Annotated in this window: 105 protein-coding genes, 1 tRNA gene, 1 other RNA gene, 1 pseudogene and 4 other annotated features (1 of these 112 running past the window's edge); of the genes and pseudogenes, 95 read left to right on the top strand and 13 right to left on the bottom strand. The window is 46.4% G+C overall.

The annotated features are described in order from the left end of the window. The 11 genes and pseudogenes from D1B31_RS10765 to yihA all read left to right on the top strand — a co-directional run. Nucleotides 1-771: the 3' portion of a GerMN domain-containing protein gene (locus D1B31_RS10765; protein ID WP_118920788.1), read on the top strand. 288 nt of this gene lie to the left of the window's left edge; 771 of the gene's 1,059 nt are visible here — the last part of the coding sequence; its start codon lies beyond the left edge, outside the window; the stop codon is at nucleotides 769-771. A 290-nt stretch (nucleotides 772-1,061) separates the two neighbouring features. After that, nucleotides 1,062-1,817 (top strand): ribonuclease PH, encoded by a 756-nt coding sequence (rph, locus tag D1B31_RS10760; protein WP_118920787.1) that lies wholly within the window; start codon nucleotides 1,062-1,064, stop codon nucleotides 1,815-1,817. Nucleotides 1,818-1,836: 19 nt separating this feature from the next. Then, nucleotides 1,837-2,439 (top strand): XTP/dITP diphosphatase, encoded by a 603-nt coding sequence (locus D1B31_RS10755; RefSeq protein ID WP_118920786.1) that lies wholly within the window; start codon nucleotides 1,837-1,839, stop codon nucleotides 2,437-2,439. Between the two features lie 2 nt (nucleotides 2,440-2,441). Continuing rightward, nucleotides 2,442-2,957 carry a metallophosphoesterase gene (locus tag D1B31_RS10750; RefSeq protein WP_118920785.1) on the top strand — a complete coding sequence of 172 codons (516 nt, stop codon included), beginning with the start codon at nucleotides 2,442-2,444 and terminating at the stop codon, nucleotides 2,955-2,957. 123 nt (nucleotides 2,958-3,080) lie between these two features. After that, nucleotides 3,081-3,154 (top strand) — tRNA-Arg (locus D1B31_RS10745). Nucleotides 3,155-3,411: 257 nt separating this feature from the next. After that, nucleotides 3,412-4,455, top strand: coding sequence for a tetratricopeptide repeat protein (locus tag D1B31_RS10740; protein ID WP_158587519.1), 1,044 nt, complete (start codon nucleotides 3,412-3,414; stop codon nucleotides 4,453-4,455). A 132-nt stretch (nucleotides 4,456-4,587) separates the two neighbouring features. Further along, on the top strand, nucleotides 4,588-5,877 hold the full coding sequence (tig, locus tag D1B31_RS10735; protein ID WP_118920783.1) for a trigger factor: 1,290 nt from the start codon (nucleotides 4,588-4,590) through the stop codon (nucleotides 5,875-5,877). Nucleotides 5,878-6,253: 376 nt separating this feature from the next. After that, a pseudogene (gene clpX, locus D1B31_RS10730) lies at nucleotides 6,254-7,517 on the top strand (ATP-dependent protease ATP-binding subunit ClpX). A gap of 386 nt (nucleotides 7,518-7,903) precedes the next feature. Then, on the top strand, nucleotides 7,904-9,622 hold the full coding sequence (gene lonB, locus D1B31_RS10725; protein ID WP_118920782.1) for an ATP-dependent protease LonB: 1,719 nt from the start codon (nucleotides 7,904-7,906) through the stop codon (nucleotides 9,620-9,622). A gap of 490 nt (nucleotides 9,623-10,112) precedes the next feature. Beyond that, nucleotides 10,113-12,440 (top strand): endopeptidase La, encoded by a 2,328-nt coding sequence (gene lon / locus D1B31_RS10720; RefSeq protein WP_118920781.1) that lies wholly within the window; start codon nucleotides 10,113-10,115, stop codon nucleotides 12,438-12,440. After that, a complete protein-coding gene (gene yihA, locus D1B31_RS10715; RefSeq protein ID WP_118920780.1) occupies nucleotides 12,437-13,024 on the top strand; it encodes a ribosome biogenesis GTP-binding protein YihA/YsxC in 588 nt (195 codons plus the stop codon). The genes lon and yihA overlap by 4 nt, the downstream gene beginning before the upstream one ends. Before the next feature lie 72 nt (nucleotides 13,025-13,096). Here the strand turns inward: yihA and D1B31_RS10710 are convergent, their stop codons facing one another. Continuing rightward, nucleotides 13,097-13,582, bottom strand: coding sequence for a LiaI-LiaF-like domain-containing protein (locus tag D1B31_RS10710; RefSeq protein WP_118920779.1), 486 nt, complete (start codon nucleotides 13,580-13,582; stop codon nucleotides 13,097-13,099). A 317-nt stretch (nucleotides 13,583-13,899) separates the two neighbouring features. On the opposite strand from D1B31_RS10710, the gene hemA reads away from it, so the two are divergent. The 6 genes from hemA to hemL all read left to right on the top strand — a co-directional run bounded on the left by hemA (nucleotide 13,900) and on the right by hemL (nucleotide 20,337). Further along, complete coding sequence (hemA, locus tag D1B31_RS10705; protein ID WP_118920778.1) at nucleotides 13,900-15,246, top strand: glutamyl-tRNA reductase; 1,347 nt, start codon at nucleotides 13,900-13,902, stop codon at nucleotides 15,244-15,246. 14 nt (nucleotides 15,247-15,260) lie between these two features. Continuing rightward, nucleotides 15,261-16,094 carry a cytochrome C assembly family protein gene (locus D1B31_RS10700; protein ID WP_118920777.1) on the top strand — a complete coding sequence of 278 codons (834 nt, stop codon included), beginning with the start codon at nucleotides 15,261-15,263 and terminating at the stop codon, nucleotides 16,092-16,094. 14 nt (nucleotides 16,095-16,108) lie between these two features. Next, on the top strand, nucleotides 16,109-17,047 hold the full coding sequence (hemC, locus tag D1B31_RS10695) for a hydroxymethylbilane synthase (protein WP_118920776.1): 939 nt from the start codon (nucleotides 16,109-16,111) through the stop codon (nucleotides 17,045-17,047). Next, complete coding sequence (locus tag D1B31_RS10690; RefSeq protein WP_118920775.1) at nucleotides 17,044-17,838, top strand: uroporphyrinogen-III synthase; 795 nt, start codon at nucleotides 17,044-17,046, stop codon at nucleotides 17,836-17,838. The genes hemC and D1B31_RS10690 overlap by 4 nt, the downstream gene beginning before the upstream one ends. A 50-nt stretch (nucleotides 17,839-17,888) precedes the next feature. Then, nucleotides 17,889-18,866 (top strand): porphobilinogen synthase, encoded by a 978-nt coding sequence (hemB, locus tag D1B31_RS10685; protein WP_118920774.1) that lies wholly within the window; start codon nucleotides 17,889-17,891, stop codon nucleotides 18,864-18,866. 184 nt (nucleotides 18,867-19,050) lie between these two features. Next, a complete protein-coding gene (gene hemL / locus D1B31_RS10680; RefSeq protein ID WP_118920773.1) occupies nucleotides 19,051-20,337 on the top strand; it encodes a glutamate-1-semialdehyde 2,1-aminomutase in 1,287 nt (428 codons plus the stop codon). Nucleotides 20,338-20,590: 253 nt separating this feature from the next. On the opposite strand, the gene D1B31_RS10675 is transcribed toward hemL, so the two are convergent. Next, nucleotides 20,591-21,091: a DoxX family protein gene (locus D1B31_RS10675; protein ID WP_118920772.1), complete on the bottom strand. Its 501-nt coding sequence runs from the start codon at nucleotides 21,089-21,091 to the stop codon at nucleotides 20,591-20,593. A gap of 281 nt (nucleotides 21,092-21,372) precedes the next feature. Here D1B31_RS10675 and spoVID point away from each other — a divergent pair, with 281 nt between their 5' ends. Beyond that, nucleotides 21,373-22,551, top strand: coding sequence for a stage VI sporulation protein D (gene spoVID / locus D1B31_RS10670; protein WP_118920771.1), 1,179 nt, complete (start codon nucleotides 21,373-21,375; stop codon nucleotides 22,549-22,551). An 83-nt stretch (nucleotides 22,552-22,634) separates the two neighbouring features. Beyond that, complete coding sequence (gene ysxE, locus D1B31_RS10665) at nucleotides 22,635-23,666, top strand: spore coat protein YsxE (RefSeq protein ID WP_118920770.1); 1,032 nt, start codon at nucleotides 22,635-22,637, stop codon at nucleotides 23,664-23,666. An 18-nt stretch (nucleotides 23,667-23,684) separates the two neighbouring features. Here the strand turns inward: ysxE and D1B31_RS10660 are convergent, their stop codons facing one another. Then, a complete protein-coding gene (locus D1B31_RS10660; RefSeq protein WP_118920769.1) occupies nucleotides 23,685-23,876 on the bottom strand; it encodes a hypothetical protein in 192 nt (63 codons plus the stop codon). 159 nt (nucleotides 23,877-24,035) lie between these two features. Next, nucleotides 24,036-24,269 (top strand) — a binding site (T-box leader). Nucleotides 24,270-24,562: 293 nt separating this feature from the next. Between D1B31_RS10660 and D1B31_RS10650 the strand changes: the two genes are divergently transcribed. From D1B31_RS10650 to D1B31_RS10640, 3 genes are all read left to right on the top strand, one after another. Continuing rightward, nucleotides 24,563-27,205 carry a valine--tRNA ligase gene (locus D1B31_RS10650; RefSeq protein ID WP_118920767.1) on the top strand — a complete coding sequence of 881 codons (2,643 nt, stop codon included), beginning with the start codon at nucleotides 24,563-24,565 and terminating at the stop codon, nucleotides 27,203-27,205. Nucleotides 27,206-27,281: 76 nt separating this feature from the next. After that, nucleotides 27,282-28,586 carry a bifunctional folylpolyglutamate synthase/dihydrofolate synthase gene (locus tag D1B31_RS10645; protein WP_118920956.1) on the top strand — a complete coding sequence of 435 codons (1,305 nt, stop codon included), beginning with the start codon at nucleotides 27,282-27,284 and terminating at the stop codon, nucleotides 28,584-28,586. A gap of 87 nt (nucleotides 28,587-28,673) precedes the next feature. Beyond that, nucleotides 28,674-30,392 (top strand): GGDEF domain-containing protein, encoded by a 1,719-nt coding sequence (locus D1B31_RS10640; protein ID WP_240035243.1) that lies wholly within the window; start codon nucleotides 28,674-28,676, stop codon nucleotides 30,390-30,392. Nucleotides 30,393-30,444: 52 nt separating this feature from the next. Here D1B31_RS10640 and D1B31_RS10635 read toward each other — a convergent pair whose 3' ends face one another. The 3 genes from D1B31_RS10635 to D1B31_RS10625 all read right to left on the bottom strand — a co-directional run bounded on the left by D1B31_RS10635 (nucleotide 30,445) and on the right by D1B31_RS10625 (nucleotide 32,492). After that, nucleotides 30,445-31,500, bottom strand: coding sequence for a hypothetical protein (locus D1B31_RS10635; RefSeq protein ID WP_142922580.1), 1,056 nt, complete (start codon nucleotides 31,498-31,500; stop codon nucleotides 30,445-30,447). A 97-nt stretch (nucleotides 31,501-31,597) separates the two neighbouring features. Further along, nucleotides 31,598-32,044 carry a PilW family protein gene (locus tag D1B31_RS10630; RefSeq protein ID WP_118920765.1) on the bottom strand — a complete coding sequence of 149 codons (447 nt, stop codon included), beginning with the start codon at nucleotides 32,042-32,044 and terminating at the stop codon, nucleotides 31,598-31,600. A 4-nt stretch (nucleotides 32,045-32,048) separates the two neighbouring features. Beyond that, nucleotides 32,049-32,492, bottom strand: coding sequence for a prepilin-type N-terminal cleavage/methylation domain-containing protein (locus D1B31_RS10625; protein WP_118920764.1), 444 nt, complete (start codon nucleotides 32,490-32,492; stop codon nucleotides 32,049-32,051). Nucleotides 32,493-32,637: 145 nt separating this feature from the next. Between D1B31_RS10625 and D1B31_RS10620 the strand changes: the two genes are divergently transcribed. The 27 genes from D1B31_RS10620 (at nucleotide 32,638) to D1B31_RS10490 (ending at nucleotide 57,797) form a co-directional block, all read left to right on the top strand. Continuing rightward, nucleotides 32,638-33,456 (top strand): hypothetical protein, encoded by an 819-nt coding sequence (locus tag D1B31_RS10620; RefSeq protein WP_118920763.1) that lies wholly within the window; start codon nucleotides 32,638-32,640, stop codon nucleotides 33,454-33,456. 36 nt (nucleotides 33,457-33,492) lie between these two features. Next, on the top strand, nucleotides 33,493-34,887 hold the full coding sequence (locus D1B31_RS10615) for a VanW family protein (protein ID WP_118920762.1): 1,395 nt from the start codon (nucleotides 33,493-33,495) through the stop codon (nucleotides 34,885-34,887). 22 nt (nucleotides 34,888-34,909) lie between these two features. Then, entirely contained in the window at nucleotides 34,910-36,571 is a 1,662-nt protein-coding gene (locus D1B31_RS10610) for a GspE/PulE family protein (protein ID WP_118920761.1), read from the top strand. Nucleotides 36,572-36,582: 11 nt separating this feature from the next. Then, nucleotides 36,583-37,623, top strand: coding sequence for a type IV pilus twitching motility protein PilT (locus D1B31_RS10605; protein WP_118920760.1), 1,041 nt, complete (start codon nucleotides 36,583-36,585; stop codon nucleotides 37,621-37,623). Continuing rightward, on the top strand, nucleotides 37,623-38,837 hold the full coding sequence (locus tag D1B31_RS10600; RefSeq protein ID WP_118920759.1) for a type II secretion system F family protein: 1,215 nt from the start codon (nucleotides 37,623-37,625) through the stop codon (nucleotides 38,835-38,837). Before D1B31_RS10605 ends, D1B31_RS10600 begins: the two co-directional genes overlap by 1 nt. Before the next feature lie 107 nt (nucleotides 38,838-38,944). Further along, a complete protein-coding gene (locus D1B31_RS10595; RefSeq protein ID WP_118920758.1) occupies nucleotides 38,945-39,352 on the top strand; it encodes a prepilin-type N-terminal cleavage/methylation domain-containing protein in 408 nt (135 codons plus the stop codon). A gap of 2 nt (nucleotides 39,353-39,354) precedes the next feature. Beyond that, a complete protein-coding gene (locus tag D1B31_RS10590; protein WP_192894768.1) occupies nucleotides 39,355-40,107 on the top strand; it encodes a prepilin peptidase in 753 nt (250 codons plus the stop codon). Between the two features lie 86 nt (nucleotides 40,108-40,193). After that, complete coding sequence (gene pilM, locus D1B31_RS10585) at nucleotides 40,194-41,198, top strand: type IV pilus biogenesis protein PilM (protein ID WP_118920757.1); 1,005 nt, start codon at nucleotides 40,194-40,196, stop codon at nucleotides 41,196-41,198. Continuing rightward, nucleotides 41,198-41,836 carry a PilN domain-containing protein gene (locus D1B31_RS10580; RefSeq protein WP_118920756.1) on the top strand — a complete coding sequence of 213 codons (639 nt, stop codon included), beginning with the start codon at nucleotides 41,198-41,200 and terminating at the stop codon, nucleotides 41,834-41,836. The genes pilM and D1B31_RS10580 overlap by 1 nt, the downstream gene beginning before the upstream one ends. Then, nucleotides 41,833-42,675: a hypothetical protein gene (locus D1B31_RS10575; RefSeq protein WP_118920755.1), complete on the top strand. Its 843-nt coding sequence runs from the start codon at nucleotides 41,833-41,835 to the stop codon at nucleotides 42,673-42,675. The genes D1B31_RS10580 and D1B31_RS10575 overlap by 4 nt, the downstream gene beginning before the upstream one ends. Before the next feature lie 114 nt (nucleotides 42,676-42,789). Continuing rightward, nucleotides 42,790-43,818 (top strand): hypothetical protein, encoded by a 1,029-nt coding sequence (locus D1B31_RS10570; protein ID WP_118920754.1) that lies wholly within the window; start codon nucleotides 42,790-42,792, stop codon nucleotides 43,816-43,818. Between the two features lie 209 nt (nucleotides 43,819-44,027). Continuing rightward, the gene (locus D1B31_RS10565) at nucleotides 44,028-44,600 is read left to right on the top strand and encodes a Maf family protein (RefSeq protein WP_118920753.1); all 573 of its coding nucleotides are present in this window, start codon (nucleotides 44,028-44,030) and stop codon (nucleotides 44,598-44,600) included. A 157-nt stretch (nucleotides 44,601-44,757) separates the two neighbouring features. Further along, nucleotides 44,758-45,429, top strand: a complete 672-nt coding sequence (gene radC / locus D1B31_RS10560; RefSeq protein WP_192894770.1) for a RadC family protein — start codon at nucleotides 44,758-44,760, stop codon at nucleotides 45,427-45,429. A gap of 161 nt (nucleotides 45,430-45,590) precedes the next feature. Then, nucleotides 45,591-46,616 carry a rod shape-determining protein gene (locus D1B31_RS10555; protein WP_118920751.1) on the top strand — a complete coding sequence of 342 codons (1,026 nt, stop codon included), beginning with the start codon at nucleotides 45,591-45,593 and terminating at the stop codon, nucleotides 46,614-46,616. 26 nt (nucleotides 46,617-46,642) lie between these two features. After that, on the top strand, nucleotides 46,643-47,524 hold the full coding sequence (gene mreC / locus D1B31_RS10550) for a rod shape-determining protein MreC (protein ID WP_118920750.1): 882 nt from the start codon (nucleotides 46,643-46,645) through the stop codon (nucleotides 47,522-47,524). Further along, complete coding sequence (gene mreD / locus D1B31_RS10545) at nucleotides 47,521-48,039, top strand: rod shape-determining protein MreD (RefSeq protein ID WP_118920749.1); 519 nt, start codon at nucleotides 47,521-47,523, stop codon at nucleotides 48,037-48,039. Before mreC ends, mreD begins: the two co-directional genes overlap by 4 nt. A 114-nt stretch (nucleotides 48,040-48,153) precedes the next feature. Beyond that, nucleotides 48,154-48,837: a septum site-determining protein MinC gene (gene minC, locus D1B31_RS10540; protein WP_118920748.1), complete on the top strand. Its 684-nt coding sequence runs from the start codon at nucleotides 48,154-48,156 to the stop codon at nucleotides 48,835-48,837. Between the two features lies 1 nt (nucleotide 48,838). After that, a complete protein-coding gene (minD, locus tag D1B31_RS10535; RefSeq protein WP_118920747.1) occupies nucleotides 48,839-49,645 on the top strand; it encodes a septum site-determining protein MinD in 807 nt (268 codons plus the stop codon). A gap of 345 nt (nucleotides 49,646-49,990) precedes the next feature. After that, nucleotides 49,991-50,776 carry a M23 family metallopeptidase gene (locus D1B31_RS10530; RefSeq protein WP_118920746.1) on the top strand — a complete coding sequence of 262 codons (786 nt, stop codon included), beginning with the start codon at nucleotides 49,991-49,993 and terminating at the stop codon, nucleotides 50,774-50,776. Further along, nucleotides 50,769-51,638 (top strand): M50 family metallopeptidase, encoded by an 870-nt coding sequence (locus D1B31_RS10525; protein WP_118920745.1) that lies wholly within the window; start codon nucleotides 50,769-50,771, stop codon nucleotides 51,636-51,638. The genes D1B31_RS10530 and D1B31_RS10525 overlap by 8 nt, the downstream gene beginning before the upstream one ends. Nucleotides 51,639-51,726: 88 nt before the next feature. Further along, complete coding sequence (locus D1B31_RS10520; RefSeq protein WP_240035242.1) at nucleotides 51,727-53,223, top strand: Rne/Rng family ribonuclease; 1,497 nt, start codon at nucleotides 51,727-51,729, stop codon at nucleotides 53,221-53,223. 49 nt (nucleotides 53,224-53,272) lie between these two features. Further along, nucleotides 53,273-53,352: a sequence feature (ribosomal protein L21 leader region), on the top strand. 14 nt (nucleotides 53,353-53,366) lie between these two features. Beyond that, nucleotides 53,367-53,675 carry a 50S ribosomal protein L21 gene (gene rplU, locus D1B31_RS10515; RefSeq protein ID WP_118920744.1) on the top strand — a complete coding sequence of 103 codons (309 nt, stop codon included), beginning with the start codon at nucleotides 53,367-53,369 and terminating at the stop codon, nucleotides 53,673-53,675. Nucleotides 53,676-53,686: 11 nt separating this feature from the next. Further along, complete coding sequence (locus D1B31_RS10510) at nucleotides 53,687-54,034, top strand: ribosomal-processing cysteine protease Prp (protein ID WP_118920743.1); 348 nt, start codon at nucleotides 53,687-53,689, stop codon at nucleotides 54,032-54,034. Continuing rightward, nucleotides 54,035-54,328, top strand: coding sequence for a 50S ribosomal protein L27 (rpmA, locus tag D1B31_RS10505; RefSeq protein WP_053367270.1), 294 nt, complete (start codon nucleotides 54,035-54,037; stop codon nucleotides 54,326-54,328). A gap of 1,093 nt (nucleotides 54,329-55,421) precedes the next feature. Continuing rightward, nucleotides 55,422-55,961: a Spo0B C-terminal domain-containing protein gene (locus D1B31_RS10500; RefSeq protein WP_118920742.1), complete on the top strand. Its 540-nt coding sequence runs from the start codon at nucleotides 55,422-55,424 to the stop codon at nucleotides 55,959-55,961. Nucleotides 55,962-56,026: 65 nt separating this feature from the next. Further along, a complete protein-coding gene (gene obgE / locus D1B31_RS10495; RefSeq protein WP_118920741.1) occupies nucleotides 56,027-57,319 on the top strand; it encodes a GTPase ObgE in 1,293 nt (430 codons plus the stop codon). Between the two features lie 22 nt (nucleotides 57,320-57,341). Continuing rightward, nucleotides 57,342-57,797, top strand: coding sequence for an ACT domain-containing protein (locus D1B31_RS10490; RefSeq protein ID WP_118920740.1), 456 nt, complete (start codon nucleotides 57,342-57,344; stop codon nucleotides 57,795-57,797). Nucleotides 57,798-57,990: 193 nt separating this feature from the next. On the opposite strand, the gene D1B31_RS10485 is transcribed toward D1B31_RS10490, so the two are convergent. Beyond that, on the bottom strand, nucleotides 57,991-58,533 hold the full coding sequence (locus D1B31_RS10485; protein WP_118920739.1) for a transcription repressor NadR: 543 nt from the start codon (nucleotides 58,531-58,533) through the stop codon (nucleotides 57,991-57,993). Nucleotides 58,534-58,751: 218 nt separating this feature from the next. On the opposite strand from D1B31_RS10485, the gene safA reads away from it, so the two are divergent. The 3 genes from safA to D1B31_RS10470 all read left to right on the top strand — a co-directional run bounded on the left by safA (nucleotide 58,752) and on the right by D1B31_RS10470 (nucleotide 62,839). Then, the gene (safA, locus tag D1B31_RS10480) at nucleotides 58,752-60,959 is read left to right on the top strand and encodes a SafA/ExsA family spore coat assembly protein (protein ID WP_118920738.1); all 2,208 of its coding nucleotides are present in this window, start codon (nucleotides 58,752-58,754) and stop codon (nucleotides 60,957-60,959) included. After that, nucleotides 60,943-61,938, top strand: coding sequence for a phosphotransferase (locus D1B31_RS10475; protein ID WP_158587517.1), 996 nt, complete (start codon nucleotides 60,943-60,945; stop codon nucleotides 61,936-61,938). Before safA ends, D1B31_RS10475 begins: the two co-directional genes overlap by 17 nt. Nucleotides 61,939-62,293: 355 nt before the next feature. Next, on the top strand, nucleotides 62,294-62,839 hold the full coding sequence (locus D1B31_RS10470) for a BofC C-terminal domain-containing protein (protein ID WP_240035241.1): 546 nt from the start codon (nucleotides 62,294-62,296) through the stop codon (nucleotides 62,837-62,839). A gap of 65 nt (nucleotides 62,840-62,904) precedes the next feature. Here D1B31_RS10470 and D1B31_RS10465 read toward each other — a convergent pair whose 3' ends face one another. After that, entirely contained in the window at nucleotides 62,905-63,426 is a 522-nt protein-coding gene (locus tag D1B31_RS10465; protein ID WP_118920736.1) for an outer membrane protein assembly factor BamD, read from the bottom strand. A 136-nt stretch (nucleotides 63,427-63,562) separates the two neighbouring features. Between D1B31_RS10465 and ruvA the strand changes: the two genes are divergently transcribed. From ruvA to yajC, 6 genes are all read left to right on the top strand, one after another. After that, entirely contained in the window at nucleotides 63,563-64,174 is a 612-nt protein-coding gene (gene ruvA, locus D1B31_RS10460) for a Holliday junction branch migration protein RuvA (protein ID WP_118920735.1), read from the top strand. Between the two features lie 10 nt (nucleotides 64,175-64,184). Further along, on the top strand, nucleotides 64,185-65,186 hold the full coding sequence (gene ruvB, locus D1B31_RS10455) for a Holliday junction branch migration DNA helicase RuvB (protein WP_118920734.1): 1,002 nt from the start codon (nucleotides 64,185-64,187) through the stop codon (nucleotides 65,184-65,186). Continuing rightward, nucleotides 65,183-65,389 (top strand): DUF2905 domain-containing protein, encoded by a 207-nt coding sequence (locus tag D1B31_RS10450; RefSeq protein ID WP_118920733.1) that lies wholly within the window; start codon nucleotides 65,183-65,185, stop codon nucleotides 65,387-65,389. The genes ruvB and D1B31_RS10450 overlap by 4 nt, the downstream gene beginning before the upstream one ends. Before the next feature lie 228 nt (nucleotides 65,390-65,617). After that, entirely contained in the window at nucleotides 65,618-66,646 is a 1,029-nt protein-coding gene (gene queA / locus D1B31_RS10445) for a tRNA preQ1(34) S-adenosylmethionine ribosyltransferase-isomerase QueA (RefSeq protein ID WP_118920732.1), read from the top strand. 13 nt (nucleotides 66,647-66,659) lie between these two features. Beyond that, the gene (gene tgt / locus D1B31_RS10440; protein WP_118920731.1) at nucleotides 66,660-67,799 is read left to right on the top strand and encodes a tRNA guanosine(34) transglycosylase Tgt; all 1,140 of its coding nucleotides are present in this window, start codon (nucleotides 66,660-66,662) and stop codon (nucleotides 67,797-67,799) included. A 28-nt stretch (nucleotides 67,800-67,827) separates the two neighbouring features. Further along, nucleotides 67,828-68,112 (top strand): preprotein translocase subunit YajC, encoded by a 285-nt coding sequence (gene yajC / locus D1B31_RS10435; RefSeq protein WP_118920730.1) that lies wholly within the window; start codon nucleotides 67,828-67,830, stop codon nucleotides 68,110-68,112. Between the two features lie 68 nt (nucleotides 68,113-68,180). On the opposite strand, the gene D1B31_RS10430 is transcribed toward yajC, so the two are convergent. Further along, nucleotides 68,181-68,570, bottom strand: coding sequence for a TIGR04086 family membrane protein (locus tag D1B31_RS10430; protein ID WP_118920729.1), 390 nt, complete (start codon nucleotides 68,568-68,570; stop codon nucleotides 68,181-68,183). A 172-nt stretch (nucleotides 68,571-68,742) separates the two neighbouring features. Between D1B31_RS10430 and D1B31_RS10425 the strand changes: the two genes are divergently transcribed. Beyond that, nucleotides 68,743-69,411, top strand: a complete 669-nt coding sequence (locus D1B31_RS10425; protein WP_118920728.1) for a DUF421 domain-containing protein — start codon at nucleotides 68,743-68,745, stop codon at nucleotides 69,409-69,411. A 42-nt stretch (nucleotides 69,412-69,453) separates the two neighbouring features. Here the strand turns inward: D1B31_RS10425 and spoVB are convergent, their stop codons facing one another. Further along, nucleotides 69,454-71,016: a stage V sporulation protein B gene (gene spoVB, locus D1B31_RS10420; RefSeq protein WP_118920727.1), complete on the bottom strand. Its 1,563-nt coding sequence runs from the start codon at nucleotides 71,014-71,016 to the stop codon at nucleotides 69,454-69,456. 115 nt (nucleotides 71,017-71,131) lie between these two features. Between spoVB and D1B31_RS10415 the strand changes: the two genes are divergently transcribed. From D1B31_RS10415 to dtd, 6 genes are all read left to right on the top strand, one after another. Next, nucleotides 71,132-71,428: a post-transcriptional regulator gene (locus D1B31_RS10415; RefSeq protein ID WP_118920726.1), complete on the top strand. Its 297-nt coding sequence runs from the start codon at nucleotides 71,132-71,134 to the stop codon at nucleotides 71,426-71,428. 188 nt (nucleotides 71,429-71,616) lie between these two features. Then, nucleotides 71,617-73,881, top strand: a complete 2,265-nt coding sequence (gene secDF, locus D1B31_RS10410) for a protein translocase subunit SecDF (protein ID WP_118920725.1) — start codon at nucleotides 71,617-71,619, stop codon at nucleotides 73,879-73,881. An 83-nt stretch (nucleotides 73,882-73,964) separates the two neighbouring features. Continuing rightward, a complete protein-coding gene (gene recJ, locus D1B31_RS10405) occupies nucleotides 73,965-76,328 on the top strand; it encodes a single-stranded-DNA-specific exonuclease RecJ (RefSeq protein ID WP_118920724.1) in 2,364 nt (787 codons plus the stop codon). After that, nucleotides 76,319-76,831, top strand: coding sequence for an adenine phosphoribosyltransferase (locus tag D1B31_RS10400; RefSeq protein ID WP_118920723.1), 513 nt, complete (start codon nucleotides 76,319-76,321; stop codon nucleotides 76,829-76,831). Before recJ ends, D1B31_RS10400 begins: the two co-directional genes overlap by 10 nt. A gap of 378 nt (nucleotides 76,832-77,209) precedes the next feature. After that, nucleotides 77,210-79,408: a RelA/SpoT family protein gene (locus tag D1B31_RS10395; protein ID WP_118920722.1), complete on the top strand. Its 2,199-nt coding sequence runs from the start codon at nucleotides 77,210-77,212 to the stop codon at nucleotides 79,406-79,408. Between the two features lie 74 nt (nucleotides 79,409-79,482). Further along, nucleotides 79,483-79,926 (top strand): D-aminoacyl-tRNA deacylase, encoded by a 444-nt coding sequence (dtd, locus tag D1B31_RS10390; protein ID WP_118920721.1) that lies wholly within the window; start codon nucleotides 79,483-79,485, stop codon nucleotides 79,924-79,926. A 69-nt stretch (nucleotides 79,927-79,995) separates the two neighbouring features. Here the strand turns inward: dtd and D1B31_RS10385 are convergent, their stop codons facing one another. Further along, nucleotides 79,996-81,720 (bottom strand): N-acetylmuramoyl-L-alanine amidase family protein, encoded by a 1,725-nt coding sequence (locus D1B31_RS10385; RefSeq protein WP_118920720.1) that lies wholly within the window; start codon nucleotides 81,718-81,720, stop codon nucleotides 79,996-79,998. A 168-nt stretch (nucleotides 81,721-81,888) separates the two neighbouring features. Between D1B31_RS10385 and D1B31_RS24615 the strand changes: the two genes are divergently transcribed. The 5 genes from D1B31_RS24615 (at nucleotide 81,889) to D1B31_RS10365 (ending at nucleotide 87,293) form a co-directional block, all read left to right on the top strand. Next, nucleotides 81,889-82,065, top strand: coding sequence for a hypothetical protein (locus D1B31_RS24615; RefSeq protein ID WP_192894767.1), 177 nt, complete (start codon nucleotides 81,889-81,891; stop codon nucleotides 82,063-82,065). Nucleotides 82,066-82,147: 82 nt separating this feature from the next. Continuing rightward, nucleotides 82,148-82,379: a binding site (T-box leader), on the top strand. 399 nt (nucleotides 82,380-82,778) lie between these two features. Next, nucleotides 82,779-84,038 (top strand): histidine--tRNA ligase, encoded by a 1,260-nt coding sequence (gene hisS / locus D1B31_RS10380; protein WP_118920719.1) that lies wholly within the window; start codon nucleotides 82,779-82,781, stop codon nucleotides 84,036-84,038. Nucleotides 84,039-84,062: 24 nt separating this feature from the next. Continuing rightward, nucleotides 84,063-85,841, top strand: coding sequence for an aspartate--tRNA ligase (gene aspS / locus D1B31_RS10375; protein WP_118920718.1), 1,779 nt, complete (start codon nucleotides 84,063-84,065; stop codon nucleotides 85,839-85,841). 117 nt (nucleotides 85,842-85,958) lie between these two features. After that, nucleotides 85,959-86,145: non-coding RNA, 6S RNA (ssrS, locus tag D1B31_RS10370), on the top strand. Between the two features lie 374 nt (nucleotides 86,146-86,519). Then, the gene (locus D1B31_RS10365; protein ID WP_118920717.1) at nucleotides 86,520-87,293 is read left to right on the top strand and encodes a tRNA threonylcarbamoyladenosine dehydratase; all 774 of its coding nucleotides are present in this window, start codon (nucleotides 86,520-86,522) and stop codon (nucleotides 87,291-87,293) included. Between the two features lie 122 nt (nucleotides 87,294-87,415). On the opposite strand, the gene D1B31_RS10360 is transcribed toward D1B31_RS10365, so the two are convergent. After that, entirely contained in the window at nucleotides 87,416-88,684 is a 1,269-nt protein-coding gene (locus D1B31_RS10360) for a replication-associated recombination protein A (RefSeq protein ID WP_118920951.1), read from the bottom strand. Between the two features lie 172 nt (nucleotides 88,685-88,856). Here D1B31_RS10360 and D1B31_RS10355 point away from each other — a divergent pair, with 172 nt between their 5' ends. The 20 genes from D1B31_RS10355 to D1B31_RS10260 all read left to right on the top strand — a co-directional run bounded on the left by D1B31_RS10355 (nucleotide 88,857) and on the right by D1B31_RS10260 (nucleotide 110,921). Next, a complete protein-coding gene (locus D1B31_RS10355; protein ID WP_118920716.1) occupies nucleotides 88,857-89,531 on the top strand; it encodes a YczE/YyaS/YitT family protein in 675 nt (224 codons plus the stop codon). Then, complete coding sequence (gene cymR / locus D1B31_RS10350) at nucleotides 89,528-89,947, top strand: cysteine metabolism transcriptional regulator CymR (protein WP_118920715.1); 420 nt, start codon at nucleotides 89,528-89,530, stop codon at nucleotides 89,945-89,947. The genes D1B31_RS10355 and cymR overlap by 4 nt, the downstream gene beginning before the upstream one ends. A 43-nt stretch (nucleotides 89,948-89,990) precedes the next feature. Beyond that, nucleotides 89,991-91,133, top strand: a complete 1,143-nt coding sequence (locus D1B31_RS10345; RefSeq protein WP_118920714.1) for a cysteine desulfurase family protein — start codon at nucleotides 89,991-89,993, stop codon at nucleotides 91,131-91,133. Between the two features lie 82 nt (nucleotides 91,134-91,215). After that, nucleotides 91,216-92,334, top strand: coding sequence for a tRNA 2-thiouridine(34) synthase MnmA (gene mnmA / locus D1B31_RS10340; RefSeq protein ID WP_118920713.1), 1,119 nt, complete (start codon nucleotides 91,216-91,218; stop codon nucleotides 92,332-92,334). A gap of 129 nt (nucleotides 92,335-92,463) precedes the next feature. Next, nucleotides 92,464-93,147, top strand: coding sequence for a tetratricopeptide repeat protein (locus D1B31_RS10335; protein WP_118920712.1), 684 nt, complete (start codon nucleotides 92,464-92,466; stop codon nucleotides 93,145-93,147). A gap of 319 nt (nucleotides 93,148-93,466) precedes the next feature. Then, nucleotides 93,467-95,938 carry an SF1B family DNA helicase RecD2 gene (recD2, locus tag D1B31_RS10330; RefSeq protein ID WP_118920711.1) on the top strand — a complete coding sequence of 824 codons (2,472 nt, stop codon included), beginning with the start codon at nucleotides 93,467-93,469 and terminating at the stop codon, nucleotides 95,936-95,938. Between the two features lie 241 nt (nucleotides 95,939-96,179). Beyond that, entirely contained in the window at nucleotides 96,180-96,371 is a 192-nt protein-coding gene (locus tag D1B31_RS10325) for a hypothetical protein (RefSeq protein WP_118920710.1), read from the top strand. Nucleotides 96,372-97,393: 1,022 nt separating this feature from the next. Next, nucleotides 97,394-98,467, top strand: coding sequence for an AI-2E family transporter (locus tag D1B31_RS10320; protein ID WP_118920709.1), 1,074 nt, complete (start codon nucleotides 97,394-97,396; stop codon nucleotides 98,465-98,467). Nucleotides 98,468-98,562: 95 nt separating this feature from the next. Next, nucleotides 98,563-98,790: a binding site (T-box leader), on the top strand. Nucleotides 98,791-98,867: 77 nt separating this feature from the next. Then, nucleotides 98,868-101,501, top strand: coding sequence for an alanine--tRNA ligase (alaS, locus tag D1B31_RS10315; protein ID WP_118920708.1), 2,634 nt, complete (start codon nucleotides 98,868-98,870; stop codon nucleotides 101,499-101,501). 73 nt (nucleotides 101,502-101,574) lie between these two features. Then, nucleotides 101,575-101,841, top strand: a complete 267-nt coding sequence (locus D1B31_RS10310; RefSeq protein ID WP_048825694.1) for an IreB family regulatory phosphoprotein — start codon at nucleotides 101,575-101,577, stop codon at nucleotides 101,839-101,841. A gap of 3 nt (nucleotides 101,842-101,844) precedes the next feature. Next, entirely contained in the window at nucleotides 101,845-102,261 is a 417-nt protein-coding gene (ruvX, locus tag D1B31_RS10305) for a Holliday junction resolvase RuvX (RefSeq protein ID WP_118920707.1), read from the top strand. A 12-nt stretch (nucleotides 102,262-102,273) separates the two neighbouring features. After that, a complete protein-coding gene (locus D1B31_RS10300; protein ID WP_118920706.1) occupies nucleotides 102,274-102,564 on the top strand; it encodes a DUF1292 domain-containing protein in 291 nt (96 codons plus the stop codon). A gap of 213 nt (nucleotides 102,565-102,777) precedes the next feature. Further along, the gene (mltG, locus tag D1B31_RS10295) at nucleotides 102,778-103,914 is read left to right on the top strand and encodes an endolytic transglycosylase MltG (protein WP_118920705.1); all 1,137 of its coding nucleotides are present in this window, start codon (nucleotides 102,778-102,780) and stop codon (nucleotides 103,912-103,914) included. 247 nt (nucleotides 103,915-104,161) lie between these two features. Continuing rightward, nucleotides 104,162-104,827 carry an O-methyltransferase gene (locus D1B31_RS10290; RefSeq protein ID WP_240035239.1) on the top strand — a complete coding sequence of 222 codons (666 nt, stop codon included), beginning with the start codon at nucleotides 104,162-104,164 and terminating at the stop codon, nucleotides 104,825-104,827. Then, nucleotides 104,820-105,749: a peptidase U32 family protein gene (locus D1B31_RS10285; protein ID WP_118920704.1), complete on the top strand. Its 930-nt coding sequence runs from the start codon at nucleotides 104,820-104,822 to the stop codon at nucleotides 105,747-105,749. Before D1B31_RS10290 ends, D1B31_RS10285 begins: the two co-directional genes overlap by 8 nt. Nucleotides 105,750-105,792: 43 nt before the next feature. Next, the gene (locus D1B31_RS10280; RefSeq protein WP_118920703.1) at nucleotides 105,793-107,061 is read left to right on the top strand and encodes a peptidase U32 family protein; all 1,269 of its coding nucleotides are present in this window, start codon (nucleotides 105,793-105,795) and stop codon (nucleotides 107,059-107,061) included. A 1-nt stretch (nucleotide 107,062) separates the two neighbouring features. After that, a complete protein-coding gene (gene udk / locus D1B31_RS10275; protein ID WP_118920702.1) occupies nucleotides 107,063-107,698 on the top strand; it encodes a uridine kinase in 636 nt (211 codons plus the stop codon). A 176-nt stretch (nucleotides 107,699-107,874) separates the two neighbouring features. Next, a complete protein-coding gene (gene greA / locus D1B31_RS10270) occupies nucleotides 107,875-108,351 on the top strand; it encodes a transcription elongation factor GreA (RefSeq protein ID WP_118920701.1) in 477 nt (158 codons plus the stop codon). Between the two features lie 66 nt (nucleotides 108,352-108,417). Beyond that, nucleotides 108,418-110,178, top strand: coding sequence for a peptidoglycan D,D-transpeptidase FtsI family protein (locus D1B31_RS10265; protein ID WP_118920700.1), 1,761 nt, complete (start codon nucleotides 108,418-108,420; stop codon nucleotides 110,176-110,178). A 68-nt stretch (nucleotides 110,179-110,246) separates the two neighbouring features. Next, entirely contained in the window at nucleotides 110,247-110,921 is a 675-nt protein-coding gene (locus tag D1B31_RS10260) for a YrrS family protein (protein ID WP_118920699.1), read from the top strand. A gap of 31 nt (nucleotides 110,922-110,952) precedes the next feature. Here D1B31_RS10260 and D1B31_RS10255 read toward each other — a convergent pair whose 3' ends face one another. Continuing rightward, nucleotides 110,953-111,168 (bottom strand): DUF2536 family protein, encoded by a 216-nt coding sequence (locus D1B31_RS10255; RefSeq protein WP_420846088.1) that lies wholly within the window; start codon nucleotides 111,166-111,168, stop codon nucleotides 110,953-110,955. Nucleotides 111,169-111,332: 164 nt separating this feature from the next. On the opposite strand from D1B31_RS10255, the gene D1B31_RS10250 reads away from it, so the two are divergent. From D1B31_RS10250 to D1B31_RS10230, 5 genes are all read left to right on the top strand, one after another. Beyond that, on the top strand, nucleotides 111,333-111,974 hold the full coding sequence (locus D1B31_RS10250; RefSeq protein WP_118920697.1) for a class I SAM-dependent methyltransferase: 642 nt from the start codon (nucleotides 111,333-111,335) through the stop codon (nucleotides 111,972-111,974). Nucleotides 111,975-111,987: 13 nt separating this feature from the next. Further along, nucleotides 111,988-112,686: a 5'-methylthioadenosine/S-adenosylhomocysteine nucleosidase gene (gene mtnN, locus D1B31_RS10245; RefSeq protein ID WP_118920696.1), complete on the top strand. Its 699-nt coding sequence runs from the start codon at nucleotides 111,988-111,990 to the stop codon at nucleotides 112,684-112,686. Between the two features lie 26 nt (nucleotides 112,687-112,712). Next, nucleotides 112,713-113,636, top strand: coding sequence for a PLP-dependent cysteine synthase family protein (locus D1B31_RS10240; RefSeq protein ID WP_118920695.1), 924 nt, complete (start codon nucleotides 112,713-112,715; stop codon nucleotides 113,634-113,636). Between the two features lie 2 nt (nucleotides 113,637-113,638). Continuing rightward, the gene (locus D1B31_RS10235) at nucleotides 113,639-114,772 is read left to right on the top strand and encodes a bifunctional cystathionine gamma-lyase/homocysteine desulfhydrase (RefSeq protein WP_118920694.1); all 1,134 of its coding nucleotides are present in this window, start codon (nucleotides 113,639-113,641) and stop codon (nucleotides 114,770-114,772) included. A gap of 150 nt (nucleotides 114,773-114,922) precedes the next feature. Then, the gene (locus D1B31_RS10230) at nucleotides 114,923-115,177 is read left to right on the top strand and encodes a YrhC family protein (protein ID WP_240035238.1); all 255 of its coding nucleotides are present in this window, start codon (nucleotides 114,923-114,925) and stop codon (nucleotides 115,175-115,177) included. The last annotated feature ends 166 nt before the right edge of the window (nucleotides 115,178-115,343 follow it).

Here is a 115,343-nt window from a genome sequence, read left to right as displayed (position 1 = left end):
CACCTAGTGGAAAATGGACCTGTGTCAGAAATGCTTCCGAACGGTTTTCGGGCCGTCCTCCCGGCTGATACCGATGTTTCGGTTGATGTCAAAAAAGACGGGATGGCTATTGTAAACTTTTCGAAGGAATTCAAAAATTACCAGCCTGAGGATGAACAGCGGATTCTAGATGCAGTAACGTGGACATTGACTCAGTTCGACTCCATCAAAAAAGTGAAATTAAAAATGAACGGACATGAACTGACCGAAATGCCGGTCAATGGAACACCAATCAGTGAAAACCTCTCCAGGACATCAGGAATCAACATGGATTCATCCAATGTAACGGATATCATGAATACAAGGCCTGTCACAGTTTACTATATTGGCGGCAAAGAGGGCGCCTACTATTATGTGCCAGTCACACGCAGGGTGAGCAATACGATCGAAACGAATATCGAGGCGGCCGTCATGGAGCTTGCAAAAGGCCCATCCTCTGCCCTCTTGGATAGCGACTTTATGAACAAGGTCAAGCTTGTTGACAAGCCAAAAGTGGAAAACGGAACGGCAACCCTTAATTTTAATGAAGCTGTTTACGGAAGTTTCAAAGAGGAGGAAAAAGTTATTTCCCAGCACCTTCTTGATGCACTTGTCCTTACTCTGACCGAACAAGAAGGAATTGATAAAGTGTCCATTCAAGTCAATGGCAAAGCAGAGCTTGTCAAGGAGGACGGCAAGAAGCTGACCGAGCCGGTCACCCGCCCGCAAAAAGTTAATACCGGCAGTTTTTAAAAAACTAAATTTTGTTATACTATATAATGAGTGAGAGAGGCAGGCGATTACGGCCGCCTCTTCTTTATTGCTTGGCTCTGTTAAGTTGGCTGTTGATTTCCACTTCGGGCACACGCTTTCCGCGGGGTGTCAGTGGGGCCTCCTCGGTGCTCAAAGCGCCTGTGGGGTCTCCACTTTGCCGCTACATCCCGCCGGAGTCGGTCCCCTCCGTTTCAATCAACGTAGTTAAATTAACAGTTTTTTACATAGCCTATTACTAAAAAATTATCGGATTAAAAGGAGGAAGTAAAATGCGTTTTGATGGCAGGGAACCGCTGCAGTTAAGGCCAATACATATTGAAACAAATTATTTGAAACATCCTGAAGGGTCAGTGCTCATTTCTGTGGGGGACACGAAGGTCATTTGTGCAGCCAGCATTGAGGACAGGGTTCCGCCTTTTATGAGAGGGGAAGGCAAAGGGTGGGTTACGGCCGAGTATTCCATGCTGCCGCGGGCAACTGATCAACGAAACATCCGCGAATCCTCCAAAGGTAAGGTTTCAGGCAGGACGATGGAAATCCAAAGATTAATTGGTCGTGCCCTACGCGCGGTTGTTGACCTTGAAGCAATTGGCGAGCGGACGGTATGGATCGACTGCGATGTGATCCAAGCTGATGGCGGCACGAGGACCGCATCCATAACGGGGGCTTTTGTGGCCATGGCGATTGCACTGAACGGGCTTGTTGAAAAGAAGTCATTGACTCGCTTTCCGATCACAGACTTCCTTGCTGCCACAAGTGTCGGCATCCTAGGAACTGGACAAGCAGTCCTAGACCTGAATTATGTCGAAGATTCAAGTGCCGCAGTTGATATGAATGTCGTCATGACCGGAAACGGCGAATTTGTCGAACTGCAGGGAACAGGGGAAGAGTCGACATTTTCACGGAGCCAGCTCGCCCAAATGCTTGAGGCGGCAGAGGCTGGACTGATTGAACTTTTCGAGAAGCAAAAAAACGCGCTTGGAGAAACAATTTCAGGTAAAATAGAGGCCAATAGAAGGAAGTAACCAAAGGGAGGCGAATACGATGAAAGAAGTTCTAATTGCGACTAAGAATCCGGGGAAGGCAAAAGAGTTCGAGGCCATTTTTGCTAAAAGAGGAGTAAAAGTTCTGACGCTTCTCGATTTTCCTGATGCCCCCGATGTTGAGGAAAATGGAACGACATTTGCCGAAAATGCGATCCTAAAAGCAGAAACGATATCTAGACAAATTGGCAAGGCGGTCATTGGCGACGATTCTGGGCTAGCCGTCGATGCGCTTGAAGGACGGCCTGGCATTTATTCAGCGCGCTATGCAGGCGAGCCAAAGGACGATGAAGCAAATATTGATAAGGTGCTGGCGGAGTTGCATGGCGTGCCGGAAGAGAAAAGGACAGCGAAATTCCATTGCGCTCTGGCGTTGGCCGTTCCCGGAAAGGAAACTGTTACCGTTCATGGCACATGCCAAGGAATGATTATTGATGAGCGGCGAGGCTTGAACGGATTCGGCTATGATCCAGTGTTCTATGTGACGGAATTGGGACGGACGATGGCGGAACTGGAAAAAGACGAAAAGAATGCCATCAGCCACCGCGCCAATGCACTGAAAAACCTTGAAGCATTGCTTGATGAACGTGGGACGGGTGCTTGATTATGAAACGGATTTTAGTCGTCAGTGACAGCCACGGACTGACGCAGCCGCTTCAGGATATCAGGGAAAAGCATCCGGAAGTAAGCTTATTCATCCATTGCGGCGACTCGGAATTGCCGCGGGAGGATCCAGCATTGGATGGCTATGTCCCTGTTGGCGGGAACTGCGACTTTTACCCAGGTTTTCCCGATGATGAATTGATTGAAATCGCCGGCAAAAAAATCTTCGTTACTCACGGACATCGCCATTCGGTTAAGTCGACTCTGATGAATCTCCAGTACAAGGCGGAAGAGCTCGGTGCTAAAATCGTCTGCTTCGGACACTCGCATTCTCTTGGGGCGGAACTGTCGGGAGGAATCCTATTCATTAATCCTGGCAGCATCCGGCAACCAAGAGGACGGAGGGAACGGACCTATGTGATCCTAGGGCTCGGAGACAGTGAAGTTGAGGTACGAGTGTTTGATTTGGAAGACGGCGAGATTCCTGGATTGCACAGAATTTTCCGGATAGGTGAGTAAAAGAGGGGCAGCTTGCCTGCTCCCTCTTTTAACAAAAAATAATTGTTGACAAGTCGTTGCTTGCCTACTATAATAAGAAATGTCCTCAGGAACACCATAGTGTGTCAGTATTTATTTTTTTATGTCCCAGTAGCTCAGCTGGATAGAGCAACGCCCTTCTAAGGCGTCGGTCGGGAGTTCGAATCTCTCCTGGGACGCTATCAAGAGCCGGTCATCTCTTTTAAGAGGTGGCCGGCTCTTTTTCTTTGTTAAAATGAGTAATTACAGACTCTCCGAACGGGAAAGCCCACTCCTCCAGGGGTGGGATGGGAGTGGCTGCCGGCCAGGAAGAAGGCAATGGATTCAGAACCCCACGGGTATAGCCGTGGGAGTATCAGCCCAAAACATCCTCTAAATTGTATTTTACACAGCGCCGTGCTACACTTTTTTCAACTACGAACGAAGGATGACAGCTATGAAAAAGAGTGGCGAAGAAAACATTATCCTTTTTCCGAATGTGGAGCGCAGGCTGGCTGAAAAGGGGATTGAGGCGCTGCAGGTAAAAAATTACCGGGAAGCCGCCGATTTCCTCGAGCAGGCCTACGAATTGGATCCTGCCAATAGTGATGTGATGGCAGCGCTTGTCCTTGCCTATTTTGAAGCTGGCGCACTTAGAAAGGCGAAAGAACTTTGCCGTGAAATGCTTTTGACAGGAGCGGGGGATTATTTTCAGCTCACGGAAATGTATTTGACCATCCTGATTCAGCTTCATGAATATTCGGAAATTACCGAAGTCCTTGAGGCTCTTTTTGAGGAAAGGGAAGTTCCGCCAGAAAAAACAGAACATTTTCAAACGATCCTTGAATTTTGCAAAAGAATGGCTGAGAACGAACCGCTGCATAAAAGCATGGAGCAATTAGATGAAGACAATCCTGCATATAAAGAAGCTGTAGAAATCCGGCCGGGAGAACTTGATTTTTTCAAATTAAATGACCTTAGGGAACAGGTGGTCATTGCAGGGAAACTTGCATCCCAGCCAATCGACCCTCTGCTGCCGGAAATAAGGAGATTTCTCGGAGCGGATACTGGTCATCCGTTTCTAAAAACAATGCTTCTCAATGTATGTAAAGAGCAACAAATCAACACGCCGCTGACCGTCATGAAATTCGGTATCAAACAAGATTTTATTCCTAATGAACTGCCTGAGCTTCATCTGATTCCCATTGAGGTAAAAATAGCACGTCTTCTTGAAGAAGAGCTTGAACAAAGTGAACCGGTGTTGCTTGAAAGTGTCTTGAGCCTTGTGCACAGGCATTACATTGCGGTTTATCCGTTTGAACTAAAACCGGTCAGTCCGGCTGCCTGGGCGGCTGCTTTCCATTATACGGCTATAGCCTATCTTGGATCTTCGCCGGATATGGAAAGTGTCGGTCAAATATATAAAGGAGAGGAGGGAGATATGGCAAAAGCAGTAAAATGGATTGAAAAAGTGGAGGAAATTTCTTATCCGATAATTTAGCCGTCGGTGTTGAAAGAACATTATCGTGTGTTATAATGTAGTGGTTGCAATATGTAAACGTCTAATGTTTTACATAAATTGGCTATTCCACCATTGATAAAATAGGAGAATAGATAGTTGGAGGGAACAAATATGTCTGCTACATGGGAAAAATTAGAAGGGAACCGCGGGGTTCTTACAGTAGAGGTTGGCGAAGAAAAAGTTAACGAAGCAATTGATTTCGCCTTCAAAAAAGTTGTGAAAAAGGTTAACGCTCCTGGCTTCCGTAAAGGGAAAATGCCACGTCCGATTTTCGAAAAAATGTATGGTGTTGAAGCACTTTACCAGGATGCAATCGATTACCTTCTTCCTGAAGCGTACGGAAATGCAATCGATGAAACAGGCATCGAGCCAATCGACCGCCCTGAAATCGATGTTGAGAAATTCGAAAAAGGCTCCAGCTTTGTATTCAAAGCAACTGTCGAAGTTAAGCCTGAAGTAAAGCTAGGCGAGTACAAAGGCCTTGAAGTAGAAGAGTTTGATACAACTGTTTCTGATGAAGACGTCAATAAGGAAATCGAAGCTCTTCAAGAACGCCATGCTGAGTTGGTCGTCAAAGAAGAAGGCGTTGCTGAAAATGGCGACACCGTCGTTATTGATTTCAAAGGCTTTGTTGATGGCGAGGCATTCGAAGGCGGAGAATCTGAAAACTACTCGCTTGAACTCGGTTCAGATTCATTCATTCCAGGCTTTGAAGAGCAACTAGTAGGTGTTGCAGCTGGTGAATCAAAGGATGTAGAGGTATCATTCCCTGAGGAGTACCATGCAGCGGAACTTGCCGGCAAGCCAGCTACTTTCAAGGTGACTGTGCATGAAATTAAAGGAAAAGAACTACCTGAGCTTGATGATGAGTTCGCAAAGGATGTGGATGAGGAAGTTGAAACTCTAGATGAGTTGAAGGCTAAAATAAAGTCCCGTCTTGAGCATGATAAAAACCACCAAAAAGAACATCATGTCCGCGACACGGTTGTAGAAAAAGCTGCTGAAACGACAGAAGTTGAAATTCCATCCGTCATGGTTCAAAGTGAAACTGACCGTATGATGCAAGAATTTGAGCAGCGCCTTCAAATGCAGGGCATGAATCTTGAGCTATACTTCCAATTCTCAGGACAAGATGAAGAAGCCCTTCGTGAGCAAATGAAGACCGATGCTGAGAAGCGCGTACGTGTCAACCTTACCCTAGAAGCAATCGCGAATGCTGAGAATATCGAAGTAACTGAAGAGGATATCAATGCCGAACTTGAGAAAATGGCAGAAATGTACAATATGACTCAAGAGCAAATCGTTACCGCTCTTGGAGGAACAGACGTACTTAAATCTGACATTGAGAAGAATAAAGCGGTTGACTTCCTTGTTGAAAACAGCAAAACTGTTGCGAAATAAGGACAAAAGCCAAACAAGGCACGATTTATCGTGCCTTGTTTTATACATTTAAATGGATACATATTATAATGTAAGTAAATACATAAATAGAAATTTCATGTGATTGGTTAAAAACAGGCTTAATTAGCGGAAAAATTGGATAAGCTTTAAGGAGTGCACCGTTTAGGGTATTGGAAATACGTCAGTCTTACATAAGCAGAAAATGGGTTCAAAGCAGGAGCCAGCAAGAGTTTTTATTTCCAGTAAACATAGAAAATGTGGTACAATGCAATACATAGCGCATCTAGAATAAAGTTATGAACCGATTATTTCCTAAATAACCTGCCGGAAATGCAGCGTTTAAATAGTCTAATCCGTTCTTTAAGGGGTGAAAGGTTTGTTCAAATTTAATGATGAAAAAGGGCAATTAAAGTGCTCCTTCTGTGGCAAAACACAGGATCAGGTAAGGAAACTTGTTGCCGGGCCTGGTGTATATATATGTGACGAATGTATCGAATTATGTACTGAAATTGTTGAGGAGGAACTTGGTACAGAGGAAGAAGTCGAGTTTAAAGATGTACCGAAACCTAGAGAAATTTGCGAAATCCTTGATGAGTATGTAATCGGCCAGGACAAAGCGAAGAGATCACTCTCCGTTGCGGTGTACAACCATTATAAAAGGATTAACTCCAATAGCAAAATTGACGACGTTGAGCTTTCCAAGAGTAATATTTGTATGATTGGACCAACAGGAAGCGGAAAAACGCTCCTTGCCCAAACGCTTGCTCGTATTCTCAATGTTCCATTTGCGATTGCTGATGCAACCTCTCTTACCGAAGCGGGTTATGTCGGTGAGGATGTTGAAAATATCCTTCTTAAATTGATTCAGGCTGCCGATTATGATGTCGAAAAAGCGGAAAAAGGGATTATTTATATCGATGAAATTGATAAAATTGCCCGTAAGTCCGAGAACCCTTCGATTACAAGAGATGTTTCTGGTGAAGGCGTCCAGCAGGCGCTCCTTAAAATCCTTGAAGGGACAGTCGCAAGCGTTCCTCCACAGGGCGGTCGTAAGCATCCTCATCAGGAGTTCATCCAGATTGATACAACGAATATCCTGTTCATCTGCGGTGGTGCATTTGACGGAATCGAGCCGATCATCAAGCGCAGGCTTGGACAGAAGGTCATCGGCTTTGGGTCCGATGTAAAACAGGAAGATGTTAGCCAGAAAGAGCTACTATCAAGAGTGCTCCCTGAAGACTTGCTAAAATTCGGGTTAATCCCTGAATTCATTGGCCGACTCCCGGTTATCGCCAGCCTGGAGCAGCTTGATGAAGGCGCGTTGATCGAAATTTTGACAAAGCCGAAGAATGCATTGGTAAAGCAATACCAAAAAAATGCTTCAGCTTGATGATGTAGAGCTTGAATTTGAAGAAGGCGCACTGACTGAAATTGCGAAAAAGGCGATTGAGCGCAAAACCGGCGCCCGCGGCCTTCGTTCTATCATTGAAGGAATCATGCTTGATGTCATGTTCGACCTTCCTTCCCGTGATGATATTACGAAGTGCATCATCACTGGTGAGACTGTGGCTGAAAACAGCATCCCGAAGCTCATCCTTGAAGACGGGACAGTCATTGAAGAAGAACGCAACTCAGCATAATAAGTAAAGATAAAACTGTCCGGCAATCCGCTGGGCAGTTTTTTTGCCTAGAAAATTTAGAAAGCTGTTGCTTATGAGTTGACTGAAGAGGAAGGCACGAAGACTCATCGAAAATGCTATCGCATTTTCTTCGTGCAGGATTATTCGAGGAAGCTGGTTTGTCCTGCGGGATTAGTGGCAAGAGGAGACCCCGCAGACGCTAAAGCGTCGAGGAGGCTCCACGGCCGCCCCGCGGAAAGCGAAGTGCCTGGAACGGAAGTCAACAAACCTGCTCATTATAACAACAAATTTTGCCTTTCCTGGATTCTTTGCTTTTTTTGTTTAGTGGTTCCCTTCAACGGAAATACTATCTTTATATCAGTACTACGTTTTCGGGAGGGAAAAGGATGAGTTGGACAAGCATCGCTCTCTTTATACAACTCTTCTTTGGGATTATCATCGGGTTGTATTTTTGGAACTTATTAAAGAATCAGCGAACCCAAAAAGTCTCAATTGATAAGGAATCACGCAAGGAAATGGAACAACTGAGAAAAATGAGATCCGTTTCACTGTCAGAACCGCTCGCGGAAAAGGTAAGGCCCGCTACCTTTAATGACATTGTCGGCCAAAAGGATGGAATTAGGGCACTAAAGGCAGCTCTGTGCGGCCCCAACCCACAGCATGTCATTATTTACGGTCCTCCGGGAGTCGGAAAGACGGCCGCAGCGAGACTTGTGCTCGAGGAGGCAAAGAAAAATGGGAAATCTCCTTTTAAGCAGTCATCCGTATTTGTTGAGCTCGATGCAACGACTGCCCGTTTTGATGAAAGGGGAATCGCTGATCCACTGATTGGCTCTGTCCATGACCCGATTTACCAGGGCGCTGGAGCGATGGGGCAGGCTGGCATTCCCCAGCCGAAACAAGGCGCTGTGACAAATGCACACGGCGGCGTTTTGTTCATTGATGAAATCGGAGAACTTCACCCAATTCAGATGAACAAGCTTCTAAAGGTGCTCGAAGACAGAAAGGTTTTTCTTGAAAGTGCCTATTATAATGAAGAAAACAGTTCAATCCCGACCCATATCCATGATATTTTCAAGAATGGACTACCAGCGGATTTCAGGCTGGTGGGAGCGACGACAAGGACGCCGAATGAAATTCCCCCGGCTATCCGTTCACGTTGTATGGAAGTGTTTTTCAGGGAGTTATCCCAGGAAGAAATTAGTGCAGTTGCCAAAAAAGCAGCTGATAAAGTAGGCATGGCAATTCCGGAATCGGCACTTGGCATCCTTTCGAATTACGCCAGAAATGGCCGTGAAGCAGTCAATATGGTCCAAACTGCCGCCGGGCTTGCGATGACAGAAGATCGATTGACGATTAAGGATGCGGATATCGAGTGGGTAATCCATTCCAGCCAGGCCGCACCAAGAATGGAACGGAAAATTAACGACCTCCCTTGTATCGGGCTTGTGAATGGATTGGCAGTGTACGGACCGAATTCAGGAGCGCTTTTGGAAATAGAAGTAACTGTCATCCCGACAAAGGAAAAAGGCTCGATCAATATTACCGGTATTGTTGAGGAAGAGAGTATCGGAGGGCAAGGCAAGTCCATTCGCCGAAAAAGTATGGCACGTGGTTCCATTGAAAACGTGATTACCGTTTTGCGTACGATGGGCGTCCCGGCTGATGAGTACGATATTCATGTCAACTTCCCGGGTGGAATCCCAATTGATGGTCCTTCAGCTGGTATCGCGATGGCGTCGGGGATTTACTCTGCAATCTATCAAGTTCCGGTTGACAACAAGGTTGCCATGACGGGTGAAATTTCAATCCACGGGAATGTAAAGCCGATAGGCGGCATTTTTGCAAAAGTCATAGCTGCCAAAATGGCGGGTGCGGACACAGTGATCGTTCCTGCCGAAAACATGCAGTCGATTTTGAAAGAAATAGACGGAATCAATATTGTGCCGGTCAGTCATTTTACCGAAGTGATTGATATTGCGCTTAAGACTGATACAGCTACAGGCACAGGGCCGCTTAAAGGAATAGCCAATATTATTCCGGATGCAGGAAATGGCAAAGTGATAACAGCAGCGAATCAGCATTCGGATAAAGAATCGATTTAAGATTACGGGGAAGCATCCCTCATGTGAAACTTCGGTTGCAAGGAATGCCGGAGTTTCTTTTTTTGGCCGAACAAAGCATATCATGCTGTCTGGCAATGGATACTAAGAGTGAGGACTAAAATGAAGATATAGTAATCCAGCTCCACAAAGGGAAGCTTCGGAAGCATAAGCAACGCACGAAGAAAAAGCGTTAGCTTTTTCGAGGAGCGCCTAGCCCCTCGAGGTCTTAAGCCGACTCCCTCCGGAGGGCAGGCCCATCCTGCGGGACCCGTCTTAAGCTTGGCTACGCTTCGCTCGCATTAAGGGCGACTAAGGCTTTGCTGTCGCAAAACCAAGTCTTCCTATATCGGGGCTGCCCAAGGCGCTTCCGCTTTTTGTTGGCTTGTAATGATTTCGATATATTAGACACACTTTCTTAAATAAGATAGAATTGTACAAAGACAAATCCTTTAAAAGGGATAATTGAAAGTACTTTGGAGGTGCAAGGGTTATGCCGGAAACGAGTGAAAAAATCGTCCCCCTCCTGCCACTTCGGGGTTTGCTGGTTTATCCGACAATGGTTCTCCATTTGGATGTGGGCAGGGAAAAATCTGTCCAGGCACTCGAAAAAGCAATGGTCGATGACCACCTGATATTTTTAACAACCCAAAAAGATGTCTCAATAGATGATCCCGATGAGGAAGACTTGTATAACATTGGGACTCTTACTAAAGTGAAACAAATGCTGAAGCTTCCGAACGGCACAATCCGTGTCCTCGTGGAAGGGCTAAAGCGGGCGCGCATTTTGTCATTCCATGATTTGGAAGACCACTTTTCGGTCAATATCGAGCTTTTTGAGGACAAGGAAACGAAGGATGTCGAAGACCAGGCCTTGATGAGGACTATGCTGGACTATTTTGAGCAATACATAAAGATGTCGAAAAAGATTTCTGCCGAAACATATTCCTCAGTTGCAGATATCGAAGAACCGGGCAGAATGGCGGATATTATCTCTTCCCATCTTCCGCTGAAACTAAAGGACAAGCAGGAAATCCTTGAAACGATTGATGTAAAGGACAGGATGTCAAAGGTCATCGACATCATCCATAATGAAAAGGAAGTCCTGAACCTCGAGAAGAAAATTGGCCAGCGCGTTAAACGATCGATGGAGCGCACACAAAAGGAATATTACCTGCGCGAGCAGATGAAGGCCATTCAGAAGGAACTTGGCGAAAAAGAAGGAAAAACAGGCGAAATTACGGAACTGACAGAGAAAATTGAGATGTCCGGTATGCCTGAAAATGTGATGGAAACCGCTTTGCGTGAGCTTGATCGATATGAAAAAGTACCATCAAGTTCTGCCGAAAGCGCCGTTATCCGCAACTATATTGATTGGCTTGTCTCTCTCCCGTGGGACAAAAGAACCGATGATGACCTCAACATTGACAGGGCCGAAAAGATTTTGAATGAGGATCACTACGGCCTTGAAAAAGTAAAGGAACGGGTGCTAGAATATTTGGCTGTTCAAAAGCTGACCAATTCCTTGAAGGGGCCGATCCTTTGCCTTGCGGGACCTCCCGGAGTTGGTAAAACAAGCCTTGCCAGGTCGATTGCCAGATCCTTGAACAGAAACTTTATCCGTGTTTCGCTTGGCGGCGTCCGCGATGAATCGGAAATACGCGGCCACCGGAGAACGTATGTCGGAGCGATGCCTGGCCGGATTATTCAGGGCATGAAAAAGGCGGGAACGATTAATCCAGTGTTCCTGCTGGATGAAATTGATAAAATGTCGAACGATTTCCGCGGCGACCCGTCCTCGGCGATGCTCGAGGTGCTCGACCCTGAACAAAACCATAATTTTAGTGACCACTATATTGAGGAGCCATATGATCTCTCAAAAGTCATGTTCATCGCGACGGCCAACAATCTGGCGACCATTCCGGGACCGCTGCGTGACCGGATGGAGATTATCACGATTGCAGGCTATACAGAAATTGAGAAGGTCCATATTACAAAAGACCACCTTCTGCCGAAACAAGTGAAAGAAAATGGCCTTTCAAAGGGAACCTTGCAGGTACGTGAAGACGCGATCCTGAAGACAGTCCGCTACTATACAAGGGAAGCAGGCGTCCGAAGCCTCGAACGTCAAATGGCGACCATCTGCCGAAAAACGGCTAAAATCATCGTTGCCGGCGAAAAGAAAAAAGTCGTTGTAACCGAGAGAAACCTGGAGGATTTCCTTGGGAAGCCGAAATTTCGCTATGGACAGGCCGAGCTTGAGGACCAAATCGGTGTTGCGACAGGGCTCGCGTACACAACCGTTGGCGGTGACACACTGCAAATCGAAGTTTCCATCTCACCTGGTAAAGGGAAGTTGGTGCTAACCGGTAAGCTTGGGGATGTTATGAAGGAATCCGCCCAGGCCGCATTCAGCTATATTCGCTCAAAAGCTGAAGAGCTTGGTATTGAGACGGATTTCCATGAAAAATACGATATTCATATCCACGTTCCTGAAGGCGCTGTGCCGAAGGACGGACCGTCTGCGGGTATAACGATTGCGACAGCCCTCGTTTCTGCTTTGAGCGGCAAGCCGATTCGCCGCGAGGTTGGCATGACAGGAGAAATTACGCTGCGCGGGCGTGTGTTGCCAATTGGCGGGTTGAAAGAAAAAACATTAAGCGCACATCGCGCGGGGCTCACGAAAGTGATTTTGCCGAAAGATAACGAAAAAGATATTGATGATATTCCTGAAAGTGTTCGCAATGAACTGAAATTCGTCCTCGTTTCCCATGTCGATGAAGTTCTGAAGCACGCGCTGTCGGATGGGGGAGCTTTATGAAAATAAAGAGTGCAGAGATAGTCATTAGTGCGGTGAAGCCGGATCAATATCCTGATGCGGCTTTGCCTGAGTTTGCGCTGGCCGGGCGTTCAAATGTCGGCAAGTCTTCTTTTATTAACAAATTGCTAAACAGGAGGAATCTTGCGCGCACTTCATCAAAGCCGGGTAAAACACAGACATTGAATTTTTACCTTGTGAATGAACTGCTCCATTTCGTTGATGTGCCTGGATACGGATATGCGAAAGTTTCGAAGAGTGAGCGCGAGGCGTGGGGCCGGATGATTGAAACGTATTTTACGATGCGTGAGCAGTTGAAGGCTGCCGTACTGATTACCGATTTACGTCATCCTCCGACTGCGGATGACCGGATGATGTACGATTTTCTGAAGCACCATGGCATTCCGGCCATTGTCATCGCGACGAAAGCTGATAAAATTCCGAAGGGGAAGTGGCAGAAGCATTTAAAGGTGACGAAGGAAACCTTGGATGTCGATCCCGAAGACCCAATTGTGGTTTTCTCTTCTGAAACAGGTGAAGGAAAAGATAAGGTTTGGGCATTATTCCAGGAATATATGGATAGATGATGAAACATATAGATAGAAAAAGCCTGGCAAACTTTGTTGATGGATCAACGGTTCGCCAGGCTTTTTTTAAATCTATCTTCTCTTTGCAAAAACTAGCCACGCTCCGATTGCGAGGAGGATAGCGGGCCAAAATTTCCACACGAGCGTCATGCTGCTTCCGGTTTGGCCGAACAAGGCATCGACTTGCTCGGTAAAGATGAGCAGAATAGCAACTGCGAGGAAAAGCAGGCCGTGGAAGAGCCCGTTCCCCGTTTTTTGATACCGCAGCAGGAAGCCGAGTGCAATGATGGCCATAAATGTTCCGGTATCCGGTGGCCAGGATTGCACATTTCCGGCGATGTGAAAATGCCCCCCGAGTCCTGTCAGGATTGTTCCAGGAAGGATGGCATCATGCTCCCTCGTTAAATATCCCTGGCAGAGGAAAGCAATCCCGACAATAAGTAACAGAGTCGGCCAAGTATAAAATTTCTCTAGCAGTTCAATTTCCGATTTCTCCATAAAAAAATAAGCCCCGAACCCAATCAGGACAATTCCGGGAAAAAGCTGTCTGTTTTTCATCGTAACCCTCCGCTTCCAGTAAGGTTCTCTTGAACTATCGCTGTTTATTTGATAATGTACATATGTATGAGTAATTTAAAATCATTCTAATAAACGTATGCGCACCGGCTTAACCAGGCCCCGCGCTTTTATAGTCTAGCTCCGACGGCTAGGGGATCGGGGTCTTAAGCCTGTCGTCCCTGATCAAGCCGTTTCTGCTTTTAATAATACCATATTGTTTCGGTTTCTGTTCACATTTTTGGGGCAAACCCGTATTTGGCCCGTGATATAATCTGAGTAGTTAGTTACGTGATTACGTTGGGGGTGTTATTTACTATATGCATATTTTAGTGGTAGGACTTAATTACAAAACCGCCCCAGTTGAAATCCGTGAGCGGCTTACGTTCAAGCAGGACGATCTTCGGGAGGCTGCTAAGACGCTTCATGGAAAAAAAGCCATTCTTGAGAATGTCATCCTGTCGACGTGCAACAGGACAGAAATCTATGCGGTTGTGGACCAGGTCCATACAGGGCGTTATTACATGAAGGAATTTCTGGCTGAATGGTTCGGCCTGGAACAAAAGGAGTTCTCCCCGTTCCTCTTTATTTACGAGGGAGACGGCGCCGTTGAGCACTTGTTAAACGTTGCCTGCGGATTAAATTCAATGATTCTTGGTGAAACACAAATTCTTGGCCAAGTCCGCTCAAGCTTCCTTCTTTCTCAGGAAGAGGGCACGACGGGAACTGTGTTCAACCATTTATTCAAACAGGCGATTACCCTTGCAAAACGCGGCCATGCTGAAACGGAAATCGGCGCTAATGCCGTATCCGTCAGCTATGCGGCTGTTGAGCTTGCAAAAAAGATATTTGGATCACTTGAAGATAAAAATGTCCTCATTTTTGGCGCGGGTAAAATGGGTGAGCTTGCCGCCCAGAACCTTCATGGAAATGGGGTTGGCGGGGTGACCGTCATCAACCGGACATATGAAAAGGCTGAGCAGCTTGCAGACCGTTTTGGCGGCAAGGCAAAAATGCTATCCGAACTGCAATGCTCGCTTGTTGAGGCGGACATTGTCATCAGCTCGACCGGCTCAGATTCTTTTGTCATAACAAAGGAAACGATGGAACATGTAGAAAAGCTACGCAAAGGAAAACCGTTATTCATGGTCGATATCGCTGTTCCACGTGATTTGGATCCTGGCATTGCCGAACTGGACAATGTTTTCCTTTATGATATCGACGATCTTGAAGGAATTGTGGAAGCAAACCTTCAGGAGCGGAAAAAAGCCGCCGCGGTTATCATGATGATGATTGAAAAGGAAATTGTTGATTTTAAACAATGGCTAGGCATGCTCGGAGTCATTCCGGTCATCTCCGCCCTCAGGGAAAAGGCGAGCGGGATTCAGTCTGTCACAATGGCGAGCATTGAGCGAAAGCTTCCACACCTTTCCGAACGGGATAAGAAGGTATTGAACAAGCATACGAAAAGCATAATAAATCAGCTGCTAAAAGATCCGATCCTTCAGGCAAAAGAACTGGCTGCGCGCCCTGATGCCGAAGAGGCACTGGATTTGTTTATGACAATCTTTGATATTAAAGATCTTGTCGAAGAGGAACAACAAACGAAAGCAGCCGAAACCAAGAAAAAGTTGGTTCATGCACCGCAGGCTTCCTTTCAGTCATAAGAGAGGTAATGTCTATGTCTGACATCCATATGGCGCGACTGCACGAATTGACGGTCATCATTTATGCTTTAAGTGTGCTGTTATATTTCTTTGATTTTATCCACCATAACCGGAAGGCGAATCGCGTTGCCTTCTGGTTACTTGCATTTGTATGGATATTGCAAACCGCATTCCTTCTTTTTTATATGGTGAATACCGGCCGCTTCCCAGTCCTGACGATTATGGAAGGCCTTTATTTTTACGCCTGGATCCTCGTCAGTCTGTCGCTCGGGATCAACCATCTGCTTAAAATGGATTTTATTGTTTTTTTTACGAATATCCTTGGATTTATTGTCATGGCCATCCATATATTCGCACCGCACCAATATGAGTCGCATGTATTGGGTGAGCAGCTTATTTCTGAACTGCTGCTGATCCACATTACAATGGCCATTTTATCGTATGGGGCATTTTCTATGTCCTTTGTCTTTTCCGTCCTTTATTTGCTACAGTATGATTTGCTGAAGAGGAAAAAGTGGGGAACGAGGCTTGTCAGAATTGCAGATTTACCGCGTCTTGAACAGTTTTCTTATCTCCATGTTGTCGCGGGGGTGCCGATGCTTTTGTTAAGCCTTATTCTAGGCATGCAGTGGGCATTTATAAAAGTGCCTGAAATGCCCTGGTATGATATGAAAGTAATCGGTTCTTTTTTGCTATTGGCGTTTTATAGTATTTATTTATACTTGCGGATTGTGAGGGGCATGTCCGGGAAATCTCTGGCTTTATGGAATGTCGCTTCTTTCTTGATTGTATTAATTAATTTCTTTTTATTTGGCAAATTGTCATCATTTCACTTTTGGTATTCGTAAATTAGGAGGTTATCATGAGAAAAATTATTGTAGGTTCCAGACGGAGCAAGTTGGCATTAACACAGACGAACTGGGTGATTGACCAATTGAAGAAAATTGCCGGTCCTTCATTTGAGTTTGAAGTGAAGGAAATTGTGACGAAAGGTGACCGAATCCTGGATGTGACGTTATCAAAAGTTGGTGGCAAAGGCCTTTTTGTAAAAGAAATCGAACAGGCGATGTTTGACAGGGAAATTGACATGGCTGTCCACAGCATGAAAGACATGCCGTCCGTTTTGCCCGATGGCCTGACCATTGGCTGCATCCCATTTCGTGAGGATCACCGTGATGCGCTCATTTCAAGAGACCATGTGAAGCTTGAAGATCTGCCTGCGGGCTCGGTAATCGGAACGAGCAGCCTGCGCCGCAGCTCACAGCTTTTGGCAAAACGTCCCGACCTTGAAATTAAATGGATACGCGGCAATGTTGATACGCGCCTTGAGAAGCTGAATAATGGCGAATACGATGCAATTATCCTTGCAGCTGCCGGCCTTACCCGCCTCGGCTGGGCGAAGGAAGTTGTCACAGAACTGATTGATTCAGAAGTGTGCATCCCGGCTGTCGGCCAAGGAGCGCTTGCGATTGAGTGCCGGGAAGATGATAAAGAACTGCTTGAGTTATTTGAAAAATTCACCTGCAAAAAAACAGCTGCCGCCGTCCGTGCAGAACGATCCTTCCTGAACAAAATGGAAGGAAGCTGCCAGGTGCCGATTGGCGGTTTCGCGACTGCGGAAGAGGATGGCACAATCACGATGGACGTTCTTGTTGCTTCACCGGATGGCAAGGAAGTGTATAAGGAAACAGTCAGTGGGACGGACCCTGAAAAACTCGGCATTGAAGCCGGTGACCTCTTAATTGAAAGAGGCGCGAAAAAGCTGATTGACCGAGTAATAGAGGAGTTGGAAAATGAATGAACCGGCGGCTGCCCCTAAGCGATAAAAAAGTGCTCGTACCAAGGGGAGCCAGCCAGGCAAAATCGTTTTCCAGGCTGATTGAAAAACATGGAGGGATTCCAGTTGAAATCCCTCTTATATCCTTCAAGCCAGTCGCTCTAAACGATTCCCTTTTCGAAGTGATTGAAAAACTTGAAACATATGATTGGATTGTCTTTACAAGCAATGTGACAGTAGAGACATTCCTGTCCTTTTTCCCGGAAGGGTTGCCAGTAAAGCTCCCTAGAATCGCCGCCATCGGGGATAGAACTGGACACTTTCTGAAGGAAAAGGGGTATGAGGCGGAATTCATTCCTTCCAAATATGTTGCGGAAGTTTTTGCGGAAGAATTTATAGCCTATATCAACAAAGGGAGCAGGGTCCTTATTCCGAAAGGAAACCTGGCCAGGGAACACATTTCGAAGGAATTAAAGGAACATGGCTCTTTTGTCGATGAAATCATCGTCTATGAAACTTGCATGCCTGAAGAGAGCAAAAAAAAGCTGTTAGGAATGCTTGAGAAGCGGGAACTTGATGTTCTTATGTTTACAAGCCCTTCAACAATTGGCCACTTTGTAGAGACCGCTGGCGAAGAAAGGCTGAAAGAACTTGCGGATCGTTGTGTTGTCGCCTGCATCGGGCCGGTGACTTTGAAAAAGCTTCAGTCGCTTGGGATTCCAGTCCATGCTTGTCCGGACCAATACACGGTTGAACACATGGTGAATAGCACAATCGAATATTTGGAAAGCATCGATAAAAAAGATAAACTATAAACAGTAATAACAATCTGGTTTTGCCAGAAAAAGTCCGGAGGTTAGTTAGGATGGAACTTCAATTTTCACGTCACCGCCGCCTGCGCACTAGCGCGAATATGAGGGCGCTTGTTAGGGAAACACATCTCCATGTAGAAGATTTTATTTATCCGCTCTTCATCATTGAAGGGGAAAACATTAAGAATGAGGTTCCTTCCATGCCGGGAGTTTTCCAGATTTCCATGGACCTGCTTGGTTCGGAGATTGATGAAATTGTCTCACTCGGCATTAAGTCCGTTATCCTGTTCGGGGTTCCAGCCGAGAAAGACGAATGCGGTACAGGTGCCTACCATGATCACGGTATCGTCCAGGGTGCAACCCGCTTAATCAAAGAGCGGCATCCAGAATTGATCGTTGTTGCCGATACTTGCCTTTGCGAGTATACAAGCCATGGCCACTGCGGTGTAGTGGAAGGAAACCGCGTCCTGAACGACGAATCGCTTGACCTGCTCGTTCAGACAGCTGTGAGTCAGGCAAAAGCAGGTGCTGATATTATCGCGCCATCGAATATGATGGACGGCTTTGTTGTAGCAATCCGCGCCGGCCTAGACGAGGCAGGTTTCGAGGAAGTACCGGTCATGAGCTATGCCGTTAAATATTCATCTGCATTCTACGGCCCGTTCCGCGATGCCGCCGACAGCACTCCGCAGTTCGGTGACAGGAAGACGTATCAGATGGATCCGGCAAACCGAATCGAAGCGATGCGCGAGGCGGAATCCGATGTCCGTGAAGGAGCGGATTTCCTGATCGTCAAGCCCGGCCTTCCGTACCTCGATATTGTCCGTGATGTCAAAAACAACTTCAATCTGCCGGTTGTCATTTACAATGTGAGCGGCGAGTACGCAATGATCAAGGGTGCTGCCCAAAACGGCTGGATTGATGAGAAAGCCGTTGTCCTGGAAATGCTGACAGGAATGAAGCGCGCAGGAGCCGACCTGATCATTACTTACTTCGCCAAAGATGCAGCTCGCTGGCTGAAGGAGCAATAAGTTTTTAATTGTTGATTGGAGCGGAGGGCACCGACTCCGGCGGGATGTTGCGGCAAGGTGGAGACCCCGCAGGCGCAATGCGCCGAGGAGGCTCCACTGACGCCCCGCGGAAAGCGTGTGTCTCGGAGCGGAAATCAACTAAAATTTTTAGTAACGCAATTTTGCTAAAGAAAGAGGGAATGTCATGCGTTCTTATGATAAATCGATCGAAGCATTCAAAGAAGCGAAAAAGCTCATGCCAGGGGGGGTTAACAGCCCCGTCCGCGCCTTTAAATCAGTGGATATGGATCCGATTTTCATGGCCCGAGGCAAAGGTTCGAAAATTTATGATATTGATGGAAATGAATACATTGACTACGTTCTTTCTTGGGGCCCGCTAATTCTCGGCCATACGAATGACCGCGTCGTGGAAGCCATTAAAAAGGTTGCCGAACTTGGCACAAGCTTCGGTGCTCCAACTTTAATGGAAAACGAGCTTGCAAAACTGGTCATTGACCGCGTTCCTTCCATTGAAGTCATCCGAATGGTTTCTTCGGGAACTGAGGCGACAATGAGCGCACTCCGCCTAGCGAGAGGGTATACCAGCAGGAATAAGATCCTCAAGTTTGAAGGGTGCTATCATGGCCACGGTGATTCCCTGCTAATCAAGGCGGGTTCCGGTGTCGCGACACTTGGCCTTCCTGACAGCCCGGGCGTACCTGAAGGCATTGCAAAAAATACGATTACTGTTCCTTACAATGATTTGGACAGTGTTCGCTATGCGTTCAAAGAATTCGGTGAGGACATTGCCGGTGTAATCGTTGAGCCGGTTGCCGGAAATATGGGAGTTGTCCCTCCGCTGCCTGGTTTCCTTGAAGGCCTGCGCGAAATCACTTCCGAATATGGCGCTTTGCTCATTTTTGATGAAGTCATGACAGGTTTCCGTGTCGATTATAACTGTGCCCAGGGCTATTTCGGGGTAACACCTGACCTTACTTGTCTGGGTAAGGTAATCGGCGGCGGCCTGCCAGTTGGAGCTTATGGCGGCCGAGCTGAAATTATGGAGCAGATTGCGCCAAGTGGTCCGATTTACCAGGCAGGAACCTTGTCCGGAAACCCGCTTGCCATGACTGCTGGGTATGAAACACTCAGCCAGCTGACTCCTGAAATTTATGTTGAATTCAACAGGAAAGCCGACATGCTGGAGAAAGGTTTGAAAGAAGCGGCTGAAAAATATGAGATTCCACATTGCATCAACCGCGCCGGCTCCATGGTTGGAATCTTCTTTACAAACGAAGAAGTAACGAACTATGAAAGAGCGAAAACATCCAATCTTGAGTTTTTCGCCAAGTATTATCGTGAAATGGCTAACCAGGGTGTTTTCCTGCCGCCATCTCAGTTCGAAGGACTATTCTTGGCAACAGCTCACACAGACGAAGACATTGAAAAAACAATTAAAGCCGCGGAAACTGCGTTTTCAAAGCTTAAATAATGGTTTAGTACTCCCGCCGGGTTTTGGCGGGAGTTTTTCATTCTGATCATCAGGAAACTATAAAATGTTCGTAACGCATTGATATTGAAGAGTGTCCAGAAGGCTATGTTGCGCGACACTTCACCTGGCTTTTGTTCATTTACTGTCACTCAAGCCGCTGTTGCGTGAGACTTCTTTGATTTGCGATCTCATAGAAAATTTTATTCTGCGCAAAAAAAGGCCCTTCCGATTGGAAGAGCCTTTTTCTATGAGTTTACTGCTGGAACTGCTTTTCTTTTTTGAACACAGTCTTGTTAATCAAAGGAAGCACGTAACGGTCAAGGCCGTATTTTCCAGCGTTCGCACCAGCTACAAGGATGATGAAGCCCATTAGGATATCAGTTGGGTTGTGGCTGACGGTTCCGGCAAGCATGAAGCTGAAGTTCATCACAAGTCCGAAGAACATTGCCGCAGAAGTGAGGCAGCCGAGGATCAAGCCAAGACCGACCAGGAATTCACCCCAAGGAATTAGGACGTTGAACAATTCGACGTTTGGCAGAGCGAAAGAGTTCAGGAAGTTCACGTACCAGCCATAGACAATTCCGTCTGGGCCGCTGACAGGGTTGGCGGCTGCGCCTTTCAAAAATCCAGCTGCATCGAAGCCACCAGTAATTTTGCCATAACCTGCTGTTAGCCAGGCATAACCGAGATAGATTCGTAGGACGGCGAGAAGAGCGGCAGCGACTTTGTTTTCCCTTAAGAATGAGTTAAACATGAATAATTCCCCTTTTCGATTTGAATTTAAATACGTTGTTTACACTGTTATCATAATCCGATTTCCACCATCCGGGTAGGGGATTTCCGGCTTATTCAAAAATTAGACAAAGCTTCTTGGCGAAACTGTGACCAAGGTCACTATTGATCGTATGGCCACTCATCCAAATACATATTCAACCTCCTGTTGGAGAACCCGATTTTTATCATAAAGCCTTAAAACCATTCATAAAGTGTAAGTGACACAGTGATTTTAAAAGGGAGATGAAAGGAGGAGTCGCTTTGTCTCAAGGGAATCAATCGTCTTTACGATTTTCTTTAGAGGAATCTTTGTGGTTCCGGAAAGGACAGGAAGTCGATGAACTGGTTTCAATTTCATTAAGCCCCGATATCACAATCCAGGAAAACGACCAGTATGTCAGTATCCGGGGCGCATTGGATTTAGCCGGAGAATACACGACCATACCTGATGGCCGAGAAGCAGTAGAGGGGGGGACCCCCGGGTTAAGATATGTCCAAACCATTGAGCAAAATGAAGAAGGGGTTTGTGAATTTGCCCATCGCTTTCCGGTTGATATTACGATTCCCGTCAACAGGATATCGAGCATTTATGATATTGATGTGATTGTCGATTCATTTGATTATGCCTTTCCTGAGAGAAGCTGCATGAGGCTCACAGCCGATTTGATTATCAGTGGACTATATGACGGCAATGCGGTAAGCGAAACTGACGATACCGACAGGACCGACCTGGAAGTGGAGGAAGAACACGAAGAAATTTTCCTGCAGGAACGAAATGAGGAACCCGAAGCAGGGGACGACGAGGAAGAAGCTGTCGATGTGACGGAAACTGGTTACACAGAAGAGGAAGAAGCCCAAGAGATGGAGGAACTCGTCTTCGAGGCAGAAGCGCGGCGGATTCCGGATGAAGAACCAGTGGACAATCCGGCTTCTTTCTCGACTTTTCCGTTTAATTCTTACTGGAATCAGTTACATGGTACATTGCCATCCATTCCTGCAAGGAGTGAAACAACTCCGCAGGAATTAAACGAGGCATTCGCGTTTGAGCCTTCGCCAGTCCAGTCCGGGCAGGCAGTCACCCAGTACGAGCAGACCGGCGCGGTTGAAGCGCCAGCAGAAACAACAGCAGGGCAACAGGGAAAAGTAGAAACTGCTTCAATAGAACAAGAAGAATCATCCTCTTCCCCAGAGCCGGCAAAAAAGAAAAAGTCCAAAAAGAAAAGCATGTCCTTAACAGAGTTTTTTGCCAGGAAGGATGATAGCGAAGAACAGGCGAAGCTGAAAGTGTGCATTGTCCAGAAGGGCGACACACTCGACAAAATTTCCGACAGGTACGATGTCTCTATTCAGAACCTGCTTCGCTACAATCAGCTAGAACTAAGCCAGGACGTATACGAAGGCCAAGTGCTTTATATTCCTACCGCCTACGCGAAAAAATAAATGTCTCCATGCAGTTGAGCGGGCCCAGACTCGCTCACTGTTTGTTTTTTTGTAAAAACTGCGATGAAGCGAGCTGAATTCCCATGAATGAAACGAACCGCTTGAAGGAATTCGCCCATATTCTTCAGCCCTATGGCATCCAACCTTATTTTATCGAGGATTTTGGCAAAATTAAAAAAGTATACAGTAATAAAGGGACCTTTGCGCTAAAAGCAATCGATGCCCATACTGGTATGGATTTTATCCGCCATGTCCAGTATTTGTACCAGCGGGGCTATAATCGGATTGTCCCGATTTATCCTGCACTGGACGGGCGCTATGGCATCCTGGACGGACAGAACCTCTATTACTTGATGCCGTGGCTTGGGAATGAAGCCAAGGAGGGAATGACTGACAGGAACAAGCAAATGGTCCGGGAACTGGCAAGGCTCCATACCTTGTCTGCCAAGGAAGTGAAGGTTGGAAAAGAAGACCGGCAAGAACATTTTGACAAGATGGGCCTGCAATATGAAAAAAATCGGGAGTTCATGGACGGATTTATTGAAAGCTGCGAGAAGAAAACATATATGTCACCGGTTGAACTGCAATTTTGCCTATACTACAGCGAGATTTCCCAAGCACTTAAATTTTCGAAGGAAAGACTCGAAACATGGCTTGAGAAAAGCAAGGATCTCGAAAAAGCCCGTATGGTCGTTATTCACGGAAAGCTGTCGCCGGACCATTTCCTCTACAACGAGGCTGGCCATGGCTACTTCATTAATTTTGAGCAGGCAGGATACGGCTCACCGACCCACGACCTTCTGCCTTTCATGTCTCGTATGCTCGAAACCCGTCCAAAGAGGAGCGAGGAAGCAGTCGATTGGGTTACCCATTATTTTCATTACTTTCCGTTCAAGCCCGATGAAAAGCAGCTTTTCTACAGCTACCTCTCCCATCCCCTGCAAATCATTCGAATAGCAGAAGCGTATTTTGGCAAAAAGGGCCTTAAAAACGAATTTAAATATTCTAGGAAACTGCTGAAGGAATATTGGCACCTAAAAAATACGGAATATGTCGTCATGCGCTTAACAGAAATTGAACAGCAGCAGGAGGCCGCAAAAGAAGGAGCCCAGTGATCCAAACACCCGGGCTCCTTAAATGATTTCAAAATATAAAGCTGTCGCAATCAAGATAAGCACTGCCAAGAATAACACATCAAAGGTCGTCGGAAAAATGATTGTCCTGATGCCCTGGAAAATGCAGAACGGGATGCTGAACTGCGCGACCACCCCCCGGATTGTCCTCAGCCAGAGAGGATATTTATAAATATTGAACATTCTCTTCAAAAAACATCCCTCCTTTTGCACCTTACACCAATATATGCGGAAGGTACCCTATAGGTGAACGCCCATTTTTGAAAAAAGGGTATAATTAAGAAAAAAACAGGCCATCCTGATTGACGTACAGGCGTAAGTTTCGGTAGTATATAAGATAATAATTAAAAGCCAAATGCACAGACAGGGAAAAGTACAATGCCCAGTTGCTTTTCAGAGAGGGAAATTTACCAGCTGAAAGATTTCCCAGGCAGCCCATTGGAAAGTCACCCTCGAGCTTCTTCCGCCAAAGGCCATAAGCCCAGTAGTGGAAGACGGATCAAATCCGTTATCCTGTTAAGAGCCGGCACGTTTTTTTTGCCGGAAAAAAGGTGGTACCGCGAGCGCACTCCATTCGTCCTTTTATTGGATGAATGGAGTTTTTTATTTTTAAAGCTGTTTTTTAAGCATGTTATTGATGATGATGCGGTTGATTGAAGCGGAAGGCACCGACTCCTGCGGGATGTGGCGGCAAGGTGGAGACCCCACAGGCGCTAAGGCGCCGAGGAGGCTCCACTGACGCCCCGCGGAAAGCGTGTGCCTCGTGACAGGCAAAAACCGCCTGTCCCGGCGATGATTATTCTCAGAAGCGTTCCTTTGTGGAGCGTAAATCAACAAACAACTTTAATGAAGCTGATTTAATCAAGGAGGAATAAAACATGGATCAAAAAGAAATAAGCATGCCAACAAAATACGATCCCCAATCAATCGAGCAGGGACGCTATGATTGGTGGGTGAACGGGAAGTATTTCGAAGCAAAGGATGATGAAACAAAGGAGCCGTACACGGTTGTCATCCCGCCACCGAACGTGACTGGGAAGCTCCACCTTGGCCATGCGTGGGATACGACGCTTCAGGACATCATTACCCGCATGAAGAGGATGCAGGGCTATGACGTGCTTTGGCTGCCGGGGATGGACCATGCCGGCATCGCGACACAGGCGAGGGTCGAGGAGAAACTCCGCAACGAAGGAAAAACCCGTTACGACCTTGGCCGTGAAAAGTTTGTGGAGGAAACATGGCGCTGGAAGGAAGAATACGCCGCTCATATCCGCGAGCAGTGGGCAAAACTCGGCCTCGGCCTTGATTACAGCCGCGAGCGTTTTACTCTAGATGAAGGGCTTTCCGACGCGGTTAAGGAAGTTTTCGTTACTCTTTACAAGAAGGGGCTAATATACCGCGGCGAATACATTATCAACTGGGATCCAGCGACGAAGACGGCCCTTTCTGATATTGAGGTTATCCATAAAGATGTCCAGGGCGCGTTCTACCATATGAGGTACCCGCTTGCTGACGGCTCCGGCCATATTGAAATTGCGACAACAAGACCTGAAACCATGCTTGGCGATACAGGGGTTGCCGTCCATCCGGAAGATGACCGATATAAGCATTTGATTGGAAAGACGGTTATTTTGCCAATCGTTGGCCGTGAAATTCCGATTGTCGGCGATGACTATGTTGATATGGAATTCGGATCTGGCGCAGTTAAAATTACGCCAGCCCATGACCCAAATGATTTTGAAATCGGCAACAGGCATAAACTTGAGCGTGTTCTTGTCATGAACGAAGACGGTTCGATGAATGAGCGCGCTGGAAAATATTATGGCATGGACCGTTTTGATTGCCGCAAGCAGATTGTAAAAGACCTTCAAGAACAAGGCGTTCTTTTCAAAATTGAAGACCATCTGCACTCGGTTGGCCATTCTGAGCGGAGTGGTGCAGTAGTTGAGCCGTATTTGTCGACACAGTGGTTCGTTAAGATGCAGCCGCTTGCCGATGAAGCGATTGCCCTTCAGCAAAAAGAAAACAAAGTACATTTTGTTCCGGAACGTTTTGAAACAAATTACTTGCGCTGGATGGAAAATACGCGTGACTGGTGCATTTCCCGCCAGCTTTGGTGGGGCCACCGGATTCCAGCATGGTACCACAACGAGACAGGCGAAATCCATGTGGATGTAAACCCTCCAGCTGATGAAGAAAACTGGACTCAGGAAGTAGATGTCCTTGATACATGGTTTAGTTCGGCGCTATGGCCATTCTCCACAATGGGCTGGCCCGATATAAATGCCGCTGATTACAAGCGCTACTTCCCGACAGATGTCCTTGTGACCGGATACGATATTATTGGATTCTGGGTATCGAGGATGATTTTCCAAAGCCTTGAATTCACAGGGGAGCGTCCGTTCAAGGATGTTCTCATCCATGGCCTTGTCCGTGATGCGGAAGGCCGCAAGATGAGTAAATCGCTTGGCAATGGTGTAGATCCAATGGATGTGATCTCCCAGTACGGAGCGGATTCATTAAGGTACTTCTTGTCGACAGGAGGCTCGCCTGGCCAGGATCTACGCTACAGCACAGAGAAGGTTGAAGCGACGTGGAACTTTGCGAACAAGATATGGAACGCATCCCGTTTCGCATTGATGAATATGGACGGTCTGACAGTGGAAGAAATTGATTTAAGCGGCGAAAAATCAACAGCCGACAAGTGGATTTTGACAAGGCTGAATGAAACGATTGAGACGGTTACCCGCCTGTCTGACCGCTACGAATTCGGTGAAGTCGGCCGTGCGCTTTATAACTTCATTTGGGATGACCTTTGTGACTGGTACATTGAAATGGCGAAGCTTCCGCTTTATGGCGATGATGAAGCAGCCAAAAAGACAACGAGGTCCATCCTTGCCTATGTCCTTGACAATACAATGAGACTGATGCATCCATTCATGCCGTTTATTACAGAAGAGATTTGGCAGCACCTGCCGCATAATGGCGAATCGATTACAGTTACCACATGGCCGCAGGCAGATGCTTCATTAAGTGATCACGAAGCGGCAGCCGAGATGAAGCTGCTCGTTGAAATGATCCGCGCGGTCCGAAACATCAGGGCTGAAGTGAACACGCCATTGAGCAAAAAGATTAAGATGTATGTAAAGGCGAAGGATGAATCAACCCTTCAAATGATTGAAAAGAACCGTGCGTATATTGAACGCTTTTGCAATCCAGAAGAACTGGAGATGAGCATAGAAATTGGCGCACATGACAAAGCGATGACCGCTGTCCTGACCGGGGTGGAAATCATTTTGCCGCTTGAGGGTCTCATTAATATCGACGAAGAAATTGCGCGTCTTGAAAAGGAAAAGGCCCGCCTGGACAAAGAAGTTGAGCGAGTCCAGAAAAAGCTTGGCAATGAAGGGTTTGTCAAAAAAGCCCCTGCCCACGTTATTGAAGAAGAACGGGCCAAGGAACGTGACTATTCCGAGAAGAGAGCCATCGTTGAAGCTCGGATTAATGAACTTAAAGGATAAAAACGAAAGATATTCAGCAGTGGAAGGCGGATCCCCAGAGGGTTCGTCTTCCTCCTGTTCTATTGGAGGACTTATCATGTTTCAGACATACGAGGATGCGCTTGACTGGATACACGGGAGGCTAAGGCTTGGGATCAAACCGGGCCTAAAACGAATGGAATGGATGATGGAGAGGCTCGGAAATCCTGAGAAAAAATTGAAAGCCGTCCATATTGGCGGAACAAATGGCAAAGGGTCAACGGTCACCTTTTTGCGGTCGATCCTTGAAACAGCTGGGTATTCCGTTGGGACTTTTACTTCGCCTTATATTGAATATTTTAACGAAAGGATTAGTGTGAACGGCAACCCTGTCACAGACGAGGAATTAGTGGAGCTTGCAAATAAAATCAAACCGCTATCTGATGAATTAGACAAGACTGACCTGGGCGGGCCGACCGAATTCGAGGTGATTACCGCCATGTCGTTTATTTATTTTGCCGACGTCCGGCCGGTCGATTTTGCCATTTATGAAGTGGGCCTCGGCGGAAGATTTGATTCAACGAATATCCTTAAGCCACTTCTGTCGGTCATTACGAATGTTGGCCTCGATCATATTTCGATCCTTGGTGATACATATACGGAGATTGCTTTTGAAAAAGCGGGCATCATCAAAGAAGGAATTCCGGTCCTAACCGCCACGCAAAACAGCGAAGCGCTGGCAGTGATTAGGGAGCAGGCAGCCGATAAGAACGCGAGGCTTCTCGAATTAGGGAAAGAGATTGTGGTTAGCGGCCATACGAAAACTGCAAAAGGGGAAAAGTTTACTATGTCGACTCCGTATGGACAATTTTCTGGCCTGGAAGTATCAATGATTGGCGCCCACCAGACACAGAATGCTGCACTTGCCGTCACTGCAATGAACTATTTGATTGAAGAGAGCATCGTGAAAGCAGGTGAAGGGGAAATCAGGAAGGGCTTGAAGGACGCTTTCTGGCCGGGAAGGCTTGAAATGGTTTCGGAAAATCCTGTGGTAATTCTTGATGGGGCACATAATACGGAAGGAATTGAATCGCTGATCAACGAGCTTCACTCCCGGTTTGTGGACAGGAACATTCACATCGTCTTCGCGGCCCTCAAGGACAAACCGCTTGGGAGCATGATTTCCTCGCTTGAGGCGGTGGCCGACAGGATGTCATTCGTCTCCTTCGATTTTCCGCGTGCTGCAAGTGCGGAGGAGCTCGCCAGTTTAGGCAAAAAATCCAATAGCAAGCCAGCAGGAGACTGGAGACAGTTCCTGCACAAAGAAATAAATAACATGGAAGAAGGTTGGATTCTAGTCATTACCGGCTCGCTATATTTCATTTCTGAAGCGAGGCGGCACTTGTTGGGAAATATTTTGTAAAATTCGTCCAAATGTATGACAAGAGTCTGAATCTTTGATAAAATGAGTTTAAAAATTTGTGACTATTTTACCAGAGGAGGGATAACAGTGCATGTAACGTCCCGAGTGAAAAAGGTGATTTTTTTCGTTTGGCTGCTGCTTGTCCCTCCTGGCCTTGTGCTTACATACATGTTATCTCCTCCTCCGGCTGATTTGAACTTGTTGAATCTTCTTGGTTTCCTTCTTCTGGCCTCCATCGTTGCGGCGATGCCGATGGTCATAAATGGAACCCCCATCTTTATCATCCAGTGGGTATCCATTGCTGTATTCCTTCGCTATGGCTTGTTCGTTGAAATGATTACTGTCCAGCTTTCCGTCCTGGTACTTCTAACAAAACTGCGCATTCCAAAAGAAGGGCTGTTCAGACTACCACTGAATTCCCTGATGTTTTTCGTGGTGTCCCTCGTAAGTGGCACAGTCTATTTCAGCCTCGGAGGGCAAACGCTTTCACGCATGGGGGAGGGTACGGTTGTTCTCTGGCTCGCAACTGCATATGCTGTCTTTTATTATGTATTAAACCAACTAATTGTGATTATCTATCAGAAATTCGTTTATAAGAGCACGGAGTCTTATTTTGGAAAGGATTTTATGTGGGAGTCGTTAACGACTGTTATCACCTTTCCACTTGGTTTCGTTTTGTATACGCTTCACCTAGAGCTTGGCGCCCTAGCCCTTTTGTTCATTGGCGGGCCATTTGCGAGTGTCTCACTCATTCTAAGAATGTATTATTCCACCCAAGATATTAATGTGTACTTGCAGAAAGCAGCAGAAATTGGCCATCAGTTAGCCGAACGCATCAAAGTGGATGAAGTGGCAGAGCTGTTTTTGCAAAAGCTTTCGGAAATGCTGCCGATCGATTATGCCTATGTCATTGAAATCGAGGAGAACGACGATGTTGTCATGGCAAGGAGGATCGAAAACGGATTCATTATGCCGAACAGCCAAATCCCAATCAAGAAGTATCAGGGAGTAAGCGGAACAGTATGGGGAACTGGGAAGCCGGTCCTGTTCGGATCCCGGAAGGAATGGCGCCACATTGTCGGGGGAAATCTGCCGGCTGATTCGGAAAGCGTCCTCGGGATTCCGATGGAAAAAAGCGGACGGCATGTCGGGGTAGTGGTCCTCGTATCGAAAAAGAAGCGGGCCTTTGAGAAGTCCCAGCTGATGCTTGTCGATATTTTATGCTCCCATTATGCCATTGCCATTGAAAACGCACGGCATTATGAACAAGCAAAAGAAGAAAGCGAACGCTGCTCCTTGACGAAGCTGCGTAACTATAGGTATTTTGAAAAAATGCTAACAAGGGAATTCGGCTTGGTTGATAAACGTGTACGTGAGCGGCTCGCCCTTATTATTCTTGACATCGACCATTTCAAGGCCGTGAACGACACGTATGGCCATCAAAGCGGAAATGAAGTGCTGAGGGAACTGGCTTCGAGAATCAAGAATATCGTCGGCGATTCCGGAACAGTAGCCAGATACGGGGGAGAGGAATTCGTCATTCTCCTGCCTGAGGCAACGAGCCGGGAAGCTTATAATATGACGGAACTGATCAGGCAGTCCATTGCCAACTGGCCGTTCATCCTGTCTGAACATATGGGTGGGGATTCACCACAGATTCCAATTAAAGTTACCGCCTCATTCGGAATCGCAACCGCACCAGAGGATGCCGAGGACGCAATGGCCCTTATCCGCCATGCAGACCGCGCCCTTTATGTTGGAGCCAAACGGGCGGGGAGGAATCGGGTAGCGGCGTATGTGAAGTAAGAAGAAAATAGGTATATGAAAGCCGGTTCTCAATTGAGAGCCGGCTTTTAAGTTATTTATAAATAATAGATTCTTCACGGTTGCTATCGAGAAGAAAGGGGACATTTGCCCTAGCATATGGTCCGCACACTGAATCGCTCTCAAATCCCGGCTCGCCATAAACTTTAATATAAGAAGGTTTTGGTTGGTAGCCGCTGTATTTTCCAAATACACACATTGTTACATTTGTGTTGCTGTTAACTGCATTGATGTTTGCATCACCATACACAATGATTTTTCCAGTCGTATTGTTTTTAAATTCATTAACTGTTAAATTTTTTCCGATGATCATTTCAAAATTTTCGCCAAGATTATTTAAACTGGTTATTATCGCGTTTTTTTCTATTTCTATTAAGGTAATTCCACCAAAGTTATTAAACTTTGACTCGCTATTACTTTCAATGAGGTCTCCTTCTACATGTAAACGGAGGTTTGTTATGTTATTGACTTTATTGAGTAAAATATCGCCAGTTACGTAAATTTTAGAGGATGTAACATTTTTAAAATGGTCAAATTCTTCATTCCCAATAATTTTAAGTGTAGAATTTTCAATTTTTACTCCTGGTACATTTTCGGTGGGATTGTAAAAACAATTTTGATTTATTATATTTGTATTTTCTTGAGGATTGTGGCAAGCACTACTACTCGAGCTGAAAGTTCCCGGGTCATTGACTTTATACAATGGAAGCGACTTACCGGGTTTAATTGTATAGTTTAAGGCTAAGGATAGTTCCCGTTTTTCCCCTTCCGAGTTTCCGATGGTCCTGAAAGTGATCAATATCTTTGAGGGATTGCTAATATCCACAGAAAGATTTCTAATCTCATAAGAGATTCCGCTTCCGGAAACATTTTGTTTACCATCTTCCGTTTGAATCTTTGTAACTTCATTTTTCATCTCATTTAATAAAGTGTCTAATTCGGTTGGTTTTGTAATGGTTTTTGCCGTAAAGGCCTTAACGATGATGTTGTCGATTTTGTCTTTGTAATACGTTATGCCCATTTCGGCTAGGTCGGTCGCCTTGTTGACGTTTTCTGTCTTGTTGACTTGAAGACTCGTGTTCATTGCCATTCCGCTCAACCCTAAAGCGAAAATGACTGTCAGAGTAATAATTACCATCACAATCAGCAGAGTGTAGCCTCTCTCATTTCGAATCGGTATCGCCCCCTTAATGCTTTTTAATAATCGTATCCACTTCATATGACTGCCCATTTGAATCTTTTACAATGACTTTGATTGTTAGTGGTTGTAATGAAGAAATCTTTGTTTTACCATTCACTAATGCATGATTTTTGTATACTTCAACAGAAAACTTCTTTGAGTGAAGTGGGTTTGACGAAGCGTTCTTTTCTCCAATCATATATTGTCCGGAGAGAAAATCGATTTCATATTCGGCATTTGTATTCCCCGCGGTTTTTCCTGTCTTTTCGTGAACGTTTTTTACGGTTGCGAGAATGAGATTCGCTTCTCTGCTTAAATCCGCTTTTGACGAAAGCTTCTGGTAGTTTTTAGTCGTGCCGATCAATACCCCGTAGACTAGACCCGAAATAATTGTAAGAATTGTGAGCGTTGCTAACAGTTCGATAAGAGTTATCCCTTTTTGATTTTTTATCATAAAATCACCTTATGTAAGTAAAAGTTTCAGATTTGGTTTTTGGTGGAGAGGAGTTATCTAAAATGGAAACCTTGCATTGGATTAAACCACTACCCATGGGTCCATCAGAGAACTTAATCTCAACAGTAAAAGGAGTAACAATTGTAAATTTAAAAAGTTCATTAAATTGACTTTTATCATTATAAACTGTACTTGGAGAAACCACTTTCCCTGTATCATTAACAATACTTTTTGCTTTCAGCTGAGCCTTTGTTGTATTCAATTCTATTGATGATACAACCTTTTGGGCAGTTTGCGCAGCGCTAAGTTTTTCTTGATTCTTGTTAGTGAAAATAGCCGACTGGGTAAAAAAGCCCAGGAAGGAAGTCAGGATAATTGTGAGCAAAACAATGGAGAGTAGGACCTCAATTAATGTAAACCCTTCTTGTTTTTGGAAATATTTAATCATTCATGACTTTCCCCCTCTTTTTTAAATGCTAAGATTATTATACAATATCTGTTAGAAGAACAATGTCATTTTTTAGTCAAATGGGATGAATTTTCTATTAATTTGAAAAATCTTGTATAGAAAATGGGGAAATGGGGGTTTTTATGTGGAAATATTCATTTACGGACTGGCCTCGCTCGTTCTGCTTGTTCCGGTTTTATACTTTCTTCCCCTTGGGTTGACGGGAAAGGGAAAAGTAATGATTGCTGGTACTTCCGTATTTCTGGCCATAGCAGGTGGTTACGGGAATAGTATTTTCAACTCTTTGCAACTAGCTCTAATTTTGTTGTTGCTGACAGGATTGGCAGCCTATATATTTGACCGGAAGCTCGGTGCTGTATTTTTTACCGAAGAAAGTGTTTTTGATGAGGTAGCTGAAATTGAAAATGGTTCGTCAGCGCATATATTAAGCCAAAAGACGATTGAGGACCGTTTACATGATTCGATTTTGCCAATCGAAAACAATCTATCAGACATGGTTTCAGCTGGAGAAGGAGCGGGGCTTTCGGGTGCTGGTCATACTGAGTTGGATTTAGACGAAATTTCCCCACAGCCCTCTCTTTCGGATAATGAAAAAACAATTGAGCCTGATGAGACAGTTACTGACCTAGCCTTCTTTGATGACCTAGAAATACTTGAACCATCTCTTGTTCTTCCTGTAAGTTCGAACGAGAATGTCGAGAGATTCACAAATGGAGAGCAATCTGTAAAGTCAATTGGAGAGGGAAATTTGGATCTCCCGCTGCTGGACTTCGATTCAATCGACCTTGAAATCTCGGAATCTGGCGAAACAGCTCCAGCTTTAAAGAACGAATATGATCGTGCAGGCGATGAAGACTATTTTGCAGCGCTCGTTGAAGCGGCCGTTGCCAGTGAGAACAAGGAAGAAGATTTGGTTAAGTCGGCGGGAGCTAGAAATGGATAGAAGAGTCTCGCGTCCGTCTGGAAAGGGTAGTTGCTTATGAGAAAAAACCAGCAGTTTTTAAAAGTTTTTATTGTCCTCATCTTGAGTACCGCCTACGTCTTCGGCTTCTCTCATTTCGGTGCCAAGGCGTTTGGTACACTGTTCGCAGGGGATGAAACCTATTCCCGTGGTACAGCTGTGGGCGGAGTGAATCTTGAAGGCAAATCAGCACGTGAAGCACTTGAACTGATTAAGGCCGCCTCAACTGACTGGTACGCAAACACAACCCTTAAACTTCACTATAAAGAAAAAACGATCGATCTTGAGACAGAGCAATTTGCTTTTGATCCAGAGGGGACGATTTCCGGGTTAGTGGACGGCCGGCAAAATGCTATAAAGGTCAACCTAGATGAATCTGTTCTTGTTGAATGGATTGGGAGAATCTCCCCTCCACTAATTGGTGAAGAAATCAACTTGAAGGATCTTACAGCAAAATTGGCCGAGCCTGCCGCAATGCTGAAAGTAGGGTCATTTACAGTCGGTTTAGTGGAATTTATGCCAAATAAGACAAATGATGAAGGAATCGTTTCAACAGGTACAGTTGAAGTAAAAGAGCCTTCCTCCGATCTCGAACTTGCAGTAAAAGAATTTGATTCTATTAAACTTGAAGGCGGCGCCGAATTCTCGTTCAACCGGTTTATCAAAGAAAACGAACTCGGCAACATGGCTGAAACTTCTTTAAGCATGATGGCATCAGCGGCTTATATCGCCATACTAAAAACGAATTTTACCATTCTTGAACGGAATATCAGCAAGGAACTTCCGGAATTCGCCAAGCTTGGTTCAGAAGCATTCGTAAGCCATGTAACGGGAAAGGATTTTGTTTTTGCTAATCCAAACGACAACTCGTATGAATTAGCTTTTGCATATAGTGGCGGAAAATTGACCGCTAGCATTTCCGGCACAAAGTTTCTTTATGAATATAAAACGGTTGCCGATGGCGAGGAAGTTTTCAAGCCAAAAACGATTAAGCAATTCAGCCCGCTTCTGAAGACCGGCCAGGTTAACATAACTGAAGAAGGCAAAGAGGGCGCCATTATCAAAATTTATCGCGAAATTTATACCTTGGGCAATCTGCTCGATACGGAAGCTATTTCCGAAGACTATTACCCGCCAGTCCACAAAGTTGAAGTCCATGCGCTACCGGCAGAACCGACGAGTGATGGCCAAGCTCCTGCAGACGGACAGAATACGGGTGGGACGCCTGCAGAAAACAGCGGGGAACCCCCTGTGAATCCTGTTGGTCCGGGAACTAGTGATAATGGAAATGCCGGCACAGACGTCAACAAAGCGCCTGAAGCTCGCCAGCCTGGGACCAAGCAAGGAGAAAACTCCGGTACAGCTGATGATGATGGCGGCCTGTGGGGGAAACCGAACGAAGTACCGAAATAAAAATGAGATAGCAGGGATTTAAATGGTAAGAACAAAAAAAAGGCTCGGTGACCTCCTCATCGAAGCAGGTTTGATCACGCAGGAGCAGCTTGAAGCAGCACTTAGTGTAAAAGGGCCTAAAAAACGCCTTGGAGAAGCACTGGTTGAGCGCGGCCTCATCACAGAACAGCAGTTGATTGAAGTGCTTGAAATTCAGCTGGGCATTCCGCATATCAGCCTGTTCAGCTACCCTTTTGATAAAAATTTATTAACGCTTATTCCAAAGGAAATGGCGAGAAGGCATTTAGTCATTCCGCTTAAGAAGGAAGGGGACAAGCTATTTGTTGCTCTTTCTGATCCGATGGATTTTCTCGCCATTGATGACCTAAGGCTGTCGACCGGCTTTCAAATTGAAGTTGCGATTGCGACAAAGGATGACATCGTACGGACAATCAATAAATACTACAACACCGATGAAGGTCTGGAAGAGTTCCTCGATGACCTGCCAACAAGGGAAACAGCGCGCGAGGATGATGTGAGCGATCTCGACTCGCCCGTTGTCCGCCTGGTCAACATGATCTTGTCAAATGCCGCTTCAAATAGGGCGAGCGATATCCATATCGATCCACAGGAAACGAAGCTCGTTGTCCGGTACAGGATTGACGGAGTATTAAGAGTGGAGCGTGTCCTTCCGAAAAGCATGCAAAATGTGCTGGGGGCCAGGATAAAAATCATGGCGAATCTGGATATCACGGAGTACCGGATTCCACAGGACGGCAGGATCAAGCTGAATCTCGATTTTCATCCCATTGATTTGCGTGTATCGACCCTTCCAACTGTATTCGGCGAGAAAATTGTTATGCGCCTCCTTGATATGGGGAGTACCTTGAATGATTTAACGAAGCTTGGTTTCAATCAGCTCAATTTCAAGCGATTTACGGACATGATTGAAAAGCCCACAGGCATCGTGTTGATTACGGGGCCTACTGGTTCTGGAAAATCATCGACTCTATACGCTGCGCTTAACAGGCTAAATAGTGAAGAGGTTAACATTATTACGATTGAGGACCCGGTTGAATACCAGCTTGAAGGAATCAACCAAATTCAGGTTAACCAGAACGTGGGGATGACTTTTGCGACAGGACTTCGGTCGATCTTGCGCCAAGACCCGAATATCGTCATGGTTGGGGAAATTCGAGATAAGGAAACGGTCGATGTCGCCATCAGAGCGTCACTGACCGGCCACCTAGTCTTAAGTACCCTGCATACAAATGACTCTCTTGGCACGATTACAAGGCTGATTGATATGGGCGTTGAACCGTTTATGGTCGCTTCTGCCCTTAGCGGCATCGTCGCCCAGCGGCTTGTCCGGAAGGTATGCCGTGACTGTGCAGAATTCGAGGAGCCTTCGAAACGTGAACTTGACATTTTTGCAAAGCGGGGAATAAGGATTGAGAAAGTTCCGCGCGGCCGAGGGTGCTCGTCGTGCAATATGACTGGGTATAAAGGGCGGATAGCCCTGCACGAAGTCCTCGTCATCAACGACGACCTTCGCAGACTGATTATGGACGGGGAGACGTTCCAGGCGATGAGGGAGCTTGCGGTTCAAAACCGGACGATTTTCTTGATTGATGACGGCCTGTTGAAAATCAAACAGGGATTGACGACCACTGAAGAAGTATTAAGAGTAGCGATTCTGGAATAGGAGAGCGGCTGATGAAAGATAAAATTAACCTGATTTTAAGAGCGGCTTTTGGGCACCAGGCATCCGATATCCACATGACAGTCGGCGTCCAACCCGTTATGCGGATTAATGGGGAGCTGCGCCGATATGGCAAAGAGATGCTTCGTCCCGAAGACACGGCTGGCATGGCAAAAGCAATCATTCCTAAAGAGAAGTGGGAGGTTTTCAAGGAAAAGGGCGAACTCGACTTTTCCTACAGTGTACCGAGTGTTTCCCGGTTCAGAGTGAATGCGTATCATCAGCGAAATTGCATCGCAATGGCATTTAGGATTGTCCCTTCAAAAATACCGGCGATTGCTGATTTGGGTATGCCTGATACGCTTTTAAAGCTTGCTGAAAAACCGCAGGGGCTTGTGCTTGTTACCGGCCCGACCGGCAGCGGAAAATCGACAACACTCGCTTCGATGATCCATTATATGAACCAGACGATGCGGAAGCATATCATCACGCTTGAAGATCCGATAGAGTATCTTCACAGGCATGGCAATTCAATTATTGACCAGCGCGAAGTCGGAATGGACACGGGGAATTTTGCGAATGGCTTGAGGGCTGCATTGCGACAGGATCCGGACGTCATTCTCGTCGGGGAAATGCGCGATCTTGAGACAATCCAGACCGCCATTACCGCGGCAGAAACGGGGCATCTTGTCCTTGGAACACTTCACACGTCAAGTGCGCCGGCTACGATTAACCGGATTATCGATGTATTCCCGCCAACCCAGCAGCCGCAAATCCGTGTTCAGCTTGCTTCTGTCCTTGTTGGGATTATTTCGCAGCGGCTGTTTCCGACTTTTGATAAAAAAGGGAGGAAGGCTGCCACTGAAATTATGATTAATAATGCAGCGATTGCTAACCTGATCCGAAATGAAAAAATCCATCAAATTCCAAGCATCATGCAAACTTCACGCGCCGTGGGGATGCATACACTCGAGGCGAATATTAAGGAGCTTATTGAAAAAGGATGGATTCAAAAAGAGGTTGCTGAGCCGTATCTGCAGGAGCTGGTAACATAATGGCCAGATTCAAATACGCAGGACGCGACAGAAAAGGAACGAAGCAGGGAATCGTCAACGCCGTTTCGAAGCGTGAAGCGCTTTTGAAATTGAAGGAAGACGGCATCCGGGTCGTGGATATCAGCGAAATGCCTGAAACGCTTCTCACGAGAGATATTTCGATTGGCAACCCTGTCAAGCTTGAGCACTTTGTCATTTATATAAGGCAATTTGCAACATTATTGAAGGCAGGCGTTACCGTAGTTGATGCGACAGCGATTCTTGCAAACCAGACGGATAGCAAGCATTTGAGAAAAGCACTGATAGCGATTGAGTCAGAGTTGCGCGAAGGGAATCCGCTTTCCCAGGCGGTGACGAAGCATAAAAAGATTTTTACGCCAATGTTCGTCAATATGGTTAGGGCGGGCGAAGTCGGTGGGAACCTGGATGGTGCGCTAGAGCGGCTGGCCGACCATTTTGAAAAGCAGCATCATACGAAACAAAAAATCGTTTCGGCTTTGACCTATCCAGCTGTGATTGGCGTCCTCGCAATCGGGGTTGTGATCTTTCTATTGACATCAATTGTCCCTACGTTTGTGACAATGTTTGATGACCTTGGCGGCGAACTGCCGGCAATTACGCAATTTGTGCTTGCGGCAAGCGACTTTGTCCAAGGCTGGTGGTGGCTGCTGATTTTACTGGCATTGATTATGGTTACTGGCATTGTTCTCATTCGCAGAAATAAAGAAACGAAGTATTTTCTAGATTATGCGTTGCTGCGCATGCCGTTATTCGGCAAACTTTTGCAAAAGGCCGTACTTGCGAGGATGACAAGGACGCTAAGTTCGTTGTTTTCGAGCTCTGTGCCGATTCTCCAGGCAATGTCGATTGTGGAAAATGTTGTTGAAAACGAAGTGATTTCGAGGGTCGTTCGAAAATCCCGTGATTCCCTTGAGAAAGGGCAGTCAATGACCATCCCGATGCAGAACCATTGGGCATTTCCGCCGCTTGTCACGCAAATGGTGTCGATTGGCGAACAAACCGGATCGCTCGACGCCATGCTGGGAAAAGTGGCCGAGTTTTATGAAAAAGAAGTCGATATCGGGACGGATAAGCTGAAATCTTTGATCGAGCCACTGATGATTGTCGTTTTGGCCGCACTAGTGGGAACAATTGTTTTAAGTATTATGGTCCCGATGTTTGAAATGTTTAATCAATTTGATAAAAAATACTAAAAATTGACGTTTTTATACCAAATACTAGTAGATGTGACAATAATCTCTAGTGTATAATGAAAGAGTAATAATATTATAGGTTTTACGCCTAAAAAAGGAGTGGGGAAATGTTTAAGAGCTTAAAGAAAAAAATGAAAGACCAACGTGGATTGACGCTAATTGAGTTACTCGCCGTTATTGTTATTTTGGGGATTATTGCTGCGATTGCAATTCCGGCGATTGGTGGGTTGATTTCAAAAACTAAGGATGATGCAAAAGTATCAGAAGCTTTACAAATTATTAGTGCTGCGAAACTCGCACACGCCTCTAACGCTACAGTTCAAGAATGGGACCAAGTTGCCTTAGCTGATATGGTTGAAAATGTAAAGGATCCAGACGGTTTTACAGTTAAGTACAGCCCTACTACTAAGAAGTATTCTATAGTGGGTCACCATTCAGCGGCTATAATTGATTCTGGGTATACTGCTACAACCGAAGTTACTGAAACAGAGTTGCTAAACTATAGTGGTAACTAATTGTGATTGTAACCTTAACATTCCTCTACGGCATCACCTTCGGCTCCTTCTTTAACGTAGTCGGCCTAAGGGTGCCAGAGGGGCAATCAATTGTCAAACCACGCTCGGCTTGTCCGACATGCAGGCACCAGCTGCGGTGGTGGGAATTGGTTCCGGTTTTTTCATATGTGTTCCTGAGGGGGAAATGCCGCGGCTGTGGGTCGCGGATTTCCCCTGTTTATCCAATGACGGAGCTGTTAACCGGAATCTTGTTTGCTCTTGCTCCTGTACTGATTGGTTGGTCATGGGAACTCGTTGTTGCCTGGACGCTTATTTCCCTTTTCATGATAATATTCGTAAGCGACATTCATTTTATGGTGATACCTGATAAAATTTTGTTGTCCTTTGCAGGGATTTTTTTATTTGAACGCATTGTTTGGCCACTCACGCCATGGTGGGACTCGCTCCTAGGCGCGGCTGCCGGATTTTTGCTCCTCCTCTTGATTGCGTATGTAAGCAAGGGAGGTATGGGCGGCGGCGATGTGAAGTTGTTCGCTGTCATCGGTTTTGTTGTCGGATTTAAACTAATGCTCTTATCCTTTATGCTTTCAACCTTTTTCGGGGCTGTATTTGGAATACTGGCTCTTGCTCTAAAGCTTGTCAAAAGGCGCCAGCCCATTCCGTTTGGGCCGTTCATTGCTCTGGGCACCTTAACAGCCTATTTTTTTGGGACACAACTGATAGATCTTTACCTGGACTTTATTACATCTTTTTAGTATGAAACTTTGTTCTTTCCTCGAAGTACCGGGGACGGAAAATATAAATGAAGCAGTAGAACCGTCCCCCTGCTTCAGTTGAAGGGGTGAGTTTTTTGGCTTTTTCGTTTTCGTTTGGGAGTAAGCGTGCAATAAACTTGGTATTTTATGATCATTGTATTCGTTTTGTTGAGTTGAAGTCGGCGGAACCTCCTGTTGCTTCTAGGTGGGGGGAACGGTTTTTGCCTGCGGGGATTATTGAGGATGGGAAGATTGTCGATTTTGAAACTCTCTCTACCATTCTCGAAGAGTGTGTGGACGAATGGAAGATTCAGCGGCGCCATGTAAACTTTATTGTGCCGGATCCACTTGTCATCATTAGAAAGATTTCAATTTCGGCTGATGTGCTTGAGGATGAAGTGAAGAGCCATTTGTATATGGAACTTGGTGCAAGTATCCATCTGCCTTTTGAGGACCCCGTTTTTGACGTGTATCCGCTCGGTGAAAAGAATGGCAAACAGGAGCTGCTTCTGTTCGCCTCCCCAGAAAAGTTTGTCATGGAATATTCGGAACTCCTGTCCAAGGTGAAGCTTGTTCCGTCTGCAGCCGATATCTCGCCGCTCGCCCTCTACCGCCTTTACTACTCAATGGATGAGGCCCAAAGGGAAGAGGGGCTGTTTACTGTTCAGATCAACTTAACAGGTGTCAGCATGTGCATCTTTGAAGAGCATATTCCTTATTTTATGAGGCAGTTCCCGCTCGATTTCGATGTGGAGAAGTGGGAAGTAAAGCGGGATCGTACCGGATTCTGTGAATATAGTTATTCGGGGGACCAGCTTCAGCTAGAGGGGCAATTTTCGACCGTCTTTACAGAAATGGCCAAGCTGATGGACTTTTATCGTTATTCTTCAGGTCATGAAAATGCGGAGATTACGAAAATACTCCTGGATGGCGACCATCCGAAGCGGTCAATGATTCTAGAGGAAATGAAGATGCAATTCAATGTGCCTATTACAATTCTTCCATCCGAAGCTGTCCATAACGGCAGGAACAGGATTCTTCCAGAAAGCTACGCGCTTGCCCTCGGGCTTGGCTTGAAAGAGGTGAAATAATGCTGATCGATATTAATCTGCTTCCGAAAAAGGAGCGAAAAAGCTCAAGCATTATCTTAACTTCTGCCATATTTGCCGTTTTGTTCTTATGTGTTGGTGGATTCTTCTTCTGGCAAGTTTCTACACTGAAAAGCGATATTGCCACGGTTGATAACCGGATTGAAACAACGAAGAAAATTGCCGAATTGGAAGAAAAGAAGGCAAGTGAAGTGACTTCGGCTGATTCTGCGGCGAAGCTTGAAGATTCGATCGCCTGGGCGGAAGAATACACGATTCCTTCCGTTCCTGTCATGAAAGAATTTACTTCGCTTTTGCCGGCGCGCGGCTTTATACTGTCTTTCGCCTATCAGGAATCAGGCGAACTCGCTCTGACGGTACAATTTGATTCCAGCCGTGAAGCGGCTTATTTCCTGAACAACCTCAATCATTCTGAATGGGTAAAGGAAGCGAGCTTGACAAGCCTGACCGCCATTGAGACTGAGGAAAAATCAACTTCACCGGAAACAGGAGCTGTAAATACAGCCAATGAAAAGGAATACCTGCCCCGCTACACAGGCCAATTTCAATTATCCCTGAATAAACAGACTGTTAAAACGTTTGTGGAAAATCAGGACGGGAAAGGAGCTGGCGGGATATGAGATTCAGATTGTCCAGAAAAGAGAACGTAATTATTTCCGTCCTAGCCCTTGTGCTTGTCCTCGTTTTTGCAGGAGTCTATTTCTTAAAAGTCCATCCACTTAAGACGGACCTGGAAACTAAGAATAAGAGTTTGAAAACAGAAGAACAGCTTCTAGCCATTCTTCAGGGGAAGGAAAAGGAAACTGAGGAATTCACTGCGGCCAGTACAACACAAATGCAGGTTAAAATACCAGTAAAACCGCTAGTTGAACAGCTCATTCTTGACTTAGATAAAGCCGAGGTTGTATCCGGGTCGAAAATTTTATCAATGAATTTTGCAAAAGATGGCGAAGTTTCCATACCTGAACAGACTGAAGAGGAAAAAGCCGCTGAAGCTGAAGAAGAAAGTACATCTGCGGAAACCTCCGAAGAAGCAGCAAACGCAGATGAAACGCCTGACGGAAACGAGGCAGAGACTGGCCAAGATGGCCAGACTGCTCAAAAGCCTGTTTCCCTTTTAGAGGTGCCTGAGGGAGTCAAAAAAGTGACTATCCAATTATCTGTGGAATCGCCCGGCTATGAAGAATTGGAGAAGTTCATTGCTACTATTGAAGGTCTAAAGCGGATTGTGATTGTCGAAGCAATTGACTATACAGGTGGAGCTGAGATTACAACACTTCAGCAAAAAAATGACCCGTTAAAGTTTACGGTGACTGTTTCTGCCTTTTATATGCCGGAATTAAAAGACCTGGTCCAGCAGCTTCCTAATGTGAGCGCTCCGGAGTCTGCGAAAAAACGCAATCCGCTTAGCTCGTTTACTGTCCCAGAAGAAAAGAAAAGTGAAACAAACGAAAATTAAATCAATAATTGGCGAAAGCATCTTATAACAAGGCGACAAAAACCTTGTTATTTTTTTTTGCCGCTGTGATAGGATGAAAAAAACCAGCCGGCGGCAGAAAGGGAGAGTTCTTTTGTGGACAAGCAAAAAGTTAAACCTATTACGATTAAAATAAATGGTGAGGAAAAACCAATTCAGCATCAGATGGACAAGCCGGGAGACCCTCACGATTCAGTCAACAAAGAACAGACTTACGCCGAAGAACATGCCGCTGCTCTTGAAGCCGAGGACGAAAACTTTGAGTGGATCCTCCCTGAACAGGAGCCGGTGGAATCCGAAGAGTTCATCATTAAGGAAGCAGCAAATACTGCTGCCATCTATCCAAAACAGACTAAATCCTCAAACAAAAAAAGGTTCGGACCATTAAAGCCAATTGTTTTTTCAATTGTATTCGCCGTCTTGGTGGGATTGACTTACGGTGCTGTGATGTTGAAACTGGTCCTGACAGATAAGCCGGTCGTTACAGCGGGCAAGCCGATTGACACGGAACAACCGACCGGCGGAAACGGTGAAAAAACAAGTCCTGCCAAGAAAGCGGCCACCGAACCTGTTATGTTGTTGCCAGTTACGGCCTTTGCTGTCCAGGAAGGCGTATATTCAGGAAAAGATGCGGCTTTGGTTGTCAAAAACGAGCTCGAGGCTAAGGGAATTCCGTCCGCTATCCTTGATATGGACGATAAGAAAATGCTCCTCGTAGGGCTGGCCGGCAGTATCGAAAGCGCCAAGGAAATCGGGGCTATTTTGAAAGAGAAAGGCATTGACTTTTATGCTAAGGAAATCACCCTTTCTGAAAGGAAAGCAGGTAAAGCATCTACGACTGAAAAAGGGTTCTTGGACAAGGCACCGGGAATTTACGATGCATTAAGCACTGCCGCAGCAGCAGCCTATTCCGGCAAAAACGTATCGTCCATTGCAGATACAGGAAGCATACTTGAGGCAATTGATGCCAGTAAATTCTCAAACGACAAAATCATCGCCCTATACAACGAGCTTTCCAAAGCAGCGGGCAGCCTTGACAATTTTGAAAAGAAGCATGAATCCGCCGACGCCCACAGCGCCCAACAACATTTACTGAACTTCCTCGAGAAATATCAGGCGTTTTAAGAATGCCTGAAGCCGAAATCAACATACTTTGTTTATAAAGCGTCCGGTCCAAAACTGGGCGTTTTTGCATGCAGAAACGTCAACTTCCGACACAATTGCATAAGAAACAAAAAGTTTTGCCACTTTAACCATTATAAATTGTTTGCCGGGGCGAAGTTTGATACGATGAATCTGTATCTCCCCAAACCGAACAAAAGAAAGGTGATTACATGCCGAACCTCATTTTAGCCTCTTCTTCTCCACGGCGAAAAGAACTTCTGGAAAATCTCCATCTGAATTTCCACATTTACAGCTCTGATATCGACGAAAGCTTTGAACCTGGTACCTCACCGGAGGAAATTGTCATGGGTCTTGCTGAAAGGAAAGCAAAAGCTGTTTTTTCAAAGCATCCACACGATTTTGTCATCGGTTCCGACACTGTTGTCGTCTGCGATGGCGCCGTTCTCGGCAAGCCTTCGGGTTACGCGGAGGCGGTCGGGATGCTGAAGCTTTTATCCGGACGCGCACATGATGTCTACACCGGGGTGTCTATTATCAGCCCGGGGAATGAGGTCCGCTTTTTTGAAAAGACTGAAGTCCATTTCTGGGAGTTGACGGACAGGGAAATCGAGTACTACGCGAACAGCGGCGAGCCTTTTGACAAGGCGGGCGGCTATGGCATCCAGGGACTCGGCAGCATGCTTGTCAAGAGAATTGACGGCGATTATTTCGCCGTAATGGGCCTTCCTGTTTCCCGGACTGTCAGGGAACTAAGGAAAGCCGGCTGGCCGCTGCCTTATTAACGGGCCAGCCTGGAAAACTTCCGGCATAAGGTTGAAACTTCAATCAGGCTAAAGTCGTCTTTTTTATGGTAGGTTTATGTAAGGAGACAGTTGGCCGTTTCCCTATCCGGGCTCCCTTATTAAAAGGGAGGATATAATCTTGACTTTGAATACATTGATGATCCGCGATTATCCTCAGGAAGAAAGGCCGCGCGAGCGCTTTATTGCCGGCGGGCCGGCAAGCCTTTCAAACCATGAGTTGATTGCCCTGTTGCTTCGGACAGGCACGAAGGATGAATCGGTCCTCCAGCTTTCCAATCGGCTCCTGTCCCATTTCGAAGGGCTGAGGCTTCTTAAGGCAGCCTCGCTCGAAGAAATTACCGCGATTAAGGGGATTGGGAAAGCGAAGGCGATCCAATTGATGGCTGCGCTTGAGCTTGGCAGCCGTGTTGCCAATTTGACGAACAATGAAAGGTACGTGATCCGCTCCCCTGAGGATGGGGCTAACTACGTGATGAACGAGATGCGTTTTTTGAGCCAGGAGCATTTCGTATGCCTTTATTTAAACACAAAGAACCAAGTGCTGCATAAACAAACTATTTTCATCGGCAGCTTGAATGCCAGCATCGTGCATCCGCGCGAGGTGTTTAAGGAAGCATTCCGGCGATCGGCTGCGTCGATTATTTGCCTGCATAATCACCCTTCAGGCGACCCGACGCCGAGCAGGGAGGATATCGAGGTGACAAAGCGTCTGGCGGAATGCGGCAAAATCATTGGCATTGATGTCCTTGATCATTTAATCATCGGGGAAAATAAATTCATCAGCCTGAAGGAAAAAGGGTATTTGTAACACTATGCTTTTATTTGACGTTGCGTTATAATATTATTTATGATTTTTCACGGGCCTGCCCGTACAAAAAACGAAACAATATCGTAAAAATCTACAATGTTTGAGATGAAATGAATCGGTTAAAATGAATGCATTTTTGCAAGGGAAAGGGAGATACACGCATGTTTGGACTTGGAAGTAAAGATCTTGGCATCGACTTGGGGACTGCCAATACTCTTATATACGTAAAAGGAAAAGGAATTGTTTTAAGGGAGCCGTCTGTAGTTGCCTTTCAGAATGACACAAAGGATATTGTCGCAGTCGGAAATGATGCGAGGAACATGATTGGCCGGACGCCTGGCAATATTGTCGCGCTTAGGCCGATGAAAGATGGTGTCATTGCCGATTATGAAACAACCGCTACAATGATGAAATATTACATAAAGCAGGCGGCAAAGAGCACCGGCTTTTTCAAAAACAGCAAGCCATACATCATGGTGTGTGTACCATCAGGCATTACGGCCGTTGAGCAGCGTGCTGTCATTGATGCGACGAAACAGGCCGGCGCAAGGGACGCTTTCCCGATTGAAGAGCCATTCGCGGCGGCGATCGGTGCCAATCTGCCTGTCTGGGAGCCGACTGGAAGCATGGTTGTCGATATTGGCGGAGGAACAACTGAGGTGGCAATCATTTCACTTGGCGGAATCGTGACGAGCCAGTCGATTCGGATTGCCGGTGACGAAATGGACGAAGCGATTAGCCAGTACATCCGTAAAACATACAATTTAATGATTGGTGACCGGACTGCGGAGAGCATTAAAGTGGAAGTTGGTTCCGCAAGCGGGACGGAAGACATTGAAAATATGGAAATACGCGGCCGCGACCTTTTGACAGGGCTGCCGAAAACAATTGAAATTTCCGCGGCGGAGATTGCCGGCGCGCTTCATGATACCGTTTATGCGATTGTCGAGGCGGTCAAAAACACACTTGAGAAAACCCCGCCTGAGCTGGCAGCGGATATTATGGACCGCGGGATTGTTCTCACGGGTGGCGGCGCACTCTTGCGCAATATCGATAAAGTGATTGGCGAAGAAACAAATATGCCTGTCCTTATCGCGGAAGACCCGCTTGACTGTGTTGCAATCGGAACAGGGAAGGCACTTGACCATATTAACTTGTTTAAAAATAGGCCAAGGGACTCCCGCTAAATGTTTGAATACAGAGGTGTAAAATCATGCCGCAATTCTTTTTGAATAAACGCCTCATTATTTTGCTTGTAAGTATCATTATCCTGGTAGCATTGATTGGATTTTCATTAAGAGAGCGCGAGAGGCTGACTTGGCCGGAGCAGTTCGTTAAGGACAGCACCGGCTGGCTTCAATCGCTTGTCTCCAGGCCAGTGCAATATGTAGCCGGCTTTATTGAAAATGTAGATGACCTTCAAGATACATACAGTGAAAATAAAGAGCTGAAATCCCGTGTTGAAGATATCGTCCGGCTTGAATCGGAAGTTTACCGATTGAAAAGAGAAAATACGGAGCTTCGTGATATTCTTGGCAAAACCGAATCGCTCAGCCAATCGGATCTAATTCATGCATCCGTTATGGGCCGCAATCCCGACCGTTGGAATGAGCTGATCATTATCAATAAGGGAACTTCCGACAATGTCAAGAAAAATATGGCTGTCATCACTTCTAAAGGCCTCGTCGGCAAAATAAAAACAGCCAATGACTTCTCATCCACGGTCCAGCTTTTGAGCGCAATGGATCCAAAAAACAGGATTTCCGTTGTGACCCAGGGTGACAGCGAGGTTTTTGGTTTCGTTGAAGGCTTTGATGATGAGAAAAAGCTGCTGAAAGTGAAGAAAATCCCTTATGAGGCGAAAGTGAAAAAAGGACAGATCGTCATCACATCCGGCCTTGGGGGAGTCTTCCCAGAGGGGCTGCTTGTTGGTAAGATTGTTGAAGTCGAGCCTGACCAGTATGGCCTGAACCAAATTGCACTCGTAAAACCGGAAGCCGATTTCTACGGCATCCGTGAGGTGATGGTCGTGAAAAGACTCATGATGAAGCCTGATAGAAATGATATGGTGGACGATAAGGAGGAAGAATTGTGAACCGGTTCTTTCTTCCTCTTTTGTTGTTCCTTTTTTTTACGCTTGAGAGCATATTCGTTCAGCTGCTGCCTACTGAGTTTTTTTATGGGAAATGGATCCTTGTGCCAAGATTTTTGATGGTCGTGCTTCTGTTGCTGGCGATTTATGGTTCGCAAAAATATGCCATATTGTACGGATTTGCCTTCGGCCTGCTATTCGATATCGTGTATACTGAAATTATTGGAGTCTATTTATTCCTTCTGCCTCTGACAATCTATTTTGTTATGAAGGCTATGAAGGTGCTTCAGACAAATATACTGGTCGTTGCGATCACGGTTATGGCCGGTATCTCTCTTTTGGAAATGGTCATCTACAAATTGAACCATTTCCTCCATATAACGAATCTTACTTTTTCTGAGTTCTCCCAGGCAAGGCTGCTGCCGGTCATTTGCCTGAACCTGCTGTTTCTAGTTTTGGCGTTTTACCCCCTAAAGCAGTATTTTGAAAAATTAGCCGAGCAGGAATCATTATTATAGAGGAATTTTGACAGTGCATGTCGAAATGTTTTTAGTGGAAGATTGCCCAAACCTGGTGTTGCCGGGAAGTAAATGGTCTATCTGTGTTTTTTGACAATCGAGGTGAAGGTCGCCATGAACAAATTGCAAAATGTAACGATAAAAGGAACAAAGGACGGCCTGACATTGTTCTTGGACGATCTTTGTTCATATGAAGAATTGAAAAAGGATTTAACGGGCAAACTCTCCTCCCAGCAGCCAAGTAATGGTGAAACACAGCTCCTCAATGTAAAGGTGCATACCGGGAATAGGTATTTAACGGCCGAGCAGCAGGAAGAATTGAAGGAATTGATTCGCCGGCATAAAGGCCTTGCCGTTGCATCGCTCGAATCGAATGTGCTGACAAAGCAGGAAGCTGAAGCGTTAAAGGATAAAGAATCGGTGGCTACTGTGGCAAAAATGGTCCGCTCCGGGCAGGTGCTAAAGGTACCGGGGGACCTTCTCCTGATCGGGGATGTAAACCCCGGTGGAATGGTCATGGCCGGTGGGAACATTTTCATTATGGGCGTCCTAAAGGGAATCGCCCACGCTGGCTGCTTCGGCGACCAGGAAGCTGTCATTGCCGCTTCAGGCATGATGCCATCCCAGCTGAGGATCAGCCACTTCTTGATGACTTCACCGGATAACCCCGGCAGCGGAGGGAATCCCCGTGAAATGGAATGCGCATACATAAATGAAGAGAATGAGATGATCATAGACAGGCTCCAGACCCTTTCAAGCATTCGGCCTGGATTAACTAGATTTGAAGGAGGGCGTTAATGTGGGAGAAGCAATTGTTATCACATCCGGAAAGGGAGGCGTCGGCAAAACGACGACTTCCGCAAATGTAGGTACAGCCCTTGCCCTGCAGGGGAAAAAGGTGTGCCTTGTTGATACGGATATCGGCCTCCGGAATCTCGATGTTGTGATGGGGCTTGAAAACAGGATTATTTACGACCTTGTTGATGTGGTGGCTGGCCGCTGCAAAATGCATCAGGCGCTTGTGAAAGATAAACGGTTCGATGGGCTGCTCTTTCTGTTGCCCGCCGCACAGACAGAGGATAAAACGGCAGTCACTCCTGAACAAATGAAGGACTTGGTTGAAAAACTTAAGCAGGATTTTGACTATATCATTATTGACTGCCCGGCCGGAATTGAACACGGATACAGGAATGCTGTTGCCGGTGCTGATAAGGCGGTTGTCGTTACGACGCCTGAGAAATCGGCCGTCCGTGATGCTGACAGGATCATCGGCCTTTTGGAAAAGGAAGAGAACATTGAACCGCCCAGGCTGATCATCAACCGGATTCGTCCGCACATGATGAAAAACGGCGAAACAATGGATGTTGATGAAATCACACATCATCTTTCAATTGACCTGCTCGGAGTTGTTGCGGATGATGATGAAGTCATCAAAGCTTCCCATTATGGCGAACCAATTGCCTTGAATCCAAACAGCAAGGCAGCGATTGCTTATCGCAATATCGCAAGGCGTATCCTTGGAGAATCGATCCCGCTTCAGCAGTTGGAGGAAGACAATCCCGGCGTCTTGACAAAGATTAAGAGATTCTTTGGAGTCCGTTCATAAATTTTAGGTTTGTATTTTAATTTTAACTGCGTTGATTGGAACGGAGGGCACCGACTCCGGCGGGATGTAGCGGCAAGGTGGAGACCCCACAGGCGCTTTTGAGCGCCGAGGAGGAATCCACTGACGCCCCGCGGAAAGCGTGTGCCCGCAGTGTAAATCAACATCCATATTTTTAAGAGAGTCCCACTAGGCATATGTAGCCAAGGGGGCTTTTTTGGTTGTTTTCCCGGTTCATTGCCGGTTCCACCTATATCAGATAAAAACCTCTCAACAAGCTTTGGCATACCTGGGACAGGTCTCTCATAGACTTGTACTAATATATGCGATAAAAGGCTGGTGGGGAACATGCATCCAAACAGGGAGGAAATACGGAAGCGGATCGCAAAGCGGAAGAAAGAACGGAGCCGCCATCCTAGGCTGCCGCGCCAACACAGAGAAACAAAGGACACAAAGCCGGCGGGCTGGCTTATTCAGGATGATAAATATGGTTTTGATGAGCTTGTCTCCTATGAGGCGGGTCCTGGTGAGGGTGAACATCCGCTTTTTAAGAAAGAAGTGTTTTTCTTTAAAGTGCTCTGTTCTGCGTTCTTGTTCCTAGTGATCGCAATCCTTTACAGAGGCCAAGTATCTGCGTTAGAACCAGTAAAAGGCCTTGTCCAAAAAGGGTTTAGCCAGGATTTTCAATTTGCTTCTGTAAGTAAGTGGTATGAGGATAAGTTCGGCAAACCGCTTGCGCTTCTGCCCGAGCCGAAAAAGGAAGGTGAGCCGGGCAATGATTTTTCCATCCCTGCCACCGGCAAAATACTTGAGAATTTTGAAAAGAATGGCCAGGGAATCATGATTGAAACAGATAGAGGTACGCCAGTTGAGGCCGTCAATGAAGGCTGGATCATGTTCGCCGGCAAGAAGGAAGGATTGGGCAAAACGGTCGTCGTCCAGCACAGCGACAAAACGGAATCATGGTATGGCAACCTTGACACGATTGAAGTGAACCTGTATGAGTTTATACCGAAGGAAAAAGAGATAGGCACCGTGGGGGCCGGCAAGGACCAATCGAAAGGGGAATTTTACTTTGCAATAAAAAAAGGCGATGAGTTTATTGACCCCATTCAGGTGATCAGATTTGACTAAAGCGGCTTCTTTGCTAAAGCTCATCCATATCCATCCCCTGTTATGGCTGGCTGCGGCGACAGCGGCATTGACCGCGCATTTCCTGGAGCTCTGCATGTTGCTGGCGATTATTTTCATTCATGAGATTGGCCATGCAGCGGCAGCATTATTTTTTTCCTGGCGGATCAAACGGATTTCGTTTTTGCCATTCGGCGGCGTGGCCGAGATGGATGAACATGGGAACCGGCCGATGAAGGAAGAGCTGATTGTCATTCTAGCTGGGCCCGTGCAACATCTGTGGCTGATGGCGGCGGCTTACGTCCTCCAAGTAAATGGGCTGATTCCGGAATCTGCCTATTTGCTTTTTATGAAATATAATTTAATGATTTTAGCATTCAATCTATTTCCTATATGGCCGTTAGATGGGGGCAAACTCCTATTTCTTTTGCTATCAGCCTGGAAGCCTTTTCCTGAAGCGCATGAATGGACGCTCATCTGTTCATTCGCCTTCCTGACCCTTTTTGCAGCGCTCACACTCGCAACCGCCCCGCTTCATTTAAATATTTGGGTAATTGCAGGGTTTCTCTATTTCACCTTGTTTTTTGAATGGAAGCAGCGTCAATTCGTGTTTATGCGATTTTTACTCGAACGGTATTATGGCAATAAAGAGGAAAGCTTGGCGGCTTTGAAGCCGATCCGAGCGGATGAAAGCGAAGGAATTATTCGGGTGCTGGCAAAATTTCGGCGCGGCTGCAAACATTCTATTCTCGTTGAAAGCGACGAGGGAGAAAAAGGCATACTTGATGAAAATGAACTCCTTCATTACGTTTTTGCCGAAAAAAAGATGAACGGCAAAGTTGGCGACTTGTTTTATGCATATTAAGAAGGTGAAGTGAGGCGTTCCCGGTCTGTTCCTGGCGAATGCCTTTTTTTGCGTCTATAATGAAGGAAGGAAATTTTAGAAGCGAGGCATGAGAGTGAATCAACTTATCATAAATTGCGGCTATCGAGAAAAACGGGCTGCTTTCATCCATAACGGCAAAGTCAGGCAAATCGAAATCGAACGTGCTGAAACACAGTCGCTCGCAGGTAGCATCTTTCTAGGGATCGTCACCAAAGTCCTGCCCGGCATGAATGCGGCGTTTGTTGATATCGGCACAGACAAGAACGCGTACCTCCATCGCGACTCGGTGGCTGAATACGTCCAGTCTGGGCTGCCGAAGGAGGAAAAGGAAAGGAAAAGCATTTCGGCTTACGTCAGGCAAGGGGAGCGCCTGCTTGTCCAAGTGGAAAAAGACCCCACCGGCACAAAGGGCGCCAAGGTGACAGGCATAATTGAGGTCAATGGCACCCATCTTGTGTATATGCCGAAGGGGAATTATCTCGCTGTATCGAAAAAAATCGCCAGCCCCGAGCGGAGGGAGGAACTTCGTGAGCTTGGAAGGACTGCCAGGCTGGAAGGGGAAGGGCTGATTTTCAGGACTACGGCGGGAACGGCGGCTGACGTGGAAATAGTTGAAGAAATCGAACGGCTGCGGCGTGAAGCGGCGGAGCTTTTGCAGAAAGCCGGCTCGCTCAAAAAGGCAGGACTTGTCTTCCAAAACGACCCATTTGTTGAAAAGGTACTTCCGATCATTGAGCAAATGGAATCCGGGGAAGTGATAGCGGATGACTCCGGCCTGCTTAATGAGCTGAAGGCGCGATTTTCTGGCAAAAGTATGCACCTAGTATTCAGCTATTACTCCGGAAAAGAAGATATTCTCGCAGCGCATGGGGCTTCGGTGGAGTTGGAAAGGCTGCTAAAACGAGTCGTCTGGCTCGAGAATGGCGCCTATCTGCTCATTGAAGAAATGGAAACGCTGACGGCCATCGATGTCAATACCGGGAAGTTTTCCGGCAAAAACAACCTTGAGGATACGGTGCTAAAAACGAATCTGCTGGCGGCGGAGGAAGTTGCCAGGCAAATTCGGCTTAGAGATCTTGCAGGCATGATCTTGATTGACTTTATCGATATGAAAACAGAGGAAGCAAGAAGCAAGGTTGCTGCAAAGCTGGAGGCTGAGCTGAGAAAGGATGGCCGCCGGACGAGGGTTGCCGGTTTCACCTCCCTCGGGATTCTACAGCTGACAAGGAAAAGGCTCGGGCCGTCGCTTTCCGGAACTTTGACAGTGAAATGCCCGGCCTGTGAAGGAACAGGAAGGGTCTCAAGCCCGGAAACAGAGGCGTTTAAACTGGAGCGTGAGCTGTGGGAGCAGAGGGGCTCGGTCGAAGAGGCAGTCCTGGTGGAAGCGTCCCCCAGGGTAAAGGTTGTTTTTGAAGGAGAAGGGAAAATTCACTTAAAACGGCTTGAGGAAGCACTAGGCTTGTCGATTATCATGAGGCAAGTTGACTCAGTTGCTGATTTTTATCTAGTGAAGCAGTTTGGAAAGGCTGAGGATTTAAGGAAGAAAGCGGACAATACATATTGACACTGTCTCCCTTTATGTGATAGTATTTTCATGTTATGTTTGTAGCGCACCCGTGCTACAACCGCTCAGGACCAGGCTATAAGCTTTTGCTTTTGCAAAACGCCTGCGATGGCGAGTCTTAGACTTTGAGGAGGTGCAAGTTCATGTACGCAATTATCGAAACTGGCGGTAAGCAAATCCGTGTAGAAGAAGGCCAAGCCATCTACATCGAAAAGCTTAACGCAGAAGCAGGCGAAACAGTTACTTTTGATAAAGTTCTTTTCGTAGGCGGAGAAAACGTGAAAGTTGGAAGCCCGGTTGTTGAAGGCGCTTCTGTAACAGCTACTGTTGAAAAGCAGGGCCGTGCGAAGAAAATCATTGTTTTCAAGTACAAGGCGAAGAAAAACTATCGTAGAAAGCAAGGTCATCGCCAACCGTACACTAAAGTTGTCATCGGCAAAATCAACGCATAAGGCGTGATTTTATGATTGATGTAACCATTACCCGGAATGAAACCGGACTGATTCGTTCGTTTTCGATTTCAGGGCATGCATTTTTTGCCGAGAGGGGCAAGGATATCGTCTGCGCAGGCGCATCCGCTGTTTCGATTGGGGCAATCAATGCAATCCATGAAATGACAGGAGTTGTTCCTCTAACGGAGATTGACTATGATGAAGGCTTGCTCCGCTGCGAAATTCAGGATAACCTGCCAGCGCAGGAGCGGGAGAAAATTCAGGTCCTCCTTGAGGGAATGTACTTCCAGCTGAAGACGATCGAGGAAGAATACGGGCAGCACATACGAATTACCTTCAAAAACCAGGAGGTGGAATAAATGTTATTGAAATTGGATCTTCAATTGTTCGCTTCCAAAAAGGGAGTAGGTTCTACAAAGAACGGCCGTGACTCCATCTCGAAGCGCCTTGGCGCAAAGCGTGCGGATGGCCAGTTCGTCACAGGTGGATCAATTTTGTACCGCCAGCGCGGAACAAAAATCTATCCAGGTGAAAACGTAGGCCGTGGCGGAGACGACACTCTTTTTGCAAAAGTTGACGGCGTTGTGAAGTTCGAACGCATGGGCCGCGACCGCAAAAAAGTAAGTGTTTATCCAGCAGCTCAGGAAGCTTAAGTTTAAGTTATACACAACGGAGACTCTGGCCTTCACGGCCGGGGTCTTTTTTTGTTCAAAGGTGTAGGTTTGGAAGAAGGTTAATGTTTATTTTAACTCCGTTGATTGGATCGAGGGGCACCGGCTCTTCGAAAATGGTATCGCATTTCCTTCGGGGCGCTCGCTATGCGACAGGATCCGTTTTCTGATCGGGCTTGTAGTCGCATAAGCGCTTTCTATGCGACAGGAATTCGTTCCAGAGCGGCCATGCAGTCGCATAAACGCTTTCTATGCGACACAATTTCATTCCAGAGCGGCCATGCAGTCGCATAAACGCTCGCTATGCGACAGTAATCCGTTCCAGATCGGGCTTGTAGTCGCATAAGCGCTTTCTATGCGACAGGAATTCGTTCCAGAGCAGCACTGCAGTCGCATAAGCGCTTTCTATGCGACAGGAATCCGTTCCAGCGCGGGCTTGTAGTCGCATAAACGCTTTCTATGCGACAAGAATTCGTTCCAGAGCGGCCATGCAGTCGCATAAGCGCTTTCTATGCGACACAATTTCGTTCCAAAGCAACCATGGTGTCGCATAAACGCTTTCTATGCGACACCATTCCGTTCCAGAGCGGCGATGCAGTCGCATAAACGTTTTCTATGCGACAGGAATTCGTTCCAAAGCAGCCATGCATTCGCATAAACGCTTTCTATGCGACAGGAATTCGTTCCAGAGCGGGCTTGTAGTCGCATAAGTGCTTTCTATGCGACAGGAATCCGTTCCAGAGCGGCGATGCAGTCGCATAACAGCTTTCTATGCGACAGTAATCCGTTCCAAAGCGGCCATGCAGTCGCATAAACTCTTTGGATGCTCCTGCGCCAAATATTCGAGGAAGCGAACTTCAGCTCGTCGCAAAGCAGCGCGGAGCCAATTCATAGATTTCTCATGAAGATGTTCAGGTAGAAGCTTCGTCCCGCGGCAAGCGTGTGCCCGGAGTGGTGATTAACAGCCAAATAGCGCGTACATACCGTATTTTTCCTAAGCAGTTCAAATTTGCATACGCGGCTTACTTTTTTTGTTATACTATGGGCAAACGGCGTTGGAAACAAGGAGTAGAGTATGGAGAAGAATTGGGATATTGTCGAGGTGCTCAGGCATTCCCGCCATGATTGGCTGAACAGATTGCAGCTCATCAAAGGGAATCTTGATTTGGACAAAATGGATCGCGCCAAAGCCATCATCGACGAAATAATTATTGAGACCCAGCAGGAATCGAAACTATCCAATATAAAAATGCCCATGTTTGCTTCGTTGCTTTTAAAGGCAAATTGGGAAAAACATCATTTTCATCTTGAATATGAAGTGCTCAAAGAAAATGAAACACAATCGGGGCCGGTAGATGAAAAGGTCCTTACGAAGTGGACTGCCGCTTTCTTTTCCGTGTTGGATTTTGCCGTAGAAGAATTTCAAGAAAATAACCTCTCCATCTGCATTGATCAGGTGAAAGATGGGATTTGTTTCTTTTTTGAATTTAGCGGAAAGATAGTAAGGACTAAGCTCATTAATGCTTTCCTTGAGGAGCAGAACGAGCTCGACATTTCTGTCAGCAATTTCTCCGACCGTGAGCTTACCCTGAAAGTATTTATGCCGTTCCGCTAATAATAGGGGAAATGAATCTCGCCATGTTATGGATGATGGGATGGCCAGACTGGAGGAAGTAAAAAATGTTTGTTGATCAAGTGAAAATTTATATAAAAGGCGGCGATGGAGGCGACGGGATGGTTGCTTTCCGCCGGGAAAAATATGTGCCAAAGGGCGGGCCGGCTGGTGGAGACGGCGGTTCAGGCGCGAATGTTGTATTTGAGGTTGAAGAAGGCCTGAGCACGCTGATGGATTTTCGCTACCAGCGCCATTTTAAAGCTACGCGCGGAGAACACGGCATGTCCAAGAACCAGCATGGCAAAAATGCGAAAGACATGGTTGTCAAAGTTCCGCCGGGCACGGTCGTTTATGATGAGGAAACAAACGAAATTATAGCCGATTTGGTCGAACATGGGCAAAAAGCGATCATTGCGAGGGGCGGCCGCGGCGGAAGAGGGAACTCGAGGTTCGCCACTCCGGCAAATCCGGCACCCGAGCTTTCTGAAAAAGGCGAGCCGGGCCAGGAGCGGAATGTCGTTCTTGAGCTGAAGCTGCTTGCGGATGTAGGGCTTGTCGGCTTCCCAAGTGTAGGAAAATCGACTCTGCTTTCGGTTGTTTCCTCTGCAAAACCAAAAATTGCAGAATATCACTTTACGACGATAGTCCCGAATCTTGGGGTCGTGGAAACGGACGACGGCCGCAGTTTCGTTATGGCGGACCTTCCCGGTCTGATTGAAGGGGCCCATCAGGGAGTAGGCCTTGGACATCAGTTTTTAAGGCATATTGAAAGGACGCGTGTCATTGTCCATGTAATTGATATGGCCGCGACGGAAGGGCGAGACCCTTTTGAGGATTACACAAAAATTAATGCTGAGCTCAAACAATATAATCTTCGGCTGACTGAAAGGCCGCAAATTATTGTCGCCAATAAAATGGATATGCCGGAAGCCGTGGAAAACCTGGCAAAGTTCAAGGAGCAGCTTGAAGAAGAGTTCCCTGTTTTTCCGATTTCGGCCATCACCAGGCAAGGCCTGAGAGACTTGCTGTTTGCGATTGCCGATAAGATTGCGGAAACTCCCGAATTTCCTATTCATGAAGAAGCACTCGTTGATACGGATGTTAACCGGGTTGTTTATAAGCATGAGAAGGAAGAGCGTGATTTCAAAATTACGAGGGATCCGGATGGTGCTTATGTCCTTTCCGGCGACAGTGTGGAACGCCTGTTTAAAATGACCGACTTCTCACGCGATGAGTCTGTTAAGCGTTTCGCGCGGCAGCTGCGCGGGATGGGTATTGACGATGCCCTGAGGGAAAGAGGGGCAAGTGACGGTGACACGGTTCGGTTACTTGAGTTTGAATTCGAATTTGTAGAGTAAAGTTCCGTGAAGAGGTGTCTGTATGAAGTCAAGCCGGTTTGATAAAAAGTTTTATCTAGTTCGGGAAGATGCCCTTCCCGATGTCATGAAAAAAACATTGGAAGCAAAGGAATTGATTGACCGGGGGAAAGTTGAGTCCATTGGCGAAGCAACTGCGCAAGTGGATTTAAGCAGAAGCGCTTATTACAAATACAGGGACACCGTTTTCCCTTTTGCGTCAATTGTGAAAGAGAGTTTGATTACGGTCATTTTCCATTTGGAAGACCGTTCCGGGGTTCTGTCCCGCCTGCTTGGCCTTGTGGCTGAAGCCGGCTGCAATGTCCTGACCATCCATCAGACCATTCCGTTGCAGGGAAGAGCCAATGTCACCCTTTCTATGAATACAACGCAAATGCAGGGAGATATTGAAGACCTGCTCGAAAGATTGCGGGGCCTCGATTTTGTAGAAAAAGTCGAAATCCTTGGGACAGGGGCGTAAAACTGATGTTGATTAAAGCGAAGGGCACCGACTCCGGCGGGATGTAGCGGCAAGGTGGAGACCCCACAGGCGCTAGCGCCGAGGAGGCTCCACTGACGCCCCGCGGAAAGCGTGTGCCCGTAGCGGCAATCAACAAATTTACTATAAAAAAGCGTCTGAATCCTTTGGAAGGATCCAGACGCTTTTATGTATTTCACCCAATTTCAATAAGGAACCCGGCTTCGTGCAATGCTTTTTCTGCCTTAGTCAGCGCTTGTTCCGAAGCGGCCGCTAATGTATGCAAATGATACCCTCCAGTCAGCTCGGATAAAAAGGCTGCTTTCGTCGTCTTGATCTTTTGCATAAATTGGCTTACCTCGGCGGTGTTCGAAACCATAATGGAGGCTGTCAAGTCACCGTAAACAGGATGTTCGATTTTCACATCCCTCACTGTAACCCCTTCATTCACGATTAGTAAAAGCTCGTCTTCCGTCTGATCCGGGGCATGACAGCAGGCAATGATCTTTTCAAAAACCGGGGAGAGCGGTGAATGGCTAAAATACAGATAACCCTGGCTAGTCGCGATGATTGGCTCGCCCTTTGCTTTAAGTAAGGTAATATCCCCTACAATGATTTGCCGGCTTACTTTTGCAAATGCTGCCAATTCGCTCCCTGTAATCGGGGATTCACTATTCTTTAAAAGGGAAAGAATCTGAAGCCTCCGTTCTTCACCTAGCAGCTTTTTTTCCTCACCCATAGTACCACTCCCAAAACGAAATTTCACCTAAACAGTCGATACTCTCTATTTTACCATAACCCTTCAAGCATCTGCAGTGTCTGATGGGCCGTAGTTTCCCTTGGACTGGCCCCAATCATAAAGGAAGCGGCACTTGCATAACTTTTTATGTAGATTGTTAGCATTTTGCCCACACCAACATACACTATATGGACTTATGCCATAGGAGGGAAATCAGAGTGAAGATCCATATCGTACAGAAAGGGGATACTCTTTGGAAGATCGCCAAGAAGTACGGCGTGAATTTTGAAGAGCTGAAGAAAATGAATTCACAGCTCAGCAACCCTGATATGATTATGCCCGGTATGAAAGTAAAGGTCCCGTCAGCAGGCGGAAGTGTTAAAAAAAGCGATTCTGCTGGCGCGACGAAACCGGGGGCGGCCATAAACTTCGGGGTAAAAAAAGAAGTCCCAAAAGCTGAGCACCCTTTTGCCAATATCAAGCCACTGCAGCCTGAGGAATCACCAGACGTGCCAGTTCCCGCCCAGCCAATAGCAGTAGAATCTCCTGTCACGCCGTTTACTCCACAGCAGCCTATCCAGGAAGTGGACATCGATAATTATTATTTTATGAACTTGGCCAATATGCCTGTTACGCCAAAGAAGGAAGTTCCAGTTATGCCGAAAAAAGAAATGCCGATCAAAGTGAAAAAAGAGGTGCCAATCGCGCCTAAAAAAGAAATTCCGCTTCCTCCAAAAAAGGAAGTGCCATTACAGCCTGTGAAAGTAATGCCAGTGCCAGCTCCGCCACCACTTCCGCCAAAACAAGTCAAGGAAGTGCCTGTGAAGGAAGTACCAGTGCAGCCAATAAAGGAAATGCCAGTAAAGCCTGTAAAGGAAATGCCTGTGAAGCCTGTAAAGGAAGTACCAGTGCAGCCTGTAAAGCAAATGCCAGTGAAGCCCGTAAAGGAAATGCCAATCCAGCCGCTGCCAGCACCTGCACCGGTAATGCCGGTGTATGAAGAACAGCCAATTGTATACGAAGAGTATTGCTTTCCTGTAACACCGGTTATGCCTGGGGTTTGCCATCCATGTCCGGTTCCGTGCCCGCCGGTGGAAGTTTTCCCGTGCCCACCAATCGAAACGGCAATGATGCCAGGAGCTATGTTCCCGTCGTATCCTGAAGTGCAGGGGATGATGGCGGCTGATCCTTGTTACCCTATACCCCACGTGCAAGGAATGATGGTTCAACCGGACCCATGTTATCCAGAGCTTCAAATGGTTCCAGGAGCTGAAGGAATGATGCCGGGAGTTGCGGGAGCGATGGCTGTTCAGCAATATGAAGATGAATCATCATCATCATCTTCATATATGCCTTATATGCATCACATGGGTCATGGCCAGTATGGCGGGGTTGGGGGAGCTGCGGCGCCTTATCAGCCAGGCATGGGGGTTGGACTACAAGTTCCAATGCAGGATGGGCAATTTCCTTATAGTATGGGGAGTGGTTCCCAACCTTTAATGGGCCAGCCGATGCAGGTTGGAGCTCAACAGTATCCTTTTGGTCCACAAGGTTCTTTTACCGGGGAAACAATAGATGAATCACCTATTGGCTACACTGGGAATCCATATTCGCAGTACCCATATGATGCCCAGCAGCTAATGGGCGACGGAATGCCGATGGGGCAGCAATATCCGATGGGAATGGAGCAACCGATGTACGGCCAGCAGCCAATGACCGGCGGGAGAATACCGATGGGGCAGCAATATCCGATGGGAATGGAGCAGCAAATGTACGGCCAGCAGCCAATGACCGGCGGGGGAATGCCTATGGGGCAACAATACCCGATGGGAATGGATCAACCGATGTACGGCCAGCAGCCAATGGCCGGCGGCGGTATGCCGATGGGGCAACAATACCCGATGGGAATGGGTCAGCCGATGTACGGCCAGCAGCCAATGGCCGGCGGGGGAATGCCGATGGGCCAGCAATACCCGATGGGAATGGATCAGCCGATGTACGGCCAGCAGCCAATGGCCGGCGGCGGTATGCCGATGGGGCAGCAATATCCGATGGGAATGGGTCAGCCATTTTATGGTCAGCAAGCACCATATGGAATGCCTCCGTTCGGAACTCAGTTTCCAGGTGGCACTACCCAACAGGCAGGTTCACAATTGCCGATGATGGGTCAATTCGGTCCCCAACTTCCGACTCTTGGGGGGCAGATGCCTTATGGTGAACAGCAAATGCCACAATTAGGCGGCCAGATGCCCGAAATGGGACAACAGCCATCGGATGGCATGCAAAGAGGAGGACAGGAAAGGGAATTTATTCCTTCCATCCCAAGAATATTTGCACCGCCGCTTCCTTTTGCCCAGCCGCCACTTGTGCATCCGTACGGACTATCGGGATTCCAATCCGGAAACGCCGATGAAAGCGCGGATTAGGGGAGATAAACACCAGGGAGACGAGAATATTCATCATCGTCTCCTCTCTTATTTAAGGACCGGTTTTCCGGGGAGAATTGATCAACTCGACATGATCCGTCCATCTGTCTTTTTTTTGAAATCTGCAATCGGCGAATATATCGTTAAAGGCTATACTTCCTATCATCGCCTGAAGCTTCAGGAGGCCTTTACCGCAACCCTTAAAAAAGAAGGCTTTACGCATACTTACTCGTATGTTTGTCCAGGCAGACGGAAGCCATATTACCTCGACGGACTGTATTGGGGCATCCTCGAATATATTCAGCCCCATCCGAACCCTTTTACTTTTCTAAGAGAGGCAGACCGCTTTGCAGGCTTAAAGCTTTTGCAAAAATATCACTCGATTACACAGCAAATTGTTCAAAGGTATAAAACGATTCTTCCTCCAGCAGCGCTTATTGATAAATGGGAAAATAGATTGGAATTGTTTAAGGCAAATAAACCAATGATCAACTATTTTGTTAATCGGCAAGCAACCGAATCAATCATTAGTTGGGCTGAATTTGCGCTGCGGGGGATGAAAGAACAACAGGCTTTCTTTACAGAGGGAACACAGGTAATCTTGCATGGTGATGTGGCCCATCATAATTTTCTCCGCTCGAAGAATGGTAAGGTTTATTTGATTGATTTCGATTTAATCAGTATTGGTCCGCCCGTCCTCGATTACCTTCAATATTCGAACAGAATCTTGCCATTTCTTCACTGGTCACTCGAGGAATTGGCAAAATACAATAACCTTGCTGCCTTCATGAGTGTAAAAGCGTTTTTATACGCTCTTGCGTATCCCGCTGATCTTTTACGGGAATGGAACAGAATCTTTAAGAATAGTGCAAGTCCAAATCAACATTTACTTTACCAGATAATAGAGCTGACAATGGGGCAATTTAAGGAAAGGCAGCAATTCTTCAAGAAGATACAGGATGAACTTAATTCAGTATGACGGGCCGAGGTTGGCCTTTTTTTATTCAATAGTTTTTGTTAAATTTTGCTGTTGATTTCCACTTCGGGCACACGCTTTCCGCGGGGCGTCAGTGGAGCCGCTACATCCCGCCGGAGTCGGCGCCCTTCGCTTCAATCAACGTAGTTATACCCCAACAATATCCTTCCTTTAACAAAGCCAATCAAAAATTTAGCCGGGAACAAGAAAAAAAAGCTGCCCTTCGCCTCACTTAATCTTTCGGGTCCCGAATGAAGCACTGGAACCGTCCCCTGCTTCACATATTTAGGCAGAATCGGGAAATGCTATGAATGGGTTTATTGTTATTTAGTTTATATGATAGGAAGAGGTGGTTAGGATGAGGCGGGTTGCAGCTGGTTTTTTGGCTGTGTTCTTCTTTTTTCTGTTTGGCGGGCTGTTTGGTCAGGAGTTTGTTGCGTTAGCGGCGGATGGTGGGTTGACGATGGATGCAGGCGGACAGACGGAACCTCTTCATTTAAAGGTCACTCTTGAGAAGGTGTATGTGGACGGAGAGGTCAGCCAGGAGCAATCTTACGTGTCCGTGGCATCGTGGGAGGAATTTTGGGCTAAATATAAAAATTGGGCGGCAGTGGATGTGGGGAAGGAATCAGTTGTGCTCAGAAAACATGTTGAGGATATTTCCCCTCTTTTAAAGGCGAACGGATATTTCGGGCTTAATGAAGAAGGCGTTCTCGCTATTTTTAACGGCAGGCCGCCCTATTCACAGATCATTCAGTCCTTTTTCCAAATTGATGTGAAGAAGCTGGAAAGCCGCAAGCAGGTCGAGTTGCAAAAAGGCATTCCAATCAGGACAAGGGACCGTTATGTGGAAGTGCTTGAAAGCTTTAAGCCTTACTCTGCCTGTGAAGAAAATGGACAATGACGGATACGGATATGGAGAATAAAACAAAAAGACCAGGCCATTCGCCTGGTCTTCTTACGCATCAATTAGCTTTCAACGCCTGTTATAACATATTGGCCGTCTTTTAGTTCAACTGTGTATGTAACGCCGTCTTTCGTTTTAACCGTTCCCTTATTTGCATCGCCTTCAATTGTCACATCATCCTGAGTTGTGCCAGAGATTGGCTTCGCAAAGAAAGGATCTTCTTTTACAAATGGCCTGCCATCCTTATTTTTTTCACCAGTGGAATAGTGGCTTGAAATTTGCTTGGCCACGTCTTCGCTGTAGTACTTGGTAAGGAACGCTTCAGCGGCAGCTTCGTCAGCAAAAGTTGCATTTAGGACTGGCTTTTCGGTGTCTTCATCAGTGTCGTTGGCATAAACCGTATCCACCTTGTTTTCTGCCAATCGAATAGCGTTGTACATTTTTGATTTGACCTGGTCAGTAAGCTCTGCTTTGTTTTCTTCTTTCTTTGTGTCCTCGGATCCTTTTGGCTCTTCCTTGTTGGAACAGCCAATCACTGCGAATGCGAGAGTGAAAACGGCAAGCAATGCGAACAATTTCCTCATTTCCAAAAACCCCCAATCTGAAAATTTAAACCTTTCTAATTATAAGTAATAAGGCATAGTTAATGCAACTATTTTATTCTAATAAATAAAAATAGTATGGTAGAATGAGATACAGCAACGAAGAGGAGAGAGTGTATTGTTTGAATTTATCAGGGGGAAATTGGATTTTGTTGGGCCTGAATACATAGTAGTAGAAAACTCGGGTATTGGCTGGCAGATTGCAACGCCAAACCCTTTTGCCTATTCAGGGAAAACAGGTACAGAAGTGACTGTATTCCTTTATCATTATGTCAGGCAGGATGTCATGGGATTATTCGGATTCTCAACAAGAGAGGAAAAGACGCTGTTCACAAAGCTATTGAGTGTTTCCGGTATTGGTCCGAAAGGCGCGCTTGCCATCCTTGCTTTTGGGGAGCCGGAGCAGGTTGTCACAGCCATTGAAAACGAGGATGAAGCATTCCTAATTAAGTTTCCTGGCGTTGGGAAAAAGACTGCGCGCCAGATGATCCTTGATTTAAAAGGAAAGCTCCAGCATATAACACCAAATCTGTTTCCAGACCTGTTCAACCAGGATGCCAAAACGCCCGCTGCAAAGAACGGCGTGAAAGAATTTGAGGAAGCAGTACTTGCGTTGAAGGCACTTGGGTATTCAGAGAGGGAAATCAATAAAATTTCTCCAGAACTCAAGAAGGAAACACTGTCGACGGACCAATATATCAAAAAAGCCCTGCAGCGGCTTTTAAAGTAGGATGATCGATATGGAAGAGAGACTCATATCAAGCGAAGCAGACCAGCAGGACCTTGTATTTGAGACAAGCCTGAGGCCGCAGACGCTTGGCCAGTATATCGGGCAGGACAAAGTAAAGGCTAATCTTGAAGTGTTTATCAAGGCAGCTCTCATGCGCAGGGAAACACTCGACCATGTTCTGTTATATGGGCCACCCGGTTTGGGGAAAACTACTCTTGCAGCCATTATCGCAAATGAAATGGGAGTGGACCTCAGGACAACCTCCGGGCCTGCCATTGAGCGGCCGGGCGATCTCGCGGCAATTCTAACCTCACTTGAGCCGGGAGATGTTTTGTTTATTGACGAAATTCACCGGCTGCCAAGGTCAATAGAGGAAGTTCTTTATCCGGCCATGGAGGACTTTTGCCTGGATATCGTTATCGGTAAAGGACCTGAGGCCCGCTCGGTCAGGCTGGATTTGCCGCCGTTTACGCTAGTTGGTGCAACTACAAGGGCTGGTGCGATTTCGGCACCCCTTAGGGACCGGTTTGGAGTTTTGTCCCGGCTTGAGTATTATAAGGAAGAACAATTAAAAGAGATTGTTGAGCGCACAGCGGACATTTTGAGTACAAAAATTAGCGCGGTTGCTGCCTCCGAGATTGCCAGAAGATCGCGCGGAACACCAAGGATTGCGAACAGGCTGCTTCGCAGGGTCCGTGATTTTGCCCAGGTTAAGGGAAATGGTGAAATTGATCTTGCCATGGCCGATGAAGCCCTTGGACTCCTTCAAGTCGACAAGCTTGGACTTGATCATATTGACCATAAGCTTTTAACAGGGATTATCGAAAAGTTTCGCGGCGGGCCTGTCGGACTTGATACAATCGCTGCATCAATCGGCGAAGAATCGGATACAATTGAGGATGTATACGAACCTTACCTGCTGCAGATTGGCTTCTTGCAGCGGACCCCGAGAGGAAGGGTCGTCACAGACCTTGTTTATCGCCATTTCCAAATGGAGGTACCGAAAAAATGACAGGTTTATCAAAAATGCTAATGGCCGCTGGTGCAATCATTTTTTTCATCGGGCTGTTGATGCCGTTACTCAAATTAGGTAAACTGCCCGGTGATATCATGATTAAAAAAGGGAACATGACATTTTATTTCCCAGTCGTCACATCAATTGTCATTAGTATTGTCCTGTCACTCATTCTCATGGCCATCGGAAGGTTTCGTTAAGAACTATATAGGCGAACAAAAGAATTTTGCATAGTTGAATGGAGCGGAAGGCACGTAGACTCCTGCGGGATGAAGCGGCAAGGTGGAGACCCCACAGGCGCCCAGGCGCCGAGGAGGCTCCACTGACGCCCCGCGGAAAGCGAAGTGCCTGTAGCGCAATTCAACAATAACGATCAAAAATTATATTCAATTAATATTGCAAGAAAATATAGTTAGGATGCGAAAATAGTGAAAGTAGACTTATTTGATTTCCATCTGCCCGAGGAATTGATTGCCCAAACGCCACTTGAAAACAGAACTGACAGCAGGCTGATGGTACTGAACAAAGAAACGGGCGAAATAAACCATGCAATTTTTAAAAATATAAAACAATATCTCCGCAAAGGGGACTGCCTTGTCCTGAATGATACAAGGGTTCTTCCTGCAAGGCTTTATGGTGCAAAAAAGGACACCGGCGCGAAAATTGAAGTTCTCCTACTGAAGCAGATTGATGGCGATCAATGGGAAACGCTTATAAAGCCGGCGAAAAGAATACGGGTTGGGATGGAAATAGAGTTCGGCGAAGGCCTTTTGACAGCGGTATGCACGGAAGAGGCGGAGCATGGGGGACGGGTGCTGGAATTCAAGTATAACGGCATCTTCTATGAAATTCTCGATGCTCTTGGCGAAATGCCGCTCCCGCCGTATATTAAAGAACAGCTTGATGATAAGGACAGGTACCAGACCGTTTTTGCGAAAGAAAGAGGTTCGGCCGCAGCGCCGACAGCCGGCCTGCATTTCACGGAGGAGCTGCTTGAGGAAATCCGGGAAATGGGGGTCAGCACTGCATTTATTACCCTTCATGTCGGCCTCGGGACATTCCGTCCGGTCAGTGTAGAAAATGTCCTTGAACATGATATGCATGCCGAATTTTATATCGTATCAGAAGGGACGGCAAGACTCCTGAATGAAACGAGAGAAACTGGAGGCAGGATCATCACAGTCGGGACAACGTCAACGAGGACGCTGGAAACGGTGGCTTCATCAAATGGCGGCCAATTCAGGGCAGATTCGGGATGGACGAGCATCTTTATCTATCCGGGTTATGAATTTCAGGCGGTCGACGGGATGATAACAAACTTCCATTTGCCAAAATCAACCCTGATTATGCTTGTCAGCGCGCTGGCAGGCAGGGAAAACGTCCTGCATGCGTATGAAACGGCTGTCAGAGAACGGTACCGCTTTTTCAGCTTCGGGGATGCTATGCTGATTATTTAGGAGGAGAAAGACTATGGCTGCAATACGCTATGAATTAATAAAAACATGTAAACAGACCGGGGCACGTCTGGGGAGAGTCCATACACCACACGGAAGCTTTGAAACACCGATTTTCATGCCAGTAGGGACACTCGCCACAGTAAAAACGATGTCACCGGAAGACCTGAAGGAGATGGGTGCGAAGATTATCCTAAGCAATACGTACCATCTCTGGCTAAGGCCGGGCCACGAAATTATTCGTGAAGCCGGGGGCCTTCATCAATTTATGAACTGGGACAGGCCAATCTTGACTGATTCCGGCGGCTTCCAGGTATTCAGCCTCAGTAAGTTCAGGAAAATCGAAGAGGAAGGTGTCCATTTCAGGAACCATTTAAATGGCGACAAGTTGTTCCTATCTCCAGAAAAGGCGATGGAAATACAAAATGCCCTTGGGCCGGATATTATGATGGCTTTTGATGAGTGTCCTCCATTCCCAGCGACCCCGGAATATATGAAAAATTCGGTTGAACGGACTTCCCGCTGGGCGGAGCGTTGCCTAAAAGCACACAAGCGACCTGAAGACCAAGGGCTGTTCGGGATTGTCCAGGGCGGGGAATATGAGGAGTTCCGTAAACAGAGCGCAAGGGATCTAGTCAGTCTCGATTTTCCAGGCTATGCGATCGGGGGCCTTTCAGTCGGCGAACCGAAGGATGTCATGAACCGCGTCCTCGAGTTTACGACCCCGCTTTTGCCAGCGAATAAACCGAGGTATTTGATGGGGGTTGGCTCGCCTGATTCATTGATTGACGGAGCGATTCGCGGCGTGGACATGTTCGACTGCGTCCTGCCAACAAGGATTGCCCGGAACGGGACGTTGATGACGAGCACAGGCAGGCTTGTTGTGAAAAACGCGAAATATGAACGTGATTTCGGACCGATTGATGAAAATTGCAGCTGCTATACATGCCGCAATTACAGCAGAGCCTATATCAGGCATTTAATCCGTTGTGACGAAACATTCGGAATTCGACTTACATCTTATCATAATTTGCATTTTCTGATAGAATTGATGGAGCAAGTCAGACAGGCAATCAGGGAAGACCGTCTGGGGGACTTCAGAGAAGAATATTTTGAGCGTTACGGCTTCAATAAACCGGATGCGAAAAATTTCTAAATAGATTGGATTGAAAGGAGGTAATGAAATGGGTGGAGGAAATTTACTTAGTACAGTAGGACCATTAATCCTAATGTTTGTTCTATTTTATTTTCTTTTGATCCGTCCGCAGCAGAAGCGCCAGAAAGCAGTTCAGCAAATGCAGAGTGAACTGAAAAAGGGGGACCGCGTCGTAACGATTGGCGGCCTTCATGGCTTTGTGGATGCACTGGATGAGGACAAGGTTGTCATCCGCTGTGGGGATGGAAGCAGGCTTACATATGATCGCGCCGCAATCCGCGATGTTGTCGCTTCTGAAACGTCAAACGCATAATCAAGTACAAAAAAGGCATTCCGCTACAGGTGGAATGCCTTTTGCATTATTCCTGGGGCATTGTATTGTCAGGAGGCTATTCTCTTCGGGGAAGCGATATTCACTCCCAGGATCCCACCCATCATGGAAATCAGAATATAGCAGATATGATAAACCAGCTGCGCGCCGTCGAATAACCTGTCATATCCCAAATACTGAAACAAAAAAACAATCAGGGAATAAAACAGCCCGGTCAGGCCGCCAAGAAGCCAGCCTTTTTCGCCTGCCTTCCCCCCGGCAAGAAAGCCCCCTCCAAAAAGTCCGATAAAGGACATGGCCGTTATGATGTACTCAAGAGACAGTTCCCGAACAGAAGTAAATCGCAATATTAACGAGAAAATGAGTGAGTTCATAATTGCAAAAGCAAAAATGAAGATTAATCCATATAGGATTCCTTTCCCAACGCTCCTTGACTCGATTTTAACCCTCTCCCTTCCGCCTGCACATGTTTTAGCAGTCTTTGCCTAGTACAAGCATATTCGGGTAAAAAATATTTAGAATTCTTTTTCGGGGAGCCATGGAAAAAAGTACCGGACTTTTTTTCCAACAGCAGAGGAAAATAAGCATATCGATTTCCGGGAGGATTGAAATATGGCTCATCATTGGGAAATACTCTTTCGGAGCGTCCTGTTATACCTCTTGATTATTGTTACTTTCCGCCTGATGGGGAAAAGAGAAGTAGGCGAACTAAGTGTCATCGATCTTGTGGTTACTATCATGCTGGCTGAGATTGCCTCTATGGCGATTGAAAATACGAAGGATCACCTCATTCATACGCTTATTCCCATCATTGCAATTGTTGCTTTGCAAATACTTTTTGCATACATCTCTCTCAAAAGTAAGAGATTCAGGGACTTAATTGACGGAAGACCATCCATCATTATCAACAAGGGAACGATTGATGAAAAGGCAATGAAAAAGCAGCGGTATAATTTTGATGATCTGCTCGTCCAACTCCGTGAGAAAAATATAAGAAATATCTCGGACGTTGAATTTGCGATACTGGAGACATCCGGAAAGCTGTCTGTTTTCAAAAAGGAACCCCAGCAAGCAAAGAAGAAAAAGTCAAATCAAGGTGACATTACAATGCCGCTCATTATTGACGGATTTATACAGGAAGAAAATTTAAAGAGAATTAACAAAACAAGTTCCTGGCTCAAGCAGGAGCTAAAAAAACTGGGTGCCCCGCAGATTGAAGGAGTTTCTTTTTGCAGCTATGACAAAGGTGAATTTTACATCGATAAGAGTGATAAAAAATAAGGCTGACAGTTTTTACTGCCGGCCTTTTTCTTTTATAGGGGTTTATCTGAATGAAATCCTCGCAAGAAAACCGCCTACAATTGGAATTTTCTTCAGCTCACCTGGCCTGATCAGCTTCAGGAATAAAACGAGAAGCAAGTAGACGGTTCCCATGCAAAAAACAGTTAATAAAACCCTGTTTACTAAAGGGGCGGTGGAATACATATTTGTATAGAGGTACGAACCGAATAAACCCGACAAACCGATTGCCAGAAATGCTTTTGCATACTCCATAAAATAAAATGAAAAAGAAATCCTTTTTAGAACTGTTGCAAAATGGAGCATCGTTACTAATACGAAGCCTGTAATAATCCCAAGGGCCGCGCCATTTATTCCAAAAGCAGGCTGGGAAGCAAGGAGGAAAATGACGGCAGTTTTCACGACTGAACCAATCAAGCTGTTGAACATGGCAGCCCGGGCGAGATTTAATGCCTGCAATGCGGCCTGGAGAGGCCCTTGATAATAGTAAAACAAAAAGAAGGGTGCCATAATCTGGATGAAGTGGGCGCCATTTTCCGATCCATACATTAAAAGCATCAACGGTTTTGCAAGGACATATAACACAACTACGGCTATACCGCCGGTCAGAAAGGACAGCCTCAAAGATTGCTGGAGGCGGTGCTCGATTAAACGGGTGTCATTTTTTGAGTTCGCTTCACTGATAGCCGGAACGAGAGATGTGGCAAGTGAATACGTGATAAATGATGGAAGGAGCAGCAGGGGCATGGCAAAACCGGTCAATGCCCCATATTGTTTCGTCGCTACAGCCGCAGCCACCCCGGCAATCCCTAGGCTGTGTGAAACGACAATCGGTTCGAAAAACCACGAAATGGAGCCAATCAGCCTGCTCCCAGTTGTAGGGACGGCTACACTCATCAATTCACGGAAAGGCTGCCTCCCGGTACGAACAAATTTAAAAAAGTCCTTTCTCAAGCGAAACTTCTTCTTGAGCTTGAAAGTTGTCAGTAAATAAATAAAGGAGACAACCTCTCCGATTACCGCCGAGAGCATCGCCCCCGCTGCGGCATATTCGATTCCATAAGGCAAAAAAGCTTTTGTCATCACAGCAATAAGGACAATTCTAAAAAATTGTTCAAGAATTTGCGAGTAGGCGGCCGGCTTCATATTTTGCCTGCCCTGAAAATACCCCCTTAACACGGAGGATACAGCAATGACCGGCACAACAGGAGCAATGGCGATTAAAGGATAATATGTCCTGTTGTCCGTAAATAAGGTTTCTGCTAGCCATGGGGCGAGAAGGATGAGTGCAGGCGTGAAAATGGCTGATAAAGTCAAAGTAGTCGCGAGCGAGACAACGAGTATTGTTTTTATTTTGCCATATTCGCCGCGTGCCTCCGCCTCTGCGATCGTTTTAGAAATGGCAACCGGCAGGCCGAATTGGGTAATCGTAATGACAAGGACTAAGGAGGGATAAGCCATCATATAAAGCCCGACGCCTTCTTCCCCTATGAATCTCGCAATTGCAATCCTGTTTATAAAACCGAGGATTCTCGTTATAAAGCCTGCCAGAAGCAGGATCGCTGTCCCTTTTAAAAACTTCGACATCCGTTTCCCACCTTCTCAAAATAGTGGATTTCATATACAATTAACTATATGCATCGTAATGGACAAACAGACACATGGAGCGTGTAAAAAGACAAACTGTAACGGGAGGGGCAAAATGGAGAATAGACATCTTTTCGACCGGTACCGAGGGACACTTGCGCCATTCCTCCAGAGTAAATTGGAGGAGTTCCGCCTGCTTGGGAATAATTCCATTTCCGGGGAGGATCTTTGGGGATATCTCATTCATAAAAAATGGAGGAAGGTCAAGGAGGAAAAACAGCTCCATCAAATTGTTCAGGATGTCTTGTCTGTGAAGATGAGTGATTTTATCAGTTATGCAACAATTGAAACATATAAGGAATCCCCTTTTTCTTTTGATAATGAGGAAGATTGGAAAGAGCTGCTGAAGTAATCCACGCCACTCGGCTCCGCTTTCACTGCGGAGCCTTTCTTGTGGTTTTAGGGCAGCCAAACTTGAATGTTTTCTTTTCGTGATGTTACCATTATCAAATTGACAGGGAAATCTTGATAATACATAATGAAAATATTGACATTGAAGCAATGGTTTTAGCTGTGAGGAATTGAAGGAGGAACGACAGAATGGTTAAGCGCAACAGGATCGTGGCATTTTTTCTTATCATACTCGTTGTCGGGGGCATCATCGGTGCCACATCGAAAAACATCTTGAACAATATTAAACTCGGCCTGGATCTCCAAGGCGGTTTTGAAATTCTTTATAAGGTGGAGCCGGCAAAGAAAGGGCAGAAAATTGACAAGACTGCACTGGCAAGTACGGCTGAAGCGCTTGATAAACGGATTAACGTGCTTGGCGTCAGCGAGCCGAACATCCAGGTTGAAGGGACAGACAGGATCAGGGTCCAACTTGCGGGCGTGACCGATCAGGCACAAGCGCGTGAAATCCTTTCAACCGAAGCCAATTTAAGCTTCAGGGACTTTAACGACGAGGTGATGTTGGACGGAACGGACCTTGTTGAAGGCGGCGCAAAGCAATCGTTTGATGAGAACAACAATCCGAGTGTTTCCCTGAAACTGAAAAGTGCCGACAAGTTCAGGAAAGTAACGGAAGATATCCTTAATAAAGCACCAAATAATGTCCTTGTCATCTGGCTTGATTTTGAAGAAGGGAAGGATTCCTTCAAGGAAGAAGTCACGAAGGAAACTCCTGGTTTCCTTTCTGCTCCGAGTGTTTCAAAAGTGCTCAACACAAACTCAGTGCAGATTACCGGGAAATTCACTCCCGAAGAAGCAACAACGCTTGCGAACTTGCTGAATGCCGGTGCCCTGCCGGTCAAACTGACTGAAATTTATTCTACTTCAGTCGGAGCGAAATTTGGGGAGCAGGCAATGGATAAAACAATCTTTGCCGGTCTAGTCGGAATCTTTGCGATTTTTGCTTTCATGATTGGCTACTACAGATTTCCAGGCTTTATCGCTACCATCACGCTGACTTTTTATATGTTCCTGACATTACTGATTTTTGATTGGCTGAATGTGGTCCTGACGCTTCCGGGGATAGCGGCCCTCATTCTCGGCGTCGGGATGGCTGTTGACGCGAATATTATTACGTACGAACGAATTAAAGAGGAAATTAAAGTTGGCAAATCAATCAAAGCTGCTTTTAAGGCTGGGAATGAAAACTCCCTTTCAGCCATTACCGATGCCAACCTGACAACCCTGCTTGCCGCTGCGGTGCTTTTCTTTTATGGGACAAGCTCGGTTAAGGGGTTTGCAACTAGCCTGATCATTGGTATTCTTGGCAGCTTCTTTACGAATGTATATGTTTCTAGATGGCTGCTTGGCCTCTGGGTGAACAGCGGGTTCATGAAAAACAAGCCGGGCTGGTTCGGGGTGAAAAGAGAACAGATTTACAGCCTATCTGATAACATGGACACACTTGACTTGCCAACAAAGTTCGACCGTTTCGATTTTGTTAAAAACCGCCGTGCATTTTTCACCGCTTCGGCTGCCATTGTCGCTGTTGGCATTATCATCCTCCTTGTTTTAAGGATGAATCTGGGCATTGACTTCACGAGTGGTACGAGGGTGGAAATTCTTTCGAACGCCCCTCTGACTGCGGAAAAGGTTTCAAGTGAATTGAAAAAAGCCGGTTTTGAAACAGACGATATTGTTATTTCCGGCGAAAAGAAAAACATTGGCGTTGCCAGGTTCAAAGATGACTTTTCGAAGGAAGAAGTAACAAAGCTTAAAGCGGAAATGCATAAAACATTCGGGGAAGACCCGACAGTTAACAGTGTTTCCCCAACTGTAGGGAAGGAATTGGCAAAAAATGCGATGAAAGCCCTCCTCATTGCGTCACTTGGCTTGATCGTATTTGTTGCATTCCGATTTGAACTTCCGATGGGAGTTTCGGCAATCATCGCGCTTCTGTTCGCAGCGTTCTTCATCTTCCCGTTCTTCAGTGTGATCAGATGGGAAGTGGACATTACCTTTATCGCCGCTGTCTTAACAGTTGTTGGTTATGCGATCAATGATACGATTGTCACCTTTGACCGGATGAGGGAAAACATGCAGAAACGCCGCAGGCTGAAAACATCCCAGGAAATTGCGGATGTTGTAAATACAAGTATCAGGCAAACATTGGGTCGTTCCGTCAACACGGTCATGACGGTTGCCTTTACGGTTGTTGCGTTGCTCCTTCTGGGAAGTGAGTCAATTCAAAGCTTTTCACTCGCTCTTCTAGTTGGCCTGATTGTCGGGACGTATTCGTCGATTTTCATTGCCGCTCAGATTTGGGTTGAATGGAAGAACAAGGAACTTAAGAAAAAAGGCGTGCTCATTACGTATAAGGAAAAGAAACGCTATAATGATCAACCGCAAGTTTAACCGCAGATTCTTTGCGGTTTCTTTTTTTTCGTTGTGCTGGTTTTCGCTCTCCTGTATAATGGAAAAGTTGAGGGGTGAACGCTTTGTTAAACTCGAAAACGAGATGGATTGTTCGTGAATCCAATGATGTTCTTGCGGATCGTTTGGCGGCGGAGCTGAATATTTCCCGCCTTGTTTCTTTGATGCTCGTTAACCGGGGGCTGGACACTGTTGAAGCCGCGCGGTCTTTTTTGTTTAGCGGTGCAGAGTTCCACGACCCGTTTTTATTGAAAGGTATGGATACCGCGGTTGAGCGGATTAAGTGGGCGATTTCCGCACAAGAACCGATTTTGATATATGGGGATTATGATGCGGATGGTGTGAGTAGCACAACGGTCCTGATGATGGCGCTCCGGGCTCTAGGGGCGAAAGTAGATTTTTACATACCGGATCGTTTTACTGAAGGCTATGGACCCAATGAAGCTGCGTTCAAAAGAGCGGCTGATCGAGGAATAAAATTAATTATCACTGTTGATACAGGTATCTCCGGCATCCATGAGGCCGATGTTGCGCGTGAGTTAGGGATGGATTTGATCATTACAGACCACCATGAGCCTGGACCAGTCCTTCCAGAAGCCCTTGCGATCATCCATCCGAAGCTGCCGGAGAGCAATTATCCATTTCGTGAGCTTGCCGGTGTAGGCGTTGCCTTTAAGCTAGCGCACGCCCTTTACGGGTTCGTACCAGAACATTTACTTGAAATAGCAGTGATTGGTACGATTGCTGACCTCGTTTCTCTGACGGGAGAAAACAGGCTGATTGCAAAAAAGGGAATTGAAAAGCTTAAAGGAACGAGTAACATCGGAATAAGAGCCTTGTTCCGGCATGCTGGTGTTGAACCTCGTACAGTGAATGAGGAAACAATCGGTTTTTCACTGGCACCAAGAATCAATGCAGTAGGCAGGCTCGAACATGCCAGCATGGCCGTGAGGCTGCTGCTGACAGAAGACCTTGCCGAAGCGGATTCGCTAGCAATGGAAATGGACGGGCTGAATAAAGAGCGGCAGGCAATTGTTCAGGAAATTACGGCTGAGGCGATTGAACAGGTGGAGCGGGATTTTCCTCCCGAATCCAATAAGGTTCTTGTTGTCGGCAATGAAGGCTGGAACGCTGGAGTGATCGGCATTGTAGCTTCCAGGTTAGTCGAAAAATTTTACAGGCCAGTCATTATTCTTAGTTTTGACAGCGAAAAGGGCCTTGCTAAAGGGTCTGCCAGGAGTATTCCGGGATTCGACTTGTACAAGAATCTTTCCGAGTGCCGGGATATCCTTCCCCATTTCGGAGGGCATCCGATGGCCGCGGGAATGACGCTAAAGATGGCCGATGTTGTTTCATTACGTGAACGGCTGAATCTTCTCGCTGAGGAAAAAATGAAACCCGATGATTTTATACCAGTTCTCCAGCTTGATGCGGACATATCAATTAAAGAAGTAGATCTTGCCGTACTCGAGCAACTGTCAATGCTAGCCCCGTTCGGCATGGATAATCCAAAGCCAAGGTTTGCTATTGAAGAAGCAGGCGTTTCTACTCTCCGGAGGATTGGCAGTGATAACAGCCATTTAAAACTGACGTTAAAAGATGAAGACTCTCTACTGGACGGAATCGGATTCGGACTTGGCTCGCTCTTTGACCATATTTCGCCATCTTCAAAGCTTTCTATTGCTGGTGAGCTTTCCATCAACGAATGGAACAACATCAGGAAACCTCAAATAATGGTCCAGGATATTGCGATTAGAGACTGGCAGCTTTTTGATTTTCGGGGAATCCGGACACTCCGGTCACTTCCAGGAAAGCTTCCTTTAGTGAAGAAAAAATATATTGTTTTTGATGAAGAATCATTGAGTGCTATTGTACAGGAAGAAGACGATGAAATTTTGTTCATTCCTAACCATTCGGCCGCAAGGGATGCAATGCTTGAATGGGAGAATGTGGTACTTGTGGACATGCCCCCGTCTCGGGAGGTTCTTGAAACTCTTCTGCAAGGAAAAAAACCGGCAAGGCTTTATGCCGTCCTTTACAAAGAGACAAGTGACTTTTTCAGTACAATCCCAAGCAGGGATCACTTTAAGTGGTTCTATGCTTTTCTTCTAAAAAATTCACCGTTTGATTATGTTCGGTATGGAAGCCAGCTTGCAAAGAAGAGAGGCTGGTCAAAAGAAACAATTGATTTCATGTCCGAAGTGTTTTTTGAGCTAGAGTTTGTTACAATAACAAATGGATTGATTTCAATAAAAAAACCTGCATCAAAACGCGACCTGACCGAATCTGAAACGTATCAGGAAAAGCATGCGCAAATTGCTCTTGAAAAGGATCTACTTTATTCGTCGTACGAGCAGCTATTGAGCTTGTTCAGAAAAATCCTTCAGGAGCCTGTTGAAAATGAGGAGGCACTAAAAGAATGGATTTAAAAAAATATGTGACGATTGTTCCCGATTGGCCTAAGCCAGGCATTAACTTTAAAGATATTACGACTCTGATGGATAACGGGGAAGCGTATAAATACGCGACAGACCAAATTGTGGACTATGCGCGCGAAAAAGAAATCGATCTTATCGTCGGTCCGGAAGCCCGGGGTTTCATCATTGGATGTCCGGTCGCCTATTCTCTCGGAATTGGCTTTGCGCCTGTCAGGAAGGAAGGCAAGCTGCCCCGTGAAACAATTAAAGTTAGCTACGGGCTTGAATATGGCAAGGACGTTCTTACGATTCATAAGGATGCGATTAAGCCTGGTCAGCGTGTGCTGATTACCGATGACCTTTTGGCAACAGGAGGAACAATCGAAGCTACGATTAAGTTAGTAGAGGGACTCGGCGGCATTGTGGCGGGAATCGCCTTTTTGATTGAGCTGACTTATCTTGACGGCCGTAAGAAACTTGAAGGCTATGACATTTTGACATTGATGCGCTATTAAGCAAAGGGAGCACTCATCCGGGTGCTCTCTTGATTTTATTCACAGTGTTCCATATAAAAACGGAATGACTCAATAGGTAGCTATGGTAAAATAAAGACCGTACCATTGATAAATGGATAAATAGTGGGGAATAATGGATAAAATGCGTCGTTGGGAAAGAATTTTCGACATATTTCTTTATTTCCCTGAAAAATCCTTTCCTATCTCTTTACATCTCCTCCTTTTTTCTCGATAATAGGTACAATCATTCTAATTTTATTGGCTATTTGCAAGATTGAGTAAGCCGACTTGATTATATAACCGGGACAAGAGCCGTCTTTGAATTGGGCGCTTGTAAGACCGGCATTCTTTTATCCATTATGAAATAAAGGTGATTTTATGGCGAATGATTCAGTCCTGACCGCCGAACAAGTCATCGACAAGACCAAGGCCTATTTGAACGATGAGCATGTTGCCCTTGTGAAGAAAGCTTACGAGTATGCAGCCTGGGCCCATCGTGACCAATTCCGGAAGTCCGGCGAACCGTATATCATCCATCCAATTCAGGTGGCAGGCATTCTTGCAGACCTAGAGATGGATCCTGCTACGGTTGCGGCCGGTTTCCTCCATGATGTCGTTGAAGACACGGCTGTCACCCTTAAGGATATTGAGGCAGCTTTCAATGATGAGGTGGCTATGCTTGTTGATGGCGTGACGAAGCTGGGCAAAATTAAATATAAATCGCATGAGGAACAGCAGGCGGAAAACCACCGGAAAATGTTCGTAGCAATGGCCCAGGATATCAGGGTTATTCTGATTAAACTGGCGGATCGCCTGCACAATATGAGGACCTTGAAGCATCTTCCATTTGAAAAACAGCAGAGGATTGCTAATGAAACCTTGGAGATTTTTGCCCCGCTAGCCCACAGGCTCGGTATTTCAAAAATTAAATGGGAGCTTGAGGATACCGCGTTAAGGTATCTAAATCCGCAGCAATACTACCGGATTGTCAATCTCATGAAAAGGAAGCGTGCGGAACGCGAACAGTACTTGGACGACGTGATTGATGAGGTCAGGGATAGGGTCAGCGAAGTATCCATCAAGGCGGAAATCTCGGGCCGTCCGAAGCATATATACAGTATTTATCGGAAGATGATCCTTCAGAACAAGCAATTCAGTGAGATATATGATTTGCTCGCAGTCAGGATTGTTGTGAACAGCATCAAGGATTGTTACGCAGTGCTCGGCATTATCCACACCTGCTGGAAACCAATGCCCGGCCGCTTTAAGGATTATATTGCAATGCCGAAGCCGAATATGTACCAGTCTCTCCATACAACTGTCATCGGGCCTAAAGGGGATCCGCTTGAAGTACAAATCAGAACGGTCGAAATGCATAGGATTGCCGAATTCGGGATTGCCGCCCACTGGGCATATAAGGAAGGAAAAAACCTCAGTGAAAGTGCATCCTTTGATCAAAAACTGACATGGTTCAGGAATATCCTTGAATTCCAGAATGATACGGCTAATGCTGAAGAATTTATGGAATCGCTCAAAATAGATTTGTTTTCGGATATGGTGTTTGTGTTTACACCGAAGGGCGATGTCATCGAATTGCCTTCGGGTTCGGTGCCGATTGATTTTGCTTACCGGATTCACTCAGAAATTGGGAATAAGACGATCGGGGCCAAGGTCAATGGGAAAATGGTCACGCTGGATTATAAGCTAAAGACGGGCGATATTATCGAAATTTTGACGTCGAAGCATTCCTACGGCCCGAGCCAAGACTGGCTGAAGCTGGCACAGACATCCCAGGCGAAAAATAAAATCCGCCAATTCTTTAAAAAGCAGCGGAAGGACGAAAACGTCGACAAGGGCCGGGAACTGGTTGAAAAAGAAATCCGTGGCATGAATTTTGATTTGAAGGAGATTCTTACGGCTGATAATATCCGCAAAGTGGCTGAAAAGTTCAACTTTATGAATGAAGACGATATGTTCGCCGCGGTGGGTTATAACGGAATCACCGCCCTCCAGGTTGCGAACCGCCTGACAGAAAAATGGAGGAAAAAACGTGATCAGGAGCAGGAGGCAAGCATAGCAAATGCACTGACTGACCTGAAGACTCCGGCTCCAACTGTGAAAAAGAGGGAATCGGGTGTCCGTGTTGCCGGTATTGACAACTTGTTGATTAGGCTGTCAAAGTGCTGTAATCCGGTGCCAGGGGATGAAATTATTGGATTTATTACAAAAGGGCGCGGTGTTTCGGTTCATAGGCAGGACTGCCCGAATATTGATACAACCGAAGACCAATCCAGGCTCATTCCTGTTGAATGGGAATCCTCCTTCAATATCAGGAAAGAATACAATGTTGAAATTGAAATCAACGGATATGACAGGCGTGGCCTGTTGAACGAGGTCCTTCAAGCCGTCAATGAAACGAAGACGAACATTACTGCTGTTTCCGGACGGTCTGATCGGAATAAAATGGCTACCATCAACATGGCAATCTCAATTCATAATGTTAGCCATCTTCAAAAGGTTGTAGACAGAATTAAACAAATTCCTGATATTTATACAGTGAGAAGAATCATGAATTAGGAGTGCGTTTGAAGCGGGCAGGAGAAATGGCTGTCCGCTTTTGTTTTAACTATCAATGTTTAAGGAGTTTCAAGATGAGAGCTGTTGTTCAGAGAAGTAAGGAAGCGAGTGTGACTGTCGAGGGGGAAGTGAAGGGAGCCATTTCGAGCGGCCTTGTCATTCTCCTTGGGGTTACTCATGAAGATACAGAGAAAGATGCCGCATTTTTGGCTGAAAAAATTGCTAATTTACGAATTTATGAAGATGAAGCAGGGAAGATGAACCTTTCATTGCTTGAGGTGGGCGGAGAAGTCCTTTCCGTTTCTCAATTTACCCTTTATGGGGACTGCCGGAAAGGCAGGCGTCCAAATTTTATGGCCGCGGCACGGCCGGAACATGCGAACGAATTATATGAAGTGTTTAACCGGCTGTTGCGTGAAAAGGGGATTAAGGTCGAAACCGGTATTTTCGGGGCGATGATGGATGTCAGCCTCGTAAATGATGGGCCGGTCACTCTTATCCTGGACAGCCGTGCTTAATCATTGGGTTGTAAAAGTGCAAATACAAAAACGAACCCCCGCAGTCGCGTGCACTGGCGGGGGTTTCGTTTACTTGTTTTTGAAATAGCGGGCAAGCCCGTTTACGATGCCATCAGACGCGGCATTCTGGAAATGATTCGTTAAAACTGCCATTTCCTCCTCGGCATTGCTCAAATAACCAAGTTCAATCAAAGCTGCAGCCTGCCGGTTTTCCCGGATGACATGATAGTCACCGTACCGGGCACCCCGGTCTTTGGCCTTTGTCGCATTCGCTGTTGAAACCTGTATTTCTTCAGCAATCTTCTTTTGGTAGGAATGATAGTAGTACGTCGTCATGCCCTTAACAGTGCGGTCAGCATTGGAGTCATAATGGATGCTGATAAAAGCATCCGCGCCATGGTAATGGGCTGCACCAACCCTCGAAGCAAGTGATAAATATGTATCTCGGTCCCTCGTCATCATAACCTTAGCGCCTTTGGCGGAAAGTTTATGGTACAGAGTGTTAGCCGTCCTTAGTGTCAGTGATTTTTCATAAGTCCCTCTTACGCCCGTTGTGCCATTATCGATTCCGCCGTGTCCGGGATCCAAGATGATGACTTTATTTTTTAGGTAGGCATCTCCGCCTTCTTTATTGATTTGCGGGGCTGTCCCGGAAACCTCGACAATCCAGCCGGCAACAAAGCCTGAAACTCCGCCTTTCAACTCTAATTCATACCAGCTGCCAGATAGCTTTTTCACTTTGTATTCAGTGCCCTTGTTTGCCCTCTCAATCACTTTTGAATCGAGGGAAGGTTTCTGCCGGATATTTGTCGCATCGTAAAGAATGACTGCCCGGCTGTCCTTCACCTGCTGGCCTGTCTGGTTGTTCCCGGCAACGCCCTTTTTCAGGTACCACCCGGCAACCCACCCGTATTTTCCTGGAGAAACTTGTATTTTCGCCCAGTTGTTCACTTCTTCAATAATGGTGAATTTCTGCCCCTTGTTAACAGTCGCGATGACTTTTCCATTAAGGGAACCGTGGTTTCTGACACTTAAAGCTGTTGCGGTGACGGTTCCGGTAATTCCACTAGCCAGTCCGGACGGCTGCTGGCTTGTCCCGGCAGAGGACAGGAATTCAGAGCTCACCCAGCCCTTTTTGCCTGAAAAGGCTATTTGGGTCCAGCCGTTTTTCTCCTGCAGGACTTCAACTTTTGTGCCAAGTGTAAGCTTTCCGGCGATGCTTCCTGTCGTTGAAGGGCTTGTCCGCACGTTCAGAATGTCAGCATTGATCGATTTCATCACAACATTCGAAGAGGGCGAAGTGGTAGTTGCTTGCTTGCTCCCGGTTGACTCGGATAGAACGAGGAACTGTGAAGAAACCCAGCCGTTTCCAGTGTTGCTCGAGATCCTTGTCCATTCTTCCGATTTCTCAAGAATTGTGGCAGCCTGTCCTTTTGAGAGATAGCCTGAAATCCCATAATGAGTCCCCGGCCCCTTCCGTATCCTGAGGTTGTCCACAGAAGAGGAGACAGCAACGCTTTGGCTATTTCGGTTTAACAGCCAATTAGCAGCCCAGCCCGTTTCACCCCCGGGCATTTTCACCTCGACCCATTCACCTGATTCAGACAAGACAGTTAAAGCTGTCCCTTTCTTTACTGTTGCGACGATCCGGTAACTTAAGCCTGGCCCGCTGCGGATATTCAGGCTGTCGATCCCCGCGGTAGTAGCCGCTGCGGCAGAAGCTTCCCTTAGGGGCAGCAGTGATCCTGCCAGTAATATGTAGCAGGCCAACAGCAATATGGATGTCTTTTTCATTCTCACCCTCCTTTACCCCATCTATTGTAACTGAAAAGGCAATGGGATTCATTCGGTTTTTTGAAAATTTTCATTTTAAGCATATTAAATAAGGTTGGGAAAAAATATGTTACATTTTCTTGAATATGGGGAGACTATTGAAACAATCGTTTCATGGAGGCGGAAAAGATGAGATTCAGTGATAAAGGCATGCATGCACATTCAGGCGGAAAGGGAGTTTTCGGAGTTAACTTTCACGATTTCATTGAAAGAGAACAACAGGCAACGTCATTCGAGCTGGCCAGCGAATTCGGTTTATCAATGAGAGATGTCCGAAAACTAAAAAAACATCTTGAAAGGTCTTAGTCTCCTATTGACAACCCTTGTTATGCTCATTAATATAAATAGAAAGCGCAAGCGCCTTTTATACCGGCGCTGCCATAATCAGCAAAAACCGATGATGGAGCACAGTAATTAAGCCATAAAACATGGTCAGAGAGGAATTGCCTTGGGCTGGAAGCAATTCTGCATGCAGGTTTAATGAATGAACACTCCGTAGGTTTCTCCCTGAACTGACAGTAGGGGAGAACGTTGCAGGCGTTAACTGTAAAAGAGGAAGCATTGATTTTTAAGCTTCAATTAGGGTGGCACCACGGGAATCCAAAACTCTCGTCCCTTGTTTAGCAATAAACAGGGGAGGGGAGTTTTTTATATTTGTTTTAATTAGTTGATTGAAGCGTAGGGCACCGACTCCGGCGGGATGTAGCGGCAAGGTGGAGACCCCATAAAAAGCGGAAGCGCCCTGGTCAGCCCTGAAAAGCGCTGGAGGGCCTGAAGGAGAAGTCGGTCTTTGACTTCACCTGAAGGACCGAAGCGCCCTCGAGGGGCTAGGCGCTGCAGCTAGCCAAGCAGGCGCTAAAGCGCCGAGGAGGCTCCACTGACGCCCCGCGGAAAGCGTGTGCCTCGTGACAGGCAAAAACCGCCTGTCCCTGCGATGATTAATCGCGGAAGCATTCCTTTGCGAAGTGGAAATCAACAACTATTCCAGACCAATCATACATATTGAAGGAGGCGTCTTTATGGCGATTCATATTCCAAGGGGAACACAGGATATCATGCCCCCAGAGGTGGAAACATGGCACCTGATAGAAGAAGCTGCGAGAAAACTTTGCAGTCTGTACCAATACCAAGAAATCAGGACCCCTATTTTCGAACATACAGAATTATTCAGCCGGGGAGTCGGTGATTCCACAGATATCGTCGAAAAAGAAATGTACAACTTTACAGACCGCGGCGGAAGGAACATGACCCTTAGGCCGGAAGGGACAGCCGCAGTCGTCCGATCATTCGTTGAAAACAAAATGTACGGCAATCCGGACCAGCCGGTAAAGCTCTATTATATGGGGCCGATGTTCAGGTATGAACGCCCGCAGGCAGGGAGGTACCGCCAGTTTGTCCAGTTCGGGATTGAAGCGCTTGGAAGCAATGACCCGGCAATTGACGCGGAAGTCATTTCACTCGCAATGGCTCTTTACCGCGAACTTGGCCTAAAAAAACTGAAACTTGTCTTGAACAGCCTCGGTGATACCGAAAGCCGCAAAGCGCACAGGGAAGCGCTTGTCAGCCACTTCCAGCCAAGGATTGGCGAGTTTTGCGAGGATTGTCAAAAAAGGCTCGAGAAAAATCCATTAAGGATCCTCGATTGCAAAAAAGACAGCGGGCATGAGCTGATGGAAACCGCTCCATCGATAGTGGACTATCTGAACGATAGCTCACGCGCTTATTTTGAAAAAGTGCAGGAATATCTCAAGAAACTTGAGATTCCATTTGAAGTTGACCCGAATCTTGTTCGGGGGCTCGATTATTACAATCACACGGCTTTCGAGATAATGAGTGAAGCGGAAGGTTTCGGGGCTATTACGACTCTTTGCGGCGGAGGCCGTTACAATGGGCTTGCCGAAGAGCTTGGCGGCCCGGAAACACCGGGAATCGGCTTTGCGCTTAGCATTGAGCGTTTCATTGCTGCACTGAAGGCAGAAAAAGTCGAGCTTCCGGTTGAAAGGAAAATTGATTGCTATCTTGTTTCACTCGGTGACCGGGCGAAGGATTATACAGTCGGGCTTCTCCAGGAATTACGCAATGAAGGTATTTCAGCTGAGCGTGATTACCTTGGCAGAAAGCTGAAGGCCCAGTTTAAAGCAGCGGACCGGCTTGGTGCCAGGTTTGTTGCTGTGCTTGGCGATGATGAACTAGAAAAAGGTGTTATCAATCTAAAAAATATGGAAACAGGCGAACAGACGGAGGTCGAATTGGCTTCCTTAGCAAAACAATTTCGGTAACAGCAGGTGTAAGGAGGAAACAGGATGTACGGAAGAAGTTATTATTGCGGGGAAGTACCAGTAACCGCAATTGGTGATAAGGTATTTTTGAAAGGGTGGGTCCAGAAAAGGCGTGACCTTGGCGGACTGATTTTCATTGATTTGCGTGACCGGACTGGCATCGTCCAGGTCGTCTTCAATCCAGACTCTTCAGCGGAGGTTCATAGCATTGCCGAAAAAATCCGCAATGAGTACGTCCTTGATATCCGGGGCACGGTTGTTGCCCGGAACCAAGGGACAATCAATGAAAATATTTCAACTGGCAAAATTGAAATCCATGCCGAGGAAGTTACGATTATCAACGAAGCGAAAACCCCGCCGTTCGTCATTTCGGACCGGACCGATGCTTCAGAGGATGTCCGCCTGAAATACAGGTATTTGGATTTCCGCCGCCCGGTCATTTTTGAGACGCTGAAAATGCGCCATCAAGTGACGAAGGCAATCCGCGATTTTCTCGATGGAGAAGGCTTCCTGGATATTGAGACTCCGATTTTGACAAAAAGCACACCGGAAGGCGCGCGCGACTACTTGGTCCCTAGCCGAGTCCATCCTGGTGAATTCTACGCCCTTCCGCAATCGCCTCAGCTGTTTAAGCAGCTGTTGATGGTCGGCGGAGTGGAACGTTACTATCAGATTGCCCGCTGCTTCCGCGACGAAGACCTCCGGGCTGACAGGCAGCCGGAATTTACGCAAATTGATATTGAAACAAGCTTCATGAGCCAGGACGATATCATCTCTATGATGGAACAAATGATGTCGCGGTTGATGAAGGAAGTAAAGGGAATCAAAATACCAGCGCCATTCCCGCAGATGCGTTATGAGGAAGCGATGGCCCGCTATGGTTCGGACAAGCCGGATACACGCTTTGAAATGGAATTGAAGGACGTCTCTGAAGTTGTTGCTGGCTGTGGGTTCAAAGTGTTTGCCGCTGCAGTAGAAAATGGCGGACAGGTAAAGGCGCTTAATGTAAAAGGCTCAGCGGACAACTATTCCCGGAAGGACATCGACGCACTTGGCGAATTTGCCGGACGCTACGGAGCAAAAGGCCTTGCTTGGCTGAAAGTTGAAGCGGATGGACTAAAAGGTCCAATCGCAAAATTCTTTTCCGCGGAAGAAGCTGAGGCGATTGGTTCTGTGGTTGATGCGGAAGCAGGAGACCTTCTGCTGTTCGTTGCGGATAAAAAATCAGTCGTGGCGGATTCGCTCGGAGCTCTGAGGCTGAAGCTAGGAAAAGAGCTTGGCCTTATTGACCAATCGAAATTTAATTTCCTTTGGATCACGGACTGGCCGCTGCTCGAATATTCCGAAGAAGATGGCCGCTACTATGCAGCCCACCATCCGTTTACAATGCCATTCCGGGAAGATTTGCCTTTGCTTGAAACAGACCCTTCGCAGGTTCGTGCCCAAGCTTATGACCTTGTCTTGAACGGCTATGAGCTCGGTGGGGGATCACTGAGGATTTTTGAACGGGACATCCAGGAAAAAATGTTCGAGGTGCTAGGTTTCAGCCAGGAGGAAGCAAAGGAGCAGTTCGGGTTCCTCCTTGAAGCCTTTGATTACGGTACGCCTCCGCACGGCGGCATTGCCCTTGGCTTAGACAGGTTGGTCATGCTCCTCGCCGGCAGCACGAACCTTCGCGATACAATTGCGTTTCCGAAAACAGCGTCGGCTAGCGACCTTTTGACTGACGCACCGGGTGAGGTCAGCAAAGCACAGCTCGATGAACTGCACCTTGCCTTGAATGTTGAGGAAAAGAGGAAATAAGAAGTTGGGAAACTTGTGTAGATTTTCTCTGAAAGATAGAGTGGAGGAAGATAATGGCATATAGGTTATGCCTTGAAAAAACAAACCCCTCTATGTTATGATGAAGTCAATCAAAGAAGAGTCCTGATGTGTACGTTGCTTTACCTGAATGTTTTGACCGAACATTTTTTTCTTCGGGAGTCTGCGTTTCTCCTGTCGCGTAAATGCCCTTTTCAGGGACTTACAAAGGCAGGGAATAAGACACCCACCTGCTTTATGCGGGCCAAAACGAAGGAAACCTGCGACGGCACGAATTGGGACTCTTCTGTCTGTCTATAAGAATCATAAGATAGCCCCTCGGAATGGATTCCGAGGGGTTTTTTGGTGTCTTTCCAACTGGTCGGCCGCACCCCTTTGATCCGCCTATTTGTGACGAACTTTTGACAGACTCGGATATATTGAAAAAATTATTGATATATGATTAAAATTCTTCGATAAACTGAAAAAATTTTCGATAAGTGGCCCGAATTCTTCGATAAAGTGAAATCTTTGCAAATCACTGGCAGAAAAGCGGCAATCTTCCCCGCAAATTCACTCAATTACAAGATTTGCTTGCTATTAAATGGTGGTTGTTATATATTTTTCGGGTAAAAGAACAATACATCTAATAGGTTAAACCCAAAAATGGAGTGAAGAATAATGCTGCATCAATTTTCACGGAATGAGCTTGCAATTGGCCGGGAAGGCCTGGATATTTTGAAAAACAGTACGGTTGTCGTTCTTGGAATTGGCGGAGTCGGATCATTTTCCGCGGAAGCGCTGGCCCGTTCGGGAGTTGGCCGGCTGATTCTGATCGATAAGGATGTTGTCGATATCACGAACGTGAACAGGCAGGTCATTGCGCTGTTGTCAACGGTCGGAAAATCGAAAGCCGACTTGATGAAAGAGCGGATTGCCGATATTAATCCTGATTGTGAAGCGATTGCCCTTAACATGTTTTATACAGAAGAAACATACGAGGAAGTTTTCGCTTATCAACCTGACTTTGTCATTGATGCGTCCGATACGATTATGTATAAAGTCCATCTGATCAAAGAATGCCTGAAGCGGAACATTCCGCTCATTTCAAGCATGGGGGCGGCCAACAAAATGGACCCGACCCGCTTCCGGATTGCCGACATTTTTAAAACTCATACCGATCCAATCGCCAAGGTGATCAGGACCAAATTGAGGAAGGAAGGAATTAAGAAAGGCATCCCGGTCGTTTTTTCTGATGAAAGCCCGATTGTGATCAGGGAGGATGTTAGGAAAATAGTTGGCAACGACAAGGCTGAAATTAGAAAGGCGCAGATGCCGCCGTCCTCAAACGCATTCGTTCCGTCGGTTGCCGGGCTGATCATGGCAAGCTACGTGGTCCGCGAGCTCTTAAAGGATATCATAATCGAGCGAGTCGCGGATGGCAGTGAAAACTAAACGAAATCCCCCGGGGCATCCGGGGGATTTTTTAGGTTGGGAAATTTTAAAGGTTTTAGCAGTTTTATTAGGACTTTTTGCAAAAAACGCCGCTGATCCGAGTCGAAAACCGGCAAACTTGTTTACTTCCCATTCAGTTTTTCATATACGGACGCATAGGCCTGTTCGAATTTGCTGTTCTTTTTTGGCATATAATACTTTTTGTTTTTAAGCCTATCAGGTAAATATTGCTGGCGGACCCAGCCGGATTCATAATCATGCGGATAGAGGTAATCTATTCCGCGTCCAAGCTCTTTCGCGCCTTTATAGTGGGCATCCTTCAGATGGTCGGGCACTTCGCCTGACACGCCTTTCCGAATGTCCGCAAGAGCCGCGTCAATCGCCAAGTACGCGGAATTAGACTTCGGCGACAAGCAAAGTTCAATGACGGCATTGGCAAGGGGAATCCTCGCTTCCGGAAAACCGATCCGTTCTGCCGTTTCAATTGCCGCTAAAGTTCGGGCGCCCGCCTGCGGGTTGGCAAGGCCAACATCCTCATAGGCAATAACGAGCAGTCTTCGCGCGATGCTCGTCAGGTCCCCCGCTTCAATCAGCCGTCCAAGATAATGCAGTGCAGCGTTGGCATCACTGCCGCGAATGGATTTTTGGAAGCCTGAGAGCACATCGTAATGGGCGTCTCCGTCTTTGTCATGCACAAAGCTTTTCTTCTGAAGGCATTCTTCCGCTGTCGTCAAATCAATATGGACAATCCCAGCCTCATCCGGCTCTGTCGATAGAACGGAAAGTTCAACGGCATTCAGGGCACTGCGGACATCGCCGCCTGATCCTTTTGCAAAATGGTCAAGCGCATCGCTTTTTATTTTTATGTTCATTTTGCCAAAGCCTTGCTCTTCATCTTCCAAGGCTCGGAAAATGGCTTTTTTTATATCATCCGGCTCAAGCGGCTTGAGCTCGAAAATCTGGCAGCGGCTGCGGATTGCCGGGTTTATGCTGTGATATGGATTGCTTGTCGTCGCTCCAATCATTGTGATCATGCCATTTTCCAAAAATGGCAACAGGAAATCCTGCTTGGCTTTATCAAGCCGGTGGACCTCATCAAGCAGAAGAATGACTTTCCCCGACATTTTCGCTTCTGCGGCGACAATTTCCATATCCTTTTTATTGTTTGTAACAGCGTTCAATGTCCTGAAGGCGTAGCGTGTGCTCCCGGCAATTGCGCTTGCGATCGAGGTTTTCCCAATTCCGGGCGGTCCGTAAAGGATCATAGAGGAAAGCTGTTTCGCTTTAACCATCCTTGAAATAATTTTGCCTTCTCCAACGAGATGTTCTTGCCCGCAAATTTCGTCAAGCGTCCGCGGGCGCATCCTGAAGGCAAGCGGTTTTTGCTGCATCATTATCCATCTCTCCAATTGAAAGTCTATTCATTAGTGTATCATGCCAGATGCAGTGCGACCAATCCGGAATCTTGTAGGGATAATGCAAATTGGCTTGCTTTATGCTATAATTTTAAAGCCTATCACTTTACTATGGATTTAATTTTTGCAAAAATAAAGGGGTTTGTTCATGTTTAAAAAAAGAAAGGGACAACTAGGGGCAAGGTTCACGATTTATACGATTGGCCTTTTCATGCTGTCTCTTGGCGTTGTATTTCTTATCAGAAGTGGAGCGGGGGCGTCGCCTTGGGATGTTTTCCATGTAGGCCTGTATATGAACTTTGGCCTGACAGTTGGAAGCTGGACGATCATAGCCGGAATTGCCATCCTGACTGCTTCTGCAATAATTGCTAGAGAATTCCCCCACGTTGGGGCATTTTTAAATATGATTCTAGTCGGTATTTTTATCGACTTGTTTATGCCGTTCATTCAAGAACCGGCTGGCCTGATTGTTGAAGGGTTGATGTTCATAGCCGGCTTGCTCCTGATGGGGTATGGAATGGGCATCTATATTTCTGCAAGTCTTGGCACAGGTCCGAGGGACAGCCTTATGGCGGCCATCATTGAGAAAACTGGCTGGAAGGTCCGCAATGTAAGGGGCGCGATTGAACTCGCCGTACTTCTCATTGGCTGGAAACTGGGCGGGCCGGTCAGCTGGGGGACGATTGCGTTCTGTGCCGCGATTGGACCAATCGCTGGTATTGCCCTCCCCCAGTGCTTTAAAGCGGCAGACACGATTTTAAATAAACTAAAAGCGACAAAGGCGGAGGAAACGGTGCCGATGGATAGGAGTGCGGGAATGTGAGAATATCAACAAAAGGGCGTTACGGATTGACAATTATGATTGAACTTGCGAAAAACCATGGGGAAGGGCCGATGTCCCTTAAGGCGATTGCACAGGCAAATGACTTGTCGGAACATTACTTGGAGCAGCTTGTCGCACCTTTGAGGAATGCCGGACTTGTTAAAAGCATCCGCGGTGCTTACGGCGGATATCTTTTAGGAAGAGAACCGGGAGAAATCACTGCCGGTGACATCATCCGCGTTTTGGAAGGGCCGATTACTCCTGTCGAGGGGATTGAGGATGAAGAACCGGCCAAGCGCGAATTGTGGATTAGGATTCGCGATGCGATCAAGGAAGTTTTAGATAGTACGACACTTGAAGACTTGGCCAATCATTCCGGTGACGAAAGCCAAGATTCTTATATGTTTTATATTTAACGGCAAACTAGTCAGAGACCGCGCTGAATGAAAGGTGAGAGATATGGAACGGATTTACTTGGACCACGCCGCGACAACGCCCATGCATCCGCAAGTGATTGAGAAGATGTCCGAGGTAATGGGGACATTATACGGAAATCCTTCAAGCATCCATTCCTTTGGAAGGGAAGCAAGGCATCAGCTCGATGAAGCGAGGCAAGCCATGGCTTTAAGCATTGGGGCAAAACCAAACGAAATAGTCTTTACGAGCGGCGGCACGGAAGCTGATAACCTCGCGATCCTTGGAGCTGCCAAGGCGTACAGCGACCGCGGCCGGCATATTATCACGACGTCAATCGAACATCACGCCGTTCTGCACGCCTGCCAAAACCTTGAGAAGCAAGGATTCGAGGTAACGTATTTGCCTGTCGATGAGACTGGGAGGGTATCCGTTACAGATGTTGAGCAGGCATTAAGGGACGATACGGTTTTGGTCACGATTATGTACGCGAACAATGAAGTCGGGTCCATCCAGCCGATTGAGGAAATCGGGCAGCTTTTGAAGGAGCACCAGGCATTGTTCCATACAGATGCTGTCCAGGCATATGGTCTCCTAGATTTGGATGTCAAGAAGGCGGGGGTGGACATGCTTTCCGTTTCGGCCCATAAACTAAATGGCCCGAAAGGAACAGGCTTCCTTTTTGCAAAAGAAGGAATAAAACTCTCGCCAAGATTATATGGCGGCGAGCAGGAACGAAAGCGCCGCGCGGGGACGGAAAATCTTGTTTCGATCACTGGATTTATGGAAGCAGTTAAAATCGCCAAAAAAGAGGCTGTTAAAAAATCAGAGCAATACCTGCTTCTGAAAAAGCGGTTTATCCATACGCTAGAGGAAGAAGGGGTTTCCTTCCAGTTGAACGGTACTCTTGATGGCTCGCTGCCTCATATAGTAAACTTAAGTTTTCCGGGAACGAATGTGGAAGCGATGCTGGTGAACCTCGATTTGGCCGGAATCGCGGCATCGAGCGGGTCGGCATGCACAGCTGGAACGGTGGAACCGTCCCATGTCCTCGTTGCGATGTTCGGTAAAGAATCGGAACGGACAGTTAATTCAATCCGTTTCAGCTTCGGGCTCGGCACAACCGAAGAAACGATCAAGACCGCTGCCCGGGAAACAGCAAAAATCGTCAAAAGGCTGCTTAAGTAGTCTTGGCGAAACATATTACAACAGTAACGACTGGCTGAAGCACGGAATTCATTCTGATTTATATAGAAGTGTGGTGAAACCGATGGAAAAGAAAGACCCAAAAGATATAAGAGTCGTTGTCGGCATGTCGGGTGGAGTGGACTCCTCTGTCGCCGCGCTGCTTTTGAAACAGCAAGGCTATGATGTCATTGGCATTTTCATGAAAAACTGGGATGATACCGATGAAAACGGTGTTTGCACGGCAACGGAAGATTACAACGATGTCATTCGCGTCTGCAATCAGATTGGCATACCTTATTACGCGGTCAATTTTGAAAAACAGTACTGGGACAAAGTGTTCACTTACTTCCTTGACGAGTACAAGGCAGGAAGGACTCCGAACCCCGATGTGATGTGCAACAAGGAAATCAAGTTTAAGGCATTCCTTGAGCACGCCATGAATCTGGGTGCGGATTACCTGGCTACCGGCCATTACGCACAAGTGGAATTCAGGGACGGAGAGGTTAAAATGCTTCGCGGCCTTGATGAAAATAAGGACCAGACGTATTTCCTGAATCAGCTGACACAGGCACAGCTTAGCAAGGTCATGTTCCCACTCGGCAGCCTTGAAAAGTCTGACGTCAGAAGAATTGCCACAGAAGCCGGCCTAGCGACGGCAACAAAGAAGGACAGCACCGGAATTTGCTTTATTGGCGAACGGAACTTTAAGGAATTTCTCGGCCAATACTTGCCGGCGCAGCCAGGCAATATGGAAACGATGGACGGAGAAGTGAAAGGCAGGCACGATGGTTTGATGTACTACACGATCGGCCAGCGCCACGGCCTTGGAATTGGTGGCCAAGGTGAACCTTGGTTCGTGATGGGCAAAGATTTAAAGCGGAATGTCCTTTACGTCGGTCAAGGCTTTCATAATGACTTGCTCTATTCGGATTCGATTTTTGCCGATAATGTCAGCTGGGTTTCCGATACAACCAAGCCTAAGGAATTTGACTGCACGGCAAAATTCAGATACCGCCAGGCTGACAGCGATGTGACGGTCCGGATATTGGAAGGAAACAGGGTACAGGTCCTGTTCCACGAACCGATCCGTGCAGTAACACCCGGCCAGGCAGTTGTATTCTACGATGGAGACGAATGCCTCGGCGGCGGCACGATAGACGATGTTTACAGAAATGGCAACAAGCTTGAGTATGTAGGATAAAAATAGTACCCGGCTCCCGTTTTTCAGGAGAGTCGGGTATTCTTTTTTTTAAAGGGGTTTTGCGGAGGAAATTCTGAGAAAAACTCGTTTGGAATATGGTATACTTTCACGTGACGGAGAGTGATAGAAATGGACAAAAATTTAAAAGGCATCGAATTGATGCAGGCAGGCAGCTGGGAAGAAGCTGCAAAGGCGTTTAATGATGCGATTGAAGAAAATCCGGATGATCCGGTTGCGTATATAAATTTTGGCAATCTTCTCGCCGCGACAGGTGATGAGGAGCGCGCCCTGAAATTTTTTGGAAAGGCGCTTAGGCTAGATGAAAATGCAGCCTCCGCTTATTATAGCATCGGGACGATACACTATAACAATCAAGACTTTGAAAAGGCCAAAGAGGCGTTCGAAGCCGCAATGAAAAAGGGCCTCGATAACAGCGACAACTTTTTTATGCTCGGAATGTCCCTTGTCCAACTCGGGAATAACCGGCTTGCACTTGCTTATTTGCAGCGCAGCACTGAACTGGACCCTGAAGACCCGGATGCCCGCTTTCATTATGGGCTATGCCTGGCGGAAGAAGGGCTGATCGACCATGCCATTCTGCAATTCGAGACCTGTATTCAAATAGACCCCGACCATGCGGATGCCTGCTACAACCTTGGAGTGGCATTTGCCTTTAAAGAACAGCCTGAAAAAGCGCTGGAAATGCTGGATGAAGCATTAAAAATCAATCCCGGTCACACAATGGCAGAAGAAGTGAAAAATATATTGACCGCATCCATGGGTAATAGTAATACAGAGGACTATATAGGTTAAACTAAAGGGTTGTGCGTAGTTGATTGGAGCGGAAGGCGCGAAGACTCCTCGAAAATGCTACGCCTTTTCTTCGTGCGTGAGTGAATTCAAGGATGCCAATCGATGTCCTGCGGGACGCGGCGGCAAGGTGGACCCCACAGGCGCAAAAGCGCCGAGGAGGCTCCACTGACACCCCGCGGAAAGCGAAGCGCCTCGTGACAGGCAAAAACCGCCTGTCCCTGCGATGATTATTCTCAGAAGCTTTCCTTTGTGAAGCGCAAATCAACAACCAAGTTCAAAAAATATCTAGAGCAGGACCAATGTTGAAAGGAGGGCGGCTATGGACCAGCAGAACTCACTCGACCTGTTTTCCGAACAAGGCAAATATGTCAAGGGCAGGCCGATTGTAACCATTTTTCATAATGAATCCAATTTGTACACAGTCGCGAGAATCAGAGTCGACGAAACGAATGAACCGTATGAAGACCGTGAAGCGGTCGTCACCGGCTATTTTCCAAAATTGCATGACCAGGAAGCATACATGTTTTTCGGTGAATTCAAAGATCATCCGAAATTTGGCCTGCAGTTCCAAGCCACCCATTTCAGGAAAGACATCCCCCAATCAAAGCAGGGAGTTGTCGCCTACCTTTCAAGCGAAATCTTTAAAGGAATCGGGAAAAAGACGGCCGAAAGCATTGTCGATGTACTAGGTGAAAACGCCATTTCAAAGATACTTAACGAGCCTTCCCTTTTGGATTCCATCCCGAAACTGGCCCCTGATAAAGCAAAAATGCTGTATGATACGCTGATGGAACACCAAGGTCTGGAGCAGGTGATGGTCGCGCTCAATCAATATGGCTTCGGCCCTCAGCTATCGATGCGAATCTTTCAAGTTTATAAAGAAACGACACTCGAGGTCATCCAGAGGAATCCTTATCGGCTTGTTGAGGATATTGAAGGAATTGGATTCGGGCGGGCCGATGAACTCGGCTATCAGCTTGGGATATCAGGAAACCATCCTGACAGAATAAAAGCGGCCTGTCTCTATACGCTTGAGTCCGAAAGCATTCAGGCCGGCCACGTCTATTTGGAGGCCCGCGAATTGCTTGAGAGGGTGAAGGCGCTTCTCGAGGAAAACCAGCGCGACCGGATTGAGTACGAGGATATTTCGACCGAGCTAGTGAAGCTTGAAGAGGAAGGGAAAGTGGCCGGTGAAGGGCAGCGCGCATATTTGCCTTCTCTTTATTATTCGGAAAAAGGGCTCGTTACGAACATGAAACGGATTCTTGAGCAAAAAGAATTCAGCTCACAATTCCCGGAATCGGAATTTTTGCTTGCACTTGGTGAACTGGAGGAGCGGCTTGGGGTTGAATACGCCCCTTCCCAAAAGGAAGCGATTCAGACGGCTATCCAATCGCCTATGATGATTTTGACAGGCGGGCCGGGAACGGGGAAGACAACGGTTATCAAAGGAATTGTCGAGCTTTACGCGGAGCTCCATGGCTTCTCGCTTGACCCTAAGGACCATCTAAAAAAAGATGAGCCGTTTCCAATCCTGCTTGCGGCCCCGACTGGCAGGGCGGCAAAAAGGATGAGTGAATCGACCGGGCTCCCGGCTGTCACGATTCACAGGCTTCTCGGCTTTAATGGCAGTGAGGGTTTCAGCCATGATGAAGAGGCCGTTTTGGAAGGGAAAATCCTGATTGTTGATGAAACATCCATGGTTGATACTTGGCTCGCCCATCAGCTTTTCAAGGCTCTTCCGGATAACATCCAGGTTATTCTTGTTGGCGATGAAGACCAGCTTCCATCTGTTGGGCCAGGCCAGGTTTTGAAAGACCTCCTCCGCTCCGAACGGATCCCGACTGTCAGGCTCACCGATATATATCGCCAGGCGGAAGGTTCGTCGATCATCCGGCTTGCACACGAAATTAAAAATGGCAGATTGCCGCAAGACTTGGCCGCCCAACAGCCTGATCGATCGTTCATAAAATGCAATGGCCATCAGCTTGCCCAGGTAGTGGAAAAGGTAGCGGCGAATGCAAGGAAAAAAGGCTATCATCCAAGGGACATACAGGTGCTGGCCCCGATGTATAAAGGCCCGGCCGGGATTGACAGGCTGAATGTCGTGCTGCAGGAACTCTTTAATCCAAACCCTGATGGGACAAGAAAGGAACTGGCTTTTGGTGATGTAAAGTACCGTATCGGCGACAAAGTACTCCAGCTTGTTAACCAGCCCGAAAGCAATGTTTTTAACGGGGATATCGGGGAAATCGTGTCGATTTTTTATGCAAAAGAAAATACCGAGAAACAGGACATGGTGATTATTTCGTTTGACGGAATTGAAGTCACCTATACCCGCCAGGATTTAAACCAAATTACCCATGCGTATTGCTGCTCGGTCCATAAAGCGCAAGGTAGCGAATTTCCGATTGTCATCATGCCGATCACTCGCAGCTATTATAGAATGCTGCGCAGGAATCTGATTTATACTGCCATCACACGAAGCAAGCAGTTCTTAATTCTTTGCGGCGAAGAAGATGCATTCCGGCTCGGGGTCGAAAGGAATGACGAGCAAACTAGACAAACGACGCTTGCCAATAGACTAATTGAAACGATAGAGGAACCTGTAAAGGATTCCCTGGGCGAAAAGACAGCCTTGCCGGGTGATAGAAAAAATTCCTCCGTTGAAGTGGAGAAACCTTCAACAAAAGACAAGCCTGCGGTTAAAGGATCTTCTTTAGAAGAAATCCTGAAGAAGACAGACCCACTCATCGGCATGGAAAACGTTTCCCCTTATGATTTCATGTGATTTGCTTGAAACTAACCACTTTCCAAAAACGTGGTTATATCTGGAAAATGAGTGTCGCTTGGCATTTCGAAGGACGTATATTTTTTGGAAGAAGAGGGCACAATCGTAGGGTACGAGCACTCGGATGGTTTCTTTTCGGACATGCAGGCTGGCAAAAGGATTTTTCAAATTAAGCCTCCCGCCGGCAATTGGAAAGAATGCCATCATCGTAAATGCTGAAACCACGTGAGGTGCCTTTCCAATGTTTAGTTGTCCAAACTGCCAAAGCAAGGATATCGGCAAAATCGGCATAAACCAGTATTATTGCTGGAATTGTTTTATTGAGCTTTCCCTGGCCAAAGGAGTGATTCATACTCATCAGGTTGAAGAAGATGGAACACTGAGCTCTCTTGACGATTTGTTTGAAGAGAATGAACGGCGGTATTCTAGTTGATTTTGCTTGAAGGCCGAGGAGCTTCTCCCCGGTCTTTTTCAATTTGTTGGTTATGGTAAATTTGGCTGTTGATTTCCACTTCGCAAGGGAAAGCTTTCGAGAATAATAATCGCAGGAACACAATCGAATGCTGCTATGCGACAGGAATCTAGTTTCGAGGGGTAATGCAGTCGCATAAGGAGTTCCTATGCGACAGGATTCCAATCGAGAGCATCAATGCAGTCGCATAAGCGCTTGCTATGCGACAGGCTTCCGTTTCAGAGCGGCCTTGCAGTCGCATAAAGACTTCCTATGCGACAGGATTCTGTTCCAGAGCGGCCTTGCAGTCGCATAAAGACTTCCTATGCGACAGGCTTCCGTTTCAGAGCGGCTTTGCAGTCGCATAAAGACTTCCTATGCGACAGGAATCTAGTTTCGAGGGGTAATGCAGTCGCATAAGGAGTTCCTATGCGACAGGATTCCGTTCCAGAGCGGCTTTGCAGTCGCATAAAGCCTTCCTATGCGACAGGATTCTGTTCCAGAGCGGCTTTGCAGTCGCAAAAGCGCTTGCTATGCGACAGAATTCCGTTTCAGAGCGGGCCTTGCAGTCACATAAGCGCTTGCTATGCGACAGGATTCTGTTCCAGAGCGGCTTTGCAGTCGCATAAAGACTTCCTATGCGACATGATTCTGTTCCAGAGCGGCTTTGCAGTCGCATAAAGACTTCCTATGCGACATGATTCTGTTCCAGAGCGGCCTTGCAGTCGCATAAAGACTTCCTATGCGACAGGCTTCCGTTTCAGAGCGGCTTTGCAGTCGCATAAAGACTTCCTATGCGACAGGCTTCCAATCGAGAGCATCAATACAGTCACATAAGCGCTTGTTATTCAACAGGAATTTGGCCCATAGCTAAAAAAGCTTCCTCGTAAATTCACCGCACGAACATTATTTATTACAATCGCTACTATGTTGAGAACCCATAACATTTTACGAGGCATAAATGCTCCATTCTTCTCAAAAACTACGAAGAAGGAGGTGCAGGCGTGAATATCCATGTAAAATGGTATTACCGGATCGGCTTTTTTCTTCTTCTTCTCGCAACAGTGTACATTCTAATGAAACTGAAGCCCTTCTGGTCCCCTGCGGGAACGGTAATTTGGTATATCCTCGTTCCGTTTATTGCAGCGGGGTTTATCGCATACCTTCTCCATCCGCTTGTAGAAAAGCTGAATGCGCGCGGGCTGCACCGCGGCCTGGCTGTCCTCCTTATCTATATCGTCTTTTTCGGCGGACTTGGCTACGGAGTATACAAAGGAGTTCCGGCATTCATAGAACAGATCAGGGAATTATCTTCAAGCGCACCGGCCTTTGCAGAGCAATACAGGGATTTTATCTCCAGCCTCGAGGAAAAAACGAAAGCGTGGCCTGTTGGCATCCAGGAAAGAATGGATAGGGGAATAACCAATGTTGAAGAGAAACTAATCGGTCTTTTTGACTTTGTTCTGGCCGGACTGGCAAATCTTGCGGACTCCATTTTGGTCATTGCTGTTATTCCATTTATCGCTTTTTATATGTTAAAGGATTATGAATTGATTAAAAGGACCGCATGGTATTTAACGCCGAAAAAATGGCGCCGCCAGGGAGTCCGATTCCTCAGTGACGTTAATGAATCTCTTGGAGGATATATTAGAGGCCAGTTGCTTGTCTGTGTTATTGTAGGCTTGGTTTCTTCGCTTCTATTCTGGTTTTTTGGTTTGCGTTTCCCGCTTCTGCTAGGGCTGGTTGTTGCCTTGACGAATGTCATTCCGTATTTTGGCCCAATTTTCGGTGCCATCCCGGCTGTCTTCATTGCAGCAACTATGTCAACCAAGCTTGTATTTATTACGCTGGGCATTGTTTTCGTCCTTCAGTTTATTGAGGGGAATGTTCTATCACCCTATATTGTAGGGAAAAGCCTACATATGCACCCTTTGCTCATCATGTTTTCAATCGTTGCCGGCAGTGAAATCGGTGGCATCCCAGGGCTGATCTTGGCAGTTCCGATCCTGGCTGTTACAAAAGTGGCGATTGTGCATGGTATATCCATTTTTGCCCAAGGAAGAGCGCAAAAAGAATAGAGTGAAGCTCTTGTAAAAATCACTGTCAAATTGGCTGTGCAAAATTGACAAACGGTTTCAGCATCGCTATAATGCGGCTATAGAATCATTTTGCTAAGAAAACGATGATGGATCGAGTATGTTATTGGCAATCCAACCGCAGCCTGCGGACAGAGAGGGCTTCCAAGGCTGGAAGAAGCCCAGGATGAAAAATAGCAGAAAGCTAATCCGGAGTGCAGCTAATTACTGCCGTCCTGCCGCGTTAAGGCAATATTGAGAGATGGGCGAAGCACTTTTTGCCCATAATCAGGGTGGTACCGCGAGAACAAGCTCTCGTCCCTGTCCAGGGATGAGGGCTTTTTTGTGTTTTCAGAAAGTAACAGCACCAATTTTAATGCAAATAATCTAGGAGGTTTAGCCGATGAAACAATTGACAGGTTCACAAATCAGAAAAATGTTTCTTGATTTCTTCCAGGAAAAAAACCACCATCTTGAGCCAAGCGCCTCGCTTGTGCCCCATGATGATCCGTCCCTTTTATGGATTAACAGCGGAGTCGCTACACTGAAGAAGTATTTTGACGGAAGGGTGATTCCGGATAATCCCAGGATAACGAATGCCCAAAAATCAATCCGGACAAATGATATTGAGAATGTCGGCAAAACAGCAAGGCACCATACATTCTTTGAAATGCTCGGGAACTTCTCGATTGGCGAGTATTTTAAGGAAGAAGCGATTGAATGGGCTTGGGAATTCTTAACCTCCGAAAAATGGATGGGGTTCGACCCTGAGAAATTATCGGTTACCGTCCATCCTGAGGACCACGAAGCATATGAATATTGGAAGAACAAAATCGGACTTCCAAAGGAGCGAATCATCCGCCTTGAAGGCAACTTCTGGGATATAGGCGAAGGCCCAAGTGGTCCGAACACAGAAATCTTTTATGACAGAGGCCCGGAATACGGGGATGACCCGAATGATCCCGAGCTATACCCTGGTGGCGAAAACGATCGTTATTTAGAAGTATGGAACCTTGTTTTCTCCCAGTTCAACCATAATCCAGACGGAACGTATACACCGCTCCCGAAGAAAAACATTGATACAGGGATGGGCCTTGAGCGGATGGCCTCTGTTGTCCAAAATGTACCGACAAACTTTGATACAGATTTGTTCATCCCAATTATCAGGGCAACTGAACAATTATCAGGAGCTAAATATGGCGAAGCAAAGGAAACAGATATTGCTTTCAAGGTGATTGCCGACCACATCCGGACCGTTTCGTTTGCGGTTGGGGACGGGGCGCTCCCTTCCAATGAGGGACGCGGATATGTGCTCAGGCGCTTGCTCCGCCGCGCGGTCAGATATGCGAAACAGATCGGTATCAACCGTCCATTCATGTATGAATTGGTCCCGGTAGTTGGGGAAATCATGCATGACTTCTATCCGGAAGTAATGGATAATCAGGAATTTATCCAAAAAGTTGTGAAAAACGAGGAAGAACGGTTCCATGAAACACTTCATGAGGGACTTGCCATCCTTGAGTCGGTTATCAAAAAAGAAAAGGAAAAGGGCAGCACTGTCATCTCGGGCAAAGATGTATTCAGACTGTATGACACGTACGGATTTCCAGTGGAACTGACCGAGGAATATGCGGAAGAGAGCGGAATGACAGTCGACCATGCCAGTTTTGAAGCGGAAATGGAAGCACAGCGGGAACGGGCACGCGCGGCTCGCCAGGATGTAGAATCCATGCAGGTTCAAAGCGGAGTGCTCGGTGACATCAAGGTGGAAAGTAACTTTGTTGGGTACGACCAGCTCGAAACCGAGGCGGAGGTCCTTGTCATTCTTAAGGACGGCGAACTGGCTGAAGAGGCTGTGGAAGGAGAAGAAATCCAATTCATCCTTGATCACACCCCATTCTATGCAGAGAGCGGCGGACAAATCGCTGATCAAGGCCACTTAATTGGCAATGGTGTTAAAGTTTTTGTGAAAGATGTTAAAAAGGCGCCAAACGGGCAAAACCTGCATAGAGCCATCGTAGAAGAAGGCACATTAGAAAAGGGCCAAAAAGTCGCCGCAGCGGTAAATAAGGAAAATCGAATAAAAATTATTAAAAACCATACCGCGACACATCTTCTGCATCAAGCATTAAAGGATGTGTTAGGGAATCATGTCAATCAGGCAGGCTCATTGGTTGAAGCCGATCGCTTGCGCTTTGACTTTTCCCATTTCGGCCAAGTTAAGCCTGAAGAGCTTGAGCAAATCGAAAAAATTGTTAACGAAAAAATATGGCAGAACATTCCCGTTGATATCTCCTTTAAGCCGATTGCCGAGGCGAAAGCAATGGGCGCCATGGCTTTATTTGGGGAAAAATACGGCGATGTCGTCAGGGTTGTGAATGTTGGAGATTACAGCCTCGAACTGTGCGGCGGCTGCCATGTTCCAAATACAGCTGTGATTGGATTATTCAAAATTTCCGCAGAAAGCGGCATTGGCGCAGGGACAAGGAGAATTGAAGCTTTCACAGGCGAAGGAGCGTACGAACTGCTGAACAGCCAAGTAGGCTTGCTGAAGGACGCTGCTGATAAACTGAAAGCAAAGCCGAAGGATCTTTCTACACGGATTGATGGCCTTCTTTCTGAATTGAAGCAGCTTCAAAGGGATAATGAATCCCTCGCTGCGAAGCTTGGACATATAGAAGCTTCGAATCTTTCTTCAAAAGCAAAGGAAGTAAACGGAGTGACCATTCTCTCCGCAACGATCCAAGGCCAGGATATGGCTGGGCTTCGTTCAATGGCGGATGATCTTAAGCAAAAACTTGGTTCCGGAGTGATTGTTCTAGGAAGCGCAAATGAAGGTAAGGTTAACTTGATCGCAGCCGTTACTCCAGATCTTATTAAAAAAGGATTCCATGCGGGTAAACTTGTCAAAGAAGTTGCTTTTAAGTGCGGCGGCAGCGGCGGCGGCCGTCCGGATATGGCACAGGCAGGCGGAAAAGACCCGTCTCAGCTCGAATCGGCGCTTCAATACGCAGAGCAATGGGTGAAATCAATTTGATAATCATGGCAATTAGTGTAGAATAAACGTATTACATTCTATTCAATGGAAATGAAAGGGCGAGGTGCATGCAATGAGCTCATTAGACAAAACAATGAGGTTCAATTTTCCTGAAGAGCCTTTTGAACATGATGTGGATGAAGTCCTTTTCCAGGTGCATGAAGCGCTTCAGGAAAAAGGGTACAACCCAATTAACCAGATTGTCGGCTATTTGCTGTCGGGTGACCCTGCATACATCCCGCGCCACAAGGATGCCCGTAACATCATCAGGAAGCTTGAGCGGGATGAAATCATTGAAGTGCTTGTAAAATTTTATTTAAAGCAAAAACGCGGAGGCTAATGCATGCGGATTCTGGGTCTGGATGTCGGCTCGAAAACAGTTGGCGTCGCCCTCAGCGATGAATTTGGATGGACAGCGCAAGGTCTGGAAACGATTAAGATCGATGAGGAAAAAAATGAGTTTGGTTTTGGCCGATTAGGAGCACTAATAAAAGAGTACGGCGTCGAGAGCGTCGTGATCGGCCTGCCGAAAAACATGAATGGCACAATCGGTCCGCGGGCCGAAGCAAGCCAACGCTATGCGGCGGAAGTGGAAAGGCTTTTTTCTATTCCGACTGTCCTTTGGGACGAGCGGTTAAGCACGATGGCTGCCGAAAGGGTTCTGCTTGAAGCAGATGTCAGCAGGAAAAAGCGTAAAAAGGTCATTGATAAAATGGCCGCCACGATGATCTTGCAAGGATATCTTGACAGTAAAAAGTAAAGGGTGACAGAAATGGAACATGGTGATAACCAGATTGTTGTAGTAGACGAAAACGGAAATGAACAATTGTATGAAATACTCTATACATTTGAATCAGACGAATTTGAAAAATCGTACGTCCTGTACTATGCTGCAGGTTCAGATGATAATGAAGATGAGGAAATTGAAATTCATGCCTCCTCATTTGTGCCGGGTGCCGAAGGGGAAGCAGGCGACCTGCTTCCAATTGAAACAGATGAAGAGTGGGACATGATCGAAGAAGTCCTGAACACGTTCCTTGATGAACAGGAAGACTACGAATAAGAATGACTAGTTAAGGGGCCTGCTGAAAAGCGGGCCTTTTTATTTTGGGCATACCCTGTTTTTTGGCAAAATTGACAACGATTTCAACTTATGCTGAAATTAAGACATTAGTTTTTGTAAAATATGAAGAATATTGTTGTATAATAGGCAAGAAACAGAGACATATTTTTTAGACAAGGCAGGTCCTGTCAAAAACAGGAGGGGAAAAGCAGAATGTCTGCTGACGAAAAAAACGCAAAAAAGGAAATCATCCGCCAAAAGATGATTGAGCACCAAAGTGAAGCTAGGGTTGTCCGGAAAATCGTCCTGCTCATTACAGTGACCATCATCGTACTCGCAGGGGTTATTGGAGGCGGGAGCTATTTATATGTTAAATCGGCACTAAAGCCCGTGGATCCAGAAAGCAAGGAAACAAGGGAGGTTACAATTCCAATCGGCTCATCAGTGACTGGAATTGCCAATGAGCTTGAAAAAAGCGGCGTCATTAAAAATGCCCGTATTTTCAAGTATTATGTTAAATTCAACAACGAATCAGGCTTTATGGCTGGCGATTACAAGATGACCCCGGCGATGACCATTCCAGAAATCATCAAAAGCCTGAAGACAGGGAAGGTTGTGCAAAGGGCAAAATTCAAAATGGCTGTCCCGGAAGGAAAGCAGCTGTCTGAAATTGCGGCAATCGTTGCCAAAGCAACCGGACAGACTGAGGAAGACGTTTTCGCAAAGCTGAATGATGCTGAATTTATTAAAGGGCTGATGGCAAAATATCCGGACCTTCTGACAAAAGATATATTGGATAAAAAAGTCAAGCATCCTTTAGAGGGTTACCTCTATCCGGCGACTTATCCGATCTACAAAGACAATCCAACCGTCGATGAGCTAGTGGTCGATATGCTCAATAAAACAAAGTCTGTTCTCGCACCATACAATGAAACGATGGCTGAGAAAAAACTCACGCCTCACCAGCTGCTGACAATGGCCTCACTCATAGAAGAAGAGGCAACTGAAAAAGCGGACAGGCATAAAATTTCAAGCGTTTTTTATAATCGAATCGAAACTGGCATGCCGCTCCAAACAGACCCGACAGTCCTTTATGCACTAGGAAAGCATAAGCATCGAGTTCTTTATAAGGATTTGGAAGTGGAATCGCCTTATAATACGTACAAATATGCAGGTTTGCCGCCGGGCCCAATAGCAAATGCGGGCAAAATGTCGATTGAAGCCGCGCTGAATCCTGATGAAACAAAGTATTACTACTTCCTTGCCTCAAAAGACGGAGAAGTGCATTTTTCCAAGACACTGCAGGAGCACAACCGCTTAAAGGCGAAGTATATCACAAATAACAAATAATTTTGACAGGGGAAAAACGATGGATTTTCCCCTTTTTCTATGATAAAATAGTTCAAGTGTTTTAAAGGACTAACTTAAAAATTATGTTGCTTTATCGTGAAAAACGTCAGAGACAGGAAAAGCCTGGTGACGGCAATCTTTTAATATTCAATAGCGTCAATCGCAACAAACTGGTGGTGCATGTTATGCGAGGTTGTTGTGAACGCTATTTTTTCGTGTCTAAAGCAATTTTAAGCGTGAATTCGGAGTGATAACCTTGTTGTTAAATGAGAAACTGCAAACCTACCTAGACAGTTTGATCCCTCCGCGTCCAAGCCTTTTGACTGAGATGGAAGCTTTTGCAAAAGAAAACAACGTTCCGATTATGGAGCCGGCAGGAATGGAACTGCTTCTTCAGGTTTTAAGAATCCATCAACCCTCAAGGATTCTTGAAATAGGGACGGCAATTGGCTATTCGGCGCTCAGGATGGCATATGTTCTACCAAAAGCACAAATTATTTCAGTTGAAAGGGATCCAGAACGTTTCAGCCAGGCAATAAACAATATCTCACATTCAGAAGCAGCGGATAGAATACAATTGATTCAAGGCGACGCTCTGGAAACTGTCAATGAAGCGGCTTCCCACGGTCCTTTCGATGCCATTTTTATCGATGCGGCGAAAGGGCAGTATCGTAAATTCTTCTCTCTTTATTCGCCTTATTTAAGGGAAGGGGGAATTATGATTACGGATAATGTCCTGTTTAAAGGCCTTGTCTACGAGACTGAAAATGAGAACCGCAGGCTTGCAAAGCTTGCCGAAAAAATAAATGGCTACAATCAGTGGCTGATTGGCCAAAAGGATTACGTAACCACCATTCTCCCAGTAGGGGATGGAATTGCGATTAGTTTAAAAAGAGGTGAAATACATGAATAAGCCGGAATTGCTCATAACACCTACAAGCGTTGAAGATATTGTACCGCTTGCCGAAGCGGGTGCCGATGCATTTGTAATTGGTGAGGAACGCTACGCTTTAAGGCTTGCCGGTGAATTTAACCGGGAAGCGGTCAAGGAGTCCATCCGCCTTGCCCGTGGGAAGGGAAAAAAGGTTTATGTTTCTATGAATGCACTTTTCCATAATGAAAAAGTGGACGAGCTTTCGGATTATCTCGCATTTGTGGCAGAAGCAGGCGCGGATGCTGTGACTTTTGGAGACCCGGCCGTATTGATGGCAGCACGTGAAGCAGCACCGGACCTGAAGCTTCATTGGAATACTGAAACTACCGCCACCAACTGGTATACGTGCAATTACTGGGGTAGGAAAGGCGCGAAAAGAGCAGTGCTCGCTCGTGAAATCAATATGGATGCAATTGTTGAAATAAAGGAAAACGCTGAAGTGGAGATCGAAGTCCAAGTCCATGGGATGAGCTGCATGTTCCAATCGAAACGTTCTTTGCTTGGCAACTACTTCCTCTACCAGGGAAAAGAGATGGAAATTGAAAACCGCCGCCTTGAAAAGGTTATGTTCCTTCATGACAAGGAACGGGGAACCAAATATCCTATTTTTGAAGATTCAAATGGAACGCATATTATGAGCCCAAACGACATTTGCATCATAGATGAACTGGAAGACATGCTTGATGCAGGGATTGATTCCTTTAAAATTGATGGGATCATGAAATCTCCGGAATATATCATTGAAGTGACCCGGCTGTACAGACAGGCCATTGACCTTTATTTCGAGGATCCTGACAAGTATGACGATAGGAAGGAAGAATTCCTCGAGAAAATAGAGGAACTCCAGCCGCCATCCAGGCCACTTGACACAGGATTTTTCTTCAAAGAAACCGTTTATTGATATAGGATTCAGCTCAACTTCGAGAAAAAGGAGGTAGTTGGCCGTGAACGCTGTAAAAGATAAAATATCCGAGATAATTGACGGGAAACGGGTTATTGTAAAAAAACCCGAATTGCTCGCCCCAGCAGGCAATCTGGAGAAGCTAAAAATTGCAGTCCGCTACGGAGCGGATGCCGTCTTTATCGGCGGCCAGGAATATGGCCTCCGCTCAAATGCCGATAATTTCACTTTTGAAGAAATGAAAGAGGGCGTTGAGTTTGCCCGCAAATACGGAGCCAAAATTTACGTTACAACGAATATTTTTGCCCATAACGAAAATATTGACGGGCTTGAAGAGTATTTAATGGGGCTTAGTGAAGCTGGAGTTGCCGGAATTATCGTTGCCGATCCCCTCATTATTGAGACATGTCGAAAAGTGGCGCCAGAAATTGAAGTCCACTTAAGCACTCAGCAATCTCTCTCAAATTGGAAGGCTGTCCAATTCTGGCAGGAGGAAGGGTTGGAACGGGTTGTGCTTGCCAGGGAAACGAGTGCGGAAGAAATCCGGGAAATGAAAGAAAAAACGAACATTGAAATTGAAACATTTATCCATGGCGCGATGTGTATTGCCTATTCAGGAAGATGCACGTTGAGCAACCATATGACTGCAAGGGACTCAAACCGTGGCGGCTGCTGCCAATCATGCCGTTGGGATTATGATTTATATCGGCTGAATGGCGACGATGAAACACCAATGTATGATGAAAACGATTCACCTTTTGCAATGAGCCCGAAGGATTTGAACCTTCTACAATCTATTCCAAAAATGATTGAGCTTGGGATCGACAGCCTGAAAATAGAAGGCAGGATGAAATCGATACACTATGTCGCTACAGTTGTCAGTGTGTACAGGAAACTAATCGATGCCTACTGCGCGGATCCGGACAACTTTGAGATCAAGCAGGAATGGATTGATGAGCTTGATAAGTGTGCAAACAGGGAAACCGCACCTGCATTCTTTGCAGGAGTGCCAGGGTATAAAGAGCAGATGTTTGGCAATCATAGCAAAAAGACAAGATTCGATTTCGTTGGTCTAGTACTTCAGTACGACCTGGAAACCAAAATTGTCACCTTGCAGCAGAGGAACTTTTTTAAGCCAGGCGATGAAGTAGAATTTTTCGGTCCGGAAATTAATAATTTCACCGCTGTTATTGAAAGAATTTGGGATGAAGACGGTACAGAGTTGGATGCCGCCCGTCATCCTCTGCAAATTGTCAAATTTAAGCTAGACAAGCCGGTTTACCCGAACAACATGATGCGGAAGGAGAACTAAGATGGGACGCAAACCAGTTGTTATTGGGGTAGCTGGGGGCTCCGGTTCCGGTAAAACCTCGGTCACAAAAGCAATTTTTGAAAGCTTTAAGGGTCATTCAATATTGATGATTGAACAGGATTATTACTACAAAGACCAGAGCAACCTGCCATTTGAGGAGCGGTTGAAGACAAACTATGACCATCCTTTGGCATTCGACAATGATTTATTGATTGATCATCTAAAGATGCTCTTGAACAAAGAGCCAATAGAAAAGCCTGTGTATGATTATGCTCTTCATACGAGGTCAAAGGAAGTCATCCATGTAGAACCAAAGGATGTCATCATCCTAGAAGGAATTCTTATTCTGGAAGATGAGCGCTTGCGGAACCTAATGGATATCAAGTTGTTTGTCGACACGGATGCCGATATCCGGATTTTGAGAAGGCTCCAGAGGGATATCGAAGAGCGTGGCAGGACAGTTGAATCTGTTATTGGCCAGTACGTCAATGTTGTTAGGCCGATGCACAATCAGTTCGTCGAGCCGACAAAACGGTATGCGGATGTCATCATACCGGAAGGCGGACACAATTATGTTGCAATTGATTTAATGGTCACAAAAATTCAAACGATTCTTGAACAAAAGTCTATTTTGTGAAACAATAGCATAGAAAATAGAAAAGCGGTTTAGCACTTTTTATTCACATTCATGGCAGGGCAGCCTGCATGTATATTTTTTTGATGCGCGCCCTGTAACAGGACGCGCTAGATATGTATTGGGGAATAATCTACATATTAAAACATTGACTGTAATGACTTGAAGGAGTGAACATTGTGGCAACTGAAAAAGTATTTCCAATGACACAAGCAGGTAAAGATAAATTGGTGCAAGAGCTTGAGAATCTCAAGACGGTAAAGCGTAAAGAAGTAGTGGAGCGGATTAAAATCGCACGCAGTTTCGGTGACTTGTCCGAAAACTCCGAGTACGATTCCGCCAAAGAGGAGCAGGCTTTTGTAGAAGGCCGCATTACAACCCTAGAAAATATGATCAGAAACGCAATCATCATTGATGAGAGTGAAATAACCGGCGATGCAGTAGCACTGGGAAGACGTGTTACATTCGTCGAGCTGCCTGACGGAGAGGAAGAAACCTATTCCATTGTCGGAAGCGCTGAAGCGGATCCGTTTGAAGGGAAGATTTCCAACGATTCTCCGATCGCAAAAAGCCTGATAGGCAAAAAAGTGGGCGACACAGTTTCCGTCCAGACACCTGGCGGTGAAATGACTGTAAAAATTATCTCCATCCAATAACAATCCATCCAAGATAAACGTTTGAAAAACAGACACCTCGTCAAAGCTTGTGACGAGGTGTTCTTTATGTGGAAAAAACGCACGATTCAGTTGGGAGCAGTAGTTATATTGGGAATTTTCCTGCTGCTGTTCAGACTCATGCAGCTCCAGCTTTGGCAGGCGGAGGATTTTACATCCAGGCATATTAATCTTGTTGAGGATAGTGTAAGGCAGAGATCACAGGAGGTAGTAATTGACGACGGTAGGGGAAGCATACTTGACCGGAACGAGAATTTGATAACGCACAAAAAAGTTCCGGTCCTTATTCTTTTTCCGTTTTTGCAAAAGATAAATTGGCCCCATGAGAAAGTCGCTGCCATTTTAGGAATAGACGAGGGTGAATTGTTGGAGGCCATTAAGAGGATTAAAGAGCCAATCATGTACGGGGGATCACAGCCTTTTGTCTTATCACAATGGCAAATTGAGGCGATCAATTCGCTGAAAGTCCCTGGGGTATTTGCGGTTGAGCGGAAAATTGCCCTTGAAAAGGCACCGGCCAGGCAGCTTGTCGGGGTGCTGGGTGAAAACGAGAAGCTTGCAAAAGAGCGTTATCCGGACAAGGAGATGCTATCAAAGACCATTATTGGCGTATCAGGGCTGCAGAAAAGCTTTGATGCATTTTTAGTTGGCGAAGGAAAGACCAAGCTTGTATATCATGTGGATGCGATTGGCAACCCGTTATTCGGCGCCAGTGTCAAATACACGAATCTGGAAAACTCATTGTATCCAGCTACCCTGAAAATGACACTTGATCTTAAAATCCAGCAAAAAGCGGAAGAACTCGCTGACGCCCACGGTATAAAAAAGGGTGGGATTGTTTTGTTGGACGTGGGGACTAATAGCCTTCTCGCAATGGTATCGCGGCCGGACCCAAATGAAAAAAATCCATTCAGCGGCAGCGGGCTTTCGAATCTTATGCTTAAGGAACAAATTGTTGGATCGGTTTTTAAGACAGTTATCGCCGCGGCCGCGATTGAAAACGGTCTGGCAGATTCACCAAGATTGTTTGATTGCAGCAGGAAGATAAATGGGCAGCGCGATTTACAATACAATTACGGTTTACTGAATTTTGAAGAGAGTTTTGCCAGGAGCTGCAACAATGCATTCGCCGAAATGGCGAAAGATTTGCAGAAGATTGACCCTGGCCTCATTGAAGAGTATGCCACTCGGCTTTCTTTGACAGGAAGGGCGGGTTGGGAAGGAAATGTGTATCATATGGCGGGGTTTCGCCAATTGCCTGAAGAAGAACCGGGGAGGGTTTTCCTTACTGACAGTGAGCGGAAGGATCCGAACTTTGCGGCTTTGACTGGAATTGGCCAGAAAGAAGTGAGGGTGACACCACTCGCAGTGGCCAATATGATGGCAACCATCGCAAGAGGAGGAGCGAAAGAACAGGTGAGGGCAGTATCTGAAATTGAATATAAAAATAGTTCTACAATGTTTTCATTTCAACAAGAACCACTGCCTGGTCGAACCATTGCACCCGAAACCGCCCAGGAACTTCAAAAGCTGCTGCGCAGAGTTATCACAGATAGCAATGGAACCGGCAGATGGTTCGCGGGCCTTCCTTATGAGGTAGCCGGAAAGTCGGGAACAGCGGAGACAGGAAGATTTTTAGAAGACCGGCAGCTCCACAATAAGTGGTTTGCAGGCTATTTTCCTTTCGACAAGCCGCGCTACGCACTTGTGGCGGTCAACCTTGATGTATTCGAGGATGAAGGCGGGGTAAATCCTCTTTTCTCGGATATGGTGAAATTTTTATACTCTTATGACCAACGGGCTGAATAGGTTATTCCTTCATCTTTCGGGCTTCTCATGATAAAATAATGACAATCTTTCTTAGGGAGGCCATGTGAATGGATAATCAATACCAAAACGGTACCCGCTCGCGATACCGCGCAAAAAGAAAAAAGACAAATATTATATTAAATAGCCTAATTGCCATTGTTATTCTACTCATCCTGGCGGTTGGCTTTTCAATCTTTGCCAATAATGATGATGCGGCTCCACCAAAACAAGCTGAAAAAGCAGAGGCAGGGGCCAATGCGAAAAAACCTGATCCCAATTCCAGTGAAGGCAAGGAGCAGGCCGGTAGCAATGAAAACGAATCCGATGAAAATGAAGCTGACCAAAATGAAAACGGGTCAGATGAGTCTACGGCTGAGGAAGAGGAATCCGCGGAGCCTGTTGTCCAAGAAGGCGGAAGCTCTCCAAATGTAAAGAGCACGATTGAAAATCCGGGATGGAAGCCAGCAGGGACAAGCCAGACCGGTCCTCACGAAGTCACGGTTCAACAAGGGACTGCTGACTGGGATGATATGCACAATGCACTTGCGCAAGCCATTGGAACAGATAAAAACAATATGACAACTTGGTGGCTTGAAAGAGACAGGAGCACCGAAGGAGGAGCCATCGGCACTGTAACGGCAAAAGGCAGCGACCAGGCTTACCGTGTTTATATTCAATGGGTAGACGGCCAGGGATATAAACCAGTAAAAGTTGAAGAGCTATATGAAAATGATAAAAAGTAATGAAAGGCAGGGGGCGATTTTTCGCCCCCTGCTATTTTTTTAGTTTAAAATGGACTGCAGCCGTGAAATAAGCTTGGCCGTTTTCATTCACATGCATCTGATGGGATACCGACTGGACATGAAGCATGATCGCTCGATTCGTTTCAATTTGCGCAGCAATTTTTTGCTCCAGTGTCTTCAGGTTTGTTGCCTCAAAAAATTCAATTTTATCCTCAAACAAGTCAAAATTCAGGTTCAATGCTGACATCCTCTCCATATATTCCAGTCTATTGTAGCGAAAGCCTCACGTTCTTTGCAATCACCCTGTTGAAGAGTAATCTAATATGTGGTAAATTGGGAACAAGGTTTTCATTAAATCATAGTATATCAATAGGAATTATGTGTTTAAAAATAAATGGAGCGTGAATATAAATGGGCAGGGAATTTCTCGATTTATTTGAGGTTTGGGCGGATTCTTATGATCAGTCTGTTGATGGGCACGATAAAGAATATGCAGAAGTCTTTAGGGGTTATGAGGATATACTCGATTCAGTTGCTTCCCGAGCAGCGGGCCATGTCGTGGAATTCGGATTGGGTACAGGAAACCTGACGATGCTTCTTTTATCACGTGGCCATAAAGTCACCGGGATTGAGCCATCGCCGGCAATGAGAAAGATTGCGGAAGAGAAGCTGTCTGGCAGAGCTTCAATCCTCGATGGGGATTTTCTTAACTTCCCTGAATTGGATGAACCGAGGACATTCGTCAGTACGTACGCATTCCACCATTTGACCGATGATGAGAAAAAGGAAGCTATAGCCCTTTATGGCAAAATTTTGCCTGTTGGTGGTAAAATAGTATTTGCGGATACGATGTATGAAAGCAAAGAAGCTTTCAACAATGCGATCAATGATGCAAAAAACAAGGGCTTCCATAACCTGGCTGCCGATCTTGAGCGTGAGTACTATACAACGATTCCTATTTTGCAAAACATGCTTGAAGAAAACGGTTTCCGCTCGAGCTTTACAAAGTGCAATGAGTTTGTCTGGCTTATGGAAGCAATAAAAAAAGAGTGAAAGAGGTATTCGAATGAAAATAGCCATAATCGGAGCAATGGAAGAAGAAGTGTCCCTGTTAAGAAGTAACATAAAAGGCCAAACCCGGGAAGTCGTTGCCGGCTGTGAATTTACCTTTGGTGAAATGGATGGAACGGAAGTAATCCTGCTCCGCTCTGGTATCGGAAAGGTAAATGCGGCAATGTCGACGACGATTCTTTTAGAAAAATACAAGCCTGACGCGGTGATCAACACAGGCTCTGCAGGTGGTTTCGATCCTTCACTTGAAGTGGGCGACGTAGTCATCTCCTCTGAGGTTAGGCACCATGATGTTGATGTGACGGCTTTTGGCTATGAATATGGCCAGGTTCCCCAGCTCCCGGCTGCTTACTTGCCTGGTGAAAAGCTTGTTGCGGTTGCCGAGAAAGCCGCTAGTGAAATTGAAGGAATTCAAATTATCAAAGGCATGATTGCAACGGGCGACTCGTTCATGAATGACCCTGAAAGAGTGGAATACGTGCGGACGAAATTTACGGGTCTTCAAGCGGTTGAGATGGAGGCGGCTGCTGTCGCACAGGTGGCACACCAGTTCAATGTTCCGTTTGTCATCATCCGCTCTTTGTCCGATATCGCGGGGAAGGAATCGGGCATTTCCTTCGAGCAGTATCTTGATAAAGCCGCCCAAAATTCTGCAAATCTTGTAATGAAAATCGTATCAGCTTATTCGAAGTAATTTGGGACTGAACAGGGGGAGGAAACTTGAACGTATACAGCGGTGTCCATGAATTAATCGGAAATACCCCGGTCGTTGAAATCAGGTCTTTTCCATTGCAGGAAGGGGTTCGGATTTTTGCAAAATTGGAATTCATGAATCCGGGTGGCAGTGTGAAAGACAGGCTCGGGCTGGAATTACTACGTGAAGCATTTGAAACTGGGAAACTTCGTGCGGGCGGAACCATCATTGAACCGACCGCTGGGAATACTGGTATCGGGCTGGCGCTGGCTGCAATCAATAAAGAGATTCAGGTTGTTTTTTGCATACCTGAAAAATTCAGCATTGAAAAGCAGGAAATCATGAAAGCACTTGGTGCCAAGGTCGTCCACACTCCTACAGAAGAGGGGATGAAGGGCGCCATCCGCAAAGCGGAGGAACTGCTAAAGGAAATTCCGAATTCCTATTGTCCGCAGCAGTTTGCCAACCCTTCGAATCCACAAACCTATTATAAAACACTCGGTCCCGAGCTTTGGACCCAGCTTAATGGCGAGATAGATATATTCGTAGCCGGTGCGGGCACTGGCGGAACATTCATGGGCACGGCCCGTTTTTTGAAGGAAAAGAACGAGAAAATAAAAACGGTCATCGTTGAACCGGAAGGCTCCATTCTGAATGGCGGTGAATCCGGCCCGCATAAAACCGAAGGCATTGGCATGGAATTCCTGCCGGGCTATATGGATACAAGCTATTTTGATTCCATCCATACTGTAATGGACGAAGATGCGTTCAGGCTGGTGAAGGAATTGGCTGCAAAAGAAGGGCTGCTTGTCGGAAGTTCGTCTGGCGCCGCTTTCCATGCAGCGCTCCTTGAAGCGGCGAATGCACCGGCCGGCACCAATGTCGTTGTCATTTTTCCTGATGGAAGCGAGCGTTATTTAAGCAAAAAGATTTATGAAGGCGGGATATAAAAATGAAACGTAAAACAAGATTAATCCATGGCGGCATTCCAACTGATCCGCAAACAGGCGCGGTTTCGTTTCCTATTTATCAAGTCAGCACTTATAAGCAGGAAAGTGTCGGGAACTTTAAAGGGTACGAATACTCAAGGACTGGTAATCCAACGAGACACGCACTCGAAGAGTTGATAAAAGACCTTGAAGGCGGCTATGCTGGATTTGCCTTCGGTTCAGGTATGGCTGCGATGACGGCAGTCATGATGATGTTCAATTCCGGCGACCATGTGATATTGACTGATGATGTTTACGGCGGTTCTTTCCGTGTCATGACGAAGGTCCTGAACCGGATGGGTATTGACACAACTTTTGTTGATACTAGCAATCTCGATAATATTGCAAGCGAAATCAGGCCGAACACAAAGGCGATCCACCTCGAAACGCCAACAAACCCACTGATGAAAATTACCGATATTGCCGGGGTGGCAAAATTGGCGAAGGAACATGGTTTGCTTACAATCGTGGACAATACATTCTCCACGCCATTTTGGCAAAACCCGATTGAACTTGGCGCGGATATTGTTTTGCACAGCGCGACTAAGTATTTAGGCGGCCATAGCGACGTTGTAGCCGGCCTTGCCGTTGTAAATAGCGAGAAGCTTGCCGAGGAGCTGCATTTTGTCCAAAACTCCACAGGAGGCGTGCTTGGGCCTCAGGATTCCTGGCTGCTAATAAGGGGAATCAAGACCCTTGGAATCCGCATGGAAGAAATGGAAGGCAATACAAATGCGATCGTCGATTTCCTTGTTAACCATAGTGGAGTTAAAAAAGTATTCTACCCGGGACTTGAGGACCATCCGAACCACTCGCTTGCCAAGAAGCAAGCGCGAGGCTTTGGAGGAATGATATCGTTCGACGTGGGAAGCGGTGAAAAAGCTGATGAACTGTTAAGCAAGCTAAAATACTTTACACTTGCTGAAAGCCTTGGCGCGGTTGAGAGCTTGATATCCGTTCCAGCAAGAATGACCCATGCATCCATCCCCGCGGAGCGGCGTGCAGAGCTCGGTATTACTGAAGGGCTCGTCAGAATTTCGGTTGGGCTAGAAGATGTTGAGGACTTGATTGAAGATCTAAAAAACGCATTGGAATAAATCCCTATTAAAGCCGGCCCTTTCGTAGGCCGGCTTTAGCTTTACGCTAACCTAAACAATGTTCCAACAATGTTAATAATTACATCGCTCACTAGGCTGATAAATATGTTAAATTAGATTAGTATTCTTTTAGAAAAGCAGGTGAGCGATGTGCAAAAACAGGCAAAGAACCTATATGAAAAAATGTGCGATACAAAATGGTTTGGCATTGTCTTATTGGCAGCCGGCTCATTTTTCTATCTTGGAACCATTCTCCCTACTACATCCGCGAATCACCTAGATCAGATTGGCATGTCAGTGGCCTCACTCGTTTTTCTGGCAGGATCGATTCTCTTTTTGCAAAAATCAAGGGAGTACCGAGAAATGTTATTAGAACATGAGGATGGAGAAGAATATTTCTCCTAATATATAATGGCGCCCCTATGTGGGCGTTTTTTTGTTGCCGCGTGCCCAGGCAAGCCGTTAATTGCTAATTGGTGAAAGTCCAATCTGAGTAAGTACCAAGACGCTCATTAGCTGACAGGCAACTGGTGGAGAAATCCTAAGGTTGAAGCCCTGTGACAACGTAACC

The organism is Neobacillus notoginsengisoli (genome assembly GCF_003515685.1).
GTDB lineage: Bacteria > Bacillota > Bacilli > Bacillales > Cytobacillaceae > Bacillus_D > Bacillus_D notoginsengisoli.
The sequence above is the reverse complement of the archived record's forward strand: the minus strand, read 5'-3'. Positions and strand labels throughout refer to the sequence as shown.

Bases quoted from the DNA above. Each gene is read 5' to 3' on its own strand.
- rph (WP_118920787.1), top strand. From the start codon at position 1,062: ATGCGTTTTGATGGCAGGGAACCGCTGCAGTTAAGGCCAATACATATT.
- D1B31_RS10755 (WP_118920786.1), top strand. From the start codon at position 1,837: ATGAAAGAAGTTCTAATTGCGACTAAGAATCCGGGGAAGGCAAAAGAG.
- D1B31_RS10750 (WP_118920785.1), top strand. From the start codon at position 2,442: ATGAAACGGATTTTAGTCGTCAGTGACAGCCACGGACTGACGCAGCCG.
- D1B31_RS10740 (WP_158587519.1), top strand. From the start codon at position 3,412: ATGAAAAAGAGTGGCGAAGAAAACATTATCCTTTTTCCGAATGTGGAG.
- tig (WP_118920783.1), top strand. From the start codon at position 4,588: ATGTCTGCTACATGGGAAAAATTAGAAGGGAACCGCGGGGTTCTTACA.
- lonB (WP_118920782.1), top strand. From the start codon at position 7,904: ATGAGTTGGACAAGCATCGCTCTCTTTATACAACTCTTCTTTGGGATT.
- lon (WP_118920781.1), top strand. From the start codon at position 10,113: ATGCCGGAAACGAGTGAAAAAATCGTCCCCCTCCTGCCACTTCGGGGT.
- yihA (WP_118920780.1), top strand. From the start codon at position 12,437: ATGAAAATAAAGAGTGCAGAGATAGTCATTAGTGCGGTGAAGCCGGAT.
- D1B31_RS10710 (WP_118920779.1), bottom strand. From the start codon at position 13,582: ATGAAAAACAGACAGCTTTTTCCCGGAATTGTCCTGATTGGGTTCGGG.
- hemA (WP_118920778.1), top strand. From the start codon at position 13,900: ATGCATATTTTAGTGGTAGGACTTAATTACAAAACCGCCCCAGTTGAA.
- D1B31_RS10700 (WP_118920777.1), top strand. From the start codon at position 15,261: ATGTCTGACATCCATATGGCGCGACTGCACGAATTGACGGTCATCATT.
- hemC (WP_118920776.1), top strand. From the start codon at position 16,109: ATGAGAAAAATTATTGTAGGTTCCAGACGGAGCAAGTTGGCATTAACA.
- D1B31_RS10690 (WP_118920775.1), top strand. From the start codon at position 17,044: ATGAACCGGCGGCTGCCCCTAAGCGATAAAAAAGTGCTCGTACCAAGG.
- hemB (WP_118920774.1), top strand. From the start codon at position 17,889: ATGGAACTTCAATTTTCACGTCACCGCCGCCTGCGCACTAGCGCGAAT.
- hemL (WP_118920773.1), top strand. From the start codon at position 19,051: ATGCGTTCTTATGATAAATCGATCGAAGCATTCAAAGAAGCGAAAAAG.
- D1B31_RS10675 (WP_118920772.1), bottom strand. From the start codon at position 21,091: ATGTTTAACTCATTCTTAAGGGAAAACAAAGTCGCTGCCGCTCTTCTC.
- ysxE (WP_118920770.1), top strand. From the start codon at position 22,635: ATGAATGAAACGAACCGCTTGAAGGAATTCGCCCATATTCTTCAGCCC.
- D1B31_RS10650 (WP_118920767.1), top strand. From the start codon at position 24,563: ATGGATCAAAAAGAAATAAGCATGCCAACAAAATACGATCCCCAATCA.
- D1B31_RS10645 (WP_118920956.1), top strand. From the start codon at position 27,282: ATGTTTCAGACATACGAGGATGCGCTTGACTGGATACACGGGAGGCTA.
- D1B31_RS10635 (WP_142922580.1), bottom strand. From the start codon at position 31,500: ATGGCAATGAACACGAGTCTTCAAGTCAACAAGACAGAAAACGTCAAC.
- D1B31_RS10630 (WP_118920765.1), bottom strand. From the start codon at position 32,044: ATGATAAAAAATCAAAAAGGGATAACTCTTATCGAACTGTTAGCAACG.
- D1B31_RS10625 (WP_118920764.1), bottom strand. From the start codon at position 32,492: ATGATTAAATATTTCCAAAAACAAGAAGGGTTTACATTAATTGAGGTC.
- D1B31_RS10615 (WP_118920762.1), top strand. From the start codon at position 33,493: ATGAGAAAAAACCAGCAGTTTTTAAAAGTTTTTATTGTCCTCATCTTG.
- D1B31_RS10610 (WP_118920761.1), top strand. From the start codon at position 34,910: ATGGTAAGAACAAAAAAAAGGCTCGGTGACCTCCTCATCGAAGCAGGT.
- D1B31_RS10605 (WP_118920760.1), top strand. From the start codon at position 36,583: ATGAAAGATAAAATTAACCTGATTTTAAGAGCGGCTTTTGGGCACCAG.
- D1B31_RS10600 (WP_118920759.1), top strand. From the start codon at position 37,623: ATGGCCAGATTCAAATACGCAGGACGCGACAGAAAAGGAACGAAGCAG.
- D1B31_RS10595 (WP_118920758.1), top strand. From the start codon at position 38,945: ATGTTTAAGAGCTTAAAGAAAAAAATGAAAGACCAACGTGGATTGACG.
- D1B31_RS10580 (WP_118920756.1), top strand. From the start codon at position 41,198: ATGCTGATCGATATTAATCTGCTTCCGAAAAAGGAGCGAAAAAGCTCA.
- D1B31_RS10575 (WP_118920755.1), top strand. From the start codon at position 41,833: ATGAGATTCAGATTGTCCAGAAAAGAGAACGTAATTATTTCCGTCCTA.
- D1B31_RS10565 (WP_118920753.1), top strand. From the start codon at position 44,028: ATGCCGAACCTCATTTTAGCCTCTTCTTCTCCACGGCGAAAAGAACTT.
- radC (WP_192894770.1), top strand. From the start codon at position 44,758: ATGATCCGCGATTATCCTCAGGAAGAAAGGCCGCGCGAGCGCTTTATT.
- D1B31_RS10555 (WP_118920751.1), top strand. From the start codon at position 45,591: ATGTTTGGACTTGGAAGTAAAGATCTTGGCATCGACTTGGGGACTGCC.
- mreC (WP_118920750.1), top strand. From the start codon at position 46,643: ATGCCGCAATTCTTTTTGAATAAACGCCTCATTATTTTGCTTGTAAGT.
- minC (WP_118920748.1), top strand. From the start codon at position 48,154: ATGAACAAATTGCAAAATGTAACGATAAAAGGAACAAAGGACGGCCTG.
- D1B31_RS10530 (WP_118920746.1), top strand. From the start codon at position 49,991: ATGCATCCAAACAGGGAGGAAATACGGAAGCGGATCGCAAAGCGGAAG.
- D1B31_RS10520 (WP_240035242.1), top strand. From the start codon at position 51,727: ATGAGAGTGAATCAACTTATCATAAATTGCGGCTATCGAGAAAAACGG.
- rplU (WP_118920744.1), top strand. From the start codon at position 53,367: ATGTACGCAATTATCGAAACTGGCGGTAAGCAAATCCGTGTAGAAGAA.
- D1B31_RS10510 (WP_118920743.1), top strand. From the start codon at position 53,687: ATGATTGATGTAACCATTACCCGGAATGAAACCGGACTGATTCGTTCG.
- rpmA (WP_053367270.1), top strand. From the start codon at position 54,035: ATGTTATTGAAATTGGATCTTCAATTGTTCGCTTCCAAAAAGGGAGTA.
- D1B31_RS10500 (WP_118920742.1), top strand. From the start codon at position 55,422: ATGGAGAAGAATTGGGATATTGTCGAGGTGCTCAGGCATTCCCGCCAT.
- obgE (WP_118920741.1), top strand. From the start codon at position 56,027: ATGTTTGTTGATCAAGTGAAAATTTATATAAAAGGCGGCGATGGAGGC.
- D1B31_RS10490 (WP_118920740.1), top strand. From the start codon at position 57,342: ATGAAGTCAAGCCGGTTTGATAAAAAGTTTTATCTAGTTCGGGAAGAT.
- D1B31_RS10485 (WP_118920739.1), bottom strand. From the start codon at position 58,533: ATGGGTGAGGAAAAAAAGCTGCTAGGTGAAGAACGGAGGCTTCAGATT.
- D1B31_RS10475 (WP_158587517.1), top strand. From the start codon at position 60,943: ATGAAAGCGCGGATTAGGGGAGATAAACACCAGGGAGACGAGAATATT.
- D1B31_RS10470 (WP_240035241.1), top strand. From the start codon at position 62,294: ATGAGGCGGGTTGCAGCTGGTTTTTTGGCTGTGTTCTTCTTTTTTCTG.
- D1B31_RS10465 (WP_118920736.1), bottom strand. From the start codon at position 63,426: ATGAGGAAATTGTTCGCATTGCTTGCCGTTTTCACTCTCGCATTCGCA.
- ruvB (WP_118920734.1), top strand. From the start codon at position 64,185: ATGGAAGAGAGACTCATATCAAGCGAAGCAGACCAGCAGGACCTTGTA.
- D1B31_RS10450 (WP_118920733.1), top strand. From the start codon at position 65,183: ATGACAGGTTTATCAAAAATGCTAATGGCCGCTGGTGCAATCATTTTT.
- tgt (WP_118920731.1), top strand. From the start codon at position 66,660: ATGGCTGCAATACGCTATGAATTAATAAAAACATGTAAACAGACCGGG.
- yajC (WP_118920730.1), top strand. From the start codon at position 67,828: ATGGGTGGAGGAAATTTACTTAGTACAGTAGGACCATTAATCCTAATG.
- D1B31_RS10425 (WP_118920728.1), top strand. From the start codon at position 68,743: ATGGCTCATCATTGGGAAATACTCTTTCGGAGCGTCCTGTTATACCTC.
- spoVB (WP_118920727.1), bottom strand. From the start codon at position 71,016: ATGTCGAAGTTTTTAAAAGGGACAGCGATCCTGCTTCTGGCAGGCTTT.
- D1B31_RS10415 (WP_118920726.1), top strand. From the start codon at position 71,132: ATGGAGAATAGACATCTTTTCGACCGGTACCGAGGGACACTTGCGCCA.
- secDF (WP_118920725.1), top strand. From the start codon at position 71,617: ATGGTTAAGCGCAACAGGATCGTGGCATTTTTTCTTATCATACTCGTT.
- D1B31_RS10400 (WP_118920723.1), top strand. From the start codon at position 76,319: ATGGATTTAAAAAAATATGTGACGATTGTTCCCGATTGGCCTAAGCCA.
- D1B31_RS10395 (WP_118920722.1), top strand. From the start codon at position 77,210: ATGGCGAATGATTCAGTCCTGACCGCCGAACAAGTCATCGACAAGACC.
- dtd (WP_118920721.1), top strand. From the start codon at position 79,483: ATGAGAGCTGTTGTTCAGAGAAGTAAGGAAGCGAGTGTGACTGTCGAG.
- D1B31_RS10385 (WP_118920720.1), bottom strand. From the start codon at position 81,720: ATGAAAAAGACATCCATATTGCTGTTGGCCTGCTACATATTACTGGCA.
- D1B31_RS24615 (WP_192894767.1), top strand. From the start codon at position 81,889: ATGAGATTCAGTGATAAAGGCATGCATGCACATTCAGGCGGAAAGGGA.
- hisS (WP_118920719.1), top strand. From the start codon at position 82,779: ATGGCGATTCATATTCCAAGGGGAACACAGGATATCATGCCCCCAGAG.
- aspS (WP_118920718.1), top strand. From the start codon at position 84,063: ATGTACGGAAGAAGTTATTATTGCGGGGAAGTACCAGTAACCGCAATT.
- D1B31_RS10365 (WP_118920717.1), top strand. From the start codon at position 86,520: ATGCTGCATCAATTTTCACGGAATGAGCTTGCAATTGGCCGGGAAGGC.
- D1B31_RS10360 (WP_118920951.1), bottom strand. From the start codon at position 88,684: ATGCAGCAAAAACCGCTTGCCTTCAGGATGCGCCCGCGGACGCTTGAC.
- D1B31_RS10355 (WP_118920716.1), top strand. From the start codon at position 88,857: ATGTTTAAAAAAAGAAAGGGACAACTAGGGGCAAGGTTCACGATTTAT.
- D1B31_RS10345 (WP_118920714.1), top strand. From the start codon at position 89,991: ATGGAACGGATTTACTTGGACCACGCCGCGACAACGCCCATGCATCCG.
- mnmA (WP_118920713.1), top strand. From the start codon at position 91,216: ATGGAAAAGAAAGACCCAAAAGATATAAGAGTCGTTGTCGGCATGTCG.
- D1B31_RS10335 (WP_118920712.1), top strand. From the start codon at position 92,464: ATGGACAAAAATTTAAAAGGCATCGAATTGATGCAGGCAGGCAGCTGG.
- recD2 (WP_118920711.1), top strand. From the start codon at position 93,467: ATGGACCAGCAGAACTCACTCGACCTGTTTTCCGAACAAGGCAAATAT.
- D1B31_RS10325 (WP_118920710.1), top strand. From the start codon at position 96,180: ATGTTTAGTTGTCCAAACTGCCAAAGCAAGGATATCGGCAAAATCGGC.
- alaS (WP_118920708.1), top strand. From the start codon at position 98,868: ATGAAACAATTGACAGGTTCACAAATCAGAAAAATGTTTCTTGATTTC.
- D1B31_RS10310 (WP_048825694.1), top strand. From the start codon at position 101,575: ATGAGCTCATTAGACAAAACAATGAGGTTCAATTTTCCTGAAGAGCCT.
- ruvX (WP_118920707.1), top strand. From the start codon at position 101,845: ATGCGGATTCTGGGTCTGGATGTCGGCTCGAAAACAGTTGGCGTCGCC.
- D1B31_RS10300 (WP_118920706.1), top strand. From the start codon at position 102,274: ATGGAACATGGTGATAACCAGATTGTTGTAGTAGACGAAAACGGAAAT.
- mltG (WP_118920705.1), top strand. From the start codon at position 102,778: ATGTCTGCTGACGAAAAAAACGCAAAAAAGGAAATCATCCGCCAAAAG.
- D1B31_RS10285 (WP_118920704.1), top strand. From the start codon at position 104,820: ATGAATAAGCCGGAATTGCTCATAACACCTACAAGCGTTGAAGATATT.
- udk (WP_118920702.1), top strand. From the start codon at position 107,063: ATGGGACGCAAACCAGTTGTTATTGGGGTAGCTGGGGGCTCCGGTTCC.
- D1B31_RS10265 (WP_118920700.1), top strand. From the start codon at position 108,418: ATGTGGAAAAAACGCACGATTCAGTTGGGAGCAGTAGTTATATTGGGA.
- D1B31_RS10260 (WP_118920699.1), top strand. From the start codon at position 110,247: ATGGATAATCAATACCAAAACGGTACCCGCTCGCGATACCGCGCAAAA.
- D1B31_RS10255 (WP_420846088.1), bottom strand. From the start codon at position 111,168: ATGTCAGCATTGAACCTGAATTTTGACTTGTTTGAGGATAAAATTGAA.
- D1B31_RS10250 (WP_118920697.1), top strand. From the start codon at position 111,333: ATGGGCAGGGAATTTCTCGATTTATTTGAGGTTTGGGCGGATTCTTAT.
- mtnN (WP_118920696.1), top strand. From the start codon at position 111,988: ATGAAAATAGCCATAATCGGAGCAATGGAAGAAGAAGTGTCCCTGTTA.
- D1B31_RS10235 (WP_118920694.1), top strand. From the start codon at position 113,639: ATGAAACGTAAAACAAGATTAATCCATGGCGGCATTCCAACTGATCCG.